Raw genomic sequence first — 114515 nt, forward strand, 5'->3', positions numbered from 1 at the left:
ACGCCCCGACAGCACGGCCAGGCACGGCGCCAGACGCCGCGGGCTCGGCCGACAAGATCCGAAAGAGACGGCCTAGCCGGTCGGGGAGTCGGCCGGGGGGTCGGTCGTGGGCCGCAGGGTGTCCAGGGCGGCCGACAGGTGTTCCAGGGCGCGGACCGTTTCGGCGAAGGCGTCCTCGCCGAGGGTTTCCGCGAGGCGGGTGGCCAGGGCCGCGTGGCCCGGGCCGATCCTTGCGACGGCGGCGCGGCCGGCCTCCGTGGGGCGCAGGAGCTTCGCCCGCCGGTGGGCCGGGTTCGGGACGTACTCGGCGAGGCCCTTGACGGCCAGCAGATCGGCGATGCGCTGCACGCTCTGGCGGGTGATGCCCATGGCCCGCGCGATGCCGGCGACGGGAAGCGGCTCGCGCAGGACGGCCCCGATCACCTGCCACGAGGCCGCGGTCAGCCCCGCCGGGCGGGCCAGCTCCTCCGATACGGAGAGGAACTGGCCGTTGAGCCGGAAGACACCGAGGGCGGTGCGGCTGAGGAGCTCCTGCGCGGCGGGCGGCCGGGCCGGCGGGGGGTCGTTACGCATCGCTCGGGTCCGTTCCCTCGGTCGCTGCCGCCGCCTCCGCCGCCATCAGGACCGGGTACGCGCTCGCGTCCGAGTCGTGGAAGAGGCGGTACCAGGCGTCGAGCACCTGCGGCTCGTACACCCCGAGGCGGGCGAAGACCTCGCGGGCGAAGGCCACCGGTTCCGTCGGGCCCGCCGTGATCAGGTCGCCGTCGGTGACCGCGTCGGCCTCGACGTAGCGCCCGGCGCCGCCGTAGCCCGGCTGGCCGCCGAGGTAGAAGGGGGCCGCGCTGGTGTGCGTACGTCCGTCCAGGACTCCGGCGCGGGCCAGTCCGGCCGTGGCTCCGCAGATCGCCGCCACCGGGACGCCCGCCGCGAGGAACTCCCCGGCCTTCGCCGCGAAGGGAGCCAGCTCGTCGCCCGCGTCCCACAGCCCGGCGCCGGTCAGGATCAGGAGCGCGGACTGGTCCGGGCGCAGGTCGTCCAGGGACAGGTCGGGCTGGATGCGGAGGCCGCCCATCGTGGTGACCGGCTTTCCGGCGGTGACGCCGACCGTGCGGACCTCGTAGCCGTGCTGGGTCAGGTGCGCGGTGGTGTGGCCCGTCTCCCAGTCGGCGTAGGTGTCGTACACCGCCACGTGGACCGTGCGGAGGGGCGCCGTCCCCGTGCCCGTCCCCGTGCCCGCCTGCGTCTTCGTCCGGGTCTCGCTCATCGTGTTCGCCTCCGGTGTCGCCGTCGTCGCGTTCTCTATGACAGCATGCTGACATTATGACAGCTTGCTGTCAATGGCTTCCGGGGCGGACGGCCGGACGGACAGTCGGACAGACAGACTGCCGAGACCCGCCCCCCCACCGCATACAGACCGCCGATATCCCTCCCCACCTGCGCACTTCTACGGTTGCGGGCATGACCCCTCACGTCACCTCGGGCGCCTCCGTCAAGGCTGCCGACCGCGCCCACGTCTTCCACTCCTGGTCCGCCCAGGCCCTGATCGATCCGCTGGCCGTGGCCAAAGCCGAGGGGTCGTACTTCTGGGACTACGACGGCAAGCGCTACCTCGACTTCGCCTCCCAGCTGGTCAACACCAACATCGGTCACCAGCACCCCAAGGTCGTCGCCGCCATCCAGGAGCAGGCGGCCACGCTCTGCACCCTGGCCCCCGGTTTCGCCGTCGACGCCCGCTCCGAGGCCGCACGCCTCATCGCGCAGCGGACCCCCGGCGACCTCGACAAGATCTTCTTCACCAACGGCGGCGCCGAGGCCGTGGAGAACGCCGTCCGCATGGCCCGTCTGCACACGGGCCGGCAGAAGGTGATGTCCACCTACCGCTCGTACCACGGCGCCACCGCGGCCGCGATCAACCTGACCGGCGACCCGCGCCGCTGGCCCTCCGACACGGCCGCCGCGGGCGTCGTGCACTTCTGGGGGCCGTACCTCTACCGTTCGGCGTTCCACGCCACCACCGAGGCCGAGGAGTGCGAGCGCGCCCTCACCCACCTCGCCGACACCATCGCCTTCGAGGGCCCGGCGACGATCGCCGCGATCATCCTGGAGTCGGTCCCCGGCACGGCCGGAATCATGACCCCGCCCCCCGGCTACCTGGCCGGCGTGCGCGAGCTCTGCGACCGCTACGGCATCGTCTTCATCCTGGACGAGGTCATGTCGGGCTTCGGCCGGACCGGCAAGTGGTTCGCCGCCGAGCACTACGGCGTCACCCCCGACCTGATCACCTTCGCCAAGGGCGTCAACAGCGGCTACGTCCCGCTCGGCGGCGTCGCGATCTCCGGCGCGATCGCCGAGACCTTCGCCACGCGCCCCTACCCGGGCGGGCTGACCTACTCCGGTCACCCCCTCGCCTGCGCCGCCGCGGTCGCGACGATGAACGCGATGGAGGAGGAGGGCATCGTCGAGCACTCCGCCCACCTCGGCGAGAACGTGATCGGCCCGGCCCTCGCCGAGCTGGCGGAGCGCCACCCCTCGGTCGGGGAGGTGCGGGGTCTGGGCACGTTCTGGGCCCTGGAGCTCGTACGGAACAAGGAGACGCGCGAGCCGCTCGTCCCGTACAACGCCGCCGGGGCCGACAACGCGCCGATGGCCGAGTTCGCCGCGACCTGCAAGGCGTCCGGGCTGTGGCCGTTCGTCAACATGAACCGCACCCACGTCGTCCCCCCGTGCAACATCACGGAGGCGGAGGCGAAGGAGGGCCTGGCCCTGCTGGACGACGCGCTGACCGTCGCCGACCGGCACGTTTCGGCCTGACGGAGGTTCCGCGGACGCCCGGCCGGACCTCACCGGGTCCGGCCGGCGCCTCGGGGGCCGTGGGCGGGATGAGGTCCGGCCGGGGCGCGGTCGGACCGCGAAACGGGCTCCGAGCAGCGAAGACGACCCCGCGCGGGTGCCCGCGGCGGGCGCCGCGCAGAGCCAAATGATCAAGAAGAGAGGGGTGGCCCGTCCGGATAACGGGCGGTAAATCCACATAGCGGCCACAAACCGATCGGTTTCGGCCGCGCTGCCTGGCCTAAGGTGTCCGAAGCCCACAGATGGAGACGGACCCCTATGCCAGGCAGCGGCGCTGTCACCCGCAACACACTTCGCCAGCAGATCGCGGACGCGCTGCGTGACGAGGTGCTCGCGGGGCGCCTGGCGGCAGGGCGGGAGTTCACCGTCAAGCAGATCGCCGAGCAGTACGGGGTCTCCGCGACCCCCGTCCGCGAGGCCCTCGTCGATCTCTCCGCGCAGGGCCTGCTCGACTCCGTCCAGCACCGCGGCTTCCGCGTCCGAGTCTTCTCCGTGGATGATTTCCGGGGCATGATCGAGGCTCGTACGTTGATCGTGGAAGGCATCTTCCGCAGGCTCGTGGAACGCGGCACCGCCCCCGGCTCCGGGGAACGGCTCGTCTCGGTGCGCCGCCGGGCGGAAGAGGCGCGGCGGGCGGCGCTGAACGGCTCGCTCGAAGTGCTGATCGGCTACGACCTGCGCTTCTGGAGGGAGCTGAGCGGGCTGGTCGGCAACATCTACATCTCCGAGTTCCTGCACCGGATCCGGGTGCAGTGCTGGGTGTTCGCCGTGCCCTACCTGAAGGCGGACCCGCACCTGCGCGCCGACCTGTGGTCCGGCCACAACGAACTGATCGACGCGGTGACCCGCGCGGACGCCGAGGAGGTACGACGCCTCGTGCACGCGTACAACCAGCACGGTCTCGACTGGGCCGCGGGCCTGAAGGCGGCGGGCGCGTGAGCGGGGAGAGCGCCGTGAGCGCCGGCCAGGAGACTCCGACCCCGACCCCGTCCGGTACGCGCTGGCTCGGCGCCGTCGGGCTCTCGGTCGTCATCCCCGCCCCCGTCCCCGAGCAGACCTTCGCCGCCCTGCGCGACCACCTCGACGCCCACTGCGGTACGGGCCCGGGCGCCTGGGAACTGATCGTCGTCGGTGACGCCACCGAAGCCACCGGCATCCCCGACGACCCCCGGATCCGCCGGACCGAGGCGGATGCCCCCGGCAAGGGCGCCGCCCTCCGCGCCGGGGTCCTCGCCTCCGCCGGCGACCGCGTGCTCCTCACCGACGCCGCCCTCAGCACCCCGCTCGAAGAGCTGGTCCGCCTCGAAGAGGTCCTGGCCGAGGAGTCCGGCGACGGCGACGGCGACGGCGACGGCGCCGTCGTCCTCGGCCGGTCCCGCGGCCGCCTGGTCCGTACCCTCGGCATCCCCGGCATACCGGGATTCCGCGCCGACACCTGCGCCTTCGCCCTCTTCGACGGCGACCGCGCCCGTGCCGCCTTCGGCGCCTCCACCCTCGACGGACCGGCCGTCGACGCCGAGGTCCTGCGCTGGATCCGCCGTCAGGGCTGGCACGTGGCGGAGGTCGAGCTCCCCGCACACCGCGGCCGCACCCGGAACGTCCCGGACGCCCCGCGCCCCGACCGCCGCCGGGCCCTCGGCGACCTGTTCCGCCTCAACGCCGGCGGCCTCGCCGTGGCCGGCGTCTTCCTCCTGCTCTCCCTCTACGTCTTCCAGGGCCTGTGGACGGACCTCAAGGGCGCCTACCTCGCGGACGCGCTCCAGGACCAGAACCAGTGGGAGTGGTTCGTCGGCGTCACCACCGACAACATCACGCACCTGCGCAACCCGCTCTTCACCCTCTCCCAGGGCATGCCCGACGGCGTGAACCTGATGGCCAACGCCACGATGCTCGGCCTGAACGTCCCGCTGATCCCGCTGACGCTGCTCTTCGGCGAGACCGTCACCTTCGCGCTGGTCCTCACGCTCGGCATGGCCGCCAGCGCCTGGACCTGGTACTGGCTGATCCGGCGCCGGTTCGTGCGCAGCCGCTGGGCGGCCGCCGCGGGCGGGGCGCTCGCCGCCTTCGCGCCGCCGATGGTCTCGCACGCCAACGGCCATCCGAACTTCGTCGTCCTCTTCATGCTCCCGCTGATCGTCGACCGGACCCTGCGCCTGTGCGAGGGGCGCAACGTCACGCGTGACGGGGTGCTCCTCGGGCTCTTCGCGACGTACCAGATCTTCATCGGCGAGGAGCCGCTGCTCATCGCCGCGCTCGGCATGCTGGTGTTCTGCCTCGCGTACCTCCTCGTCGGCCCCCGCCGCGCCCTCGCGGCCGCGAAGCCGCTGGGCTCCGGTCTGGCCATCGCGCTCGCGGTGTGCCTGCCGCTGGTGGCCGTACCGCTGTACTGGCAGTTCTTCGGCCCGCAGAGCTACCACTCGGTCCTGCACGGGGACAACGCCGGCAACAGCCCGCGCGCCCTGATCGAGTTCGCCTCCCGCTCCCTCTTCGGCGACCCCGAGACGGCCGGCAGACTCTCCCTGAACACCACCGAGCAGAACGCCTTCTACGGCTGGCCCCTGCTCGCCTTCGGCGTCGCCGTGTGCGTGTGGCTGTGGCGCAGCAGGGCGGTACGGGCCCTCGCGATCACCGGCTTCGCCACGCTCCTGCTGTCCCTCGGGCCGTGGGTGCCCGTACCCCGCACGGAGATCGTGCTGCCGGGCCCCTGGCGGCTGATGATCAAGCTGCCGCTCTTCGAGTCGGTGATCGAGGGGCGCCTGGCGATGGTGTGCGCGCCGATCCTGGGCATCCTGCTCGCCCTCGCGCTCGACCGGATCCTCCGGCTGCGCGCGCGGGAGCTGCGCACGCTGGGCCTGCTGGGGGTGGCGGCGGCGCTGATCCCGGTCCTGCCGCTGCCGCTGACCGTACGGGACCGCGCGCCGGTGCCCGCCTTCATCACCTCCGGGGACTGGAAGCGCTACGTCAAGGACGGGGAGGCACTCGTTCCGGTACCGCTGCCGGACCCGGGCCAGGCGGACGCACTGCACTGGCAGGTGGAGGCGGACTTCGGCTTCCGGCTGGCCGGCGGCTACTTCAACGGCCCGTGGGGACCCGACCGGATCGGCATCTACGGGGCCACCCCGCGGCACCTCTCGAACCTCCTGCGCGACGTCCGCTACGGCGGGCAGCCGCCTGAGATCACCGCCTCCTGGCGGCTGCAGGCCCGCCAGGACCTGGAGTACTGGAAGGCCGGCGCGGTCGTCCTGCCCTTCCAGGACCGGGACACGGAGCTGCGGGACCTGCTCACGGGGCTGCTGGGCCGCGAGCCGGAGCAGGTGCGCGACGTATGGGTCTGGAGGGTGGGCCCGGGGGAGCCGTAGTTCTGCCCAAGGTTCTGCTCACCCCTTCGCTGAGCGTGTCCGGCGCACTACGCTGGCCCGATCGGCGGCAACGACTGATCGGAGGCCGAGTGGCCTGTGACCTGTGGCTGGTCCCCCTTGTCGACGTGCTGTGCCACAGCCCCGACAACCCCTTCGCGGAAGAGATCGCCTCGTACGACAAGGCGCTGGGCGAGGCCGGACTGCCGTCCGTGCCGGTGTTCGCGTACATGCCGGGGCTGTCCGGGGACGTCGCCCCGGTGGCCGGTTTCGACTACGACGCCCTGCACTTCCTGCGGCGGGCGTACCTGCTCCAGATCTGCGGGCTGCCGGTGACTCCGGTGGACGAGCTGGGCGGGGACTACGAGCAACTGCTGGAGATGTTCGAGCCCACGGCCCAGCAGTCGCACCTGGTGTGGCACTACGACCACGCGGGGGCCTACGTCCCCGTGGACTTCGCGTACCCGCTGGCCAACGAGGAGCTGCTGGCCGGGGGCGGGCCGCTGGGGTCGGCGCAGGGGCTGCTGCGCGAGCTCGCGCTGGTGGCTCCCGCGATCGGGATAGACCCCCTCAACCCCCCGCTGGCGCCGGCCCCGCCGGGGCGGCCGACGTCGCTGGAGGAGCCCGCCGGGCCGATCCCGTACGACGACAGCCCCTTCGCGCGGGAGCGGCACGTATGGCTGGGCCTGCACGCGGCGGCGACCCGGAGCCTCGGCCAGGGCTCGATGATCATCTTCAGCTGACGCTTCCCGTACGAGGTACGGGGCGCGGGAGTACGGGACGGGGCCGGATCCGCCGCGCGGAGCCGGCCCCGCCCCGTCAGCGCGGCTGCTCCGGCGGTCTCTGGCGGGGCATGTTCGGGCGGGTGCCCGGGGGGAGCGGGAAGCGGGCCGGCGGCACGTACGCCTCCGAGCGCGATCCGCCCGCGCCCAGGGACTGCATGACCAGCGGGGCGGGGCCGGAGCTGAACTCGACCATCCACTCCGCGGTCTCGGAGCGCACGAGCTCGGTCACGTCCTCCGAGAAGCGGCGCAGTACGGTCAGACACCGCTCGGCGGCCTCGCTGGCGGTGCCCTCGGTCGGGCCCAGGATCTCGCGCACGTTCTCCGTGGCCCAGTCGAACTGCAGGGTCTGCAGCCGCCGCTGCACGGCCTGCGCCGTCGCCACGTCCCGCATCCAGCCCGAGGTCAGGCCGAAGAACCGGTCGCAGCCCAGGCAGGCGGCCCCCAGGAGCAGCGCGAGATACCCGTACGAGGCCGCCCCGGGCACCGAGCCGGTCAGTTCCAGCAGGGGCATCGCGGCGCCCGTGACCGCGCCGACGGCGGCCCCGATCCGCAGGATCCGGGCTCCGCGGCGCTTCCAGGCCCGGTCCGACAGGTACCACTCGGCGGTGCGCAGCGCATCGGCCTCGACCCGTCGGTAGAGCTCGTCGAGCCGCTCGGCGGGCTCGCCCCAGTCCCCGAGAGGGAACGGCCGGCCGGTAAGGTCGCCGTCCTCAGCGGGATCCCGGGGTGGCCCCTCGGGCTGCATCTCCGGCTGACTCACCCGGGCACTCCCTCTGCCTGCGCTGAACGTGTGGTGGTGCGCGTGTGCGCAATGGTGCGCATGCTCTTCCTACCTTCGAATGAGACGCGGTGGGCGACGATTCCCGGGATTTCCGCCCGCAAGGGGGGCGTCATCAGGTACGCGCACGCCTCGTCTCTCACTCGAAAGAGTTGGTCCTCACGGCGTAGGGCGCGGCGCCCGGGGAGCACGTAGGCTCGGATTGACCAACGCCGCCGGCGCTTGGCCCGACGCTACGGAGTGAGTGACCTGTGATTCCCGGTGGTGGCATGCCCGACATGCAGCAGCTGCTCCAGCAGGCCCAGAAGATGCAGCAGGACCTCGCCGTGGCCCAGGACGAGCTGGCACGCACCGAGGTCGAGGGCCAGGCGGGCGGCGGCCTGGTGAAGGCGACCGTCACCGGTTCCGGTGAGCTGCGCGCGCTGGTGATCGACCCGAAGGCCGTGGACCCCGAGGACACCGAGACGCTCGCGGACCTGGTGGTCGCGGCGGTCCAGGCGGCCAACGAGAATGCGCAGGCGCTCCAGCAGCAGAAGCTGGGCCCGCTCGCGCAGGGCCTGGGCGGCGGCAGCGGCATCCCCGGCCTTCCGTTCTAGCAGTTCCCTCCCGGGCCTCCCCGGCCCGGGCGTTCCCCCGTCCCGAAAGAAGGCAGTCCGTTGTACGAAGGCGTGGTCCAGGACCTGATCGACGAACTGGGCAGGCTGCCCGGCGTCGGGCCCAAGAGCGCGCAGCGGATCGCCTTCCACATCCTGCAGGCCGAGCCCACCGACGTCCGCCGCCTCGCGCACGCGCTGCTGGAGGTCAAGGACAAGGTCCGGTTCTGCTCGGTGTGCGGGAACGTGGCGCAGGAGGAGCGGTGCAACATCTGCCGCGATCCGCGCCGCGACCTGTCGGTCATCTGCGTGGTCGAGGAGTCGAAGGACGTCGTCGCGATCGAGCGGACGCGCGAGTTCCGGGGCCGGTACCACGTCCTCGGCGGCGCGATCAGCCCGATCGAGGGCGTCGGCCCGGACGATCTGCGGATCCGGGAGCTGCTGGCGCGGCTCGCGGACGGCTCGGTCACCGAGCTGATCATCGCGACCGACCCGAACCTGGAGGGCGAGGCGACCGCCACCTACCTCGCCCGCATGATGAAGCCCATGGGCCTCAAGGTCACCCGCCTGGCCAGCGGGCTCCCCGTCGGGGGAGATCTGGAGTACGCGGACGAGGTCACGCTCGGGCGGGCCTTTGAAGGAAGGCGACTTCTCGATGTCTGACGCAACGCTGCACGCCCTGGGACTGGATCCGGACGATTTCGCGGCTTCGATCGCGGACCAGATCGAGTCCTTCATCGTCGCGGTCACCGAGGTGGCCAAGGGCGAGGACCCGGACAGCGCCGTGCCCTTCCTCCTCCTGGAGGTGTCCCAGCTGCTGCTGGCGGGCGGCCGGCTGGGCGCGTACCAGGACGTGCTGCCCGAAGAGCGCTACGAGCCGGACCTCGGCCCGGAGCCGGACGTGGACGACCTGCGCGAGCGGTTCGCGGTGATGCTGGAGCCGGTCGACGTCTACTCGGAGGTCTTCGACCCCTACGAGCCGCGCAAGGCCCCGGTCCCGCACCGGATCTCCGACGACCTGGCCGACGTGGTCGCCGACCTGCGGCACGGGCTCATCCACCACCAGGCGGGCCGGATCACCGAGGCGCTGTGGTGGTGGCAGTTCTCCTACTTCACCAACTGGGGTCCGACGGCCTCGGCCACGCTGCGCGCCCTCCAGTCGCTGATCGCGCACGTCCGCCTCGACCAGCCGCTGGCCGCCCTGGACGGGCTGGACACGGACGAGGACCTCGCGGAGGACGAGCTGGCGGAGCAGGCGGGCCAGGTCATGGCCGAGGAGCTCGGCCAGCTCGGCCGGCGGTGAGGTTCCGGCGGTGAGTTTCCAGAAACGGAACCCATCGGCGGGGCAACCGGTCTGCTGATCTTTTCGTCTCATGATGTGGTACGAGGCGGTCGTATTGCGGCCGCTCGTTAGACTGCACCAGCAATGAGACGGACTGAGCGAGGAGCGCACGTGGGCCTTGTCGTGCAGAAGTACGGAGGCTCCTCCGTAGCCGATGCCGAAGGCATCAAGCGTGTTGCCAAGCGGATCGTGGATGCCAAGAAGAACGGCCACCAGGTGGTCGTCGTGGTTTCCGCGATGGGCGACACGACGGACGAGCTGATCGATCTCGCCGAGCAGGTGTCTCCGATGCCTGCCGGACGCGAATTCGACATGCTGCTGACCGCCGGAGAGCGGATCTCCATGGCCCTGCTGGCCATGGCGATCAAAAACCTGGGCCACGAGGCCCAGTCGTTCACCGGCAGCCAGGCAGGCGTCATCACCGACTCGGTCCACAACAAAGCGCGCATCATCGATGTCACGCCGGGCCGCATCCGCACCGCGCTGGACGAGGGCAACATCGCCATCGTCGCCGGCTTCCAGGGTGTGTCGGCCGACAGCAAGGACATCACCACCCTCGGGCGCGGTGGCTCGGACACGACCGCCGTCGCGCTCGCCGCGGCGCTGGACGCCGAGGTCTGCGAGATCTACACCGATGTCGACGGCGTCTTCACCGCGGACCCCCGCGTCGTGAAGAAGGCCAAGAAGATCGACTGGATCAACTCCGAGGACATGCTGGAGCTCGCGGCCTCCGGCTCCAAGGTGCTGCTGCACCGCTGCGTCGAGTACGCGCGCCGCTACAACATCCCGATCCACGTCCGCTCGTCCTTCTCGGGACTGCCGGGCACCTGGGTCAGCAACGAGAATCCGCAAGGGGACGAGCCGGTGGAGCACGCCATCATCTCCGGAGTCGCTCATGACGTCTCCGAAGCCAAGATCACGGTCGTCGGCGTACCGGACAAGCCGGGCGAGGCCGCGGCCATCTTCCGCGCCATCGCGGACGCCGAGATCAACATCGACATGATCGTGCAGAACGTGTCCGCGGCCTCCACGGGCCTCACGGACATCTCCTTCACCCTCCCCAAGGCCGAGGGCCACAAGGCCATCGACGCCCTGGAGAAGGCGAAGGCCACCATCGGCTTCGAGTCCCTGCGCTACGACGACCAGATCGGCAAGATCTCCCTGGTCGGCGCGGGCATGAAGACCAACCCGGGCGTCACCGCCTCGTTCTTCCAGGCGCTGTCCGACGCGGGCGTCAACATCGAGCTGATCTCCACCTCGGAGATCCGCATCTCGGTCGTGACCCGCCAGGACGACGTCAACGAGGCCGTCCGCGCCGTGCACTCGGCCTTCGGGCTCGACTCCGACAGCGACGAAGCCGTCGTCTACGGAGGCACGGGACGTTGAGCGAAGCCGCGGCCCGGTCCGCCCCGGCCCCGGCGCTCGCCGTGGTCGGGGCGACCGGAGCCGTCGGCTCCGTGCTGCTCCAGATGCTGTCCCAGCGGGCCGACGTCTGGGGCGACGTACGCCTGATCGCCTCCTCGCGCTCGGCCGGTCGCCGGCTGACCGTGCGCGGGACGGAGACCGAGGTGCTCGCCCTCACCGAAGACGCCTTCGACGGCCTCGGTGCGGGCGACATCGCGCTCTTCCTGACACCGGCCGAGGTCTCGGCCCGGTGGGCTCCCGTGGTCACCGCGCGCGGAGCCGTCGTGGTGGACCAGTCCGCGGCCTTCCGCGAGGACCCCGAGGTGCCGCTCGTGGTGCCCGAGGTGAACGGGCACGCGGTCCGTATCCGGCCGCGCGGGATCGTCGCCGGTCCCGACTGCGTGGCCGCGGCGATGATCGCGGCGCTGGGCGCGCTGCACGCCGAGTACGCACTGGCCGAGCTGGCCGTCTCCTCGTACCAGGCCGCGAGCGCCGCCGGCCGGGCCGGAGCGGAGGCGCTGCGCCGCCAGCTGTCCCTGGTCGCCGGCAGTTCCCTGGGGGAGCATCCCGGGGACGTGCGCCGGGCCGTGGGCGAGGACACCGGGCCCTTCGCCGGTCCGCTCGTGCTCAACGTGGTGCCGTGGTCCGGTGAGCTCCGCGAGGACGGCTGGTCCTCGCACGAGCTGGCCGTACGGGCGCAGGTGCGCCGGATCCTGGACCTGGCGGAGCTGCCGGTCTCCGTGACCTGCGTACAGGTACCCGTACTGACCGGGCACTCGCTGACCGTACGGGCCCGGTTCGAGGGCACCGTCGAGGCGGCGCACGCCCGGGAGATCCTGGAATCGGCGCCCGGGGTGGTCCTGGTGGACGACCCCGCGGCGGGGGAGTTCCCGACTCCGTCGGACGCCGCGGGGACGGATCCGGCCTGGGTGGGACGGCTGCGGCGCTCGCTCGACGACCCGCGCTCACTGGAGTTCTTCGTCTGCGCGGACAACCTCCGTCAGGGCGCTGCGCTCAATGCCACACAAACTGCGGAGCTGATCGCAGCTGATTTTGGCTCCTTCAGTTTGTAGGATCATCGTTAAGACCTTGATCGAGGTGATGGCCCGACGGCTGCCGTCGTAGTGACGACGCGCGCCCGGGTGAGCGGCTACGCAAGAAGACGATGAGAACCCCGCCGATGAATCTGCCGTGCGCGTACAACCTTGTCGGCGGGACGCGCGTCCAACTGGCGTGGCAGAAGCATTGCTCGAACTCCCCGTCGTCCGGGCGCGCACCGGGACCCTTCCGGTCCCGTCGCGCCCGCGGTCCCGTGCGCCCGGTGGGCTCCCGGTGATCGTTCCCGTTCCGCCCGCCGCGACGGCGTCGGGAGCTCCCCTGCTGCCCGGGGTGCCCGCCGCGCCCGGCACCGGTGCGTCCGGACCGGCCACGGAGGGCCTGGTGCCCGGGCCGCGCGACAGCGCGGAGGACACCGGGAGCACGAAGACGGCCGAGCCCGCCGAGCCCGCCGAGCCCGCCGACGCGGCGGCCGAGCCGGCCGAGGAGGCCAAGCCGGCCGAGGTGATCGCGGGAACCACCGTCGACCACCTCACGGAGACCTACCAGGCCCACTACCGCTCGCTCCTGGGCCTCGCCGCGCTGCTCCTCGACGACACCGCCTCCTGCGAGGACGTCGTCCAGGAGGCGTTCATCCGTGTCCACTCGGCCCGCAACAAGGTCCGGGACCGGGACAAGACCCTGGCCTACCTGCGCCAGACCGTCGTCAACCTTTCGCGCTCCACCCTGCGCCGCCGCATCCTCGGCCTGAAGCTCCTGTCGAAGCCGATGCCGGACATGGCGAGCGCCGAGGAGGGGGCGTACGACCTGCTGGAACGGGACGATCTCATCAAGGCGATGCGAGGGCTCCAGCGACGCCAGCGCGAGGTGCTGGTGCTGCGGTACTTCGCGGACATGACGGAAGTCCAGGTGGCCGACACCCTCGGCCTGTCGCTCGGTTCGGTCAAGGCGTACGGATCGCGGGGCATTGCCGCGCTGCGGGTGGCGATGGAGGCTGCGCAATCATGAGTGGGGACCGCAAGACGAACGACGCCGAGTTCCGGCGGCTGACCGGTCTGACCGGCCTGTCCGGCGGATCCGGCTCCGAGCCCGCGGGTGACGAGGACGCGCTGCGCGACCTGCTGCGCGGGGCCGTCGGCGGGATCGAACCCTCCGGCGACGCGCTGGAGCGGCTGCGGTACGCGGTCCCCGCGCGCCGGGTCCGCAACCGGCGGATCCTCGTCGCCGCGGCGGCGGCCGTGGTGGTGCTGGGCGGCTCGGTCCCGGTGGGCCTGTACCTGACCTCCGGGACGGGCGCGAACTCCGACCGTTCCACCATGGCGGGCCACGGACAGACGGCCGGAAACGAGAACGGCGGCTCCGGCCTGCACCAGAACGGCTCCTCACGTCCGAAGCCCAAGAGGTCCTCCGACAAGGACAAGGACAAAGACAAGGACAAGGACAAGGAGGACGCGGAGAACGGCGCCAGCGCCGCGCCGGTCCCCCCGGGCAGCGTCCTCCCGAGCGTCGGCGGGCCGAACATCACCCCGCCCCGCGCCCCCTCTCCCGTCCCCGGCACCACCGGCTCCGTCGGCGGCGGTCTGCTGCCCCCGCCCGCGTCCTCGATCGTGCCCAACTGCGCCCTGAACCAGCTCGGAGTGTCGGGCAGCACCCGCGCCCCGTCGGCCGACGGCAAGATCTACGGCAGCTTCAAGGTCACCAACGTGTCCTCGCGCGGCTGTACGGTCCGCGGCCCGGAGGCCCTGGCGGCCGGCCCGGCCTACCAGGGCGGCGCCCCGGTGACCGTCGTCAGCCACGTCACGGGCGATCCGGCGACCGGGCTGCTGCCCGACCCGTCGGTGGAGTCCCTGCGGTTCGTGGTCGCGCCGAACGGACAGTACGAGGTCCGCTTCGCGTGGGTGCCGCCGGAGGGCGGCTGTCCCGCCGCGAGCGGTACCGGGGGCGGAACGCCGGAGGAGGGCACCGCGGGCACCCCGGACGCCGGGACGGGCACGGGCCAGGTCCAGGCGGAGGTCCCGCCGCTCGGCGCGGTGGTCGCCCACACGCCGAACCCGGACGGCCCCGACGGCCCGACGACGCAGCTGACCATCCCGGAGGCGTGCGGCGGAACGGTCTACCGGACGGGCGTCATCCCGCTCAGGTAGGCGATCCCTACAACTGCGCGGACTGCGCGGACTGGGCGGAGCCGGCCCCGGCCGGCTCCGGCTCCGCCGGGGCGTCGGCGGCATCGGCGAGGAGGCCCGCCTCCGCGTCGCGCAGGGTCTCCACCTCGCGCCGGTACAGCCGGAACCACATGAAGAGCACGAACGCGGCGAAGACGAACCACTCGCCGGTGTAGCCGAGGTTCTGGAAGGCCTTCAGGTCGAGCCCGGTGTTGGCCGGAGCCTGCGCCGGTACGGGAACCATCCCGTCGGCGGGGGTCTGCACGGTCAGCCAGGCGTCGTACAGGCCGTACGGCACGATGTTGACGAGCGAGGCGGCGCCGATGACGCCGAGCTGCCCGGCCGGCAGCCCGCCCGCGGAGTGCACGCCCTTGCTGGTGGAGTTCTCGGAGGCCTGGAGCGCGCCCGTCACCTCGACCCGCCCGGTCGGCGGGGCCGGGGCCCGGCGCGCGTCGGCGGTGCCGGGCAGCCAGCCCCGGACCACGGGTACGGCCTTGCCGCTGTCGGTCCGGAGCAGGGTCAGGACGTAGAACCCGTCCTTCCCGTCGAGCCGCCGCTCGGGGACGAGGAGCTGGTCGGCGTACTCCCCGGAGGCCGAGGCGAGCCGTCCGGAGGTCTGCTTGTCCACCGGGAGCAGCGATTCCAGCGGCGTGGCCGCCTGTTCGGCGGGGCGTGCGCTGGTCGCCTCCTTGTGGGTGTCGACGCGGTCCTCGAACCGGCCGAGCTGCCAGGTCCCCATGAACAGGCAGAAGGGAACGCCGAGCGCGACGAAGACGTTGATCCCCCACCAGCGCGGGGTCAGGAGAAACCGGTGCACCCCACCACCGTACGGGGGGTGCACCGGTTCGCCGGTGGCGGGGCCCCGCGAGGGCCCGGGCGACGGCCTACCGCGGCAGGTGCTTCAGCGCGAAGTCGATCTCCATCCGGACCTGCTTGATCCGCTCCTCCACCACGAGCGAGCCGTGCCCGGCGTCGTAGCGGTACACCTCGTGCTCCGCGCCGCGCGCCGCCAGCCGGTCCACGTAGTTCTCGATCTGCTTGATGGGGCAGCGCGGGTCGTTGAGGCCCGCCGCGATGTGGACCGGCGCCTTCACCGCGTCCACGTACGTCAGCGGCGAGGAGGCCTCGAAGCGCTCCGGGACCTCCTCCGGGGTACCGCCGAAGAGGGTGCGGTCCAGGGACTTCAGCGCCTCCATCTCGTCGTGGTATGCCGTCACGTAGTCGGCGACCGGTACGGCGGCCAGTCCCACCGCCCAGGCGTCCGGGTTCATGCCGAGGCCCAGCAGGGTCAGGTAGCCGCCCCAGGAGCCGCCGGACAGCACCAGGCGCGCCGGGTCCGCGAGCCCGGAGGCCACCGCCCAGTCCCGTACGGCGTCGATGTCCTCCAGCTCGATCAGGCCGACCCGGTGCTTGAGGGCGTCGGTCCACTCGCGTCCGTAGCCGGTCGAACCGCGGTAGTTGACCCGGACCACCGCGAAACCGTGGTCGAGCCAGGCCGCCGGGGTCGCGGCGAAGGCGTCGCTGTCGTGCCAGGTGGGCCCGCCGTGGATCTCGAAGACGGTGGGGAAGGGGCCCTCGCCGTGGCCGGCGGGACGCTGCGCGAGGGCGTGGATCCGCCCGCCGGGGCCCTCGACCCACACGTCCTCCACCGGTACGGAGCCCGGCGGCCGGAAACCGGGCGGGTCGAGCACGACCCCGCCCGAGGTCGACCTGATGACGGAGGGCTCGGCCGCGGAGGACCACTGGTACTCCACCGACCCGTCGGGCCGGGCCGTCGCACCCGACACGGTCCCCGGCGGGGTGTCCAGCCGTACGAGCTCCCGTGCGGCCAGGTCGTAGCGGAAGAGCTCGCTGCGCGCCTCGTAGCCGTGCTCGATCAGCAGCGCGGACCCGTCGGGGTACCACTCGGCGCCGACGTCGCCCGGCAGGTCGACGGCCAGCCCCTCCTCGGTGCCCGAGGCCACGTCCCACACCATCGGCTCCCACCGGCCGCGCCGCTGGTGGCCGACGAGCAGCCGGGTGTCCCCCGCGACGGGCGCGAAGCCGAGCACCATGAGGCCCAGCTCCTCGGTGCCGCCCGCGGAGTCGTCCAGCTCGGCGACGGTGGCGCCGTCCAGGGTGATCACGCGCAGGGCCGAGTGCATCGCGTCGCCGTGCTCGGTGTGCTCGACGGCGAGCAGGGTCCCGTCCCGGGACAGGTCGCCGACGCCCGCCGACTCGCGGTGCCGGTAGACGACGACCGGCTCCGTCCCGTCGGGCCGGACCACGTGGATGGTGGTCCCGTCCTCGTCGGTGGAGCGCCCCACGACGGCCGTCCCGTCCCGCCCGATGGCCAGCCCGGCGGGGTACGAGGCCTCCAGCCCGGGGGTGGCCGGCTCGTCGGGGCCGCCCGCGAAGGGCTGGCGGACCCAGGTGCCGAACTCGTCGCCGTCGGTGTCGGAGAACCACCAGAGCCACTCGCCGTCGGGGGAGAGGGTGCCGTCGGTGGTCCCGTTGGGCCGGTCCGTGGCCTGCCGCTGGGCGCCGGTGGCCCGGTCCCAGGCGTACAGCTCGTAGGTCCCGGTGGCGTTGGAGACGAAGAGCGAGCGGTCGGGCGCGTCCTCGGCCCAGTCGGGCAGTCCCACGCGCGGGGCCCGGAAGCGCTTCTCCCAGTCGGGCACGGGGGCGTCGTCGATGCGGGTCGTGTCGGCGGTGGCGTCAGTCATGCACCCCATGTAACCGGATCGGCCGCGGCCCGTCCCCCGAGATGCCGACGGGGCCGAACGGGCGCAGGGTGGTGTGCGTACGCGGTCCCGCGTACGAGGACGTGCAGAAGGAGTGGCGGTCATGGCGAAGAAGGCGCGTACCGGCAAGCCGGAACACCACGATTCGGAGCGTGCGATGGCGAAGAACACCGCGGCCGAGGCGCGCGCCAAGGCCGCCGTCCGCGATGTGCAGTCGGTCGCGGCGAAGACCCGGGGCATGCAGCAGAAGGCCCAGGCCAAGCGGGGTTGAGCCGTAGGCTGGCGCCATGCGGATGATCGTCCGGGGCGCCCGGCTGCTGCACAGCGAAGGCCTGCACGACGTCGAGGTCGCGGAGGACGGGCGGATCGCGCGCGTGCTCCCGTACGACGACCAGAAGGAGCCCCCGGCGACGGGGGTGCTGATCGAGGCGCACGGCGGGCTGCTCAGCGCACCCTTCGTCGAGCCGCACATCCACCTCGACACGGCCCTGACGGCCGGAGACCCGCGACCCAACGTCTCCGGGACCCTCTGGGAGGGCATCGCCTGCTGGAGCGAGCGCAAGAAGACCCTGACCCGCGAGGACGTGATCGCGCGGGCCACCGAGGTGCTCCGCTGGCAGGCCGCGCAGGGCGTGCTGCACGTGCGCACCCACTGCGACGTCACCGACCCGGAGCTGACCGCTCTCGACGCGCTGCTGGAGGTGCGCGACCGGGTCAGGGAGGTCATGACCCTGCAGATCGTCGCCTTCCCGCAGGAGGGCATCGTCTCCTTCCCCGGCGGCGAGAAGCTGCTGCGCGAGGCGGTCCGGCGCGGGGCCGACGTGGTCGGGGCGATCCCGCACTTCGAGGACACCCGCGAGGACGGGGTGGCCTCGCTGGCCGTCGCCTTCCGGCTGGCCGAGGAGCAGGGGCTGCGCGTGGACGCGCACTGCGACGAGATCGACGACGAGCAGTCCCGTTTCGTGGAGGTGCTGGCCGCGCACGCCCTGCGCTCGGGGCTGCGCGGGCACGTCACGGCCTCGCACACGACGGCGATGGGCTCCTACGGCGGCGCCTACAGCTTCAAACTCCAGCGCCTGCTGTCGCGTTCCGGGATCAACCTCGTCTCGAACCCCTTCGCCAACCTCAACCTCCAGGGCCGCTTCGACGCCTACCCCAAGCGCCGCGGCCTCACCCAGGTCAAGGAGATGCTGGCGGCCGGGGTCAACGTGGCCTTCGGCCACGACGACGTGATGGACCCCTGGAACGCGCTCGGCACCGGCAACCCGCTGCAGACCGCCCTCGTCGGGATCTACGCCGCCCAGCTCACCGGAGCGGACGAGATCCCGGTGGCCTTCGAGATGGTGACCGAGCGCGCGGCGCGCGTCCTCGGGCTCTCGCCCTCGGAGTACGGGGTCCGCCAGGGCAATTGGGCCTCCTTCGTGCTGCTGCCGGCCGAATCGCCCACCGAGGCCGTCCGCCGCCAGGTCCGCCCCCGCTACGTGGTCTCGCGCGGCACCGTCCTCGCCGAGACCCCGGCGGCTCCGCCCCGCCTGCTGGCCTGGCCGGGGGAGGAGGGCCCCTCGGAGGTGGACTTCCGGCCCCGCCTACGCTGACCTGCCATGACCTTTGTGACATGGACTCTTGACACTCCGTCCGGCCGGGCCGCACTGGAGATCGCCACCGAGTACACGGACGCGGCGCTGCTGAACCACTCCGTCCGGTCGTACGCCTTCGGCGCCGAGTACGCGGACCGGCACGGGCTCTCGTACGACCGCGAGCTCTTCTACGTCAGCGCGCTCCTGCACGACCTCGGGCTGACCGTGCCCTTCGACAGCCACACGCTGCCCTTCGAGGAGGCCGGCGGCCACGTCGCGCGGGTGCTGACGGCGGGGCTGGGCTGGCCCCGGGCGCGGCGGGCGCGGGCCGCGGAGATCATCGTGCGGCACATGCGCGAGGACGTCACGGCCGCCGAGGACGTGGAGAGCCACCTGCTCCAGATCGGTACCACCGCGGACGTCTCCGGGGTCGGCGTCGGCGACGCCGACCCCGTCTTCACTGCCGCGCTGCTCACGGAGTACCCGCGCCTCGGCTTCGGCGACGCCTTCTTCGCGCTGGTCGGCGACCAAGCCGCGCGCAAGCCGCAGTGCGCGGCGGCGGCCTACGTGGCGAGCGGCGCGAAGGAGCGCATCGCGGCGAACCCGCTCGACCGGCGGGGCTAGGCCGTCGATCCGGTCGATCTAGAAGAGCCCCAGCATGTTGTCCAGGGACCAGACCTGCCAGCCCATTGCGAAGAAGGCGACCCCGGAGATCAGGGCCATCATCAGGTTCTGCCCCTGCTCGCCCCAGTCGTGGATCATCAGGATCAGGTAGACCAGGTTGAGCAGCAGTCCGGCGAGCAGGGCTATCGGGGTCAGGAACCCGACGATGAGGCCGAGGCCCAGGGCCAGTTCGGCGTAGGCGACGAGGTAGGCCATGAAGCGCGGGTAGGGCTTCACGACGATGTCGAAGCCGCGCGTGACGAACCCCCAGCGGTGCTTCTCGGCCACGCCGGCCGCCCAGCGGATGCCGCCTCCGCCGAACCAGTCCTTCTTGTCCTTGTGCCGCCAGCTCTCCAGCCACCACAGCCCGAGCCCGATCCGCAGAACGGCGACCCATTCGGGTCCGCCGAGCCAGATGGTCTGCATCCTCGGTTCCTTCCCTCGTTCCCTCGCGATGATCTGACGATGTGTCAGTTTCGAGGGAAGGGGAGGGCTGTGGCAAGGGGTTGGCCGAGGAGAGGGCTCAGCGGGGGATGACGGAGACGGCCTGGGCCTGGACCTGGTTGTTGCCGAAGCCCCCGCGGTTCCACGGCTGCCGGAGCGGCTGCGTGCGCCCCGAGGCGTCGGTGGCGCGGACCAGCAGGGTGTGGCTGCCCGGGGCCGCCGTCCAGTCGAGGTGCCAGCCCTGCCAGGCGTACGGGTGCCCGCCCGGCGGCCGCACCTCGGCGTCGGCCCAGCTCCCGCCCCCGTCGGTGCTCAACTCCACGCGCACGACCGGCCCGTGGCCCGACCAGGCGCGCCCGGCGAGCCGTACGGGGCCGGGGCGCAGGACCCGGGTGCGGGACATGAAGTCCGGGAATCCCGGAGGGATCAGCAGGGCGCGCGGGGCGATCAGGGTGACGGGCTCGCCGGGATCCTCGGGCTCGGCGGGGTCTGCGGTGTGCCGCCTGTACCGGTAGGCCGTGGCCTGCTGGTAGCCGGCGAAGGGTGCGTCGACGAGTTCGATGTCGCACAGCCACTTCACGTGGGCCATGCCGTACCAGCCCGGGACGACCAGCCGCAGCGGATGCCCGTGCTGCGGCGGCAGGGGTCCGCCGTTCATCGTGTGGGCGAGCAGTACGTCCTCGCCGACGGGCAGCGGCAGGCTGCGCCGGTAGTGCTGCTCGACGCCCCGCTCCACCCCGTGGTCGGCGCCCGTGAACACCGCCTCCACGGCCTCCGGGGCCACCCCGGCCTCCGCGAGGACCGCGCGCAGCGGCACCCCCGTCCAGTCGGCCGTCCCCACCGCTTCCACCAGCCAGGGCTGGCTGACCGGCCGCGGGGACAGCCGGGCCCGCCCGTTGCCGGCGCACTCCATCGTGACCCGGCGGGTGACGGAGGGCAGGGCCCGGAGTTCGTGCAGCCCGAGCTCCAGGGGGGTGCGGAGGCGGCCGCGGACGGTGAGCCGCCAGGTGCTGCTGTCCGTGTCCGGGATGTCGTAGTGCACGAGGACGTAGTGCAGCCCGGCCGGCGTGACCTCGTACCGCATGGCCTCCAGCGGGAGTCCGTGGTTGCGGGCGGCGAGGGCCAGCTCGTCGAGGCCGATGCCCTCCCCGGGGGCGGCGATCCGGCCCGGGGGGCTGATCCCGGTGAGGGGGCGCTCCTCCATGGGGTCATGGTCCCGCTGTGGAGGTGGACCGGCTACTCCGCGTGCGGATCGCTCAATCGGACGGTATGAATTGATCTGTCCCTTATGTGATCGGAGTGACGCGTGGACGACTATCCACTGCTCAACCTGTTCTGGACCATGCTGTGGCTCTTCCTGTGGGTCATGTGGTTCTTCCTGCTGTTCAAGGTGATCACTGACATCTTCAGGGACCACGAGCTGCACGGCTGGGGCAAGGCGGGCTGGCTGATCCTGGTCCTCCTGCTGCCGTACCTCGGCGTCCTCATCTACCTGATCGTCCGCGGCAAGGGCATGAGCCTGCGCGACGTGAAGCAGGCGAAGGAGAACGAGAAGGCCTTCCAGGACTACGTCCAGAAGGCCGCGGGCCCCCGCAGCAGTCCGGCGGAGGAACTCGCGAAGCTGTCCTCCCTCAAGGAGCAGGGCCACCTGACCCAGGAGGAGTTCGACAAGGCCAAGGAGAAGCTCCTGGCCTGAGGGACGTACCCCCTTGCCCGTGGAACGGGGGCCCGACCGCGAGAGCGCGGCCGGGCCCCCGTCCGGGCGTTCCGGGCCGGGTGGCCGGGTGGCCGGGTGGTGGCGGTCAGGCCGCCGCGGGGTCCGTGGCCTCCAGGAGGTCGATCAGGGACGAGCGGGCCCGGGCCACGCGGGAGCGGACGGTGCCTATCGGGCAGCCGAGCATGAGCGCCGCCTCCGCGTACGGGAGGCCCATGAGCTGGGTGAGGACGAAGACCTCGCGGCGCTCGGCGGGGATCGCCGCCAGGAGCTCCGCGAGCGCGACGCCGTCCTCGAAGCCGGGTACGCCGCGCGGCTGGCTCTGCTCGGCCGCGGTCTGCCAGTCGTCTCTGTCGGCGATCCGGGGGCGGGCCGCCTTGTGGCGCAGGCTGTCCACCACGGTGCGCCGCGCGATGGAGAGCAGCCAGGTGCGGGCGGAGGAGCGGCCCTCGAAGCGGTGGAGGCTGCCGAGGGCGCGCAGGAAGGTCTCCTGGGTCAGGTCCTCGGCGGACTGCGGGTCCGCGCTGAGGTAGGCGACGTAGCGGCGCACGTCGTGGTGCAGGGCGCGCACGAACTGGTCCACCGCGACGGGGTCGCCGTCACGGGCGGCCAGGGCGAGGAGGGTGACGGCCTCGTCGGGGCCGGCGGTGCGGCGGGTGGGGGAGCCGGCGGAAACGGGGGCGGGAGCGGTGGTCGGGCGGGTGAGCAGTGCAGTGGTCATCGCCAGGTGTCCTTCTGGGAAACCGGCCGGATGCGATGCGGCGGCAGCAGCGGGGCAGGGCTGTGCCCCGGGCGACCGAAGTGACCGAAGTGACCGAAGTGACCGGGGTGCGCCCGGAGGGTCCGGAGAGCCGGGAGGGCCCGGAGTGCGCGCATCGAGGGGCCGGTGAACGGGTGGTACGGCCTGCCGGACGGCATGGCCGATGCCCGAGGCGCCGTGGGCGGCGCGTCGGGGAGCCGGCTGTCAGACGACAGCGATCCCGTGAGGTGGACCCCGTGAGGTGAGGGCGTCGGCGAGCAGCAGTCCGCGGGGCGTACGGACCCGGTGGTTCCGGGGGAGCCGGACGCGGGGGCGGTGCGCGGGCGCGGGGAGGCGGAGGAACAGGCCCAGCGGTACGAGGAGCCGGGCGGCGACGGCGCGCAGGACGCGGAAGGCGCCGCGTTCGCCGTGCGCGAGCCAGAGCCCGCAGAGCAGGGCGGCCAGGAGGTGGCCCGCGAGCATGCCCGCGGGGGACATGGAGCCCATGGCGTGCGCGGCGCCCGGCATCGGCATGGGCAGGGGCAGGGTCGATACGAGGGAGGCGGCGTTGTCGGCCGTGCCGTGCAGCCCGTGTGCGCTGTGCGCGCCGGCCAGTCCGTGGATGTCCTGGACGACGTCCTGGGCGGTGCCCCCGGTTCCGGAGGGGGCGCAGAGCAGGTACTGGACCCAGCGGCGGCCCAGCGAGGCTAAGGAGGCGCCCGGTTCCTGCGACCGCGCCACCGCGGCCTGGGCGAGCGAGAACCCGCCGTGCAGGGCGGCCTGGACGCCGACGGTGGCGGAGACGACGGCCGTGAGCCCGCGCTCCCGCCCGGCGAGTAACCAGCCGGTCGCCGAGGTTGCGGCGAACGCCGCGGCCATCCCCCACCAGGGCACGGAGGTGCCCGACATGAGGATGTGCCCGAGCGACGAGAGCAGCACGCAGGTGGCCGCGAACATCGCGGCCCGTACGGCTCGGCAACATCGACCGGGTGTCATGGCGGTGCCATCGTTGCACCGGCCGGGCGGAGGGCGACAGAGGGCATCAGGTTTTCCCCTCGCCGGAAACCGCCCCCCCCGTGTGATGTGGTGCACGCCACAACAGGCCCTGGGAACCCGGGCGTTCGCCGGTCCGACTCCTGTCCCGAGCGAAGGCCGACGGTGAGCGCCGAGCGGCGTGCGGTGAGCGGCAGGGACGGGGTGGGGGAGCTGTGGCGGACCGGAGCGGGCCCGTGGAGGCGTCCGGAGCGCCGGGGCTGACGGCTCTGCTCACCGGAGCCATGGCCTTCTCGATGCTCCAGCTGTTCCTCCTCGGCGCGCTCGGTCCGCGCCTGGTGGGGGAGTTGGGGGTGTCGCCCGCCGTGCTCGGCTGGACCACCACCGTCGGGTTCGGTACCGCGGCCGTGCTGTCGCCGCTCGGCGGGAGGCTGGTGGACCGGATCGGGCCGCGCCGTTCCCTCGTACTCCTGCTGTCGGTGTCCGCGGCGGCGCTCGCGCTGATCGGGGCCGCGCCCGGGACCGGGCTGCTGCTCGCCGCCGTCGCGCTCGGGGGACTGCCCCAGGCCCTGGCCAACCCGGCCACCAACAAGGCGATCCTCGCCGCCGTGCCCCCCGGCCGTCGCGGGCCGGTGACCGGCATGAAGCAGTCGGGCGTCCAGCTGGGCGCCTTCGCCGCCGGGCTCCCGCTCACGGCACTGGCCGGCGGGATCGGCTGGCGCGGGGCGGTGTGGACGGCCGCAGCCACCGCCGCGCTGGCGGCGCTGTGGGCGCGGCGCGCCCTGCCGGCGGACCCGCGGACGGGCCCCGTCGGGCCCCGGGCCCCGCTCGTGCCGCGGGGCGCCATCGCCTGGCTGGCGGTGTTCTCCCTGTTCCTGGGCTGCGGGATCGCCTCGGTCAACACGTACGTGGCCCTCTTCGGGGCGCAGCGGCTCGGCATGGGTCCCACCGCGGCGGGCTCGCTGGTCGCGGTGCTCGGAGTCGCGGGCATCGCCGGGCGGGTCGGCTGGTCGAAGGCGGCCCGGCCGGGGCGGGCCGAGTGGCTGCCGGGAGCCCTCGCGGCCGGCGCGGTGGGGGCGGCCGTCCTGCTGGTCGCGGCGCCGGGCGCGGGTCCGCTGGTGTGGGTGGCCGCGGTGGCCGTGGGGGTGTTCGCGGTGGCCGCCAATGCCGTCTCGATGGTCCTGGTGATGCAGCGCTCCGCCCCGGGGCGGGCCGGGCAGGACTCCGCGCTCGTGGCCGCCGGCTTCTTCACCGGCTTCGCCGTCGGCCCCCTCCTCTTCGGCCCCCTCGCGAACGCCGGCCGCTACGGGACGGGGTGGCTGCTGGTGGCGGCCGAGTTCGGTGCGGCCTGCGTGGTGGGTCTGACCTGGGTGCTGCGGGAGCGACGGCGTTGACGTGTCGGTGAGTTGACGGGGGTGCGCGTGGTGGACGGGTGGGCGGGAAAGGCGCTGGTCGAGGTCCTCGACCAGGTGGCCCGGACGGCGGCCGAGGTCGGTGAGGGGCGGTTCCCGCTGTACGCGGATCCGGAGACGGGGGAGTGGACGACCACCGGCCGGGGTTCCTGGGCCGGTGGGTTCTGGGCGGGGCTGCTGTGGCTGCGGGCGCGGCACACGGGGGCGGAGGCCGACCGGGCCGCCGCCTCGGCGTGCACGGCCCGGCTGGGCGGCTGGGTGGAGGCCGACACCGCGACGCGCGGGCTGATCCTCTGGTACGGGACCGCCCTGGCCGGCGGGGACGCGGAAGCGCGGGAGCTGCGGGCGCGGGCGGCGCGGGCCTGCGGGGCGGCGGTGGACGGGGAACTCGGGCTGCTGCCCTGGGGGTCGGCGTTCGGCGGGCCCCGGTCGCTGGCCCGGGTGGACGGGCTGCCGGGCACGGTGCAACTGCTCGCCGAGGTGGACCCGGCGGCCGCGGCTTCGCATCTTCGCAGCCACCTGACCCTGTGCCTTCCCGCAGCCGGAGCTGGAGTCGGGACCGGGGCCGGAGTCGGAGCCGCAGTCGGAGTCGGAGCCGGAGCCGGAGCCGGAGCTGGGGCCGCAGCCGGAGTCGGAGTCGGAGCCGGAGCCGCAGCCGGGGCCGGGGCCGGAGCCGGGGCCGGAGTCGGAGTCGGAACCGGAGCCGCAGCCGGGCCCGGCTCCGGGCCGGAAGTCTGCCGCGCCCGTGACCTCGTACCGGCCTGGGCCCATGAAGCGGGGACGGGCTGGCGGGCGTGCGCCGAGCCGGCGCCGGGCTGGAGCCGGGGACCGGCCTGGCTGCTGCTCGCGCTGGCCGACGTACTGCACCGGCCCGCGGTCGCGGCGTGCCTGCCGGGGGATCCGCGGGCGCTGGCGGAGCGGCTCGCCGACGCGTGGACGGGGCCGGACGCACCCCTCGTACCGGCTGCGGACGCGGCCCGGCCGGACGGGCCCGTGGACACCTCGGCCGCCGCCATCACGGCCGTCGCGCTCCTGAAACTGTCACTGCTCCCCGGGCCCCGGGCCGAGGCGTACGCGCGCCGTGCGGGGCAGATCCTGGAGCACCTCGTGGACCGTCACCTGTCCCGGGGCCGCCTGGTGGACGGGTGCTACGACGCGGGCGCGGGGCTTGCCGTGCGCCATCAACTGGTCTGGGGAGACTTCTTCTTGGCGCTGGGGCTGGCCGGTCCGGCCGGCCTGGCCGACCTGCGCGGAGTCTGACGGCAACGGAGATCCTTTTGTGATCATTCCGTGTGCAACCCGAGGACCGGCGCCGGGGTCGAATGGGGCATGTCCTCTTCCCAAGTCCTCAGCAAGGGGAACTCCTCCGCGACCCTCGGTCCCGACCGCCTGATCGTCAAGCAGGGCCGGCAGCGCAAGGAGATCCCCCTCGAAGCCGTATCGGAAGTCCGCGCCGACGGCGGTACGGCCCTCCGGGTGGTGCTGACCGATGGAGCCGTGCACCGGCTCGACGGCGGCAACGCCACGGCCACCGAAGCGTTCCGCGTCGCCCTCGACGAGGCCCTGCCCGCGGAGCGGAACCCGGCGGGCAGTTCCCTGGTCGTCACGGAGAGGGAGCCCTCCTCGATCAAGGCCTGGCAGGTGTGGGTGGGGATCCTGCTCTTCGCCTGCGGGTACATGGGCTACGTCGTCTGGGTGGGGCACTCCGCTCCGGACCCGGAGACCTGGCCCCTCGTGCTCTTCGCGGTGTTCCCGCTCGGCGTGGGCCTGCCCCTCACCCTCTTCATCCTGCTCAAGACCGTGGACCGGGTGGCCCTCGCCCGGCGCGGCATCACCGTCCTCGGCGCCATGACCTACCACCCGAACGGCAGGCAGCGCGGCTCCTACGTGTTCACCGACACCGACGGCGGCGAGCACACCCACCAACCCACCTTCGGCCGCTCGTCGGAGAGCCTCCAGATCGTCTACGACCCCCGCAGCCCCGGTACCAGCGCCCCCCGGCGCCCGCTGCCCGAGCTGCTGCTGATGTATTTCTTCGGCTGGATCATCTCGCTCGGGATCCTCGCCCTGGGCGTGCTCATGGTGGTGGCCCCCTTCATGTGAGCACCGGAGGGTCGCAGGGTCGGCTCTTGTATCCGTCCAGCACCCTCCGGGCCACCCCCGTGATGTGCAGTTCGTCCGGGCCGTCCAGGATCCGGGCCGTGCGGCCCGACCGGTAGAGGGCGGGCAGGGGGGTGTCGGGCCCCAGGCCGGCCGCGCCGTGGATCTGGATGGCCGCGTCGGTCACCTGCTGGAGGGTGCGGGCGGCTGCCACCTTGGCGAGGCCCACCTCCACGTGGGCGTCCCGTCCGGCGCCGAGCGCGGCCACGGCCTCGTGGACGAGCGGCCGGGTCGTGCGCAGCGCCAGGAGCGATTCGAAGACGTGGCCCTGCACCAGCTGGTGGCCGCCGAGCGGGCCGCGGGAGCCGGTACGGGAGTTCACGCGGGCGCACATGAGGTCGAAGGCGCGCTGCGCCTGGCCGAGCCAGCGCAGGCAGCGCAGGGTGCGGCCCAGCTGGAGCCGTTCCGCGGCGATGGAGAGGGCCCGGCCGCGTGCGCCGAGGAGGTGGTCGGCGTCCACGTGCACCCGGTCGAACTCGATCTCCCACTGGCCGGCCGCGCCCAGCACCGGTAGCTCGCGCACCACCCGGAAGCCCGGCGCCGAGGTGGGGACGACGAGCAGGGAGAGCCCCGTACGGTCGCCCGGACGGCCGTCGGTACGGGCCAGGACGGTCACCAGATCGGCTTCGGCGGCGTGCGAGGTGAACCACTTGCGGCCGCTCAGGATCCAGCTCCCGTCGGCCTGTTCGGTCGCGCACGTCGAGGTAAGGTACGGGTCGCTGCCCGGGGTTTCCGGTTCGGTCATGGCGTAGCAGGCGCGCAGTTCGCCGGCCGTCAGCCGGCGCGGGTACAGCGCGCGGATCCGGTCGCCGCCGTGCCGCCACAGCATCGTCACGTCGAGCAGCGGCGCCGATCCCAGGGCCGCCGGTCCGTGGTCGCTCGCCCCCTCGGCCTCGGCGATCCGGGCGTAGCCCGCCAGGTCCAGGCCCTGGCCGCCCATTTCCCGGGGGAGGGGCAGGGCCCACAGTCCGGCCTGCTTCGCCCCGTCCTGGAGCTCGCGCAGGGCCTCGGCGGCGGCGGGGCCGCCCGCGTCGAGGACGGGCTCGCGGGGCATCACCCGCCGGCGGACGAATTCCGTCACCTGAGTCAACAACTCCGCTTCGGAGTACGGCTGTTCGGGGGCGTGCGTCGCGCTCCGGCCGTCGTTCTCCATCTGGTTCTCCACCACTTTCCTCCAGCCCGCCGGGAACCCGGGGGAACGGCCGTGCGACTGCCTGCCCGTGGAACTGGTCGGGCGGGTACGCCCCTTGGTTCCCGCTCGGTTCCCGCGTACGGGATCACCTGCGGCGCCGGCCGATCGCCGGGCCGGGAGAAGAGGAGAGGCATGGCGTCACCCGCCGTCACCCAGACCGCTCGGCCGCTCGACGGGCTGCGTTTCACCACCTCGGGACCGCCCGCGCTCACCGGACCGGTGGCCGGGCACCTGAGGCTGCTCGGAGCCGTGGCCGGGGGGGCCGGGGACGCCGGGCCGTCCGCGGGGGGCGGCGCCGACACGGCGTACGTCACCCTGGCGGACGCCGGCTTCGGGAACGCCTCCGGGCCCGCGCCGGGCCTCCCCGCCCGGGCGACCGCAACCATCGCCTGGGCTTCGCCCGGTGCGGCCCCCGGGGCCGTCACCGACGAGGCGACCGCGCAGGCCGCGACCGGGATCATGGCCGTGCACGGCCGCCGCGACGGTCTGCCGCGGGGGCTCGCCGTCGACTACGCCACCGCCGCGACGGCCGTCCTCACCACGCAGGGGCTGCTCGCCGCCCTGCTGGCCCGGGCCAGGGGGTGCGGGAACGCCGCCGCGCAGCCGCACACCTATGTGGACCGGGCCGGGCTGCTCGTCGTGTCCCAGTACCTCGCCGCGAGCGGCGCCGACGAGGGCGAAGCCGCCGAACTCGCGCCCGGGGGGCCGCCCTTCACCGCGGCCGACGGCACGCTCTTCGAGCTGGAGACGCTGGATCCGGGTGCCTGGGCGGCGTTCTGGCGGGCCCTGGAGGCCCCCGCCGACGCGGTACGGGCCGGCTGGCGGCCCTTCCAGTTCCGGTACGCGACTGCGTGCGCGCCCTTCCCCGAAGCACTGCACGCCACCGCCCGGGCCCACGGCTGGCACCGGATCCGCCGGGCGGCATCCGCCTCGGGGGCCGAGGTCTGCCGGCTGCGGAGCCTGGCCGAGCGGGCCGCCGAGGACGACGGAGCCGCCCCCTGGACCCTGACCCCGTACGGCCCCGGCGGCCGTGTCCCGAAGGCGCACCCCGGCCCCGGCCCCGGCCCCGGCCCCGGCCCGCTCGCCGGCATGACCGTCCTCGAGGCGGGCCGTCGCGTGCAGGCGCCGCTCGCCGCCCATCTGCTGGGGCTGCTCGGCGCCGAGGTGGTGCGGATCGAGCCGCCGGGCGGTGATCCGCTGCGCGGCATGCCGCCCGCCTGCTCGGGGATCTCCGCCCGCTGGCTGGCCCTGAACCGGGGCAAGCGTGCCGTGGAGATCGACATCAAGTCGCCGGGCGACCGGCTGCGGCTGGCCGAACTGGCGGCCGGAGCCGATGTGTTCCTGCACAACTGGGCCCCGGGGAAGGCCGCCGAGCTGGGCCTGGACTCCGTCGACCTCGCGCTCGCGAACCCGGCGCTCGTGTACGCGTACACCGGTGGCTGGGGCACGGGCCGGATCGCCGACCCGCCGATGGGCACGGACTTCATGGTCCAGGCCCGCACCGGCGTCGGCGAGGCCGCCCGACCCCAGGGCGAGCCGCCCGCGCCCTCCCTGATGACCCTGCTCGACGTGCTGGGCGGGCTGCTCGGCGCCGAGGCCGTCCTCGCGGGGCTGCTGCTGCGGGAGCGCACCGGGCGCGGGGTCCGCGTGGACTCCTCTCTGCTCGGCGCCGCCGACCTGCTCACCGCCCCGGCCCTGCTCCGCGCCCGGCGCGGGGAGCCCGGCCGCCGACCCGCGGGCTTCCGTACGCCGCTGCGCACGGCCGACGGCTGGATCGCCCCGGCGGACGCGGACGCCCGCGCGGCGGCGGCCTTCGCCGACGCGCTCGCGGGGCTGCCCACCGAGGACGCCCTCCGCACGCTGCGGGAGCGCGGCCTCGCCGCGACCGCCGTCACCACCGACCTCGCCGATCTGCGCCACGACCCGCGCTTCGCCGGTTCGATCAGCCGCGACGCGCACGGTGCCCCCGCCGTTCCCGACCCCTGGAGCTTCGTATGACCGTCGCACTGCACGATCTGCTGCCCGTGGGCCTGCGCCGCTCGTGGGCGGTCGACGGAACCTGTCCCGACCTCGACCTCTACAGCCTCTTCCGGGCCCGCCAGATCGCCGACCTGCACCACACCGCGGTCATCGACGCCAAGGGCTCGCTCTGCTACACCGCGCTCGACCGCAAGGTGCGATGTCTGGCCACCGGTCTCGCCGAGCTCGGCGTACGGCCCGGCGACGTGGTCGGCGTCCAGCTCCCCAACGGCCGCGACGCGGTCATCGCGGACCTGGCCCTGGCCGCCCTCGGAGCGGTGGCCCTGCCCTTCCCGGTGGGCCGGGGCGGCCAGGAGGCCCGCTGCCTGCTGCGCCGTGCCGAGGCCGTGGCGGTGATCGCGTCCGTGGAGCACCGGGGCCACCACCACGCGGCCGACCTGCTGGCCCTGGCCCCCGAACTGCCCGCGCTGCGCCATGTCGTCGCCGCGGGGGGACGGGCGGGCACGGAGCCTGAAGGAACGATTCGGCTCGCTACGTTGCTGCGCTCCGACCCGGCCGCCTTCGTCCCCGCCCGGCCCCACCCCGACAGCGCCGCGCGCATCCTGGTCTCCTCGGGCTCGGAAGCGGAGCCGAAGATGATCGCCTACTCCCACAACGCCCTCGCCGGGGGCCGCGGCAACTTCCTCGCCTCCCTGATGCCCGACGGGACCCCGCCCCGCTGCCTCTTCCTCGTCCCGCTCGCGTCCGCCTTCGGCTCCAGCGGGACCGCGGTCACCCTCGCCCGGCACGGCGGAACCCTGATCGTCCTCGACCACTTCACCCCCGGGGCGGCCCTCGCGGCGGTGCGCGAGCACCGGCCCACGCACGTCCTCGGTGTGCCCACGATGATCCGCATGATGCTCGACCGACTGGAGACGGAGGCAGCCGCGGGGCAAGCGCAGCCGCTCCCCGCCCCCACCGCCCTGATCCTCGGCGGCGCCCCCCTCGACGAAACCACCGCCGAGAACGCGAGCCGCGCCTTCGGCTGCCCGGTCGTCAACCTCTACGGCTCCGCCGACGGGGTCAACTGCCACACCGGACTGGGCGCGGCCGCCCCCGATCCCGAGGCCACGGGCATCGCCGCCGGCCGCCCCGACCCCCGGGTCGCCGAGATCCGGATCGCCGACACCGAGACCCACGAGCGGCTCCCCGACGGCGCCATCGGGGAGATCATCGCCTGCGGCCCCATGACCCCCATGTGCTACGTCGCCTCCCCGGACCTGGACGCCCGGTACCGCACGCCCGAGGGCTGGGTCCGTACCGGCGACCTCGGCTACATCGACGAGGACGGGGTGCTCCACGTCGTCGGCCGCCTCAAGGACATCGTCATCCGGGGCGGATCCAACATCAGCCCCGCCGAGGTGGAACGGGAGCTCTCCTCCCACCCGCTCGTCCGCGACGTCGTCTGCGTCGGAGTCCCGGACGCGGTGATGGGCGAACGCCTCGCCGCCTGCGTCGTCCCCCGCGGCGACCGGACCCCCACCCTCGACTCCCTGGCCGGACACCTCGCGCTCCGCGGCCTCGACCGCCGCAAGCACCCCGAGCGCCTGCTGCTGCTGGCGGAGCTCCCGCTCACCCCGGCCGGCAAACCCGACCGAGCGATGCTGCGCGCACGCCTCGCGGAGGGAACGTCCGGCTCGGAGGCTGCCCCGACCTCGCCCGAGCCCGCCGGCAGTGCCCGTACCGAGTCGGCCACCCGGGCCCGGGCCGGGACCGGCGCCGGCGCCCCGGCCGCTGCGGCACCCGCCGGGGTGGGCGCGTAGACGACGGGGGCGGGGCGGCCCCGGTGGACCGCCCCGCCCCGCCCCACCCGTCCCGCGCTATCCGGCGGAGCCGCCCGCCTTGCCCATGGCCTTCTTCAGCTCGGCCCCCGCGTTGCGGTAGACCGGCAGCAGGTCCAGGTCGTTCCCGGGGTAGTTGACGATCTGCACCTGTCGCGCGCCGGAGTCGGGCAGGACCGTCCCGGTCGACATGTGCGCGTTGTCCAGTACCAGCGCCGGCTTCTTCGCCGACAGCTCCGCCAGCTGTCCCGGGGTCACCGCCTCCGGGCCGTAGGTGCCCACCGTGGTGGCGCCCGCCAGCTTCGCCGACCAGGCGGTGAACACCTGGCTCACCACCGAGGGGCTCTTCCCGTCCGGCCAGGCGGCCTGGACGTCCTTGGAGACCCGCCCGTACTCGGTGTCGAACTCCGCCGTCCACTTCGCGGCGGCGGCCTGGGTGCCGAACAGCGCGCCCAGCCGCGTGACTTCGGCCTTCACCTTGTCGGCGTCGTTGTCGAGGCCGACCTCCACCAGCTTCGCCTTCGACCCGGCGGCCTCCTTGATCTTCGCCGCGTACGGCTCGAACGGCGCGTAGAGCACGAAGTCGGCCCCGGCGACGGCGGCCAGGTCGGAGGGCTTGGGGTCGTAGTCCGGAGCGTGGTGCACGGACTGCGGCACGATCACCTTGACCTCCTGCGCGCCCGCGGCCTTGGCGAAGGCGCCCTCCCAGGTGGTCGTCACGACGACGACCGGGGCCTTGCCCTCGGGGGCGGCACCACCGGGCTTGGTGCCGTCGGTGCTGCTGCCGTCGCCGCAGCCGGTCACCAGGGCCAGTGCCAGGCCCACTGCCGTGCTCAGTGCGAGGAGGGAAGCGGGGGAAGTGCTGCGGACGCGGGTACGCGGCGCCATGAGCGGATTCTCCGTTCGGGTACGAGGTGCACCGCGAGGACGAGCGCCCCCGCGGTCAGGACGAGGACGGGCCCGGGGGGCCAGTCCAGCCGGAGGGCGACGAGGAAGCCGGTCAGGTTCACGAAGACGCCGATCCCCACCGCCCACCCGGTGATCGATTTCAGCGAGGTGCCCAGCCGGCGCGCGGCCAGGGCGGGCAGCAGGGTCAGCGCGTCCACCAGAAGGGCGCCGGTGAGCTTGATGGCCCCGGCGACCGCGACCGCGACGAGCACGAGCAGGACGGTGGTCAGCGCCCGCACCGGCACGCCCGAACACTGCGCGAGCTCGCGGTCGTACAGGAGCAGCGCGAGCTCGCGCCGCCGCCACCAGAACAGGCCGGGCACGAGGACGGCCAGGATGCCGAGCACCACGAGGTCGGCGCCGCCGACGGACAGGATCGAGCCCCAGAGCAGCGCGAACGCGCCCGAGGCGTTCACCCCCGACACGGCCAGGAGCAGGAGCGCGGCGGCGATCGCCAGGCTCATCAGCAGCCCCATCGCCCCGGACAGCCCGTCCGGGGTCCGGGCCAGCGGCGCGACCCCGGCCCCGGCCAGCGCGCAGGCCACCAGCGCGCACAGCATGGGGTCCAGCCCGGTGAGCAGTCCGACGGCGATGCCCAGCAGGGCGACGTGCATCATCGCGAAGCGCACCGGCATGATGTCCAGCCCGACGATGACCACACCGATCACGGGCAGCCCGACGGCGGCCAGCAGCAGGGCGAAGCCCGCCCGCTGCACGGGGGCCAGTTGCAGCAGGGTCCCGAGGTCGGCGGCCGCGAGGGTGGCAGTGGTGCTCACGAGACCTCCCGCAACCGTCCGGCGGCCATCTCCAGCACCCGGTCGCAGCGTTCCGCGAGCGCCCGGTCGTGCGTGACCACGACCAGCGTCACGGGCAGGGCCGTCAGTACGTCGGCGGCCTCGTCCTGCCCGGCGAAGTCCAGGGCGGCGGTCGGCTCGTCGGCGAGCAGTACGCCGGCCCCCGCGGCCACGCAGCCGATCGCCCGGGCCAGGTACATCCGCTGCAACTGCCCGCCCGACAGGGTGTGCAGGGGCCGCCGGACCAGCGGCCCCACCCCCAGCCGGTCGGCGGCATCGGCGGCGGCGCGGGGGTCCCCGCTGCTGGCGAGGAGCTCGCCCCCGAGCAGCGGGAAGCGCCCCGCGGCGGGCTTCTGCGGGATCCACGCACACGCCCGCCGCCGCCAGGCGGGATCGCCCGAGCGGCCGCCGACCAGGATCTTCCCGCTGACCCGCGGGTGCAGCCCGAGCACGGCGCGCAGCAGGGTGGTCTTCCCGGACCCGTTGGTCCCGGTCAGCGCAACCCGCTCCCCGGCACCAACCTCCAGATCGACCCCCACCACAGCCTCAACCCGCCCATGCCGACACCCCACCCCCTCCATCCGCACATCCAGCCCGCCCATCCCCAACCCCTCCACCGTCACCAACCCAACCTCCGCGCCCAGTTGGTCGTCCACAACCCCCCCAAAGTTCCAGCAACCCAAGACCTGCCACAGCCACCCCACCCCCACCACCCTCCGCCCCCAGCCGCGACAACCACGGGGCCCCACCCCCGACCGCCCTCCGGTCTCGGTTGGGGCAGCCGCGGGGCCCCGGTCCGGCTGGCCTCCGGCCTCGGTTGGGGCAGCCGCGGGCCCCGACCCGACGGGCACAGCCATCCCGCCCTGGTGACGTAAGCCTTTCGTCATCGGCCCGGGCATGGCCCCCGCCCCCGCCCGCGCGTTGAATGCCCATACGGCCGCCCCTACGGCCGCACGCGAGGAAGGGCACCACGAGTGACGCAGCACCCGACGCCGAACCAGCCGCAGCCGCCGGCCAGGAGGCGGGGCGTACGCCGCCCCCTGGCCCTCCTCGCCCTCCCGGCGGCCCTGCTCCTGGGCCTCGGCCTGTACTGGTTCCAGCCGTGGAAGCTCTGGCAGGACGCCACGGTCCACGAGTCCCTCCCGTCGGCGCCGACGGAGACGGCGACCGCGCCCACCGCCCCGGCCGCCCCGCGGACCCTCGCCCAGGGCGCGCTGATCAGCCACGAGCACACCACCACCGGCACAGCGAAGCTCATCCGCCTCCCGGACGGCTCCCACACCCTGCGCCTGGAGAACCTCGACACCAGCAACGGCCCGGACCTGCGGGTCTGGCTGACGGACGCGCCGGTCAAGGAGGGCACGGCGGGCTGGCGCGTCTTCGACGACGGCAAGTACGTCAGCCTGGGCAAACTCAAGGGCAACAAGGGGGACCAGAACTACGAGGTCCCCGCCGGGGTCAACCTCTCCGACTACGGCAGCGTCACCATCTGGTGCGACCGCTTCGACGTCTCCTTCGGCGCGGCCACCCTCACGACCGTGTGACCCTTGTTCCTGGACAAACCCGCGATACGGGCGCGGCAGGAGCGGGGGGACTGGAACGTGGCGGAACCGCAAGCACCGCAAGCACCACAACCACCGGAGAACCACCTCTCCGGGTACGCCGACCTGCTCACCGCCGCCTGCGCCACGGGCCGCCGCATGACCCGCCCCGAGCTGGAGTCGCGCCGCGCGGAGGGGGAGCGGGCGGCGGAAGCCGGACTGCCGCTCCGGGCCCTGATACGCGATCACTTGGCCGCGGCGCAGCTCGTACGGCCCCTCCCCGCCCCCGGCCCGCTCCTGAAGGCCGTAGAGCAGGCGGTGGACGCCTTCGTCGAGGGCTACGAACGCGCACAGCTGCAGGCGGTCCGCCAGGAGGAGGCGGCCCGCCGGGAGTTCATCGACGACCTGCTCTACGGCGGCAGCGACCTCGGCCGGCTGGCGGAGCGCGCCGAGCGCTTCGGGCTGCGCCTCTCGCAGTCGCACGGCGTGGCCGTCGCCGCCGGGCCCGAACCGTACGGTGACGGCTACCCCGTGGCGCGCGGGATCGAAGCGGCCGTCCTCGCCCGGTTCCCGGGCCGCCAGGTCCTGCTGACGACCAAGGACGGCCTGCTGATCTGCGTGGCCCCGGGGGACCAGCCCGAGGTCCTGGCGTACTTCGCGCAGCGGGCGCACGAGGCCACCGACGGCGGCCGGATCGGGATCGGCCGCTCGCACCCGGGCCTGGGCGGGGTGGTCCACTCCTACGAGGAGGCCCTGGGCGTCCTCGACCTCGCCCGCCGGATGGACCTGGACGGACCGGTGCTGCACGCGGCCGACCTGCTCGTCTTCCCGGTGCTGACCCGCGACCGGCAGGCCATGGCCGATCTGGTCGAGAGCACCCTGGGCCCCCTCCGTGCATCCCGCGGCGGCGCCCGCCCGCTCCTCGACACGCTCACCGCGTACTTCGACAGCGGCTGCGTCTCCACCGAGGCCGCCCGGCGCCTCTCGCTCAGCGTGCGCGCGCTCACGTACCGGCTGGGCCGCGTCCGCACCCTCACCCGCGCCGACCCGGCCGACCCGCTGAACCGCTACACGCTCCAGACCGCGGTGATCGGAGCCCGCCTGCTCGGCTGGCCGGACGGCGAAGCATGACGCGGGACCCTGCGCCGAGTACGCGTCAAGATTGCCGACCCCGGGCAATGTGCGCGGCACGCCTCCGGTGACACGCTGCCCGTGTCCGGCGGGAACGTCGCGCGGGCGGGAGGTGTGGTCATGGTTCTGTTTCTCGGTCTCGGCACGGCGGGGCTCGTGCTGCTGGCCCTCTCGCTGCTCCTGGACGGAGTCCTGGAGGGCCTCTTCGCCGGTACGCCCGAGGGGCTCCTCGGCGGACTGTTCGACGGCTGGCTGTCCCTCCCCGTCCTCGCGGGCTTCGTGTCGATGCTCGGGTTCACCGGGGCGATCGTCCTCGGGACCACGGGCCTCGGACCGGGCCCGGCGACCGCCGCGGGCGCTCTCGCGGGGGCCGGCACGGGCTGGGCCACGTACCGCCTGAGCCGCGCCCTGATGCGCGACGGCGGCGGGGCCGCCCCGCGCCACGACTCCCTCGTCGGCTCGACCGGCACCGTGGTCACCGCGATCCCCGCCTCCGGCTACGGCGAAGTCCTGCTGAGCCTGGCCGGCCAGCCCGTGAAGTACGCGGCGACCGCCGAAGCCCCGCTGCCCCGCGGCGCGCAGGTGTGGGTGGCGGAGACCCCGTCACCCACTTCGGTGGGCGTCCGCCCGATAGACCACTGACACACCCACAAGACCACCAAAACCCGTACCGATCTGCTCCCACGGGACGCAGGAGGGATCCGCCATGAGCCCAGTCGTCGTCACCGCGGTCGTGGGAGTCTTCGTACTCCTCGTCCTTCTCGCCCTGGTCGTCGTCACGCGCTACAAGGTCGCCGGGCCCAGCGAGGCGTTCATCATCACCGGCCGGCGGGGCAAGAGGTCCACCGACCCGGAGACCGGCCGGATATCCACCGACACCACCGGCCAGAAGGTCGTGGTCGGCGGCGGGGTCTTCGTCGTCCCCTTCGTGCAGCAGCGCTACTCCCTCGACCTGTCCAGCCGGCACATCCCCATCGCCGTCCGCGGCGCGGTCACCCTGCGCGGCATCAAGGCCAATCTCGAAGGGGTCGCGATCGTCAAGGTCGGCGGCAACGAGGACGCCATCCGGGCCGCCGCCCAGCGTTTCCTCCAGCAGCAGGAGGGCATCGTCGGCTTCACGCAGGAGGTCCTCTCCGGCGCCCTGCGCGCCATCGTGGGCCGCATGTCGGTGGAGGACATCATCCGCGACCGGGCCGCCTTCGCCGGGCAGGTCGCCGAGGAGGCGGAGGCCAGCCTGTCCGGGCAGGGCCTGGTCCTGGACGCCTTCCAGATCCAGGACATCACCACCGAGGGCTCCTACCTCGAGGACCTCGGCCGTCCCGAAGCCGCCCGGGCCAAGCAGGAGGCCGACATCGCCGAGGCCAACTCCCGCAGGGCGGCCGAGCAGGCCCGCCTGAAGGCGGAGGAGGAGATCGCGGTCGCCGAGCGCACCCTCTACCTCCGCCAGGCGGAGATCAAGGCCGAGACGGACGCGGCCGCCGCCCAGGCCAACGCCGCCGGCCCGCTGGCCGAGGCCGACCGCCAGCAGCAGATCCTCGGCGAGCAGGAGAAGGTGGCGGAGCGTCAGGCGGCGCTGACCGACCGCCAGCTCGACACCCAGGTCCGCAAGCCCGCCGACGCCCGCCGCTACGAGGCGGAGCAGGAGGCGGAGGCCAAGCGGGTGGCCCGCGTCAAGCAGGCCGAGGCCGAGCGCCTCGCGGCGATCGCCGCCGCCCAGGGCGAGGCGGAACGCGCCCGCCTCACGGGCGAGGGCGAGAAGCAGCGCCGCTCGGCCCTGGCCGAGGCCGAGGCCATCGAGGGCGCCAAGCGCGGTGAGGCGGAACGCGCCCGCCGCGCGGCGATCGCGGAAGCGGTCCGCCTGGAGGGAGACGCGGAGGCCGCGGCCATCCTGGCCAGGGGTTCGGCCGAGGCGGAGGCGATGCAGAAGAAGGCGGAGGCCTTCGAGACGTACGGCGACGCGGCGATGATCCAGATGATGGTCGAGGCCCTGCCCCAGGTCGTGGCCAAGGCCGCCGAACCCCTCTCCGCCATCGACAAGATGACCGTCATCTCCACCGACGGCGCGAGCAAGCTCTCCCGCACGGTCACGGAAAACGTGGCCCAGGGCATGGAACTCCTCTCCTCCACCACAGGCGTGGACATGGCCCACCTCCTGAAGGGCCTCACCACCCACCAGCAGCCCACTTCCCCCACGGAAAAGATCGAAATCACAGCCTGACCCCCACCCACCCCACCCCGAGGCCCGCTGCCCCCAGCGGGCCTCACCCGCACCCCAGCCCCACCAAGCAAAAATGCCCCCATGACACCCCCCACCCCACCCACCTCACCCACTCCCCCCACCCCCATGGACACGGTCACACTGGAGCGCCGCATCGCGGGGGCCCGCCCCGAAACGGTCTTCACCTTCCTCACGGACCGCGACAAATGGCTGTCCTGGATGGGCACGGACGGCACGTTCTCCTTCGAACCCGGCGGCGAGTACCGCACCCGGATCACCGGCCAGAACGTGGCATCAGGCCGCTTCCTGAAGATCGCCCCACCCAGCAGCCTCACCTTCACCTGGGGCTGGGAAGGCCCGGCCACACCCATCCCGTCGGGCTCCACAACGGTCCAGATCACCCTCGACCCCACCCCCGGGGGCGGCACGGTCCTCCACCTGATCCACACCGGCCTGCCCACCTCAGAAGCCTGCGAGGCCCACGCAGAACTCTGGCAGCACTACATCGACCGCCTCACCCAGGACGCCGAAGGCACCACCCCCACCCCGGACCCCTGGACCCAACACCCTCCGACCTGACCCCAGGGATCCACCAGGTACCCGAAAATACAGAAGGGGCCTGACCCGCAATGCGGATCAAGCCCTTGACCTGGTCTTACGAAGCCAGGCTGGTGGTACCAGAACCCACGACCTCTCCGTCCGGTCGCCCTCGTCCTCTGAGCTATCGCCGGGCCCGTTCGGCGGCGGCGATATCGGACGCCGTCGTCGTGGCCCGTCGGCCGGCCTGGACTTGCTGGAGCCGAGTGATCGTTGCGGCCAGCACGTCATGGGCGTCTGTGGGATCCTCGCCCGCGTCCTGGACGCGAACTCGAACGATGACCGTGCCGGACCGGCTGTAGCCGTAGACCGTGCCGCTCGATCCGGCGTACGTGATGAAGAGCGATTCCTCTCCGACGGGCCGGGGCACCGTGACGGGCGTCGTCTCTTCCTTCTCCTGCCACTGGTCGTACGCCGTCCTCGCATGCTCGGCGTTGTCGAACTGGCAGACGTGCAGATCGATCTCTCGGGAGACGGTCGATCCTTGGTAGTCGTATTTACCCCTGCCCGACCGCTGCCAACCGGCCGGTGCCGGGCCGTTCCGGGGAGAGCAATCGTCGGGATCCCCCGGACTTCTCTTGTGCAGGCTGCCGGGATAGTAGTCGGGGACCACGTCCTCGGCGTCGGGAATCGCCTGCGTGATCTGGCTCTGGCTGAGCTGCTTGGTCAGTGGCACGTCGGTGTCGTCCTTGAACGGCTCCACCTCGCCGGTGCCGCGCACAGAGGGCCCCCCGGCGGGCGCTGCCGGTGCCCCCGTCGGCGCCTCGTTCGCCGAGCAGGCGGAAAGTGTGAGGCAGGCCAGCAGGACTGGGGTTAAGGCGATGTGACTGCGCGTCATGTGATCAACATAGCCCGGCCTGCGGGCGCCCGGACCCCAGTAGCCGTTTTCGGATCTTGCACTCTGAGCCGACAGAAGAACTGTCCGGCACTCGGGCAGGCTCACTGCTGCGCGGACTCACGCGATGCGGGTGCTCGCCGGGGGCCACGTCTTCCCAAAGGGGGAGCGTCGGCCATTCCGGGACGGCCGTCACCGAGGCGGTGCATCGGAAACAGATCCGTCCGGTGATCCAGACGGGAGCCATCGCCATGGGCGACATCTTCGGGGCCGCTCGGAACCCGTAGCCGCTCAGTTAGTCCCCCAGACGCAGGAAGAGCCGGTGCAGATTGCTCTGCACCGGCTCTCACCTGGTCTTACGAAGTCGGGGTGGCGGGATTTGAACCCACGACCTCTTCGTCCCGAACGAAGCGCGCTGCCAAGCTGCGCTACACCCCGATGTCCACCCTTGCAGCGCTTGCTGCCCTGGCGACATCGATTACTTTAGCGGACCCTCGGCCGGAGACGAAATCCGGTTTTCGCGGGGCGGGCGGTAGCGGTCCGCCGTGACCAGGGCGAGGCCGAGGGCGTAGAAGGCGAGGCCCAGGACCACGGCGTTCAGGGCGACCCGGGCGTAGCCGTACTGGGCGGCGTCGATGAAGGGGTATGTGTACCGGCTCGGGGTGCCGGGGGAGAGCAGGGCGCCTCGGGTGAGGGCAAAGGCCACGTAGAGGAGGGGGTACGCCAGCCACTGGGCGGCGTAGCGCGGGCGCAGGGTGCGGGGGGCGGTCAGGAAGAGGAAGTCCAGGGCGGCGCCGATGGGGGTGACCGTGTGGAGGAGCTGGTTGGAGACGGCCTTCGGCCCGGAGAGCTTGTCGAGGGCCTCGAGGACGTTGAAGGGGCTCGACGGGTTGGCCAGGACCAGGTGGAAGACCAGGCCGGTGATCAGGATGAAGAGGAGGACCCCGCCCCGCCAGAAGGGGTCCACGTCCGGCTCGCGCCGGTGGAGGCGGTAGGCCGAGAGCCCGAAGGTCACCGCGACCAGGATGTTCGTCCAGATCGTGAAGAAGCTCAGGACGACGGGCACGCTGCCGTATACGCACTCGATGACCAGGCCGGTGACGGCCGCAGCCGCGATCAGCGCACGGAAGGCGACGGTCGTGGGGCGGAGGGCGGCTGGTGTGATCATCCCGTCAACGTACTCGGCCGAACGGCTCGCGTTAGGCCTTCGGGGTCAGTGTCAGCAGTGTCGCCTCGGGCGGGCACGCGAAGCGCACCGGGGTGAAGCGGTTCGTCCCGCAGCCGGCCGATACGTGGAGGTACGCGCGCTGCCCCTCGGTCTCGTGCGTCGAGAGGCCCTTTACCCGCTTGGTGTCCAGGTCGCAGTTGGTGACGAGCGCCCCGTAGAAGGGGATGCACAGCTGCCCGCCGTGCGTGTGGCCGGCCAGGATCAGCGGGTAGCGGTCGGCGGTGAAGGCTTCGAGGACGCGCAGGTACGGGGCGTGGACGACGGCCATCGAGAAGTCCGCGTCCGCCTCCGGCCCGCCCGCGACCTTCGCGTACCGGTCGCGCTTGATGTGCGGGTCGTCGAGGCCGGTGAAGGCCAGCTCCATCCCGTCGAGCTTGAGCCGGCCCCGGGTGTTGGTGAGGTTCAGCCAGCCGGCGGCGTCGAAGGCGTCCCGCATCCCCTCCCACGGGTTGTGGACGGCACCGACGACCGGTGCGTTGCCGTTCAGGCCGTGCCGGCCCTGCGTCTTCTCCAGCAGGTAGCGGCCGGGATTGCGCAGCCGGGGCCCGTAGTAGTCGTTCGACCCGAAGACGTACACGCCGGGGAAGTCCATCAGGGGGCCGAGCGCGTCGAGCACCTCCGGCACGCCCTCCGTGTCGGAGAGGTTGTCTCCCGTGTTCACCACGAGGTCGGGGCGCAGCCCGGCGAGCGACTGGAGCCAGGCGCGCTTCTTGCGCTGTCCGCCGACCATGTGGATGTCCGAGACCTGCAGGACGCGCAACGGGCGCATCCCCTGCGGGAGCACGGGAACCGTGACCCGGCGCAGGCGGAAGGAACGGGCTTCGAAACCGGCGGCATAGGCCAGACCGGCGGCCCCCGCCGCGGCGATCCCGGCGGTGACCTTCAGAGGTACTCCGTAACGCGCACGCATGTCCTCATGTTCGCAGACCCGGCAAGCGCGCCGGGAAACCGGCGGGCGCGGAAGCCCCCCTACCTGGCAGACTCGGGACATGACCACGCTCAAGGCCAAGCTCCAGGAAGACCTCACCACTGCGATCCGCGCGCGCAACGAGCTCGCCTCGTCCACGCTGCGCCTGACCCTCTCCGCCATCACCAACCAGGAAGTCGCGGGCAAGGAAGCCCGGGTGCTCTCCGACGAGGAAGTCCTCAAGGTGATCGCCAAGGAGGCGAAGAAGCGCCGGGAGGCCGCGGAGGCGTTCGCGCAGGGTGGCCGTCCCGAGCAGGCCGCGCGGGAGACCGCCGAGGGCGAGTTCCTCGACACCTACCTCCCGAAGCAGCTCGGCGAGGCCGAGCTCGACGCGATCGTGGCCCAGGCCGTCGAGGAGGCCAGGGCGGCGGGCGCCGAGGGGCCGCGGGCCATGGGCGCCGTGATGAAGATCGTGAACCCGAAGGTCGCGGGTCTGGCGGAGGGCGGGCGCGTCGCGGCCGCCGTCAAGAAGCACCTGTCCTAGCAAGCGCCGAACGAGGAGGGCCCCCACCGGATCCGGATGCGGATCTGGTGGGGGCCCTCCTTCGCTTTGAGCTACGGAGCCTGCGGGGCCTGCGGGCCCTGGGCGCCCTAGTCCCGGCCGCCGATGACGCCCGGCGGGAGGGTGATCCCGCCCAGCGGGTCGGTCCCGCCGGTCCCGCCCGTGTTGCCGCCGGGCCGCCCGTCGCCTGGCTTGCCGTCCCCGCGGCCCGGCTTGCCGGGCTTTCCGGGCTTGTTGGGCTTGCCGCCGGGGGAGGGGCTCGGGGTGTCGGGGATGTTCACCGTGGTGAAGCCGGGGGCCTCGCGGCCGGAGAGGGCGCCGGAGACGGCCTGCTTCCAGATCGGGCCGGGCAGGCCGCCGCCGAAGACCTTGTCGTAGTGCTGGCCGCCGATGGTGATGTTCTCCATCGACACCTGCTTGGCGCCGCCGGAGCCGACCCAGGTCGCGCCGGACATGTTCGGGGTGTAGCCGACGAACCAGGCGTTGTAACGGCTGTCGGTGGTACCCGTCTTGCCCGCGCTCTGCCGGTCGGTCAGACCCGCCTTCTGGCCCGTACCGGAGTCGACCACGCCGAGCAGCAGGGTGTTGATGGTGTCGGCGGTGCTCTCGCTCATCGCACGGCCGCACTTGGACTTCGGGACGGTCAGCGCCTTGCCGTGCGCGTCGGTGATCGACTCGATGGTGACCGGGGTGCAGTACACGCCGCGGTTGGCGAAGGTGGCGTACGCGTTGGCCATGGTCAGCGGGGACATGCCCTCACTGCCGAGGGCGATGGCGGGGACCTCGGGGAGCTTGGAGCCGTTGGCCGGGACCACGCCGAGCTTGGTGGTCATCTCGGTGACGGGGCACAGGCCGATCTCGGAGATCATCTCCACGAAGTAGGTGTTGACCGACTTGGCCATCGCCTCCTTCATCCCGTACGGGCCGACCTCGGACTCGGTCTCGTTCTCCACCCGCGCGGCCGGGCGGTCGTTGTTGACCCAGGGCTTGTCGCCGCAGGTCTTCACCGGGCTCGGGTAGTCCATGTCGTACGGGGACTGGTACATCTTCGTCGGCGAGAGCCCGCCCTCCAGGGCGGCGGCGGCGACGAAGGCCTTGAAGGTGGAGCCGGTCGGGAAGCCGAAGTTCGAGCCGCCCATCTTCTTGTCCACCGAGAAGTTGATCTGGGTCTCGTTCTTGCCGAAGCCGTACGGCTTCGACTGGCCCATGGCGAGGACCCGCCCGGTGCCGGGCTGGACGAGGGTGACGGCCGTGGCGACCTTGTCGTCCTGGTCCACGTGGTCCTTGATGGACTCGTTGACGGAGTCCTGCGACTGCGGGTCCAGGGTCGTACGGACCGTCAGGCCGCCCTGGTTCCAGACCTTCGCCCGCTCCTCGCGGGTCTTCCCGAAGGCGGTGTCGTCGAGGAAGGTGTTGCGGACGAAGTCGCAGAAGAAGCCGGCGCCCTTGACCGCGGTGATGCAGCCGTTCTTCGGCTTGGTCACCTTCAGCTGGACCGGCTTGGCCTTCGCCGCGTCGGCCTCGGCCTGCGAGATGTCCTTTGTGTCGGCCATTCGCTGGAGGACGATGTTGCGGCGCTTCATCGCCTCCTGCGTGTCGTTCATCGGGTCGTACCGGCTCGGCGACTGGACCACGCCCGCCAGCAGAGCTGCTTCTTCCAGGGTCAGGTCCTTGGCGGGCTTGCTGAAGTAGCGCTGGGCGGCGGATTCGATTCCGTACGCCTGCTGCCCGAAGTACGTGATGTTGAGGTAGTTCTCGAGGATCTTGTGCTTCCCGAGCTCCTCCTCGACCTGGATCGAGTACTTCAGCTCGCGGATCTTGCGCCCGAGGCTCTTCTCCTGGGCCTCGCGCACCTTCGTCTCGTCGTCGCCGGCTTCCTCGACGAAGACGTTCTTCACGTACTGCTGCGTCAGCGTCGACGCGCCCTGCGCCGCGCCGCCCTCCTGGGCATTGCGGTTGACCGCGCGCAGGATGCCCTTGAGGTCGATCGCCCCGTGCTCGTAGAAGCGGGAGTCCTCGATCGCGACGATGGCCTTCTGCATGTACGGGGAGATGGCCGTGATGGGGACCACCTGCCGGTCACGCGAATAGACCGTGGCGATCAAGCCACCCTCTGAGTCGAGAATCGTGGTGCGCTGGCTCAGCGGAGGTGTCTTCAGATTGGCCGGGATCTCATCGAACCCCTCGACCGTGCCCTTGGCCGCGAGCCCCAGGGCGCCTGCGCCCGGGATCGCGATGCCGGCGAGCACAACTCCGGAGAGAACGGACACACCGAGGAACTTGGCGGCCTGCTGTGGCCCCGTGAGCCCGCCGCCCGAGCGCTTCTTTCCCATAGAGGGCAGCCTACGTTCTCATTCGCCGGACACACGCGAATGCCTTGGCCTAAGCTGTCCCCAACTGTCACAGCAGTGCGTCGGGACATCAACCCCTCGGCTTGTTTTTCACCCTTCCCGAATGGGGTGGACGCATGTCCGAATCTTGCCTCCTGTGATCAGCATGCCCCGTCGATTTCACCCGAATCGCCGGAATGGTCGGGCATGTCGCACGATCACTCCGTCGGGTGATCTGCCGCTTACCCATAGTCCGTTCGGACCATTCAAGATTGGGCCCGTCGGGGGTGTTGCACTGTGCCCGCCTTCCGTAACGTCCTCAACTGGCAGCGGTGAATATGCCGCTGCCGCCGTGGGGGAGCCTCGATTCGGGAGAGGACGGCGCCGGGATGGGCTGGGTTACCGACTGGAGTGCGCAGGCAGCCTGCCGCACTACCGATCCGGATGAACTGTTCGTTCAAGGAGCGGCACAGAACAGGGCCAAGGCGGTGTGCACCGGATGTCCGGTGCGGACCGAGTGCCTGGCCGACGCGCTCGACAATCGTGTCGAGTTCGGCGTGTGGGGCGGAATGACCGAGCGGGAACGACGTGCGCTGCTGCGCCGGCGTCCCACCGTCACCTCGTGGCGGCGCCTGCTCGAAACCGCACGCACGGAGTACGAGCGCAGTACGGGCATCCTCACCATGGATGCCGATGACGAGATCGGCGTTCCGTACGAAACGTACGCGGCAGCCGGGTAGACCATCCGGGCACCACGTCGTAGGAACGCCTACGCTCCGGCCGGAACCCCGGCCGCGAGTCGCTCTCCGATGGCCCGCAGCCCGGCGAGGTCGTGCACGTCGCCGGGCAGGGCGGCCACTTCGGCCACCGCCACCTCGGGGTGCAGCGAGGTGAAGCGGTCACGCGTGCGCTGTTCGCGCGCGATGACCTGCATGCGCTCCGCGTGCAGGCGCAGCAGTCCTGCCGTGATCACGTCGGCGTCCGTGCGGGGGTCGGGATCGGTATCCGTGGAGTCACGAAGTCCAGCTTTCCCGGACTCCTGATCCACAATGCCGCCGTCTTCAAGATTCTCCGCTTCGAGATTCTCAGCGGCGGCCAACGCCCGCTCCGCGGAGAGCTGTCCGGCGTCGCTGCCGTGCACCCGGTTCAGTACGAGCCCGGCCAGCGGCATCCGCTCCGCGGCCAGCCGCTCCACGAAGTACGCCGCCTCGCGCAGCGCGTCCGCTTCGGGCGCGGAGACCACGAGGAAGGCCGTACCGGGAGCCTGGAGGAGCTGGAAGGTCGCGTCCGCCCGCGTGCGGAAGCCGCCGAACATGGTGTCCATGGCGGCCACGAAGGTCTGTACGTCCTTCAGCAGCGAGGCGCCCATCAGCTTGCTCAGCGTGCCCGTCATCATCGACATGCCGACATTGAGGAACTTCATCCCCGCCCGGCCGCCCACCTTCGCCGGAGCCATCAGCACGCGGATGAACTTCCCGTCCAGGAAGGACCCCAGGCGCCCCGGCGCGTCCAGGAAGTCCAACGCGGAGCGGCTCGGCGGGGTGTCCACCACGATCAGGTCCCAGTCGTCCCGGGCCCGCAGCTGCCCCAGCTTCTCCATCGCCATGTACTCCTGCGTGCCCGCGAAGCCGGCCGACAGGGACTGGTAGAAGGGGTTGGCGAGGATGGCCTGCGCCCGCTCGGGGTCCGAGTGGCCCTCGACGATCTCGTCGAAGGTCCGCTTCATGTCGAGCATCATGGCGTGCAGTTCGCCGGAGCCGTCGCCACCGTCCGCGGCCCGTATCCCCGGCACCCTGCGCGGGGTGTTGTCGAGCGAGTCGATCCCCATCGACTGGGCCAGCCTGCGCGCCGGGTCGATCGTCAGGACGACCACCTTGCGCCCGCGCTCGGCCGCCCGTACCCCGAGCGCCGCGGCGGTGGTGGTCTTGCCGACCCCGCCCGCCCCGCAGCACACGATGATCCGGGTCTGCGGATCGTCCAGCAGCCGGTCGACGTCCAGCCGCGGGGGAGCGTCCATCGTCGCCTCCATGCTCGCCTCCACCGTCCCGGCCTCGCTCATTCCTCGCCCACCTGCTTCCGCAGCTCCGCGGCGAGCCCGTAGAGCCCGGCCAGGTCCACCCCCGCGCCGAGCACGGGAAGTTCGTACGTGGGCACGTCCAGCCCCGCCAGTACGGTGCGCTGGGCGCGCTCCAGCTCCACCCGGGTCGTGTGCTCGGCGGCCTGCGCGAGCAGCGGCTCCACCAGCCGTTCGGCCGGCCCGCCGCGCCCGGCGCCGCCGAGACCGGCCCGGGCCAGCGCGCCGGTGATCTCGGCGCGCCGTTCGCCGGCGGCGGCGCGCAGGGTGTCCTCGTCGAGGTGGTGCGGCCGGACCATGTTGACGATGACCCGCCCTACCGGCAGGCCCGCCCGCCGCAGTTCCGCGATCCCGTCCGCGGTCTCCTGCACGGGCATCTCCTCCAGCAGGGTGACCAGGTGCACGGCCGTCTCGGGGGACTTGAGCACCTTCATGACGGCCTGCGCCTGGTTGTGGATCGGCCCGAACCGGGCCAGGCCCGCCACCTCGTCGTTGACGTTCAGGAAGCGGGTGATCCGCCCGGTCGGCGGAGCGTCCATGATCACGTGGTCGTAGACGAACCGGCCGGCCTTGTCCTTGCGCCGGACGGCCTCGCAGGCCTTGCCCGTCAGGAGCACGTCCCGCACGCCCGGGGCGATGGTCGTCGCGAAGTCGATGGCGCCGAGCTTCTTGAGGGCCCGGCCGGCCGAGCCGAGCTTGTAGAACATCTGGAGGTAGTCGAGGAGCGCGCGCTCCGCGTCGATGGCGAGCGCGTAGACCTCCCCGCCGCCCGAGGCGACGGCGATCTTCCGGTCCTCGTAGGGGAGCGCCTCCGCCCCGAAGACCTGGGCGAGGCCCTGCCTGCCCTCGACCTCCACCAGAAGTGTCCGCCTGCCCTCGCGTGCGAGGGCGAGCGCGAGTGCCGCGGCGACCGTGGTCTTGCCGGTGCCGCCCTTGCCGCTGACCACCTGGAGCCTGCTCACAGCGCCCGAGCCTAATTCCTCCCGGGCGGCGGCGGGGGTGCCGGGGCCCGGTACGGCAGGCACTACCCTCGCTCCCATGACCAAGAAGTTCGAATACGCGACCGTCCCGCTGCTGGTCCACGCCACCAAGCAGATCCTGGACACCTGGGGCGAGGACGGCTGGGAGCTCGTCCAGGTCGTCCCCGGCCCGAACAACCCCGAGCAGCTCGTGGCCTACCTGAAGCGGGAGAAGGCGGCATGAGCGGAGTCGTCGAGGCGCGGCTGGCCGAGCTCGGCCTGACCCTCCCCGAGGTCGTCCCGCCGCTGGCCACGTACCAGCCGGCCGTCCGATCGGGTGCCTACGTGTACACCGCGGGCCAGCTCCCGATGGTCAAGGGCAACCTGCCGGTCACCGGCAAGGTCGGCGCCGAGGTCTCGGCGGAGCAGGCCAAGGAACTGGCCGCGACCTGCGCGCTGAACGCGCTCGCCGCGGTGAAGTCCGTCGTCGGCGACCTCGACAAGATCGCGCGCGTCGTGAAGGTGGTGGGCTTCATCGCCTCCGCCCCCGACTTCACCGCCCAGCCGGGCGTGTTGAACGGCGCGAGCGAGCTGCTGGGCTCGGTCCTCGGCGACAAGGGCGTCCACGCCCGCAGCGCGGTCGGCGTGGCGGTCCTCCCGCTGGACGCCCCGGTCGAGGTCGAGATCCAGGTCGAGCTGGTCCCGGGAGCCTGACCTCACCGTCCCCGGAGAGTCCCCGGAGGGGCTGGATTGCCCGCAGGGCAATGTCAGCCCCTCCGGCGTTTGAGGAGCGGGGTCCGGGGCGGAGCCCCGAAGGGGTCCGGGCGCAGCCCGGGGAACGGGCGAAGGGCGGGTAGGGGACTCCGCCCCGCGCAGCGGGTCCGCGGGGCCGCCCCTCGAACATCGGCCCGGATGCCCGTAGCATCCCGCCATGCCGAATGGTCAGTACGGTCAGCAGGAGACCTCCTCCGGAGGCCAGTGGTACCCGCCGGAGTGGCCCGACCGGATCCGCGCGCTCGCGGCCGGCGCCCTCACCCCCACGGAACCCAGGCGCGCCGCCACCGTGATGCTGCTGCGCGACACCCCCGACGGCCCTGCCGTGCACATGCTGCGCCGCCGCGCCGAGATGGCCTTCGCCGGAGGCGCCTACGCGTATCCCGGCGGCGGTGTGGACCCCCGGGACGAGGACCACCTCATCGGCTGGGCCGGCCCGGACCGCGCCGAGTGGGCGGAGCGGATGGGCACCGACCCCGCCACCGCCCAGGCGATCGTCTGCGGAGCCGTCCGCGAGACCTTCGAGGAGGCCGGCGTCCTGCTCGCGGGCGAGTCCGCGGACACCGTCGTGGGCGACACCACCGGCGAGGACTGGGAGGCCGCCCGTGCGGCCCTGGTCGCCCGTGAGCTGTCCTTCGCCGAGTTCCTGGACCGCCGGGGCCTCGTCCTGCGCTCCGACCTGCTCGGCGCGTGGGCCCGCTGGATCACCCCGGAGTTCGAGCCGCGCCGGTACGACACCTGGTTCTTCGTCGCGGCCCTCCCCGAAGGCCAGCGCACCCGCAACGCCTCCACCGAGGCCGACCGCACGGTCTGGGTCCGGCCCGCCGACGCCGCCGCCGGGTACGACAAGGGCGAGCTGCTGATGATGCCGCCCACCATCACCACCCTGCGCTCCCTGGAGCCGTACGGGAGCCCCGCCGAGGCCCTCGCCGCGGCCGGGAGCCAGGACCTGACCCCGGTCCTCGCGCAGGCCACCCTCACGGACGGGGAGCTCGTGCTCAGCTGGCCCGGGCACGACGAGTTCACCAAGCGCGTCCGCCTGGCGGACCGGGGCCCCGCGGCCCCCGGCCCCGCGAACCCGGGAGGAGCCCCCGCATGACCGATGCCGCCGCCCTGCCCGGCCAGCCCCGCGGCATGGTCGTCTCCGGTCCCGCCACCGCCCGCGCGGTGAACGTCCTGGCCCCGAACGCCTCCGCGATGACCCTGGACGGCACCAACACCTGGCTCGTCTCCGAGCCCGGCTCCGAGCTGGCCGTGGTGATCGACCCCGGCCCGCTGGACGACGGACACCTGCGCGCGGTCATCGCCGCCGCCGAGAAGGAGGGCAAGCGGGTCGCGCTCACCCTCCTCACCCACGGGCATCCCGACCACGCGGAGGGCGCGGCCCGGTTCGCCGAGCTGACCCGGACCAAGGTCCGCGCCCTGGACCCGGACCTGCGCCTGGGCGACGAGGGCCTGGGGGCCGGGGATGTCATCCGCACGGGCGGTCTGGAACTGCGCGTGGTGCCGACGCCCGGCCACACCGCGGACTCGCTCTGCTTCCACCTGCCGGCCGACCGGGCGGTCCTGACCGGCGACACGATCCTGGGGCGCGGCACCACCGTCGTCGCGCATCCCGACGGGCGGCTCGGCGACTACCTGGACTCCCTGCGCCGGCTGCGCTCGCTGACCGTCGACGACGGGGTCCACACGGTCCTCCCCGGGCACGGGCCGGTCCTGGACGACGCGCAGGGCGCGGTGGAGTTCTACCTCGCCCACCGGGCCCACCGCCTCGCGCAGATCGAGACGGCGGTCGAGAACGGCCTGACCACCCCCGAGGCGGTCGTCGCCCACGTCTACGCGGACGTGGACCGGTCGCTGTGGCCGGCCGCGGAGTGGTCCGTACGCGCGCAGCTGGAGTACCTGATGGAGCACGGGCTGATCCCCGGAAACCCTGAGTGAGCGGGCCGCCGGCGCGCTAGCCCGGCGGGCGGGGCGTCTTCGTCCCGTGCCGGGCCGTGTACTCGTCCGCGAGCCACGGCCCGAGGTCCTCGACGTAGGCGCGCAGCACGGCCGGGTCCGCGACCGGGTCCAGCGCGGCGGCCGCCGCGGCGCGCATCTGGTCGGCGCGCTCGGGGTAGTACTGCCCGAAGACCTCCGCCGACTCGGTGAGGTCGCTGGTCCAGCCGCCCCACCGCGGCATGACGAGGGTGAACCCGGTCCGTACGAGGTGCCGCGAGACGCCCCGGCACAGCGTGCGGTACTCCTCGGGCGTGGCCGCCTCCCGGATCCGCTCGCGGACCTCGGGCAGCAGCGCGGCCAGGTCGCCGTTGGTCTCGCGGGCGAGCAGGCCGTCGGGGCGGTAGCGGGGCAGGTGCTCGGCCAGGTCCGCGCCGAGCAGCGGGGTGCACAGGCAGGCGAGGAACCAGCCCAGGTCGTAACGTTCCTGCTCGCTCAGCAGCCGGTCCTTGCCGTACAGCAGGATGCCGACCCCGTCGATCTCCGCGAACTCCTCGTCGAGGCCGCGCGCCAGTGCCTCGGTGGTGTCGCGGTCCTCCTCGCCGGGCGCGTGGTGCAGGGCGATCAGCAGGTCGAGGTCGGACCGCCCGGGCCGGGCCGTCCCGCGCGGCACGGACCCGTAGAGGTAGGCGCTGTGCAGCCGTCGCCCGTACGCCTGCCCGATCCGCTCCCGCGCGGCGGCGACGAGCCCCCGGAACCCGGCCTGCACCTGCCCGAGCGAGCCTTCGCGCTCGAAGTACCCGTACGCGTCGAGGCCTCTGTGCTCCATGGGTCCACTGTGCCGCTTTCACGGCCGCGCCCGGTCTCGTAAACGCCCGCAGCAGGGGCAAATTCAGCCCCGCCGGCGTTTGAGGCGCGGGGGTGCGGGGGCAGAGCCCCCGGAACGGCGCCGCGGGAACACGAAAAGGGGCCCCGCCCGACCGGGCAGGACCCCTCAACGGAGCTACGAGCGTCAGCGCGACCGCTTCGCCAGCCGCTCCACGTCCAGAAGAATCACCGCACGCGCCTCCAGGCGGAGCCACCCGCGTCCCGCGAAGTCGGCCAGCGCCTTGTTCACGGTCTCGCGCGACGCGCCGACGAGCTGGGCCAGCTCCTCCTGCGTGAGGTCGTGCACGACGTGGATGCCCTCCTCCGACTGCACGCCGAAGCGGCGCGACAGGTCGAGGAGCGCACGGGCCACGCGGCCCGGAACGTCGGAGAAGACCAGGTCGGACATCTGGTCGTTGGTCTTGCGCAGGCGCCGCGCGACGGCGCGCAGCAGCGCGGTCGCCACCTCGGGCCGGGCGTTCAGCCAGGGCTGGAGGTCTCCGTGACCCAGGCCCAGCAGCTTGACCTCGGTCAGCGCGGTGGCGGTGGCGGTGCGCGGGCCCGGGTCGAACAGCGACAGCTCGCCGATCAGCTCGCCGGGGCCGAGGACGGCCAGCATGTTCTCGCGGCCGTCGGGGGAGGTGCGGTGCAGCTTCACCTTGCCCTCGGTGACGACGTAGAGCCGGTCACCGGGGTCGCCCTCGTGGAACAGGGCGTCGCCACGTGCGAGGGTCACCTCGCCCATGGAGGCGCGGAGCTCCGCGGCCTGCTCGTCATCGAGCGCCGCGAAGAGCGGGGCACGCCGCAGTACGTCGTCCACGAGTCTCTCTCCTATGTCGACCAGCCAGGGGATCGCTCCCCCATTTTGCCGGACGGCTCAAACAGTGCGATCAATCACGTTCATCACAAGGATGCCGGACGTACGGGTGTGCTGTGCGGCGAGAGGCCGATCGGGGTGGTGTTACCTGAGGTCCGGGGCGGCTGTCACCGCCGTGTCCCGGACCGGCCGGGTGTCCAACAGGCCGGTGAGAGCACAGGCCAAGGGGTCCGGGGGAGTGACGGCCACAGTAAATTCAGCCGTGGGCGAACACGACCGGGCGGGGGTCCTCCCGGAGCAGTCACCCCCACTTCAGGGCAAAACTTCGGCCAAGAAACCCCCTCCGGGCGGTGGTCACGTCCGGCCACGGGCGGAGGGCTGTGCGGCGTAGCCTTCGGGGATGGCAGAGAGCAAGGTCAAGAAGGCCGGGACGAAGCCGGAGAGCCATCTGGCGATGGTGCGGCGGGCGCGCAGGATCAACCGCGAGCTGGCGGAGGTCTATCCGTACGCGCACCCCGAGCTCGACTTCCGCAACCCCTTCGAGCTGCTGGTCGCCACCGTCCTGTCCGCGCAGACCACCGATCTGCGCGTGAACCAGACGACCCCGGCCCTCTTCGCCGCGTACCCGACCCCCGAGGACATGGCCGGGGCCGATCCGGAGGCGCTGGAGGAGATCATCCGGCCGACCGGGTTCTTCCGGGCCAAGGCCAAGTCCCTGCTCGGGCTCTCGCAGGCGCTGCGCGACAACTTCGGCGGCGAGGTGCCGGGCCGGATCGAGGATCTGGTGACCCTGCCCGGGGTGGGCCGCAAGACGGCGAACGTGGTCCTCGGCAATGCCTTCGGCGTCCCCGGGATCACCGTCGACACCCACTTCGGCCGGCTGGTGCGGCGCTGGAAGTGGACGGAGCAGGAGGATCCGGAGAAGGTCGAGGCGGAGATCTGCGCGATCTTCCCGAAGAGCGAGTGGACGATGCTCTCGCACCGCGTCGTCTTCCACGGCCGCCGGATCTGCCACTCCCGCAAGCCCGCCTGCGGGGCCTGCCCGATCGCACCGCTCTGCCCGGCCTACGGGGAGGGCGAGACCGACCCGGAGAAGGCCGCGAAGCTCCTGAAGTACGAGAAGGGCGGCCAGCCCGGCCAGCGCCTGAGCCCGCCCCCGGACTACCCGGGCCTGCCGGCGCCCGCCCGCGCCTGAGCCCGCCGGCGGCGGCGCACCCGCAAGGAACGAATCGCTACCCGCACCGCGTTTGGCCGTGTGGGGAACACGGACAGGGGTGCCTATGAGTGAGGCCACGCAGAACCGCCGGGCGGACGCAGCCACCGGGCGCGGGACCTCGTACGACGGCGGGCGCGGCAGCACCGTGCTGGACGGTCACGGCCTGCCCGGCTGGCTGGACCCCGTCGTCGAGGCGGCCCGGACGGTCCGGCCGACCCAGCTCAGCCGGTTCCTGCCGCCCGAGGACGGCCGGGGCCGCCAGTCAGCCGTACTGATCCTCTTCGGCGAGGGCCCCCGCGGCCCCGAGCTGCTGCTGATGGAGCGCGCCGGCACCCTGCGCTCGCACCCCGGCCAGCCCTCCTTCCCCGGCGGCGCCCTCGACCCCGAGGACGGCGACCCGCGCACCACCGGCCCGCTGCGCGCCGCCCTGCGCGAGGCCGAGGAGGAGACGGGCCTGGATCCGGCCGGGGTCCAGCTCTTCGGGGTGCTGCCCCGGCTCTACATCCCGGTCAGCGAGTTCGTCGTGACCCCGGTGCTCGGCTGGTGGCGGGACCCGAGCCCGGTCGGCGTGGTCGACCCGGCCGAGACCGCCCGGGTCTTCACGGTGCCCGTGGCCGATCTCACGGACCCCGAGCACCGTGTCACCGTCGTCCACCCCAGCGGCCACCACGGCCCGGCCTTCACCGTGGAATCGGCTCTGGTCTGGGGTTTTACCGCCGGAGTGATCGACCGGATCCTGCATTTCGCCGGGTGGGAGCGGCCCTGGGACCGGTCCCGGGAAGTCCCGCTCGACTGGCGCGCATGAGACGGTGGCCCCTGTGAACGTGCTGGACATCCTGTTGCTGCTCGCCGCCGTGTGGTTCGCGGTCGTCGGCTACCGCCAGGGGTTCGTCGTCGGCATCCTGTCGGTGATCGGCTTCCTCGGCGGTGGCCTCGTCGCCGTGTCCCTGCTGCCCCTGATCTGGGACCGGGTCACCGACAACGGCACCCAGGTGTCCACCACGGTCGTCGTCATCGCCGTGGTCGTGATCATCATCTGTGCCTCGATCGGCCAGGCGCTGACCACCCACCTGGGCAACAAGCTCCGGCGCCACATCACATGGTCCCCGGCGCGCGCCCTCGACGCCACGGGCGGCGCCCTGGTGAACGTGGTCGCGATGCTGCTGGTGGCCTGGCTGATCGGGTCCGCGCTCGCCGGTACATCACTTCCCACGCTGGGCAAGGAAGTCCGCAACTCCAAGGTGCTCCTCGGAGTCTCCCGGGTGCTCCCGGCGCAGGCGAACACCTGGTTCTCGGACTTCAGCTCCACCCTGGCCCGCAACGGCTTCCCGCAGGTGTTCAGCCCGTTCTCCAACGAGCCGATCACCGAGGTGAAGCCGCCGGACCCGATGCTCGCGCGCAGCCCCGTGGCCGAGTACGCCAAGCAGTCGATCGTGAAGGTGGTCGGCACCGCGCCCGCGTGCAGCAAGGTGCTGGAGGGCACCGGCTTCGTCTTCGCACCGGGCAAGGTGATGACCAACGCGCACGTCGTCGGCGGGGTCGGCGAACCGACCGTGCAGGTCGGCGGCGAGGGCAAGCTCTACGACGGCACGGTCGTGCTCTACGACTGGGAGCGCGACATCGCCGTCCTGGACGTGCCCAAGCTGAATGCGCCGGCGCTGGAGTTCACCGACAAGGGGGCACCGAGCGGCAGCGACGCCATCGTCGCGGGCTTCCCCGAGAACGGCGCGTACGACGTCCGCGCGGCGCGCGTCCGCGGCCGGATCAACGCCAAGGGCCCGGACATCTACCACCGCGGAACCGTGCGACGGGACGTCTACTCCCTGTACGCGACGGTCCGCCAGGGCAACTCCGGCGGCCCGCTGCTCACGCCCGAGGGCAAGGTGTACGGGGTCGTCTTCGCGAAGTCCCTCGACGACCCCAACACCGGATACGCCCTGACCACGGACGAGATCCGCGACGACATCCGGGCCGGGGCGACGGCGAACCGCCGGGTCGGCAGCCAGGGCTGCGCCCTCTGAGCCCTGCGGGAGCCCTACGGGGCCCTGCCGGGCGCCCGCTCTACGTGCGCTGGTGCCTGAGCCGGGCGGAGACCCAGCGGGCCCGCCGGCGCAGGATGCGCGGAATTCCGAGTCGGGGGTCGTCGTGGCCTTCGCGGCCCTGCCCCCTGTGCGTGCCCGGCGTGACCGTCGAGCGGCGTTCGTGTGCGGTGTCACCGTGGTCGTGCGTCCAACCCATACTCCGAGCTGTGCCCGGGGCCCAAGGTCGGTAATCGCGTTCCGGGCGGCCAATTGGCCTATGCGCCAGGCAATTGAATGCTTGTCATATGAGTAGCCGCCAGCTGAGCCGCCAGCTGGCCTGCCGGCTCAGGGGTCCGGCTCAGCGGTCCGGCTCGGGATCCTTCAGCCAGTTGACCAGCTCGGCCGAGAACGCCACCGGGTCCTCCTCGTGCGGGAAGTGCCCGAGCCCGTCGAAGAGCCGCCAGCGGTACGGGGCTTCGACGTACTGCCCGGACCCCGCCGCACTCCGCGTCCGCATCACCGGATCGAGCGAGCCGTGCAGGTGCAGGGTCGGCACCCGCACCGGCCGCTTCATGCGCCGGTTGAACTGCAGGCCGTCGGGCCGGGCCATGGACCGCATCATCCAGCGGTACGGCTCGACCGAGCAGTGCGCCGTGGAGGGGATGCACATCGCGCGCTGGTACACCGCGAGGTCCTCCTCCTCGGGGAGGCGCGGGCCCGACCAGTCCCGGATCAGTTCGCCGACGAGCGCCCCGCCGTCGGCGACGAGCTGCCGCTCGGGCAGGAACGGCCGCTGGAAGCCCCAGATGTGCGAGCTGGCGCGGGTCTGCCCGAAGTCGGACAGCATCGCGGAGCGCCAGCGGCGCGGGTGCGGCATCGAGGACACCACCAGCCGGCGCACCAGCTTCGGCCGCATCACCGCCGCTGTCCAGGCGAGGTAGCCGCCCAGGTCGTGCCCGACGAGGGCGGCGTCGGGCTCGCCGAGGGACCGTACGACCCCGGTGATGTCGAGCGCCAGGTTGGCCGGGTCGTAGCCGCGGGGGGTGCGGTCGCTGCCGCCCACCCCGCGCAGGTCCATCGCGACCGCCCGGTAGCCCGCGTCGGCCAGGGCGGTCATCTGGTCCCGCCACGTCCACCAGAACTGCGGGAACCCGTGCAGGAGCAGCACCAGCGGCCCGTCACCCAGCTCGGCGACGTGGAACCGCGCCCCGTTCGCCGCGACGTCCCGGTGGGTCACTTCCCGCCCGCCGGGGATGTCGATCCGGACCGCCGTGGCGGCGGTGGGGGGCGTGCCGGGGTTCCCGGAATCGGACGAGGGGGCTGTCATGAGGACGAGCGTGCCACACCCACGGCGTTGTCACTGACCGACCGGGCGTGGGGCTTGACGGTGCCGACCAGGGCCGCCGTCTCCTTCACCGAGGCGATGGTCTTCACCGGCGGCTTGATCTTCTTGAACTTCGCCATGGCGATCAGCCCGATCACGGCCGCGAGCAGCCAGAACGCCACACCGACGATCAGGAAGGACCAGGCCAGCCCGAGCCCGAGGTTGTGGATCCCGTACGCCGCCGCGAAGCTCAGCACCGGCAGCGAGAAGAGGAGGAGCACGCCCGCGGCGATGGCGGCGCCGCTGCCGATGCCCGCACGCTTGACGTCCTGCTTGATCTCCACCTTGGCGAGGGCGATCTCGTCGTGCACCAGGGCGGACATCTCGGCGGTGGCCGAGGCGACCAGCTGGCCGAGTGTGCGCTCGGCTCCTGGGGCCCCTTGGTCCACTGCGCTCATCGCTCTCTCCCTCTGTCGTCCGACTGCGACGGCTGTCCTGTCGTCAGGTCAGATCATGCCGGACGGCCGCCGTCGGCGCTGGACCCGGCCGCCGCTTCGTCCGCCGCTCAGTCCACCGCTTCGGCCGTCGCCTCCCGCAGGGCGGCCCCGGCCTCCTCGGCCCGGCGCCGGTGCTCGGCGGCCTTGGCCTCGTAGATCTTCGCCATCCGCAGGTGGTAGTCCGGCTTGTCCTGCTCGTAGATGTCGGGGATGCCGTCGAGGTCCTCGTCGCGCTCCTCGTCCTCGGTGAGCGCCCGGTACTTGCGGTTGCGCATCTTGAGCAGGACGCACGCCACGATCGCGGCGATGAGCGAGCCGATCAGGACGGCGGCCTTGATCTCGTCGGTGAGGACGGGATCGTCGGTGAAGGCGAGCTCGCCGATCAGGAGCGAGACGGTGAAGCCGATGCCGGCGAGCGAGGCGACGGCGAAGACGTCCGGCCAGGCGAGGTCCTCGTTCAGCTCGGCCTTGGTGAAGCGGGCCGCGAGCCAGGTGCCGCCGAAGATGCCGAGCGTCTTGCCGACGACGAGGCCGAGCACCACGCCGAGGGTCTCGGGCCGGGTGAAGACCTGGCCGATCGACTCGTCGGAGAGCGAGACGCCGGCCGAGAACAGGGCGAAGAGCGGGACGGCCAGACCGGCCGAGACGGGCCGGACCAGGTGCTCGATGTGCTCGCCGGGGGAGTGCTCCTCGCCCTCCTTGCGGTGGCAGCGCAGCATCAGGCCCATGGCGACGCCGGCGATGGTGGCGTGGACGCCGCTGTTGTACATCAGGCCCCAGATGACCAGGGCGAGCGGGACGTAGATGTACCAGCCGCGCACGTTCACGCGGAGCAGGAACCAGAAGAGGACCAGGCCCGCGACGGCTCCGCCGAGCGCCAGGAAGTTGAGCTCGCTGGTGAAGAACACCGCGATGATCATGATGGCGAACAGGTCGTCGACGACGGCCAGGGTCAGCAGGAACGCGCGCAGGGCGGACGGCAGCGAGGTGCCGATGACGGCGAGGACGGCCAGCGCGAAGGCGATGTCGGTGGCGGTCGGGACCGCCCAGCCGTCCGTCGAGCCGTTGCCGAGCACGTTGGTCAGTACGTAGACCAGCGCGGGTACGGCCATGCCGCAGATCGCGGCGATGACCGGGAGCGCGGCCGCCTTGGCGTCGCGCAGGTCGCCCGCGACGAGCTCGCGCTTGAGCTCGATGCCGGCGACGAAGAAGAAGATGGCGAGCAGGCCGTCGGCCGCCCAGTGCTGGAGCGAGAGGTCCAGGCCGAGGGAGGCGGGGCCGATGTGGAAGGACCGGACGCTGTCGTAGCCCGCCGAGATGGCGGGCACGTTCGCCCAGACGAGGGCGGCGATCGCGGCCACGAGGAGGAGGATGCCGCCGACCGTCTCGGCGCGCAGGGCGTCGGCCACGAAGCGGCGCTCGGGCAGCGAGAGGCGGCCGAGGAGCTTGCGGCTCTGGTGGTCGGTGGGGCTGGGCGCGGCCACGGGGGGCACCTCCGGGGTGGGTTGGACGGCATGGCGAAGCACGTTGCCGACCAGACTTCCCGGCGCACCCTGTGGAGTAATTCTTTACGCTCTTAACACTTTACAGGGTGTACGCATGGGCGTATCCGGTGATCGTCACTTTAAGTGTGAAAGGGGCATCCGGCGCGCGTTGCGCCGGATGCCCCTTCTCGTGTTCCGGGACCTCAGTCCTCGCTGCCGGCGGCCGGCAGCCTCGTCTGGATCAGGTCCATGACCGAGGAGTCCGCGAGGGTGGTGACGTCACCGACCGCGCGGTTCTCCGCCACGTCGCGCAGCAGGCGGCGCATGATCTTGCCCGAGCGGGTCTTCGGCAGCTCCTGAACCGGCAGGATCCGCTTCGGCTTGGCGATCGGGCCGAGCGTGGCACCCACGTGGTTGCGCAGCTCGCCGACCAGCGTGTCCGTCTCGGAGGCGCTGCCGCGCAGGATGACGAAGGCCACGATGGCCTGGCCGGTGGTCTCGTCGGCCGCACCGACCACCGCCGCCTCGGCGACCGAGGGGTGCGAGACGAGCGCCGACTCCACCTCGGTGGTCGAGATGTTGTGGCCGGAGACCAGCATCACGTCGTCCACCCGGCCGAGCAGCCAGATGTCGCCGTCCTCGTCCTTCTTCGCACCGTCGCCCGCGAAGTACTTGCCCTCGAAGCGGGACCAGTACGTGTCGACGTACCGCTGGTCGTCGCCCCAGATGGTGCGCAGCATCGAGGGCCACGGCTCGGTGAGGACCAGGTAGCCGCCTCCGCCGTTCGGGACCTCGTTCGCCTCGTCGTCCACCACGGTGGCGGCGATGCCGGGCAGCGCGCGCTGCGCCGAACCGGGCTTGGTCTCGGTGACCCCGGGCAGCGGGGAGATCATCATCGCGCCGGTCTCGGTCTGCCACCACGTGTCCACGATCGGGCAGCGGTCGCCGCCGATGTGCTTGCGGTACCAGACCCAGGCCTCGGGGTTGATCGGCTCGCCGACCGAGCCCAGCACGCGCAGGCTCGACAGGTCGAACTTCGCGGGGATGTCGTCGCCCCACTTCATGAACGTACGGATCGCCGTCGGCGCGGTGTAGAGGATGGTGACGCCGTACTTCTGCACGACCTCCCAGAACCGGCCCTGGTGCGGGGTGTCCGGGGTGCCCTCGTACATCACCTGGGTGGCGCCGTTGGCGAGCGGCCCGTAGACGATGTAGGAGTGCCCGGTCACCCAGCCGATGTCGGCGGTGCACCAGTAGACGTCGCTCTCCGGCTTCAGGTCGAACACCGCGTGGTGGGTGTACGAGGCCTGCGTGAGGTAGCCGCCGGAGGTGTGCAGGATGCCCTTGGGCTTACCCGTGGTCCCCGAGGTGTACAGGATGAAGAGCGGGTGCTCGGCGTCGAAGGCCTGCGGCGCGTGCTCGGCGCTCTGCCGCTCGACGATCTCGTGCCACCAGACGTCGCGGCCCTCGGTGAAGGCGGTGTCCTGGCCGGTGCGGCGCACCACGAGGACGTGCTCGACCTGCGGGCACTTGGCGACGGCCTCGTCGATGGCGGGCTTCAGGGCGGAGGGCTTGCCCCGGCGGTAGCCGCCGTCGGAGGTGATGACCAGCTTCGCGTCGGCGTCCTGGATGCGGGAGGCCACGGCGTCGGCGGAGAAGCCGCCGAAGACCACGGAGTGCGCGGCGCCGACCCGGGCGCACGCGAGCATCGCGACGACCGCCTCGGGGATCATCGGCAGGTAGACGGCGACCCGGTCGCCGGCCTGGACGCCGAGCTCGGTCAGGGCGTTGGCGGCCTTGGAGACCTCGTCCTTGAGCTCGGCGTAGGTGATCGAGCGGCTGTCGCCGGGCTCGCCCTCGAAGTGGATGGCCACGCGGTCGCCGTTGCCGGCCTCGACGTGGCGGTCCACGCAGTTGTACGCGACGTTCAGCTTGCCGTCCGCGAACCACTTGGCGAAGGGCGGGTTGGTCCAGTCGAGCGTCTCGGTCGGCTCGGTGTCCCAGCTCAGCCGCCGCGCCTGCTCGGCCCAGAAGCCCAGCCGGTCCGCGTCGGCCTGTGCGTACGCAGCCTTGGTCACATTGGCGGCGGCGGCCAGATCGGCAGGCGGTGCGAACCGCCGCTCCTCCTTGAGCAGATTGGCCAGGCTTTCATTGCTCACGACGCATCTCCCTTTCCCAGGGTGTCCGTTGTGTCCCCGGTTGTGTCCCCGGGCATAGCTCATCAGTCAATGGGCCGGGTGACAAGAGGTTGCCGGGAATTGGTGTAGACCTATTACTCGACCCGGCCCACGCGCGAGTGGCCCCCTCCCGCCGCGGAGCACGGGAAGGGGCCACTCAGTGGCACGGATATCGGAGGGTATCGGTTCGAAGGGCCCCGGGCCCGGGAGCGCGACCGTTTAGGTCACCTACCCGCCGGGACCGGCCCGGTCAGCCGCGCAGCGAGCCCGCGCCGACGGTGTCGAAGACCCGGCAGTCGAAGAAGTCCTTCCCCTCCGACAGCAGATAGGCCTGCGCCTCGCCGACGTGGAAGTACATCCCGTGCAGTTCCAGCGTGCCGTCGGCGAGCCGGCGGGCCACCGATTCGTGGGCCTTCAGGTGCTCCAGCTGCTGCACCACATTGGTCAGGCACAGCTGCTCCACGGCGTCCGCCGGCAGCCTTCCGGAGATCCGGGCCCAGGCGTGGTGGCGGCTCGCCATCCGCTCCAGGCTCGGCAGCCCGTGCCGCAGCCACCGCCGCAGCGGGGTCATGGGCAGCCCGGGCGCGGAGTTGAGCAGTGCCTGCATGGCCCCGCACCCCGAATGCCCGCACACCGTGATGCTGTCCACCTGCAGGACGTCGACGGCGTACTCGATGGCCGCCGCGACGGAATCGTCCGTGGACTCCGCCCCCGGGAGCGGCACGAGGTTGCCCACGTTGCGGACCGTGAACAGGTCCCCGGGGCCGCTGGCCGTGATCATGCTGGTCACCAGGCGGGAGTCCGCACAGGTGAGGAAGAGCTGCGAGGGCCGCTGTCCCTCCCGGGCCAGCCGGGCCAGCTCCTCGCGCACGTGCGGGGCGGTGTCCCGCTGGAAGGCGCTGATCCCGTTGGCCAGTTGACCGGCGCCGCGCCCGCGGGGGCCGGCCGCCGGGGCGGGGGCCGGTGCGGGTGAGGCGTCCGGGCTCCCGGCCGCCTCGGGGTCCGTACGGGCCACCGTGCCGCGGTGGTCGCAATGGTTCTGCCACGGCGTCCAGGGCCGGCAGCACTGGTGGTCCCCGCGCTGCGCACCCCGCTCGGCGCGCTCGGTCCGCTGCGCCTGCTCGGCTTCGGCGATCCTGGCCCCCGACCGGCCGGTGACCTCCAGCGAGCCCCCGTGGGCCAGGTGGGAGTCCTGCCAGTCCTGGAGGGTCTCGTAGGCGGCGTGGTCCATGAAGGAGCCGTCCAGCTCGATGACGGCGTGCCCGTGGTGCGGGATCTGGTTCAGCACCCGGCTCAGCCGCGGTACCGCGAGGAAGGTCAACTGCCCGCGCGCCCACACCCGGTGGACCCCGCTGTCGAGCCGCTCCAGCGTGATCCGGGTCCGGGCGAGGCGGTGCAGCGCCAGCGCAACGGCCATCGCGATGCCGACGGCCACGCCCTCCAGGACCCCGCCGACCACCACGGCCACGATGGTCGTGGCGTAGACGAGGATCTCCCGGTGCCGGGTGACGGTGCGCAGGTGCGTGGCGCTCACCATCTGCACGCCCACGGCCATCACCAGCGCGGCCAGCGCGGCCAGCGGGATCAGTTCGAGTGCGGGGACGAGCAGGGCCGCGGCGAGCACGATCCACAGCCCGTGCAGCATGACCGAACGACGGCTGACGGCACCGGCCTTGACGTTCGCCGTGCTGCGGATGGCGCCGCCCGCGATGGGCAGTCCGCCCAGGGCGCCGGAGATGACGTTCGCCGCGCCCTGGCCGCGCAGCTCGCGGTTGAGGTCGGCCCGCGCCGGGCGACTGCCGCTGCCGCGCCGGGCGGCGATCAGCTTGTCGGTGGCCACGGAGGACAGCAGCGACTCCACGCTGCCGACCAGGGTGACGGTCAGTACGGCGGCGATGATGCCGAGGACCGGCCCCTCGGGCAGTTCGGGCAGCGCGTGGCTGCGCCAGGAGGGCAGGTCCACGCGGGGCAGGGCGAGCCCGGCGAGGGAGGCGAAGGCCGTGGCTGCGGCGACGGCGGCCAGGGCAGCCGGTACCTTGCGCAGGGCCACCCCGGCCCGCCCCGGCAGCCGGGGCCAGCAGAGCAGGACGCCCAGGGTGAGCGCGCTGACGGCGAGGGCGGCGGGGTGCAGATCCGCCAACTGGCTCGGCAGCTCGCGGACGTTGGCCAGGGCCGAGCTCTGCGGGGTGCCGCCGAGCACGATGTGCAGCTGCGCCAGCGCGATGGTTACGCCGATGCCGGCGAGCATTCCGTGCACGATGGCCGGGCTGACCACCAGCGCGGACCGGGCGGTCCGCAGTGCTGCCAGGGCCAGCTGGCACAGACCGGCGAGCACGGTGATGGCACAGGTGGTGCGCCATCCGTAGTGCTGGATCAACCCGGCCGTGACGACGGTGAGTCCGGTCGCCGGGCCGCTCACCAGGAGCGGTGCGCCGCCGAGCCGCGCAGCCACGATCCCGCCGACCGCCGCGGCGACGAGCCCTGCCTGGAGCGGGGCTCCAGTGGCCAGGGCGATGCCGAGGGAGAGCGGTAGCGAGATCAGGAACACGGCGACGGAGGCGGAGAGGTCGGCGGGGAGCCCGGCCGGGGAAGCGGATGCGGGGGTTGCTGTCATAGGTCCCGTCTCCTCTCGGGGGAGGGGTGAAGCGGCGGGATTCTCAACACTCGGTAAATGAACGGTAATGGAGAGTAAAGCCCAGTGGTGGGTAATACGGGCAAACGGCCTAGGAATTAGCGCTCACGAGTGATTAGGCATTTAGTCCGGCTTGTCACACCTTCCTAAAAACGGACCGCATGGGACGTTGCGGCGCGGAAGTCCTGCGACGGAACTGCGAGGGAAGAGGTGCGGCGGATGACTGCCACCACGAAGAAGGGCGCCACCAAGAGGATCGCCGGCGGCCTGGTCGCCACGGCGCTGGTCCTGGGTGTGGCCGGGTGCAGCACCTCGGAGCCCGCCGGCCGTCCGGCCCCCGGAGGCCAGGCGGTGAAGAAGGGCGCGGCCGCGCCGGAGGGCCCGGCGCCGGGCAGCGTCAAGCGGCTCATCGGGGACGGCTCGACCTCGTACACGGGCCTGCAGCCGAACGTACAGAAGGCGGAGAAGCTGAAGCCCGGCGAAAAGCCGCCGCAGTTCGTCGTCTATTCGTGGGACGGGGCGGGAGAGGACAGCCAGAAGCTCTTCTCGCATTTCCGCGAGGTGGGCAAGAAGTACAACGCCCGTATGACGTACTTCCTCAGCGGCGTGTACATGCTCCCTGAGGAGAAGCGTTCCCTCTACACCGCGCCCCAGCATTCCCCGGGCCGCTCCGACATCGGCTTCGGTGATCCGCAGGGCATCAAGGACACCGCCACCCAGGTGCGCGCCGCCTGGCTCGAGGGCAACGAGATCGGCACCCACTTCAACGGCCACTTCTGCGGACCCGAGGGCGGCGTCGGCACCTGGTCCGTGGAGGAGTGGAAGAGCGAGATCAACCAGGCGAAGTCGTTCGTCAAGAACTGGAAGACGAACTCACCGGCCCTCAAGGGGATGGAGGCGTTCCCGTTCGACTACGACAAGGAGATGATCGGGGCCCGCACCCCCTGCCTCGAAGGCCAGAAGAACTTCATGCTCGCGGCCAAGGAGATGGGCGGCTTCCGCTACGACTCCAGCGGCATCAGCAAGCAGATCTGGCCGAAGAAGACCGACGGCCTCTGGGACATCCCGCTGCAGCTGGTCCCCATGCCGGGCCGCGCCTTCGAAACGCTCAGCATGGACTACAACTACCTGGTCAACCAGTCCGGTACGACCACGCAGGGCGACCCCTCCCAGCACGCCTACTGGGGTGAGCAGATGCGCGACGGCCTGGTCGAGGCCTTCGAGCGGACCTACCGGGGCAACCGCGCGCCGCTGATCATCGGCAACCACTTCGAATCCTGGAACGGCGGCACCTACATGCGTGCCGTCGAGGACTCCATCAAGACCATGTGCACGCAGAAGGAGGTCCGCTGCGTGCCCTTCCGCGAGCTGGTGGACTGGCTGGACGCCCAGGACCCGAAGGTCGTGGAGTGGATGCGCACCCTCGACGTCGGCGAGGCGCCGAAGGCGGGCTGGAACACCTTCCTGACGGCGGGGCCGCCGGCCAAGCCGGCCGCCCCCGCCGGGGTCAAGCCGGCTGCGGAGCCGGACGGAGCGAGTCAGAACGAGGAGTGAGCAGTTCCCGTAGGACGAAACCGGGGTCGATCTGCTCCGCCAGGTCGATCCCGGTCTTCGCGTTGCCCCAGCTCTCGGCGTTGCGCAGGTGGAAGTGGACCATCTGCTCGGTGTACCGCTCCCAGTCGCGGTGCGCGTAGGAGTCGTCCGCGGCGTCCTGCAGCGCCTGCAGGGCGAGCCGGTTGGTGGCCTCCAGCAGCTCGAAGGCGGCCGGGCGGCCCTTCTCCATCGCCCGTACCCAGTCCGACTGCCCGACGGTGACCAGTAGGTCCTCCCCGGCCTCGTCCTGGAGGAACTCGATGTCCTCCGGTCCCTGCACCTTGTTGCCGACGACCTTGAGCGTGATCCCGAAGTCCCGCGCGTACTCCTTGTACTGGCGGTAGACGGAGACGCCCTTGCGGGTCGGTTCGGCGACCAGGAAGGTCACGTCGAAGCGGGTGAACATGCCGGAGGCGAAGGAGTCCGAACCGGCCGTCATGTCGACCACGACGTACTCGTCCGGGCCGTCGGCGAGGTGGTTGAGGCAGAGCTCGACCGCGCCGACCTTGGAGTGGTAGCAGGCCACGCCCAGGTCGGACTCGGTGAAGGGGCCCGTCGCCATCAGCCGTACGGGCTCTCCGTCGAGCGTCAGGGTGCGCGCGCAGGCGTCGTAGACGGGGTTGTCCTCGTCGACCCGCAGCAGCCGGGAGCCGGTGCCGGGCGGAGTGGTCTTGATCATCGTGTCGGCGGAGGCGATGCGCGGGTTGGAGCCCCGCAGGTACTCCTTGATGAGGGGCAGGTGCGCGCCCAGCGCGGGCAGTGCGGCCGCGTCGGCCTCGCTGAGTCCGAGCGCGGTGCCCAGGTGCTGATTGATGTCGGCGTCCACCGCGACGACACGGGCTTCATTGGAGGCGAGGTGGCGGATGAAAAGGGAGGACAGCGTGGTCTTGCCGCTGCCGCCCTTCCCCACGAAAGCGATCTTCATGTTCACGAAGGGTAGTGGGTCGGTGGCTTTGTGTTGTGTGCCTGAGTGAAGAAGACCACTCCAAGGAGGGGTCGGTGCTATGGGGGAGCAGTGCGTAGGCTCCTTACTTATGAGTAGCGCCTCTGCTTCCGCCGCCGCCCCCACGCCCGCCGACCCGCTCGCCCCGCTGGCCGGCCTGCCGGGCGTCGCCGAGTCCGTGGAATCCGTACGCAAGGCCGTGGACCGGGTCTACGGCCACCGCGTCATGCGCCGCCGCGCCGTGGCGGTCGCCTCGGAGGCCGCGCTGCGCGGAGCGCGCGGGAGCGCGGCGCTGTCGGGTGCCGACTGGGCACTGGAAGAGGTCCGCCGACGGAGCGACTTCGGCTCGGAGTCGGAGGCGCGCACGGTGGGCGCAGCCCTGCGCCTGACGGCGGAGGCGGGCCAGCTGCTGAGCATCTGGCGCCAGTCGCCGCTACGGGTCCTGGCGCGGCTCCACCTGGTGGCCTCGGGTTCCACGGCCGACGGCGACGTGGTCGGCCGGCCCCGGCTGGCCGGCGAACCGGTGGACGAGCCGCTGATCGACCTGCCCCTGCCCGACGCGCAGGAGGTGGCGGGACGGCTGGAGGGGCTCTCCGGCCTGATCATCGCGGGCGGCTCCGCTCCGGCGCTGATCACGGCGGCGGTGGTGCACGGCGAGCTGCTCGCGCTGCGTCCGTTCGGCTCGTACAACGGCCTGGTGGCGCGGACGGCGGAGCGGATCGTGCTGATCAACAGCGGTCTGGACCCGAAGGCGATCTGCCCGGCGGAGGTGGGTCACGCGGAACAGGGCCGGGAGGCCTACGTGGAGGCCTTCGAGGGCTACGTCTCCGGTACCGCGGAGGGGATGTCGGCCTGGATCGCGCACTGCGGACGGGCGATCGAGCTCGGGGTGCGGGAGTCGACGGCGGTCTGCGAGGCGCTCCAGCGCGGCGCGGCCTGACGGGAGGGGTTTCGAGCGGGGGGTCTGGCCCGAAAGGCCCCGGACATGGGTTGCGGCGACACCGTACTGCTCTGGTGTCGCCGCTGGCATTTACGCCCAGTTACCAAGCGTCCTCGATGTTTGCCCATCAGGTCGGGATCTTTGCCCGTTACCTGGTGCGGCTGGCCCGTAATCGACGGGTCGACGTCGCGTGGGTGCTCGGCGTTCATGCGATCTTGCTTCGGTCCGTGGGCCATACTGCGTTTTAAAGATGATCCTCTCGGATGTTCTTTGGTCTCGCGGGCCTTGACTCCTTTGTACTCCGCTTCGGAGGGGAGCGAAACCCCTGGCCGCATTTCTTTGCTTTCCGGTGCGATCCGGGAGGTATCGGACACTCGGTGTTCGCGCAGGTCAGCGGGGTACGGCAGCCGCCAGCGCGCGCCGTCGGCTCGCGTACCAGACCAGTCCGGCGGTGGCCGCCGCCGCGCCCACCGCGGCGGCGGCGACCAGGGCCGGCCGTGCGGGCATCGACAGTCCCGGCAGCCGCTGCTTCAGCCGGACCGGCCGGTTGAAGACCAGTACCGGCCACTCGCGCGCCACCGCCTCCCGGCGCAGCGCCCGGTCGGGGTTGACCGCGTGCGGGTGCCCGACCGCCTCGAGCATCGGGATGTCGGTCACCGAGTCGCTGTACGCATAGCAGCGCGCGAGGTCGTACCCCTCGGACTCCGCGAGTTCCCGTACGGCCTCCGCCTTGGTGGGGCCGTAGGCGTAGTACTCGATCTCGCCGGTGAAGCAGCCGTCCTCGCCCACGACCATCCGCGTGGCGACGACGCGGTCGGCGCCCAGCATCTCGCCGATCGGCTCGACGACCTCGGCTCCGGAGGTGGACACGATCACCACGTCGCGTCCCGCGGTGTGGTGGGCCTCGATGAGGGAGGCGGCCTCGTCGTAGATCAGGGGGTCGATGAGGTCGTGCAGGGTCTCGGCGACGATCTCCCGGACCTGCTGCACGTTCCACCCCTTGCAGAGGGCGGACAGGTACTCCCGCATCCGTTCCATCTGGTCGTGGTCGGCGCCGCCGGCCAGATAGATGAACTGGGTGTAGGCGGTGCGCAGCACGGCCCTTCGGTTGATCAGGCCGCCCTGGTAGAAGGACTTGCTGAACGTCAGAGTGCTCGACTTCGCAATGACCGTCTTGTCCAGGTCGAAGAAGGCTGCGGTGCGAGGCAAGGAGTGCGGCAAGGGCTGATTTTCCACGCCCCGAGCATATGCGCCCACCATTCGGCGTAAAGTGCGGCGCGTGGGTTTGCCTGAGAAGCCTCTCGGGTACACCATGGAAGTCACGGATCGTTCGCGACCGTGCTAACCCGGTCTGGCTCCTCCCCCCCCGAGTCGGACCGTGGGGACGACCCCCGCTCTCCCCCCCGGCGGGGGTCGTCGCATGTCCGGACGCGGTTCGCGTCCCTGCTTTCGACCCCAAGTGATCATTCCTAGGCCCTCCTCGTCTTCGGGGGGCCTGCGCGTCGAAGGCCCTCACCCTCCCGAACTCGTCACTGTGCGTAGTCGTTCCGGCGCGCTCCGGAACTCACCTGTTGGGGTGAGCGAGTTATTCACAATGGGGTGCCCGTCCACGGTTTTAGAGCAAGATCCACTTCTTTTTCCCGATCCCGTCACGGTGATTCCGGCCGCGAAGTCCGCGGCGCTGGATTTGCGGTGAGAAGGAGGCGGAGATCGTGGCTGGATCGAAGTCGTGTGAAGTCCGGGATCTCGCGGTGACGGGCGGGGCCGGGCCGAATCCCGGGGCCGGGGGCCATGTGCCCGCCGGCGGACGGCCGCTGATCATCACCGAGGACCCCCTGCTGCTCGACGACCTGCTGCGGCTGTGCGCCGCCGCGGGGGCCGAGCCGCATGTGCACCACGCGGTGCCCGAGCAAAGCGGAGCCGGGCGGGGGCGTGGCGACGGGAGTGGCGGCGGGAGTGGCGGCGGGAGTGGCGGCGGGAGCGGAGACGGTCCCCCGGAGGGCTCGGAGGCCGTGGGCGCCCCAGGGGTCGCGGGTGTCGGCTGGGAGTCGGCGCCGCTCGTCCTGGTCGGCGACGATGCCGCCCGGCGGGTGCGCGGCGCGCCCCGGAGGGACGGGGTCTTCCTCGTCGGCCGGGATCTGGACGACCCCCACGTATGGCAGCGGGCGGTGGAGATCGGCGCCGAGGAGGTGCTGACCCTCCCCGACGCGGAGAGCCGGCTCGTGGACCGGATCGCCGATGTGGTGGAGGGGGCCGGGCGGCCCGCCCTCACGGTCGGGGTGATCGGGGGCAGCGGCGGAGCCGGAGCGTCCACCCTCGCCTGCGCCCTGGCCCTGCGGGCCGCCCGGGCCGGGGAGCGGACCATCCTCATCGACGGCGACCCCCTCGGCGGCGGCATGGACGTCCTGCTCGGAGGCGAAGCCGCCGAAGGACTGCGCTGGCCCGACTTCGCCGCCTCGCGCGGCCGCGTCGGGGCCGGAGCCCTGGCGGAATCCCTGCCCGAACTGCACGCCCTGCGGGTGCTCAGCTGGGACCGCGGGGACCGCGTGGTGGTGCCGCCCGCGGCGATGCGCTCGGTGGTGTCCGCCGCGCGGCGCCGGGGCGGGGTCGTCGTGGTCGACCTGCCGCGCCGGGTCGACGAAGCCGTCGCCGAGGTGCTCGCGCAGCTGGACCTGGTGCTGATGGTGGTACGGGGTGAGCTGCGGGCGGTGGCCGCGGCCGGCCGGGTGGCCGCCGGAGTCCGGATGGTGGCCCGCGACGTCCGCGTGGTCGTACGGGGCCCCGCGCCCGGCGGACTCGACGCCGAGGCCGTCGCCGGACTGCTGGGGGTGCCGCTGGCCGGCGAGGTGCCGGTCGAAGTGGGGCTCCCGGGCCGGGTGGCCGAGGGCGAACCCCCGGGAGCGCACGGCCGGGGCGCCCTGGCCCGCTTCTGCGACGGCTTCTGGCAGCGCGCGCTCGGCTCCGCCCAGGGGGTGTCGGCATGAGCGCCGTACTCCTGGACGCGGTGCGCCAGCGGCTCGCCGAGAGCGGGGCGGAGCCCACCCCGGCGCGGGTGGCGGCGGCCCTGCGGGCCCAGGGCCGGCTGCTGGGCGACGCGGAGGTGCTGGGCGTCGCCGCCGAGCTCAGGTCCGAACTGGTCGGCGCGGGCCCGCTGGAGGCACTGCTCGCCGACCCCGAGGTCACCGACGTCCTGGTGGCCGCTCCCGACCGGGTGTGGGTGGACCGCGGCGGCGGGCTGGAGCTGACCGGGGTGACCTTCGCCGACGCCGCCGCCGTGCGCAGGCTCGCGCAGCGGCTCGCCGCCGTCGCCGGGCGCCGCCTCGACGACGCCCGGCCCTGGGTGGACGCCCGGATGCCCGACGGCACCCGGCTGCACGCCGTCCTGCCTCCGGTCGCCGTCGGATCGGCGTGCCTGTCCCTGCGGGTGGTGCGGCCGCGCGCCTTCACCCTGGAGGAGCTGGTCGCGGCCGGGACGCTGCCGCCCGGCGGGCAGCGGCTGCTGCGGGACATGGTGCGGGCCCGGCTGTCCTTCCTGGTCTCGGGGGGAACCGGCACCGGCAAGACCACCCTGCTCAGCGCACTGCTCGGGCTGGTCGGTCCGGGGGAGCGGATCGTGCTCGCCGAGGACTCGGCCGAGCTGCGGCCCGACCATCCGCACGTGGTGCGGCTGGAGACCCGGCCGGCCAACCAGGAGGGCGCCGGTCAGGTCACCCTCGCCGACCTGGTCCGCCAGGCGCTGCGGATGAGGCCGGACCGCCTTGTCGTCGGCGAAGTCCGGGGCGCCGAGGTGGCGGACCTGCTGGCCGCCCTCAACACGGGGCACGAAGGCGGGTGCGGCACGGTCCACGCCAATGCCGCCGCCCATGTTCCGGCCCGGCTGGAGGCCCTCGGGACGGCCGCCGGGCTCGACCGGGCCGCCCTGCACAGCCAGTTGGCGGCGGCCCTGACCCTGGTGGTGCACCTCGTACGGGACCGGGCGGGCCGGCGCCGGGTCGCCGAGGTGCACGTCCTGGAGCGGGACCCCGCCGGGCTCGTGGTCACCGTGCCGGCGCTGCGCTGGGGCGCCCGGGGGTTCGTACGGGACCGGGGCTGGGAGCGGCTGCGCCCGCTGCTCGCGGGTGCCCGGTGAACGCCGGGGCGGTGGCGGCGCTGCCGGTGTCCGCCGGGGTGCTGTGCGCAGCGGCGGCCGCCTGGGCGCTGGCAGGGGCCGACGGGGTCTCCCGCCGGGCCAGGGCGGTGCTGGCCGGGACGGGCCCGCCCGCACCGGTGGGGCCCGCGCCCTGGGAGCGGCTGTGGGCCGGAGTCCGGGTCCGGGCGGCGCACGGACGGGAGTGGGCCTGCCTCGGGGCCGGGCTGGCGCTCGCGCTGCTGGGCGGGTCGGTGCTCCCGCTGCTCGCGGGGGCGGCCGCCGTGCCGCTGGTGCGCCGGTGGCTGCGGGCCGGGCACCGGGCGCGGGCCCGGACGGCGCGGGCCGCCGAAGTGGTGGCCCTGTGCGGCGCGGTGGTCGGCGAACTGCGCGCCGGGGCGCAGCCGGGCCGGGCCCTGACCGAGGCGATGCGCCGCACGGTGTCGGGCCCCGGCGGGCCGGGAGCTGCGGAGGCCGGGGTGCTGGCTGCCGCCGCCTTCGGCGGGGACGTCGCCGCGGCACTGCGGCAGGCGGCGCGGGAGCCCGGCGCGGAGGGGCTCGCGGCGATGGCGGCCTGCTGGCGGGTCTCGGTGGACGGCGGCGCCGGGCTGGCCGCCGGACTGGACCGGCTGGAAGGGGCCCTGCGGGCCGAGCGGGACCGGGCGGAATCACTGCGCGCCCAGCTGGCGGGAGCGAGATCGACGACGGCGGTCCTGGCCCTGCTCCCGGGGGTCGGCCTGCTGATCGGCACCGGGCTGGGGGCCGATCCGCTGCGGGTGCTCCTGCACACGCCGGTGGGGTGGGCCTGCCTGCTGGCCGGTGCGGTGCTGGAGGCGCTGGGGCTGCTGTGGTGCCGGCGGATCGTCCGGGCGGGGGAGCGGTGATGGGCGGCTTCGCGATCCACAGGCTGGGGATGGCCCTGTGTCTCGCGACGGCGGCGCTGTGCGCGGCGTCGGTGGTGGCGGGGCGCGTCCGGGAGCGGGCGGCCCGGCGCCGGCTCACCCGCCTGCTCGGGGCGGGGGCGGCGCGCAGGCGGCCGCTGCCCGGTCCACGGCTCCGGGCGGCGCCGGCGGCCTGGGCCGGGCCCGCCGGAGCGCTGGTGGTGACCTGGGTCCTGATCGGCGGGCTCGCGGGCGCGGCGGCCGGCTGCGCGGCGGGCTTCGCGGTCCGCGCGTGGCTCGCCCGGCAACGGCCGGCCGCGGGGGTGGACACCGGGGAGGCCGAACGCCAGCTCCCCTTCGCAGCCGACCTGCTGGCCGCCTGCCTGGCGGCGGGGGCCGGGCCGGTGGACGCCGCCGAGGCGGTGGGGGAGTCGCTGGGCGGCCCTGTGGGCGAGCGGCTGGCGATGGCCGGGGCGGAGCTGCGGCTCGGCGGTGAACCGGGCGCCGCGTGGGGGAGGTTGGCGGAGATACCGGGAGCCCGCGCCCTGGCCGACTGCCTGGAGCGCGCCGCCCGTACGGGGGCGCCCGCGGCGGAACCGGTCTCCCGGCTCGCTTCGACGCTCCGCGCGGAGCGCGCGCACCGGGCGGGGGCCCGGGCGCAGCGGGCGGCGGTCCTCGTCACCGCGCCGGTGGGCCTGTGCTTCCTCCCCGCCTTCCTTGCGCTGGGAGTGGCGCCGGTGGTGATCGGCATGGCCTCCGGCCTCCTGTCCGGCAGTTGAGAGGGGTCCGAAGTCGATCAGGAAGTCGATCTGGGAGTCGATCTGGAGGCCATCCGGAGACACGTCCGCGAGGCCCGCCGAAGGGGCGCACGAATGACCAGCTGAATGACCGGCCGAATTGGCCAACTGAAATGACCATCTGAGATCACGTCAAAAAGCTGAATCAGCGGGAGGTTGTCATGTCGATCATCTGGTTTCGCGTGCGGACGGGACTGAAGGGACTGGCGGGGTGGAGGCGCCGTGCGGGCGATGCGGGAATGTCCACTTCGGAATACGCCATGGGCACGATCGCGGCGTGTGCGTTCGCGGCCGTTCTGTACAAGGTGGTGACAAGTGAACTGGTCTCGACGGCACTTCAGTCGACCATCGGGAAGGCGCTCGATGCGCCGTTCTGACCGGGGTTTCGTGACGGCGGAGGCGGCATTGGTCATTCCGGCGCTGGTGCTCTTCGCGGCGCTGCTGGTGTGGGCGCTGATGGCGGCCGCCGCGCAGATCCGGTGTGTCGACGCCGCTCGGGCCGGCGCCCGGGCGGCGGCCCGGTCGGAACCGGCGGGCGCGGCGGTGGCGGCCGCGGTGGCCGCGGCCCCGCCCGGGGCGCGGGTGGAGCTCTCGCGGACGGGTGACCTGTGGCGGGTCCGCGTCTCGGCTCCCGCCCCGGGACCGGCCGCGCTGCCGGTCCGCCTCACCGCCGTGGCCGCCGCCCTGGCCGAGGACACCGTGGGGCCGCCGCCGTGACCGGGGCGCGTGCGGAGGCGCGGGACCGGGGGTCGGCGACGGTGTGGGGTGTCGTGGTGGCGACCGTGCTGGTGGCGGTGTTCGGCGGGGTGCTCCTGCTCGGGCAGGCGGTGGTCTCCCGGCACCGTGCCGGGGCCGCCGCCGACCTGGCCGCCCTCGCCGCGGCGGTGAGCTGGGCCCACGGCCCGGCGGCGGCCTGTGCCACGGCGGCACGGGTGGCGGGGGCGCAGGGCGCGCAGGTCACCGGGTGCGTGGTGACGGGTGAGGTCGCGGAGGTCACCGCCCGCGCCCCGACGGGCCCCTTCGGCCCGGAGCTGCGCTCCCGCGCGGGCCCGCCGCCGCCCGCACTGCTCGATGAGGGTGCCTCCACGAGTTCGGGCCGGCCGGGCGAGGGCTCTCCGCGGGGCCGCGCCGCCCCGGTGAGGCCATCTCCTTGGTGAGGGCGCTTTCACGGGGCCGGGCCACCCCGATGGGGGCACTTCTGCGGGCCCGGGCCGGGCGGCGGTGTGGTGCGGGCGGAGGGGAGGGGCGATATCCAGCCAATCGGCCGCCGGCCCGCGAGGCCCGCGCGGACCGCCCGGGCGGTGCGGTGCGGCCCGGACCCCCCGGGACCGGGATCGGGGCTGGGGACGACCTGCCCCTGGACCCGCCCGGGACCTGCCCTGGGACCTGCCCTGGGACCTGCCCCGGGACCTGCCCCGGGACCCGCCCGGGACCCGCCCTGGGACCCGCCCAGGACCCGCCCAGGACCCGCCCAGGACCCGCCCAGGACCCGCCCCGGGACCTGCCCCGGGACCCGCCCGGGACCCGCCCGGGACCGGCCCAGGACCCGCCCCGGGACCCGCCCAGGACCCGCCCGGGACCCGCCCAGGGCCCGCGCCGGGACCTGCCCTGGGAACTGCCCCGGGACCTGCCCCGGGACCCGCTCAGGACCCGCCCAGGGGTGCGGAAGCGCTCAGGGGGCTGGTGGTGGGGGTTCCGAGAGGAGGTGGGTGAGGAGGCGGACGGCGCCGCGCTTGTGCAGGGGGTCGTTGCCGTTGCCGCACTTCGGGGACTGGATGCAGGAGGGGCAGCCGGCCTCGCACTCGCAGGCGGCGATCGCGTCGCGGGTGGCCGTCAGCCAGGCGCGGGCCGTGTGGAAGGCGCGCTCGGCGAAGCCGGCTCCGCCCGGGTGGCCGTCGTAGACGAAGACCGTCGGAAGGAGGGTGTCGGGATGCAGCGGGACGGAGACCCCGCCGATGTCCCAGCGGTCGCAGGTGGCGAAGAGCGGCAGCAGGCCGATGGAGGCGTGCTCGGCGGCGTGCAGAGCGCCGCCGAGGATCTCCGGGTTGATCCGGGCCTCGTCGAGCTGGTCCTCGGTGACCGTCCACCACACGGCCCGGGTGCGCAGGGTGCGGGGCGGCAGGTCCAGCTTGGCCTCGCCGAGCACCTCGCCGGTGATCAGCTTGCGGCGCAGGTAGGAGACGACCTGGTGGGTGACCTCCACGGAGCCGAAGCAGAGCCGGCCCCGGCCCCAGGCGATCTCCGTCTCGGTCTCCAGGACCGAGATGGCGGTCGTGTCCCGGGCCGTGGTGGAGAAGGGCGGGTTCGCCTCCTCGACCAGCGCGACCGAGTCCTCCAGGTCCAGGTGCTTCACGAGGTACGTGCGGCCCTGGTGGAGGTGGACCGCCCCGTCGTGGACGGCGGTGTGGGAGGCCTCCTCGTCGACCGTGCCCAGCAGCCGGCCCGTGGCGGCCTCCACGATCTGGACCGGGCGCCCGCCGCCGCCCCGGATGTCGGTGAGGTCCGAGGCCCGTTCCCGGCGGGTCCAGTGCCAGGCCGTGGCCCGCCGCCGCAGCAGTTTCGCCGCTTCGAGCTGGGGGAGGAGCTCGCGCGCCGCCGGGCCGAAGAGGTCGAGGTCGGGCTCGGTCAGCGGCAGCTCCTCCGCCGCCGCGCACAGGTGGGGGGCCAGGACGTACGGGTTGTCGGGGTCCAGGACCGTGGCCTCCACCGGCTGCTGGAAGAGGGCCTCGGGGTGGTGGACCAGGTAGGTGTCCAGCGGGTCGTCGCGGGCGATCAGGACGGCCAGCGCGCCGTGGCCCGAGCGTCCGGCCCGGCCGGCCTGCTGCCACAGGGAGGCGCGGGTGCCGGGGTAGCCGGTGATCAGGACGGCGTCGAGGCCGGAGACGTCCACGCCCAGCTCCAGGGCGGTCGTCGCGGCCAGGCCGAGCAGGTCGCCCGAGTGCAGGGCCCGCTCCAGGGCCCGGCGCTCCTCGGGCAGGTAGCCGCCGCGGTAGGCCGCGACCCGCCGGGGCAGCGAGCGGTCCACGGCGGCGAGCTTCTCCTGGGCGATCACCGCGATCAGCTCGGCGCCGCGCCGTGAGCGGACGAAGGCGACCGTACGGACGCCCTGGACGACCAGGTCGGTGAGGAGATCGGCGGTCTCGGCGGTGGCCGTACGGCGTACGGGTGCGCCCCGCTCGCCCTTGAGCTCGGTCAGGGGCGGCTCCCACAGGGCGAAGAGGACCTCACCGCGCGGGGAGGCGTCGTCGGAGACCTCCACCACCGGCAGGCCGGTCAGCCGGGACGCGGCGGTCGCCGGGTCGCTCGCGGTGGCGGAGGCCAGCAGGAACACGGGATCGGAGCCGTAGCGGGCACACAGCCGGCGCAGCCGCCGCAGGACCTGGGCGACGTGGGAGCCGAAGACGCCCCGGTAGGTGTGGCACTCGTCGATGACCACGTAGCGCAGGGCCCGCAGGAAGGAGGACCAGCGCGGGTGGGCCGGGAGGATCCCGCGGTGCAGCATGTCGGGATTGGTGAGGACGTAATTGGCGTACTGGCGCACCCACTCGCGCTCCTCGAAGGGGGTGTCCCCGTCGTAGACCGCGGGCCGGACGGCGTTGCCGAGGGGGCCGGCCAGTTCCCGCACGGCGCGGCGCTGGTCGGCGGCCAGGGCCTTGGTCGGGGCCAGGTACAGGGCGGTGGCGCCGCGCCCGTTGGGTGCCTCGGCCCCGTCGGCGAGGGCGGAGAGCACGGGCGCGAGGTAGGCCAGCGACTTGCCCGAGGCGGTGCCGGTGGCGACGATCACGGACTCCCCGTCGAGGGCGTGCTCGGCCGCCGCGGCCTGGTGTTCCCACGGATGGTCGATTCCGGCGGCCGCAATCGCGGCTACGACATCAGTTCGGATGCGATCGGGCCAGACCGCATGACGGCCCTCCCGAGGGGGCAAGTGCTCCGTATGGGTGATGCGCGCAGCCCGGGAAGGCCCCCGTGACAGCCGGTCCAGGACCGTGCCGGGGGTGGGTCTGATGTCCTCGTGTGCCGTGGGCGGACCGGGACGGTGAGTGTTGGCCATTGGAACCGAGTGTGTCACCGGCGTGCGGGACAATGGTCAGAAGGCGTCGTGCGCGCCTGCCGGTAAGTGATTGAATGCCATCGCGGCAGCCAATCCCTCTCCCACCCCCGGGTGGGGAGGCCCCTGGGGGGCGCCGCTCGATAGCAAGGTGCTGGAGGATCCGTGGACCTGTCCCTGTCGACTCGCACTGTCGGCGACCGTACGGTCGTGGAGGTCGGTGGCGAGATTGATGTGTATACCGCGCCCAAGCTGCGCGAGCAGTTGGTCGAGTTGGTGAACGACGGCAGCTACCACCTGGTTGTCGACATGGAGCGAGTGGACTTCCTCGACTCCACCGGACTTGGTGTGCTCGTGGGAGGCCTCAAGCGCGTCCGCGCGCACGAGGGCTCGCTGCGTCTGGTGTGCAACCAGGAGCGCATCCTGAAGATCTTCCGAATCACCGGTCTGACCAAGGTGTTTCCGATCCACAACTCGGTGGAAGACGCCGTCAACGCCACCGACTGAGGGCGCTCGGCGGCGAAACGGCCGATGATGGAGCGGGGGGTACCGGGCCACGAGCGGTCCGGGCCCCTGTAAGGCACGCCCGTAGTCCGAGGGGGACGCGCATGGCCACCGTTGAACTGCGCTTCAGCGCCCAGCCCGAACACGTCCGGACGGCCCGCCTGGTCGCGGCCGCCGTGGCGCGCCGGGCCGGTGTGGAGGAAGCCGTCCTCGACGAGGTCCGCCTCGCCGTGGGCGAGGCCTGTTCGCGTGCCGTCGGACTGCACCGCACCAACGGGCTGACCGCGCCCGTCCGGGTGGTGCTGACCGAGGAGGAGAAGGTGTTCTCCATCGCGGTCAGCGACGAAGTGCCCGGACCGGCCGGCGGCCCGGATGCCGCCGTGCCCGGGATCGACGCCGTGCTGGACCCCGACGCCGAGGGCGAGGACGAGATGGGCCTCGCCGTGATCAGCGGCCTGGTCGACGACGTCGACGTCATCAGCGGCGAGGCCGGCGGGACCATCCGGATGAGCTGGCCCGTCTCGGGTACCTCCGAACTGGCTTAGTAGACCCCGCTCAGCAGACCCCGCTCAGCAGACCCCGGCCGGGCCTCGGCTCGGCTGCGCCATCGCTTCGTGCCCGCCGGGCGGCCCCTCGTGCCGCCCGGCGGGCCTTTGTGCTGCCCGGGAAGCCCGTGCGCTGCCCGGGGGGCCTTCGTGGCGGGTGGTGGAGGGGGCTGGCGGGTTCTCGTCCTGCCCGGCGGGTTTGGTGGGTTCCCGTCGGTTTCCTGTCCCGTTCCTGTCCCGGTGGGGGTGGCCGCGGGGCGTTGCCGGAGGCCGGTCGTCTGGCGGCGGGGGACCGGGCGGGTGCCGGTAAGGCGTGGGAAGCGCCGATCACGGGGGCGCCGATGATGTTCCGCCGCGCGTGCCGACGTATCTTCCGATCTTATTCAATGGTGTGCCGAGCAGGGCCTTTCGGGTGCCCGTAGATCAATTCCGTGATCGTTCTCCGGCCGTTCTCCGATCGCTCTCCGCCGGATTTCCTGATCGCTGATCAAGCGTCAATGCTTTTGCCCCGTTACCGCTTTCGAGGGTAATGGAGTGACCAGATCTATTGGTGAGGAGCAAGTGCGGGCCAATTCCGTTTCCCGCGTACTGTTTTGATCGGGTCGCGCTCCCTACAATCCGTCCACATCTTGAGCTCATCACGTCAAGGAGGACGAATGACGGGGCTCTTCACCCCTATCGCGCCGGGTCGCACCACGGACCTGGCATCCGCAGTACTCACGGATGACAATCGGCTCATCGTGATCATCATTGCGGCCGTGGCCATCGCCGCGCTCGTCGTCGCGCAGATCCTGGTCCGCCAGGTGCTCGCCGCCGACGAGGGAACCGACAAGATGAAGGAGATCGCCGCCGCCGTCCAGGAAGGCGCCAACGCCTACCTCGGCCGGCAGCTGCGCACCCTCGGCATCTTCGCTGTCGTCGTGTTCTTCCTGCTGTTCCTGCTCCCCGCCGACGACTGGACGCAGCGGGCGGGACGTTCCGCCTTCTTCCTCGTCGGCGCCATCTTCTCGGCGGCCACCGGCTACATCGGCATGCGCCTCGCGGTGCGTGCCAACGTCCGCGTCGCCGCCGCCGCGCGCGAGGCCACCCCCGCCGAGGGCGAGCCCGCCAAGGACCTGACCGAGGTCTCCCACAAGGCCATGCGGATCGCCTTCCGCACCGGCGGCGTGGTGGGCATGTTCACCGTCGGCCTCGGCCTGCTCGGCGCGTCCTGCGTCGTGCTCGTCTACGCCGCCGACGCGCCCAAGGTCCTGGAGGGCTTCGGCCTCGGCGCCGCGCTCATCGCGATGTTCATGCGTGTCGGAGGCGGCATCTTCACCAAGGCCGCCGACGTCGGCGCCGACCTGGTCGGCAAGGTCGAGCAGGGCATTCCGGAGGACGACCCGCGCAATGCCGCGACCATCGCCGACAATGTGGGCGACAACGTCGGAGACTGCGCGGGAATGGCCGCCGACCTCTTCGAGTCGTACGCCGTCACTCTCGTGGCGGCCCTCATCCTCGGCAAGGCCGCCTTCGGCGACCTGGGCCTGGCCTTCCCGCTGATCGTCCCCGCCATCGGGGTCGTCACCGCCATGATCGGCATCTTCGCGGTCTCCCCGCGGCGCACCGACCGCAGTGGAATGACCGCCATCAACCGCGGCTTCTTCATCTCCGCCGCGATCTCGCTGGTCCTCGTCGCCATCGCCGTCTACGCCTACCTGCCGGGCACCTACAAGGAGCTCGTCGGCGTCGACGACGCCGCGATCTCCGGGCACTCCGGCGACCCGCGGATCCTGGCGCTGGTCGCCGTCGCCATCGGCATCGTGCTCGCGGCCCTGATCCAGCAGCTCACCGGCTACTTCACCGAGACCAACCGCCGTCCCGTCCGGGACATCGGCAAGTCCTCCCTGACGGGCGCCGCCACGGTCGTGCTCGCCGGCATCTCGGTCGGCCTGGAGTCCGCCGTCTACACGGCGCTGCTCATCGGCCTCGGCGTGTACGGGGCGTTCCTGCTCGGCGGCACCTCGATCATGCTGGCGCTCTTCGCCGTGGCGCTGGCCGGCACCGGCCTGCTCACCACGGTCGGCGTCATCGTCGCCATGGACACCTTCGGCCCGGTCTCCGACAACGCCCAGGGCATCGCGGAGATGTCCGGGGACGTCGAGGGCGCCGGAGCGCAGGTCCTGACCGACCTGGACGCGGTGGGCAACACCACCAAGGCCATCACCAAGGGCATTGCCATCGCCACGGCCGTGCTCGCCGCGGCCGCGCTCTTCGGCTCGTACAACGACGCCATCGCGAACGCGGTGAAGGAGGTCGGTGCCAAGACGGCCGGGGAGATGAACCTCAGCCTGGACATCGCCCAGCCCAACAACCTGGTCGGGCTGATCCTGGGTGCGGCCGTCGTGTTCCTGTTCTCGGGCCTCGCCATCAACGCGGTGTCCCGTTCGGCCGGCGCGGTCGTCTACGAGGTGCGCCGCCAGTTCCGGGAGCACCCCGGGATCATGGACTACACCGAGAAGCCCGAGTACGGGCGCGTCGTGGACATCTGCACCAAGGACGCGCTGCGCGAACTCGCCACGCCCGGGCTGCTCGCCGTCCTCACCCCGATCGCGGTCGGGTTCACGCTCGGCGTCGGAGCGCTCGGTTCCTTCCTCGCCGGCGCGATCGGCACCGGCACCCTGATGGCGGTCTTCCTCGCCAACTCCGGTGGCGCGTGGGACAACGCGAAGAAGCTCGTCGAGGACGGGCACCACGGCGGCAAGGGCAGCGCGGCCCACGAGGCGGTCGTCATCGGCGACACCGTCGGCGACCCGTTCAAGGACACCGCCGGCCCCGCCATCAACCCGCTGCTCAAGGTGATGAACCTGGTGGCACTGCTGATCGCCCCCGCGATCGTGCAGTTCAGCTACGGCGCGGACACCAGCCCGACCGTGCGGGCGATCGTCGCGATCCTCTCGATCGGCATCATCGTCGGCGCGGTGTACGTCTCCAAGCGCCGCGGCATCGCCGTCGGCGACGACGCCGAGGGCGAGGGCTCGACGGCGGAGCGGGTGGGCCAGCAGGCCGACCCGGCGGCGGCGGTCTCCTCCTGAGACGGCAGCGGTCGCGGGCCTGAACCGGCCCGCTGCGGCTTCACTCGATCCGGCTCGGCCCGGCTCTCTTCGGCCCGACTCGGCCGTGCGCCCGAATGGCGGACGGGGGGCGCGTACTGACGCGCCGTCCGTCCGCCTTTGCGTTTCCCGGATGGTGGACGTGTATCTTCCGGGCCGAGAGCCTTCGAAGGGACCAATCCGGTGAACAAGAAGCTTGCGGCCGCGGTATCGGGCGCTGCGGTGCTGATGCTCGTCCTGTCCGGCTGCGGCGGGGACGACGGCGACAAGAAGACCGACGCCTGGGCCAAGAAGGTCTGCGACAGCTGGCAGCCCGAGCTCGAGAAGATCGAGAAGGCGAACGCCGACATCAAGCGGGTGGCGACCGAGAGCAGCAAGCCCGAGGAGGTCCAGTCGACCGACTCGGCGGCCTTCGGGACCATGTCCGAGTCGTACAAGGCGATGGGAACGGCCCTCGGCAACGCGGGAGTTCCGCCCGTCAAGGACGGGGAGAAGACCCAGGCCGCGGCGGTGATGGGCTTCGAGTCGACGTCGGCGGGCTACACCGCCCTGAAGACGAAGATGGACGCCCTCGACCCCAAGGACCAGGGCAAGTTCGCGGAGGGCCTCAAGGAGGTCGCCGGCGGTCTGGAGGAGGCGACCAAGGGCGGCAAGGAAGCCCTCGACCAGCTCAAGGCGGGCGGGCTCGACAAGGCGATGAACGGTCAGAAGGGCTGCCAGGTGACGACTCCGTCGCCGGCGAAGTCCTAGCTCGCACCGCCGCCTTGAGGGGCGGCGCCGCACACACCGGGGCGGCCGGGATCCTTCAGGACCCGGCCGCCCCGGCGCGTCTCCGCCCGTTCGGGCCGCCCGCGAGCGCGCTGTGAGTCGTACGGGACTGCGCCCGGCCGGGGCCCGTCCCGGGGTGCCGCGCCCGGGCGGCGGCTCGCGGCGGCGACGGGCGCCCGCGCCGCAGGCCGTGTGGCGCGGGCAATGGCGGCGGCAGCGGCCACAATGGGCGGGTGAGTACCACCAGCCTTCCTTCCGGTCTGCCCACCCGCCTCCCCTCGCCGGCCCGCGCGGCCGAGCTGCGCGCCGCGTTCCTCGCCGCGGGCTTCACCGCCGACGGGCTCCTCGACCTGCTCGGCGCCCCGGCGTACGCCGCCCTGGCCCGCAGCGAGACGGTCCCCGCCCTGCGCGCCACGCGGAGCCGCGGCGACGGGCCGCTCGCGAGCCTGACCCGGCTGTTCCTGCTGCGCCAGCCGGTGCCGCACGTGCACGCCGCGGCCGCCCTGCCCGTCGAGGCGGCGCTGGCCGACGGCTGGCTGCGGCGCGAGGGCGACGAGGTGCACGCCACCGTGGACGTGCGCCCGTACGGCGGTCCGGACGGCGAGGACTGGTTCATCGTCTCCGACCTCGGCTGCGCCGTCGGCGGGGCCGGCGGCATCGGCAGCCGCGAGGAGGGGGTGGTCCTCGGGGTCGGCGGCGCCTCCACGACCCTGGCCGGGATCACCGTCCGCACGCCGGTCGGCTCGGCCCTCGACGTCGGCACCGGATCCGGGATCCAGGCCCTGCACGCCGCCCAGCACGCGACCCGGGTGACGGCGACCGATGTCAACCCGCGGGCCCTGGAATTCACCCGGTTGACGCTGGCGCTGTCGGGGGCCCCCGAAGCGGAACTGCTCGCCGGGTCGCTGTTCGAGCCGGTCGGCGCGGCCACGTACGACCTGATCGTGTCGAATCCGCCCTTCGTGATCTCCCCCGGAGCCCGGCTGACGTACCGGGACGGCGGGATGGGCGGCGACGACCTGTGCCGGACCCTGGTCCAGGAGGCCGGGGCCCGGCTCAACCCGGGCGGATTCGCGCAGTTCCTGGGCAACTGGCAGCACGTGGACGGCGAGGACTGGCACGACCGGGTGCGGGCCTGGGTGCCGCGCGGCTGCGACGCCTGGATCGTGCAGCGCGACGTGCAGGACGTGACGCAGTACGCGGAGCTGTGGCTGCGCGACGCGGGCGACCACCGCACCGACCCCGCCGAGTACGAACAGCGGTACGAGGACTGGCTGGACGAGTTCGAGGCGCGCAAGACCAAGGCCGTCGGCTTCGGCTGGATCACGCTGCGGCGCAGCGACGCGGCAGAGCCGTCGATCGTGGTCGAGGAGTGGCCGCACTCGGTGGAGCAGCCGCTCGGGGAGGCCGTCGTCGAGCACTTCGCGCGCCAGGACTACCTGCGCGACCACGATGACGCGGCCCTGCTCGCGGGCTACTTCCGGCTGACCGGGGAGGTCGTGCAGGAGCAGGTCGGCGCGCCCGGGGCGGAGGATCCGGAACACGTGGTGCTCCGGCAGAACCGGGGCATGCGGCGCGCCACCAAGGTGGACACGGTCGGGGCCGGTTTCGCCGGGGTGTGTGACGGATCACTGAGCGCGGGGCGGATTCTGGACGCGATCGCCCAGTTGGTGGAGGAGGACCCGGTGGTCCTGCGGGACCGGACGCCCGAGGCGATCCGGATGCTGGTGGAGCAGGGGTTCCTGGAGCCGGTGACCGGGGCGGAAGCGGGAGCCGCGGAGGAGTAGGGCGGTCCGGCCGTCGGGCCGGCCGGCAGTCGGAGCCGGGATGTAACCCCAGGTTCGCCCGCTGTCTCCCCCCGGCTGAAATCCTCCCGGCAGCGGGATCCGGGGGGATCCCGGGAGCGGCCCGGGGGATGAGGGGAATGGCATGGAGCACGGTCCGGCGATCTTCGCAGCGGCCGTGTTCCTGCTGTTCGGGGCCGCTCTGCTGGTCTGGACGGGGGCGCGCGCCGCACGCGGCGCGCCGGTGGCCGAGGGCGTGCGCCCCCTCATGGCCGTACCGCTGGCACTGCTCGCCGGCGCGGTCTCGCTGGCCCTCGGGGCCTGGTGCCTCGGACGGCTGTGAGGGCGGCGGCCGCCTGAGGCGAAGCTCACGGGGCCGGGGTGGTGTCGCCCCGGTGGCCGGGGTGGTGGTCGCTTGTGGGGGTGGGTGCTTCGGGCCGGCGGGGCGGGGCCGGGGATCGGGGGCGCGGAATCGGCCGGATGTCGCTCACGTCCGGCGCGGGGCGCCGGGTTTCCTCCGCTCGTCCGGAATGCGCGCAGGATCGTAAAGCACGATGTGGGGCGGGGTCCTGGGGCGGGGCCAGACGGCCCCTCGGCCACTCTGCCCGGTGAGCGCGCAGGGCCCGGCGCGGCATCCGGGCGGCAGAAATGGCACTTGTCGGGTTACCGTTCGAGTGGCCGTTGCGGGCTTCTGCCGTTTGACACGGGGGCGGGTTGTACCGTCACACTCCGCAGCGTCGCCGTACTGCGACCGAGTGCCGACCGGAGAGAAGAGCCAAGTTGTCCCCGACTAGCGAGACCGCAAAGGGCGGCCGCCGACTCGTCATCGTCGAGTCCCCTGCCAAGGCGAAGACGATCAAGGGCTATCTCGGCCCGGGATACGTCGTCGAGGCGAGCGTCGGGCACATCCGCGACCTCCCCAGCGGCGCGGCCGAGGTTCCCGACAAGTACACCGGTGAGGTCCGCCGGCTCGGCGTGGACGTCGAGCACGACTTCGCGCCGATCTACGTGGTCAACGCCGATAAGAAGGCCCAGGTCAGGAAGCTCAAGGAGCTGCTGGCCGAGTCCGACGAACTCTTCCTCGCCACCGATGAGGACCGCGAGGGCGAAGCCATCGCGTGGCACCTGCAGGAAGTCCTCAAGCCCAAGGTCCCCGTCCACCGGATGGTCTTCCACGAGATCACCAAGGACGCGATCCGCGACGCCGTCGCCAACCCGCGCGAGCTGAACCAGCGCATGGTCGACGCCCAGGAGACCCGCCGCATCCTCGACCGCCTCTACGGCTACGAGGTCTCGCCGGTCCTGTGGAAGAAGGTCATGCCGAAGCTGTCGGCGGGCCGCGTCCAGTCGGTGGCCACCCGCATGGTGGTCGAGAAGGAGCGCGAGCGCATCGCCTTCCGCTCGGCCGAGTACTGGGACCTGACCGGCACCTTCGCCACCGGCCGCGCCGGTGACGCCTCCGACCCCTCCACGCTGGTCGCCCGCCTGAACACGGTGGACGGCAAGCGGATCGCCCAGGGCCGCGACTTCGGTTCGACCGGGCAGCTCAAGAGCGAGGTGCTGCACCTCGACGAGGCGAACGCGCGGGCGCTGGCCGCCGCGCTGGCGGAGACCTCCTTCGCCGTCCGCTCGGTCGAGTCCAAGCCGTACCGCCGCTCCCCGTACGCCCCGTTCCGTACGACGACGCTCCAGCAGGAGGCCTCGCGCAAGCTCGGCTTCGGTGCGAAGGCGACGATGCAGGTGGCGCAGAAGCTGTACGAGAACGGCTTCATCACCTACATGCGTACCGACTCCACGACCCTCTCCGACACCGCGGTGTCGGCGGCGCGGGCGCAGGTCACGCAGCTCTACGGGGCCGAGTACCTGCCGGAGAAGCCGCGCACCTACGCGGGCAAGGTCAAGAACGCGCAGGAGGCGCACGAGGCGATCCGGCCTTCGGGTGATCGTTTCCGCACTCCGGCCGAGACCGGTCTGACCGGCGACCAGTTCCGCCTGTACGAGCTCATCTGGAAGCGGACCGTCGCCTCGCAGATGAAGGACGCGGTCGGCAACTCGGTGACCGTGAAGATCGGCGGACGGTCGAGCGACGGACGTGACGCCGAGTTCTCGGCCTCCGGCAAGACGATCACCTTCCACGGCTTCATGAAGGCCTACGTCGAGGGCGCGGACGACCCGAACGCCGAGCTCGACGACCGCGAGAAGCGCCTCCCGCAGGTCGCCGAGGGCGACGCGCTGTCGGCCGAGGAGATCACGGTCGACGGCCACTCGACCAAGCCGCCGGCCCGCTACACCGAGGCCTCGCTGGTCAAGGAGCTGGAAGAGCGGGAGATCGGCCGCCCGTCGACGTACGCGTCGATCATCGGCACGATCCTGGACCGCGGGTACGTCTTCAAGAAGGGCACGGCGCTCGTGCCGTCCTTCCTGTCGTTCGCCGTGGTCAACCTGCTGGAGACGCACTTCGGCCGGCTCGTCGACTACGACTTCACCGCCAAGATGGAGGACGACCTCGACCGCATCGCGCGGGGCGAGGCCCAGTCCGTGCCGTGGCTGAAGCGCTTCTACTTCGGCGCGGAGGACGCGACCGAGGTCGTGCCGGCCGACGGCGACGCGCTCGGCGGCCTGAAGGAGCTGGTGACCGACCTGGGCGCGATCGACGCCCGGGAGATCTCCTCCTTCCCCGTCGGCGACAACATCGTGCTGCGCGTGGGCCGCTACGGGCCGTACGTGGAGCGCGGCGAGAAGGACGCCGAGGGCCACCAGCGGGCGGACGTCCCGGAGGAGCTGGCCCCCGACGAGCTCACGGTCGAGTACGCGGAGGAGCTCTTCGCGAAGCCGAGCGGCGAGTTCGCGCTCGGCAAGGACCCGATCAGCGGGAACGAGATCGTCGCGAAGGACGGCCGCTACGGGCCGTACGTGACGGAGATCCTGCCCGAGGGCACGCCGAAGACGGGCAAGAACGCGGTGAAGCCGCGGACGGCCTCGCTGTTCCAGTCGATGAGCCTGGACACGGTCACGCTCGAGGACGCGCTGCGCCTGATGTCCCTCCCGCGGGTCGTGGGCGTGGACGCGGAGGGCGCGGAGATCACCGCGCAGAACGGCCGCTACGGCCCGTACCTGAAGAAGGGCACGGACTCGCGGTCGCTGGAGACCGAGGACCAGCTCTTCGCCATCACCCTGGAGCAGGCGCTCGCGATCTACGCGCAGCCGAAGCAGCGGGGGCGCGCGGCGGCGAAGCCGCCGCTGAAGGAGCTCGGGACGGACCCGGTCAGCGAGAAGCCGGTGGTCGTCAAGGACGGCCGGTTCGGGCCGTACGTGACGGACGGCGAGACGAACGCGACGCTGCGGCGGGACGACGACGTCGAGACGATCACGCCGGAGCGGGGCTACGAGCTGCTCGCGGAGAAGCGCGCCAAGGGCCCGGCGAAGAAGACGGCCAAGAAGGCGGCGAAGAAGGCTCCCGCGAAGAAGGCGACGGCGACGAAGACCGCCGCCGCCAAGAAGACGACGACGGCCAAGAAGGCGACGGCGGCGAAGAAGACCACCGCCACCGCGAAGAAGACCGCTGCGAAGAAGACGGCGGCCGCCGCGGCGGACGAGTAGTCACCGGCAGGGCCCGTGCAATGCGCACGGGCCCTTGCTGTTTCAGCCGTCCGGCGCTTGAGGACCGGGGTCTGGGGCGGAGCCCCAGGATCTTCCCGGGTCCGGGCGGAGCCCGGGGAACGGTGGAAGGGGGGTAGGGGACCAGCCCCGCGCAGCGGCGGCACGGACCCCGCGGGCGGAGCCCCGGGGAGGTGGGTCGGGGGTCACACCGGACCTTGTCCACAGCCCTCCGCACCCGCCCAGCGCAGCGGATAGGCTGGGCGGATGACGCGAGCCGAGCAGCCAACGGTCGTGACCGCCACCACCGACACCGCCCCCACCTACGACGAAGCCCTCGCCGCGGACTCCCGCGAGCGCGCGGTGCGCGCCCTGCTGCGCACCCCCGGGCTGCGCCGTCTGTGGAGCGCGCAGCTGGTGAGCGGCATCGGCGATGCCCTCGCCCTGCTGGTCCTGGTGCTGCTGGTCTTCCAGGCCGCGGTGGACCAGGGGTCCTTCGGTGGCGGATACACCGGCTGGGCCCTCGCCGTGGCCGCCGTCTTCGGCGTCCGCGTGGTGTCCACCGTCCTGTTCGGCGCGGTCCTCCTCGGCCCCCTGGCCAAGCTCACCGCCCCCGGCAGCAAGCTGGACCGCCGCTGGACGATGATCGGCGCCGACGGGATCCGGCTCGCGCTCTTCGTCGTGGCCCCGCTGTGGCTCGACTGGATCGGCCCGAACGCGCTGACCGCCCTGCTCGCCACCGTCTTCGTCTCCGGCGCCGCCGAGCGGCTGTGGGGGCTGGCCAAGGACAGCGCCGCGCCCGCCCTGCTGCCGGCGCCGCCGCCGGAGGGGGCGACCGTACGGCCGCTGCCCGACCATCTCGACGCCCTGCGCCGGCTGAACCTGCGCACCGCCTTCGCGGCCATGCCGATCGCCGCGGCCGCACTGCTCGCCGCGACGCTGATCGGCAAGGCGCTCGGCCTCGGCATCGGCTGGTTCGCCGAGAACCAGGCGGCGCTGGGCTCGTACGTGGCCTCCGGCCTGTTCGCGGCCTCCGTGTCGCTGCTGCTCCCGCTGGTGCTGCCCGCGACGAAGACCCCGCGCCCCCGCTCCCCGCTGGAGGGGCTGCGCGCCCCCAAGGCGGGGGACCGGCCGGAGAAGGGCCGCACCGGGGCCATCCCGCTGCTCGTCCTCGTCTGCGCCGCCGTCGCGGGGGCCGTGGCCTCCGCCGCCGCGGTGGCCGTCCTGCACGCCACCGACCTGGGCGGCGGAGCGGCCGCGTTCTCGCTGTTCGTACTGGCCCTGCTCGGCGGAACCGCCCTCGGCATCCGCGCCACCCAGGCCGGCAAGGTCCTCCCCGCCCTGTCCCGGCGCCGCCTGCTGGCGCTGGCCGTGGGGGTGGCCGGGCTGGCGCTGCTGCTGACCGGGCTGGTTCCGGACACCTCGACGGTGGTGTTCCTCTCGCTGCTCGCCGGCAGCGCCGCGGGCGTCGCCGCGAACACCGGGCACACGCTGCTCGACCAGGAGACCGAGGAGTTCCGCAGGGCCCGGGTCACCGAGCACCTGCAGGCCGTCGTCCGGGTCGCCGTGGCCGTCGGGGCCGTGGCGGCGCCGCTGCTGGCCGCCCTGATCGGACCGCACCGGCTGACCGCCAGCGAGGTCGAGCTCGCCCACGGCGGCGCGGGCTTCACGCTGATGCTGGTGGGCGCCCTGCTGCTGCCGGTCGCCGTCATCGTCCTGGCCAAGGCCGACGACCGCAGCGGCGTACCGCTGCGCCGCGACCTGCGCGAGGCGCTGCGCGGCGGGGAGCCGGTCCAGGCCGCGTCCGACGCCGGATTCTTCATCGCCCTGGAGGGCGGCGACGGCGCCGGCAAGTCCACCCAGGTGGAGGCGATGGCCGACTGGATACGGGCCAAGGGCCACGAGGTCGTCGTGACGCGCGAGCCCGGGGCCACCCCGGTCGGCAAGCGGCTGCGCTCGATCCTGCTCGACGTGTCCTCCGCCGGACTCTCGAACCGCGCCGAGGCCCTGCTCTACGCGGCCGACCGCGCCGAGCACGTGGACACCGTCGTACGGCCCGCCCTGGAGCGCGGCGCGGTGGTCATCACCGACCGCTACATCGACTCCTCGGTGGCCTACCAGGGCGCCGGCCGGGACCTGTCCCCGACCGAGATCGCCCGCATCTCGCGCTGGGCCACGGGCGGCCTCGTACCGAACCTGACCGTGCTGCTCGACGTGTCGCCGGAGACGGCCCGCGAGCGGTTCACGGAGGCGCCGGACCGGCTGGAATCGGAGCCGGCGGAGTTCCACCAGCGGGTGCGCGCCGGATTCCTGACCCTGGCCGCGGCCGACCCCGGACGCTACCTGGTGGTCGACGCGGGCCAGGACCCGGAGTCGGTCAGCACCGTCGTGCGGCACCGCCTGGACCGGATGCTCCCGCTGTCGGAGGCCGAGGTGGCCGCGCAGGCGGAGGCACACCGGCTCGCCATCGAGGAGGCCGAGCGCAAGGCGGAGGAAGAGGCCGCGCGCAAGGCCGAGGAAGCCCGGCTGCGCGCCGAGGAAGAGGCCCGCAAGGCCCGCGAGGCGGAGGAGGCCCGGATCGCGGCCGAGGCCGAGGCCGCCCGCAAGGAGCGCGAGGAGCGGCTGCGCGCCGAGGAGGAGGCCCGCGCCCGGGCCGAGGCCGAGCGGCTGCGGCTGGAGGCCGAGGAGAAGGCCCGCGCGGTGGAGCAGGAGCGGCTGCGCAAGCAGGCGGAGGAGGAGGCCCGGCTGCACGCCGAGGCCGAGGAGCGCCGGCTGGAGAAGCAGCGGCGGGCCGAGGAGGCCCTGCTGAAGGCAGAGGAGGCGCGGCGGCTGGCCGAGGCCTCGGCGGCGGAGGCGGCGGCGAAGTCCGCGGCGGCTGCGGCTGCCGCGGCGGCTTCGGTCGCGGCTGCTTCGGCGGCTCCCGTGGCTCCGGCGCCTTCCGTGGCTCCGGCGCCTTCCGCTGCTCCGGCGGCTTCTGCGCCCAAGGCCGACCTGCGCAAGGAGCCGCGCGAGGACGAGGACGTGACGATCGAGACCCCGGTCGTCAAGCGGGTCGTGCGGCCCGACGACGTCACCCAGACGGTCCCGGTCCCGAAGGCCGGTCCGGCGACGGGTCCGGCGGACGAGACGGCGGTTCTGCCGCCCGTCCGCGCGACGGGGCCGGCGGACGAGACCGCGGTCCTGCCGCCCGTACGGCCCACGGCCGCGGGTGAGGCTGCGGCCGCGCGGCCGGCCGCGCCCAGGGCCCCGTACTCCGCTACGCGGCCGACGGCGCAGCGCCCCGAGGAGAACCCGGCCGACCGGGTCCCGCCGGGCATCTTCCGCGACTCGGGCAACGACGCGACCCGCGAACTGCCGCAGCTCGCCGAGGACGGCCGGCCGCGCCGGCCCCGCTCGGACTGGGCGGAGGAGACCCCGCTGGACGATCTGCCGACGCTGGCGGACGAGCTGCTCGGACCGCGCGGGGACGACGAGGACGACCGGGGCCGGGGGCCGCGCCGCCGCTGACGGGGATTGTCGGTGGGAGCCGCCACACTGGGTGAGCAGACGGCACGGTCGGTACGGACGGTTCGGACTTCGGACGGTTCGGGCGGTTCGCGAGGGGAAAGGTGGTGGGCGGGATGCCCGTATGGGACGACCTGGTGGGACAGGAGCGGGTCCAGGCGCAGCTGGCCGCCGCCGCCGTCGACGCCGACGCCCTGGTCACCGCCATCGAGGCGGGGACCCCGCCGCCGGCCGCCTCCAAGATGACGCACGCCTGGCTGTTCACCGGACCGCCCGGTTCGGGGCGGGCCACCGCCGCCCGCGCCTTCGCGGCCGCGCTCCAGTGCACGAGTCCGGACCGCGCCCTCGGCGGGGAACCGGGCTGCGGGTTCTGCGACGGCTGCCACACCACCGTGATCGGTACGCACGCCGATGTGGAGATCGTCCGTACCGACCTGCTCTCCATCGGTGTGAAGGAGACCCGGGCGCTGGTGCGCCGGGCGCAGCTCTCCCCGGCCGTCGGACGCTGGCAGGTCATCGTCCTGGAGGACGCCGACCGGCTGACGGAGGGCGCCGGAAACGTGCTGCTCAAGGCCGTGGAGGAGCCCGCCCCGCGGACCGTGTGGCTGCTGTGCGCGCCCTCGCTGGAGGACGTGCTGCCGACCATCCGTTCCCGCTGCCGGCACCTTTCGCTGCGCACCCCGCCGGTGGCAGCCGTCGCCGAGGTGCTCGTGCGGCGCGACGGCATCGAGCCGGTCGTGGCGCAGGCCGCGGCCCGTGCGACCCAGGGGCACATCGGCCGGGCCCGCCGGCTCGCCACCGACGAGGCGGCCCGCTCGCGGCGGGCCACCGTACTGCGGCTGCCGATGCGGGTGGCCGACGTGGGCGACTGCCTGAAGGCGGCGCAGGAGCTGGTGGACGCCGCGGCGGAGGACGCCAAGCAGGTCGCGGAAGAGGTCGACACGAAGGAGACCGAGGAGCTGCGGGCCGCGCTCGGCGCGGGAGCGGGCACGGGCGGGCGGATGCCGCGCGGTACGGCGGGCGTGATGAAGGAGCTGGAGGACCGGCAGAAGCGCCGGCGCACGCGTACGCAGCGCGACAGCCTCGACCTGGCCCTGACCGACCTCACCGGCTTCTACCGGGACGTGCTGGCGCTCCAGCTCGGCTCCTCGCTGGCCCTTGCGAACGAGGAGATAAGGCAGGACCTGGACCGGATCGCCCGGGAGTCGGGCCCGGAGCGCACGCTGCGACGCATCGAGGCGATCATCGCGTGCCGGCAGGCGCTGGACCGCAACGTCGCCCCGCTGCTGGCCGTCGAGGCGATGACGATGTCGCTGCGCGCGGGCTGACGCGGGCGGCTCCGCGGATCGTTCCGCGCAGGCGACTCCGGTTGACGGCCTCACCCGTTCGAGGGGTCCGCGCGGCGGGCTGCGGACGCCGCCGGTCCCTGCGGGGCGGCGCCCCGTGCCCGTGCGGGTGCCCGCCGCCCGGCGCGGGTGCCACCGCCCCGGGCACGGCCGCAGGCCGTAGGCTCCGGGAATGGACACCAGTCGCCTGCTGCGCACCACCGGAACCGTGATCGCCGCTGCGGGGCTGCTGCTCTCCGGGTGCACCTCGGGCGGTTCGGGAACGCCCCGCGCCTCCGCTTCGTCCGGCGGGGCCTCCGAGGCGCAGTCCGCCGAGCCGGGCGCCGTTCCGGCCGCGCTGCGCCCGTACTACGACCAGAAGCTGAGCTGGCGCGAGTGCGGTGTGCCCGGCTTCGACTGCACCACCCTGAAGGTCCCGCTGGACTACGGGAACCCCGGGGCCGGGGACATCGACATCGCGGTGGCCCGCCGCAAGGCCACCGACCCCGCCAAGCGGCTCGGCTCGCTGGTGGTGAACCCGGGCGGCCCGGGCGGCTCCGGCATCGGCTACCTCCAGGCGTACGCGGGCATCGGATACCCGGCCCCGGTGCGTGCCGCGTACGACATGGTCTCCTTCGACCCGCGCGGGGTGGACCGCAGCAGCCCCGTGGAATGCCTGAACGGCCCGGCCATGGACAAGTACACGCAGGTGGACCAGACGCCGGACACGCCGGCGGAGCAGGCCCTGCTGGTGGCCGCCTTCAAGGAGTTCGCGGGCGCCTGCCGGACGCACTCGCAGCGGATCCTGCCGCACGTGTCCACGGTCGACGCCGCCCGCGACATGGACGTCCTGCGTGCGGCGCTGGGCGACGAGAAACTGAACTACGTCGGAGCCTCGTACGGCACCTTCCTCGGGGCGACGTACGCCGACCTCTTCCCGGGGCGGACCGGCCGGCTGGTCCTGGACGGGGCGATGGACCCCTCCCGGCCGGCGATCGACCTGAACCGGGACCAGACCGAGGGCTTCGAGACCGCCTTCCGGGCCTTCGCGGCGGACTGCGCGAAGCAGACCGACTGCCCGCTCGGCCAGGGCAGCCCGGAGCAGATCGCGGAACGCCTGAAGGAGTTCTTCCGCAAGGTCGACGCCCAGCCGGTCCCGACCACCGACACGGCGCGGCCGGCGCTCGGCGAATCGCTGGCGACGACCGGGGTGATCGCCGCCCTGTACGACGAGAACGCCTGGCCGCAGCTGCGCGAGGCGCTCGGGGCCGCGATCAACGATGACGACGGCAACGGGCTGCTGACGCTCGCCGACAGCTACTACGAGCGCGGGCAGGACGGCAAGTACGCCAACCTCATGTCGGCGAACGCGGCCGTCAACTGCCTCGACCAGCCCCCGGCCTTCGCCGGTCCCGAGGCGGTCGAGAAGGCCCTGCCCTCCTTCGAGAAGGCATCTCCGGTCTTCGGCGCGGGCCTGGCCTGGGCCTCGCTGAACTGCGCGTACTGGCCGGCCAAGGCCACCGGCACGGCGGAGGCCCTGCACGCGAAGGGGGCCCCGCCGATCGTGGTGGTCGGCACCACCCGCGACCCGGCGACCCCCTACAAGTGGGCCGAGGCCCTGGCGGGCCAGCTCGACTCGGGCGTCCTGCTGACCTACGACGGGGACGGCCACACGGCGTACGGCCGCGGCAGCACCTGCATCGACTCGGCGATCAACCGCTACCTCCTCGAAGGCAAGGCTCCGGAGGACCGAAAGAAGTGCTGACCCGGCGGCGACGGGGCCGTTCCGGGCCCCTGTTCGGGGCACCCCGTTTAACCCTGTAGACTTGGCGCCGCTGCTGATGAGAGCCTCCCACCAGGGAAATTCTTGTCTTCCCAGCGGTGCCGCCTTAGCTCAGCTGGCCAGAGCAACGCACTCGTAATGCGTAGGTCTCGGGTTCGAATCCCGAAGGCGGCTCTGTAGAACCCCCAGGACTCACTCGCCGTGACCTGGGGGTTTTGCTATTTCCGGGGTCAGACGGCGCGTGCGTCGCCTGGGGCCCGAAACCCCGTGCGTGAGCGATGCGTGAGCGGAGGGGGCGTCAGCCCTTCTTCGCGGCCTTCTTGGCCTTGCCCTGCTTCTTCCCCTTGGCCTTCGCCTTCTCGGCTTGCTTGGCCTTCTTGGCGGCCTTGCGGGCCTGCTCCTCCTGCTCCGCCTTGCGTTGGAGGGGGACCAGCTTGGCGGTGGCCTCGGCGGCGCTCTTGCCGACGTGGGGGAGCACGCTCTGATAGATGTCGCGCGTGATCCGGGTGTCGCTGTGCCCGAGGGTGTCAGACACGATCTTGATGTCGATGTCGGCGGCCAGCATGAGTGTGGCCGCTCCGTGCCGGAGGTCGTGCAGCCGGATCGGCGGCAGCCCGGAGGCCGTCACGAGCCGCTCGAAGAGATCGGTCACCTTGCCCGGGTGGAGCCAGGAGCCGTCCTCCTGCGTGAAGACGAGCCCCGTGTTCACCCAAGCAGACCCCCACTCCGCGCGGTCGGCCCCCTGTTGCTTGCGGTGCCGCTCCAGGACGCCGACGGTGTCGTCATCGAGCGCGACCACGCGGCACCCGCTGTCCGTCTTCGGCTCGGACGCCTCGACCTCCCAGCCGTCCTGGACGAGCTGCCCCGTCACTGTGAGGGAGTGCCGGTCGAGATTGGTCTCCGACCACGGCTGTCCGCACGCCTCACCTCGCCGCAGGCCGCGGAACGCGATCAGGTGCCACATCGCGTACAGCCGGTCGTCGGCGACGAAGTCGAGGAAGGCGCCTGTCTGTTCCGGCGTCCAGACCATCACCGGGGAGGGCTTCTCGCCGGTCTGCTCCCACTTGGCGACCCGCTCGTCCGTCCACACCAGCGCCTTCGGCTTGCGCACCGGATCGATCTCGACGTGGGCCGCCGGGTTGAACGTGATGATCTGCTGCCCGATCGCATCGTTCAGGGACGCGCGGAGCGTCGCCTTCACGTGCTGGCGCGTCGCCGGACCTGTCACCCGGCGGAAGGCCGGCATCGCGTCGAGCGCAGCCTTCAGCGCCTTCCGGCGAGCACGGTTCTCGCCGCCCTTCCACGGGATCGTCGCCAACTCCTCCACGGCAGCACGCCGCTGGGCGTTCTGTTCCAGGACCTCGGCGTTGCCGTCGGCGATGGCCGTGAACATCTCGCTCAGGTGGCTGACCCTCAGCCGGTCGAGGCGCCGGTGCCCGATGCGCGGCTTGAGGTGCACGCGGATGTCGGTCTCGTACCGGCTGATGCCCGACTTCCGGATCCGCTTGCCCGCCAGCCAGCGGTCCAGCCACTCGGCGACGGTCAGGCTGCCGACGAGGTCTTGGCCGGCCTTGAGCCGCCGCCGGGTCTCCTCCACCTCGGGCAGGGGCAGTTTCTCGCCGCTGACTTCGGCGAGCATCTCGGCGACCAGCTGTATGCCTTCGGGGTCGTCGGCGTCTACGAGTCCCAGGAGGGCTCGTACGTGGTCGAGGTCGGCCTGGGCCGCCTTGAGGCTGCTGTACCCGCCACGGGCGAAGGATCGCCGACTGCCGTCCTCGTGGGGCGGCAGCTCCTGGCGTATGGAGTAGGTGCAGTGGTTCCTGCTGTTGCGCTTGGGGCAGGAAGTGCCGAGTTCCTTGCCGGTCTTGGGGTCGCGGCAGGAGCAGCGGCGGTAGGTGGAGCCCTTCAAATGTCGTCCTCGTCGTCGTCGGTGTCGGGTAGGTCGATGCCGGTGAGTGCTGGTGGCAGCTCTGGCGGGGTGGCGCCCTCTTCGCGGATGTCCTCGCGGAGACCAAGGAGGCTCCACTTGGCCTGGTCAGCACGCTTGGCGTAGTCGTCCTTCCTGCGTTCGGCTTCCTCGCGCTGGGTGGGTGTGGTCGCCGTCTTCACCGCGAACTCAGCCCGCTCCACCTCGTTTAGGGCAGCCTCGACGGTGCGGACCAGGCTGGCGTGCCGGTTGAAGTCGGGGATCAGTCCGGAGTCGAGGGCGTCGTGGCTGGGCTCCTCGGCGGTGAACTTCCGCATGGCCTCCCAGGTCGGGATGAGCTCGTGGAAGGGAAGTTCCTGGGTCTCCTCGACGTAGCCGACGGGGAAGATCAGGCAGATCGGGGATGTGTACAGGGCGGCGGCCAGGATCATGACGTCGATCAGGGGCAGGTTGGCCCTGCGGCCTGATTCCAGGTTGGCGATCACGTTGCGCGGGATGGGGTGGCCGAGCTCTTCGCAGCGATCGGCCAGGCGCTGTGCGCTCCAGCGCATCTCCTTCCTCCGTCGCCGGACCTCGCCGGCGACGTTTTGCTTGATCCGGTCGACCCATTCCGGGAAGTCGTCCTCGTCTTCATCATCGAAACGGCGTTGTGTCATGCAGACACAATAGCTTTTTCATCATGGAACTCATACGCCTGGAGCCGGATGCGATGACGTGTTCGCCGTGGGCTGTGACGAGAGGGGCGCCGAGTGCGCGATAACCCGACTGGAACCGGGCCGAATGGGATGAGCCGGGATCAGCTGCTGGCCCTTCCGGTATCCGTTGACCTGGAGACAGGCAACCGTGCTCTGGGGATCGGGCGGAGCAAGGGCTATGAGCTAGCGAAGCGCAACCAGTACCCGTGCAAGGTGCTCCGGGTGGGCAACGGGTACCGCGTGGTTACGGCGGACCTGCTGAATCTGCTGGGTCTGGCCGCTTGAGGGGGAGGGAAGGTATCAGAGGGTTCTGCGCTGAGCTGACACAGAAGCGCTGGACTGTGCCGGGGGTCGTACGTACTGTTCGTGTTCCCCCGGCGCGGCCAAGTGCCCCCTGGGAAATGGGTGAGCCCCCGACGCGCCAACGTCGGAGGCCCTGGCAATACCCACACACGCGATCACACGGTCGACCCGAGTGGCCTGCACACACGCGGCCACAAGAGAAGGAGCTGCCTCTTGAAACCTACGACATCCACGCCCCCTGCCGCACCCGCCAAGACGGACTGGCCGGTGACCGCGATCCCCGGCCAGCCAGGAGCCCATCTCGCCTCGGTGGAGCAGTCGGACGCCGTCCCCGATGCCTCACTGGCCGAGCAAGGTGCCCTCCCCTTCGGGCCCCGTCCTGAAGGGGAACAGGCCCTGGATGACCTGGCCGCGCAGATCAGGCGCTACGTCATCCTGCCCAGTGATGAGGCGCTGACAGCGGTGGTCTTGTGGGTAGCGGCTACGCATCTACAGACCGCCTGGCAGCACGCCCCGCGGTTGGCGGTGGTCGGTCCGGCGAAACGCTGCGGCAAGTCCCGCCTCCTGGACGTGATCACCGAGACCGTGCACGACCCGCTGGTCACGGTGAACGCCTCGGCCGCCGCGATCTTCCGGTCGATCACGGAGACGCCGCCGACCCTGCTGGTCGACGAGGCGGACACCCTGTTCGGCTCGGCGAAGGTGGCGGAGAAGAACGAGGAGATGCGCGGCCTGCTGAACGCGGGCCACCAGCGCAACCGGCCCACCCTGCGGGTCTCCGGCCCCAACCACGAGGTGTCGAAGTTCCCCACCTTCGCCATGCCGCCCTCGCCGGCATCGGCGACCTGCCCGACACGATCATGGACCGGTCGGTCGTGATCCGGATGCGCCGCCGCAGGCCCGGCGAGAAGGTGGCGGAATTCCGCAGCGCCCGCGACATCCCCGCACTCAACGCCCTCCGCGACCGCCTCGTGCGCTGGCTGGGCCCCCTCCACGCCGAGGCGGTGGAGCTGACCCCCGCCATGCCGGTGGAGGACCGAGCCGCTGATACGTGGGAGCCGCTGGTCGCTGTCGCCGACCTCGCCGGAGGCGGCTGGTCCGAGCGCGCCCGCGCCGCCTGCCAGGCGATGACGAAGCACGAGGCGGAACAGGACCAGGACAGCAGCGGCATGGGCATCCGGCTGCTGGCCGACATTCGCCGCGCCTTCGCCGCTGAGGGAAATCCGCCGGTGATCCGCACCAGCCGCCTCCTGGACATCCTGAACAAGGACGAGGAGACGCCCTGGCCGGACTACACGGCCAACGGCCTGACCCCACGCGGTCTGCAGATCCTGCTGAAGGACTACGGCATCAGCTCCGCCAACCGCCGCTTCCACGGCGACGTCCAGGCCAAGGGCTTCACCCGCCTGCAGTTCACCGACGCCTGGGCACGCTACTGCCCCGTGCCCCAGCCGGAACCTGCCACCGGCGCCTGACCTGGCACCACCCGTCGCGACCCGTCGCGCCGCAGGTCAGACCGGTTACGAGTCATCGGCCCGCAACGAGTCGACTCGACATCAACACCCGACCCGTACCTGCCCTGACCAGGCCCGCGACGAGTCGCAACGACTCCCCACCCCCATAGGCGGCCACGCCGAGCTCCGGCATGCCCGGCGTGGCCGCCCCATCCCTTGCGCCTTTGGAGTACCTCCGCTTGTCCGCACCCGCCATCACCACCCCCAGCAGCGGGGGCCTCATCGCGATCCGCGTGGGCATCGCCGTCATCGGCGTCACCGGCTTCGCCCTCTCCTACGCAGCCCTGCGCCAGATGGCCGTCGCCACTAACACCCCCGGCCCGCTCACCTACGCCTTCCCCATCCTGATCGACGGGTTCATCGCCATCGGCACCGGCGCCCTCCTCCTCATGCGCACCGCACCCTGGCGAGCCCGCCTGTACGTGTGGTCGCTGGTCGGCGTCGCAACCCTCACCAGCGTGTGGGCCAACGCCCTGCACGCGATCCGCCTCAACCAGCAGATCCGCCATGAAGGGATCCACCTGGACGACGTGACCGTCGGCGCACTTTCCGCCATCGCGCCCCTCGCGCTGGCCGGAGCCGTCCACTTCTACCTCCTCACCCGCCACCACCAAGCCCAGCACGAACCCTCCGCCCGCCAGGCGGAAGAGCCACTGGCGGAACTACCCATGCCCCAGGCCGGCGGTACCGATGTGGCGGAAAGCCCTCCCGCTGTCGCGGACATCCCGACCCCGACCCCGGCGGCCAAGCCGAAGGGCCGGCGCCCCAGCGCCAGCGTGGACCAGCTCGTCGCGATCGGACGCACGGTCCCACGAGGGCCAGACGGACTGATCCAGCGCACCAAGTTCGAGGCCACGGTCCGAGGCGCAGGCCATCCCGTCGCCAAGGACCGCGTGGTCAAGGCGATGAAGATCATCCACGCCGAAACGGGCATCACGGCCGACGACCCGGCCTGACCGCTCCGTCCTTCCCTCGACGGCCGCCCCCGCACAGACCCGACACGGGGGCGGCCCCTCGTTCACGGTCTCCATCGCCGTGACCCCACCACCTCACCCCAGACCCGCCCAGGAGCCTCCCCATGCACGACAACCCGAACCAACTCCCCACACGCTCCGGACACATACCCTCCACCCCAGCCCCAGACCAGGCAGCAAGGTATGGCGTTGGACCGTCCAAGGGCCGGTCCAACGCAGCCTCCGCCCCGGGGGTGGCGGAGGAGCTCCGGCGCGAGGGCGCACCGGAGCAGGGAGGGGCGAGCGAACCCTTCGGCGTTCCCGACGTCGTGCGTGCCGCTGATGAAGCAGCGCTGTACCGCGTCGCCCGCCGCCGCGCCCGCGAAGAAGTCCAGCGCACCCAGCGCGTCGACGTCCGCTACAGCGTCACCGAGAAGCAGTCGATCCTCGCCGAAGCCCAACGCCTGGCCCTGGCCGCCGCGCATCTCGTCGGCGCGATCGTCATGGCTTACCTCCACGGCCACTTCGAGATCCCCGGCCAGCGCACCTCCTTCGACGACCTGATCGACGAGCTCGCCGCCCTTCGCGCGGAGATCTCCCCGATCGGCAAGAACGTCAACCAGATCGCCTTCAAACTCAACTCCGGCGGCCATCCCCATCCTGTGGACAGTGCCGTCCTGGCCCAGGCCGAACGTCTCCTCGCCCTCGCCCGTACCGCAGCCGAGGCGATCGACACCGCCGCGTTCCAGACGGCCGTAGCGAAGCAGGCGGCCTGATTGATCGCGAAGATCGGCAGGCCCGGCGCCAACACCCGAGGTGTCCTGCATTACCTCTACGGACCCGGACGCGCTAACGAGCACACCGACCCCCACCTCGTCGCCTCCTTCGACGGCTTCGCCCCTGACCCCGGACGAGATGAGACCGCCACCCTCGCCCAGCTCACGGCAGTCCTGGACCTGCGCGTCGTACAGGCAGGCAACCGCGCGCCCGACAAGCACGTGTGGCACTGCTCGGTCCGGGCCGCACCCGAAGACCGAACCCTGTCCGACGACGAGTGGGCCACGATCGCCCGCCGCGTCCTGAACGCCACCGGCATCGCCCCCGCCGGCGACCCCGACGCCTGCCGGTGGGCCGCCGTGCGCCATGCGGAGGACCACATCCACATCGTCGCCACCAAAGTCCGCGGCGACCTCACCCCGCCCCGGAACTGGAACGACTACCTACGCGCCGACCAGGAACTCGCCGTCATCGAGAAGGAATACGGCCTGCGGCAAGTCCTGCGCGGCGACCGCACCGCAGCCAAGCGCCCGACCCGAGCAGAGAAGGAGAAAGCCCAGCGCTCCGGCTATTCCGCCACGCCGCGTGAACGCCTGCGAACCATCGCCCGGACTGCCGTGACCGTCGCCACCAGCACCGAGGAGTTCTTCACCCTCCTCGAAGGCGCCGGCGCCCTCGTGGAGATCCAGTACTTCCCTTCCGGTGACATCCGCGGCTACAAGATCGCGCTCGATGGCGACAGGAACGCCCAAGGGGAGCCGGTGTGGTTTTCCGGCTCCACTCTCGCCCCAGACCTCTCCTACCCGAAGATCGCCGAACGTCTCACCGCCACCAGCCCGGTGCCGGCAGGCAGGCAGTCCACGGGCAGGCGCAATGCGTGGAAGCGGGTCACCGAGGCCACCGGCCGCATCCCGGAGATTCTCGACAACAGTGACGAGGCGACCGGCCAGGCCCACATCACCGTCCTCGCCGAAACCCTCGACGCACTCCCCCTGATCGCACCCGCCCACCTGCGGCCCCAACTCCGCCAGGCAGCAGCCGCCTTTGAACGCGCCAGCCGCTCCCACATCCGGGCCAGGCACCAGCAAGCCCAAGCCACCCGATCCGCCGTCAAGGCGATCCTGCGTGAACCCGCACCTAAGGACGGAGCCCTCCTCGCCATCCTCCTCGACGCAGTGCTCCTCGCCGTCATCGCCAGTCGGCACTGGCACCACACTCGCCACCACGATCAGCAAGCCGAAGCCGCCCACCGGAGCGCCGCGCACCTGCGTGCCGCCTACCAGGCCGCCGCCACCGAACCCATCACCGTGATCTACCAGCGGGGACTCGCCCTGACCCTCCCCCTGCAACAGAAGCAGGCCACGCTCGTCCGTCAGGTCCTGCCCAAGCTGGCCGACCAGATCATGGCCGAGCCTGGCTGGCCGGCCCTCGCCGTCACCCTCAACAACGCGAAAACCGCCGGACACGACCCGGCCGCCCTGCTCGTCCAGGCCATGGGCCACCGGGAACTGGACACCGCAGGTTCCCTCAGCGACGTCCTCGTATGGCGACTGCACCGGCTCGCCGACCTGGACCCGCACCCGGCCACAGGCCATCCCGCTCCCACACCAGCTTCGGCCGTGCTGCCCGCTCAACCGCGCCGTACGCGCTGACCCTCACATCCCACCCGACAAGGAGACCACCCTGAAAATCCACCCCATCGCCGCCATCTTCCCCATGCTCCCCGAGGACGAACTGCACGACCTCGCGGAGTCCATCAAGACCGAAGGCCAGATCAAGGAGATCGTCCTCGACCGCGACGGCGTCCTTCTCGACGGCCGCAACCGCCTCGCCGCCTGCGAACTCGCTGGCGTCGAACCCCGCTTCACCCGCTATGAAGGCGACAGCCCCCAAGCCCTGATCCTCAGCGCCAACCTGTACCGCCGGCACATCAGCAAGGGTCAGCAGGCCATGATCACTGTGATGGCGCGTTCACTCTCGGGACACTCCCTGCGCACCCAGGCCAAGCTCCACACGATCAGTCTCAGCGTGCTCTCCCGCGCCAACGTCGTACTCGAACACGGCCCCGGCCTCGCCGAACAGGTCCGCATCGGTGCACTACGGCTCGACGCCGCCTACGACGAAGTCTGCCGCCGCAAAGCCCAAGCCGCTGCGATGACCGACCAGTACGACAACCTGCTGATGCACGCACCCGACCTCGCCGCACAGGTCGCCGAAGAGCTCCTCACCCTCGACGAGGCAACCACCAAGCTCGGCTGGCGACTCGATGAAGAACGCCTCCGCCAGCGTGTGAAGGAAATCGACGCCGTCCGGCATGCCGACGGCGACACCACACCTGCCCACACCCACCTCGCCGAGCAGGGACAGATCACCTGGCAGCAAGCACACCAGCTCGCCGAACAGCACCACACCCAGCGGCAGGAGAATATCCAGCGCACACAGCAGGCCATCGAGCAGATCAGCGCGAACTGGACCGCCATCCAGAACGTCACAGCCCGCCCGGACACCCCCTACACGCGAGAAATTCTTGAAGGCCTCAGCCCAGAAGCCCACACCCTCATCCAGGGGCTGACCACCCAGGCCTGACCCGTGAACACCTCTGGGGCCAACGCCAAGGAACGGCGTTGGCCCCAGAGGCACATGCAACAGGCAGGCGATCTGTGACCGCCGCGCTAGCGCGTTCCTTTTCGGGACACTCCTGCGGAGCTTGCGCGACCACTCCCGTCGTTGTTGCACGGCCCCTGACGGCGAACCGCCACGGGCACGGCGGCTGGGGCGTCATCCCAGCCGCCGGTCGTGTTTGCGCTTCTGGCACGGGTATCGGCGCCGGGGTCTACCGGCGCAGCTCTTCCTCGATGAGGCACGCGATTGTCGGCCACGGGACAGGCAGGACGCCGAAGAGAGACCAGTAGCCGAACGCCTCGCGGACGATGGCGCTGACGCCGAGGTGTGCAACATCAGGGTCAATCGTGCCTATGACCCGCCGCGTGACGCCCCCAGCCCCGCGGGGCGCGGGATTGATCCCGTGACCAAGGAGGAGCGTGGCGGTGCGAAGGGCATCTAGCGTCGTTGGAGGTGCCACGTCAGCGAAGCACCCGTGGATCAGGTACTGCCAGTGTTGCTGGGTGCGCGCCCAGGCGAGCCGTTCCAGGCCGGTTCCCAGGTCTACGGCCATGCAGGTCGGGTCCTCGACGTTCCACAGGAGGACGATGTCGCCAATACCGAGGCCGAGGTGGCGGCAGTGCAGGGTGATGCCTGCGACCTCGCGCCGGCGCCAGGGGGTGAGGCTCCCGTGGACGCTCACATGGCGTGCGTGGAAACCAAGTTGGGAGAGGACGGAGAGCCAGCCGTCGAGGATGGCGCCGTACTCGTCGAGTCGTTCTATGGGCTGTACCCGGGAGACGTTGACGAAGGAGGTCAGGAAGCCGTCGTGTAGGGCGCCCGAGACGTCGCGTTCACCGGTGAAGCGGACGACGGGCTGGGGGAGGAAGCCGCGTCGGTACGTCTGGCGCTTGCCGTCCTTGAGGAGCGGGTCGAGTGCCTGGACTGCTGAGATGGTGAGCTCTGTGTCGCGCCCCCAGCGGAGCGGGAGGCAGTCGTCGCGTGGAGCGCCGATGTCGGCGAAGGCGGTCTGCAGGCTGTGGAGGAGTTCCCTCCACGAAGGCGACCGGCGTGGCGGGCGGTAGGGGGTGCCCCGGTGCGGGTGCTGGATCTCGACGCGGGGGCCATCGACGGTGAACTCCCAGTGGGGGCCTAATGCCGTGCGGAGCACGGTGGGTATTCGCAAGGCCAGGACGTCGCCGGCCGCACTGCTGGCCGCAGTCAGCACGATCGGGCTGCCATTGCCGAGAAGTGCCGCGCGGGGTCGAAGCGGCGCAGGCCGATCTCTTGGACCTGATTGTGGCCGAGGTCCTCGGCCTGCTCGATGGCGTGTGCCAGCCGACGGGCCGCCGCCTCGTCGTCCTCGTTGGGGTTGGCCACGGTGATGGCGCCGGTCTGGTCGCAGAGGGCGGCTTCGGCGCAGGTTCCGGTGCGCCAGGTGAGGGCGGCCATGGGTGTGCCTGCACGGAGGGACTCGCCGAAGATCGCGGCGCCGGCCTCCACGTAGGTACGGGCGTACGTGTACACGAAGACCGAGGCATCACGGATGGCGGCCGTCTTGGCGGGGCCACCGAGTTCGCCGACCCACTCGACGTGGTCCGCGCTGAAGAGGCGGACGTGGCTCTGCACGTAGTCGTGATTGAAGACTGGGCCGACGATGCGGATCTTCCGACCCAGGATCTGGGCGGCGCGTACGGCCAGGTGCGGCGCCTTCTCGGCGTCGATGCGGCCCAGCCAGACGAGATCCCGTCCCGCGACAGCCGGAGGCTCCTCCTCGTTGAGGCCGAGGTGCACGGCCAGCTCGGGGATCGGCTGGTGGTCGGCGTACCGCTCGATCATCTCGGGCGAGTAGCAGTAGAGGCGGGACCGCTTGCCGTCGAAGGCGGTGGTGGTGTGCTGGAAGACCGGTGAGTGCTGGAACGTGGCGACGTCGCAGTCCAGAGCGTTCCAGGTGCGGGTCCAGGCCGGCAGCGAGGGGTACTCGTGCCCCACGACCAGGAGGTCGTACCCGGTGTCGCGGAGCTCGCGTTCGGCGAGCGAACCGGCGGTGATGTCCTCTAGGCGGACCGGCTTGCGGACCCAGTCGTGTTCCAGGTCCGTGAGCCAGCCCTGCCCGAGGAGGTGTACGTCGGCGCCTGCGGCCCGGGCGCCTACGGCGACCGCCCACAGCCATCGTTCGATCCCGCCGTATCCGGCGGGTGGAAAGGCGTAGCTACCAGGGAAGTCGCAGACGCCGACGAGCACTTATGCCTCCGGTGTTCCGTCCGCCGAGATACGGCGGAAGCCGAGGTACGGGAAGAGAGATTCGGGAAGGACGAGGGAGCCGTCCTGCTGCTGGCACTGTTCGAGGAGCGCGGCCAGGGTGCGGCCGATGGGCAGGCCGGATCCGTTGAGGGTGGCGACGAGCTTGGGCTTGCCGTCCTCGCCTCGGGTGCGGATGTTCGCGCGACGGGCCTGGAAGGTGCCGAAGTTCGAGATCGAGGAGATCTCCCGGTACGTGTTCTGGCTGGGGATCCAGACCTCGATGTCGTACGTGAGCTGGGCGGAGAAGCCCGTGTCACCGGCGGCCAGCTTGACGACGCGGTAGGCGAGGCCGAGCTCCTTCAGGCACGCCTCGGCGTGGCCGACCATCGTCTCCAGCGTCGCGTCCGCGTCCGCCGGGTCGACCATCTGGACGATCTCGACCTTGGCGAACTGGTGCTGGCGGATCAGGCCCCGAGTGTCACGACCGTACGAGCCTGCCTCGGACCGGAAGCACGGCGTGTGCGCGGTCAGGGCCAGCGGCAGGTCGGCCGGCGGGATGATCTCGTCGGCGTAGAGGTTGGTCAGCGGTACCTCGGCCGTCGGGATGAGGAACAGCTCACGGTCGGCTACGCCGGTCTTGAACAGGTCCTCCTCGAACTTCGGCAGCTGCCCGGTGCCGGTCATCGTCTTGCGGGTGACCAGGTAGGGGACCGCGTGCTCGACGTACCCGTGGCGACGGGTGTGAATGTCGAGGAAGAGCGTCGCCAGGGCGCGCTCCAGCGCGGCGCCGGCGCCGCGGGAGACCGCGAAGCGGGGGCCCGACAGCTTCGTGGCACGGGCGAAGTCGAGGATGCCGGTGCCCTCGCCCAGGTCGACGTGGTCCTTCGGCTCGAAGGAGAAGGCCGGAGGGGTGCCCACACGCCGGACCTCGACCGCGAACTCCTCCGAGTCGCCGTCCGGGGCCGCGTCGTCGGGCAGGTTCGGGATGGTCAGGAGGAGCGCGCTCAGCTCCTCCTGTACCTGCTCCTGCTCGGTCTCGATTTCCCGGATCTGGTCCTTCAGCTCGCGGGCCCGCTCCTTCAGCTTGGCGATGTCGCCGCCCTGCCTCGCCGTCTGCTGGACCTCGCTCGCCACCCGCTTGGCCTCCGCCCGCAGCTCGTCGGCTGAGCGGATGCTCTGGTTGCGCCGGGACTGGAGGTCTTCCAGCCGGGACAGGTCCAAGGAGTAACCGCGACGAGCGAGCCGACGAACTGCTTCGGCACCCATTTCAATCAGGGCGCGGGCGTCATGCATGAGGAAGATCCTTTTTATCCAGCGAGTGGGATGGGGATACCCCATCGACGTTAGCAACCGTCGACCCCTCACTGATCCGCAATATCGCCGCGTCACTGGCGCCGGTGATCTCCTTGCCCGCACTCGAATCAAGATCGTCCAGGAGTGTGGTGATCAGAATGGGAAGCTCGTCATCGGGGATGGCGACCGGCTCGACGTACGGGGCCTCGGGGAAGAACAGCGGCATGGCTTCTCCCGCGGAGCGGTCGCGGTACCAGAGGAGGACCGAGACCAGCAGGCCGTGGCCGACGAGGACCCGGGGCCCAGGGCGTTCCAGAGCCCCAAGCGCTCCGGCGAGCATCCGGCGGATGCCCTCGCGCTGGGACTCGGAAGCGCCGGGTGGGCGCTCGCCGGAGCCGTGCGTGTCGAGCCAGACGGCGTATTCGAGGAAGGGGCTGCTCTCGAATTCCCCGTAGTCCAGTTCGTTCAGCCGGGCGTCGACCACGAGTCCGGCGGACGGGACACCCATCAGCAGCGAGGTCGTCTGGCGAGCCCGCGGGAATTCGCTGGTCAGCCAGGTGGCCACCGAGTGCAGGGGGAGCGTGGTCCAGGCGCGGCGCAGGGAGTGCCGGCCTTCCTCGTTGAGGTGGATGTGCTTGGTCGGGTCGCCGTTGACCAGGTACCGCTTGCTGTAGTTCGTCTGGCCGTGACGGAGGACGTACGTCGTCATCGGTCGCTCCCTGCTCCGGTAGCCAGCAGATCGGACAGCACCGCGGCGATCTTCGGTTCCGCGGAGTCGTGGATCTCCCTGTAGTAGAGGAGGCCATCGACAGCGAGGGCCCTGCACCACGGCAGGATCTCCGGTACGGGGATGCGGGAGATCCGAGCGGCGGTGGCCAACCGATCGGCCATCCCCCGTTCGAGGTCGTAATAGACGCTCCAGAAAGCCCAGTCGAAGACTGCGTCACCCTCCACTGGGTGGGGATCGATCAGGCGCGGGTGCCGCCGCGCGTCGAAGATGACGTTCTCCGCGTACAGGTCAGCGTGCAGGACCGTCGTCCGGGTGGGGGCCTGGCTCAGGCCGGCGAGCCCGTGGCACGCCTCCTGTACGAGTCCTTCATGGGTGCCGAGGTCGAGCGCCTGCGCTCGTTGGTGGATGCGAGGCAGAACGACCTCGTGCAGGAAGTCGGTCAGCTTGGGCACGCCCGGCCCGGGCCTTCGGCGGCCAAGGGTATGGAGCCTGTGGATCGCGGCGGCCACCGATTGCGTCTCCCGTGCGGGGCGATCGGCGCCCCCGGGCCGTCCGCCGACCAGCTCCAGGGCCGCCACCGAGAGGTCATCCGCCGCTTCGGCTACGTTCGCAGTCGGGCCGCCAGCCCATACCCGTAACGCGGTGATCTCGTGGCGGTAGCGGACGGGGTCGACCCATGCCTTCAGAACCAGCCGGCTCCCGTCGGGTGCCACGGCGAGCGCGACCGCCGAGGCGTGTCCGGCATCGTGGTAGCCCCTCAGTGAGAGGTCCCACCGCTGCGCCGCCTCGGCGAGGAGGCCCGGGGCGGCCTCCAGCCACTCCTGGGCCGACGGGCCGTAGTGCGCGAGCAGCCGCTCCCGACACCCCGAGGGCACATCTCCGAGCGTCTGCGTTGACATCAGCTCAGCACGATCCCGTCGGAGACCAGCTCGTCCGTGAGGGCAGGGAAGCCCTCCAGCGCCTCGGCCACGAGTGCCTGCACCTTGTCGGTCTCGACGTCCGGGGAGGACAGCCGGACCAGGATCCGCCACGGCTGGTCGAGACGCTGGCCGGTGGTGCTGACCAGGTGTACCTCCGCGTGTCCGTCGGTGGCCTCGTGCAGCCGCTCGGCCAGGCGCTGGGCGGCGATGTTGTAGAGCTTGCCGACGTGGTAGACGGGGTTCTTGCCGTTGGCGCCCTCCAGGTTCATCGGCCGCAGTGGCGTGATCAGCCCGTTGACCCGGTTGCCGCGGCCGACGACACCCTCGTCGCCGGACTCGATCGAGCTGCCGGTGTACGTCAGGTACAGCTCGTCCTTCTCCGGGACGTCGCGGGCGTTGAGCCGGAAGCGGGCCTGTGCACCGGGGAGTCGAAGGCCGGCCATGCGGTGGCACTCGGCGAGGACGCTCTCGGCGTTGCGGACGTACTCGGCGCGGCTGCCGACATGGCGCGACTTCTGCGGGACGCACAGGACGACGTCGGCCTGGTCCCCGTCCCAGTAGCCCATGAGCTTGACGTCGGAACCGCACCAGGCGTGGGAGAGGGTGAAGTCGCTCTCGCCGGAGAAGTGATTCACCAGCTCGCGGACAAACGACTCGAAGGCGTTCTCCGGGGCCCAGCCGGTGCCGAGGGAGGTGTCGTTCGAGAGCCGCACCCGCCGCTCGCGGAGGTCGTCGATGGACCGCGGGTTGAACCAGCGGGTACGGTCCGGCACCGCGTCGCCCGTGAGGACCGCGCCGGGGCTGGAGTTGCTGGTGATGTTGAACGTGATGTCGAGGTGGTCCGACACCTCGGGGAGCCGCTCGGCGAAGAACGCCCTGACCTCGGCCTCGACGATCTCCTCAACGGGGATCGTCTCGCCTCCGCACATGGGCGCGGCCCGCCCGTTGACCAAGACACGGACCGGGGCCGTCATCCCACCAGCGCCGTAGCGGACCTCGCTGGCCCCGCCGAGGAGGGCGAGCTTGTCGAAGTTGTGGTGCAGCACGGCGCCGAAGCGCTGGACCGTGTAGTGGCTGTAAGCGCGGGACAGCCGCTCGGCGAGGTGGTCGGCCAGGGTGTCGGGGTGGCCGAGTCCCTTCCGCTCCACGATGGTCGTCGCGTCGGGCTTGGTGCTGCCCGTCTCGATGGACAGGAAACCGCCCTCAGTCGTGATGGTTTTGCGCATGACAAACTCCGATCTCTCTGTCTGAAGAAGACGGGTGGGACGGTGAGCGTCATTAGCCAAAGCCGGTTGATGCAGGTTGAGTTGCCCGCATTTCCCAGCGGCGTTCTCGGTCTGTTGCGACAGTAGCCAGGACGCCCCGCGACACCCCGGAAAATCCTTCCGGGGTCCACTTCGGCCACGAGGTGATGATCAGGACATGCGAGGGATGACAGAGAACCTGACCATCGGGGAGCGCGTTGCCTGGTACCGGCGGCGGCGCGGCCTCTCCCAAGAGGTCCTGGCCGGCCTTGTCGGCCGTACCACGGACTGGCTGAGCAAGGCGGAGAACAACCGGATCGAGCTTGATCGCCTCTCGGTGATCACCTCGCTCGCCGACGCCCTCGACGTCTCCCTCGGAGACCTACTCGCGGAGCCGACGCTCATGGAGTGGTCGGCCGACAGCGGACACCGCACAGTCCCCGCGCTACGCGAAGCGCTGATGGACTACAAGCAGCTCACGCCCCTGCTGGGCCCTGCACCCGATGACGAACCACCTGCCCTACAGGACCTTCGAGCCAACGTGGGCGACGTCCTCGACGCCTACCAGGCATCCCGCTACGGCTTCGCCACCCGACGTCTTCCCCTCGTCCTGGCCGACGCGCTCGCCGCATCCCGCGCCTACTCGGGGTACGAGGGGGAGGAGGCCCATGCTCTGCTCGCCCTCGCCTACCACGGAGCAGCCATGGTGCTGGGGAAGGTCGGAGAGCCCGAACTGGCATGGATCGCCGCCGACCGCGGTCTGGCAGCCGCGCAGCACAGCGGCCGAAGCGCGGTCACAGGTTCGCTTTTCCGCGCGGTCACGCACTGTCTCCTGGCCACCGGACGCTTCACGGCAGCGGTTCAGCTCGTGAACGACGCGGCAGCCGTCATGCAGCCGGAACTGGGCACCGCAGACGACGAGTACCTCTCGGTGTACGGCACGCTGTTCCTCACCGGCGCGATGGCCGCCGCACGAGCAGAGGACCGTGCAGCTACGCAGACCTTCCTCCGAGAGGCCGACGAGACCGCGCAGCGACTCGGCACCGATGCCAACCACATGTGGACAGCCTTCGGTCCGACGAACGTCGCGATCCACTGCGTGGCCACCGCTGGCGAACTCGGCGACATCCAGATCGCCGCGGACCTCGGCGCACGCATCGACACCAGCGGAATGCCAGTGGAACGGCGTGTGCGGCACAGCCTCGAAGTTGCCAGGGCGCTGAGTGCCTGGAACCGCACCGACGAAGCCTTGGCCGTCCTCCTGGAAGCCGAACAGGCCGCCCCCGAACAGGTCCGGCACCACTACATGAGCCGAGAGCTGGTCATCGGCTGGATACGCGGTACCCGAGGCCGGCCCTCCCATCCCGTGGCCGACCTGGCGCGCAGGCTCCGCATCGTCGCTGGCGGCTAGAGTCGAATCCGTGAGCGAGAACGAGCATGAAGCGAAGATGGCCCACCCCCGCATGGCGGCCGGCGCTCTCTTCTTCGACGAAGCTGATCGAGTCCTCCTCGTCGAGCCGTCGTACAAGGACTACCGAGACCTGCCCGGGGGATACGTCGAACAGGGCGAGTCGCCCCGACAGGCCTGCGTGCGCGAAGTCCACGAGGAACTGGGCATCAAGCCCCCCATCGGCCGCCTGCTCGTCGTCGACTGGGCGCCGAACCCAGGAGAGGGCGACAAGGTCCTCTACCTCTTCGACGGCGGCCTCCTCGACGCAGATCACCGCCAACAGATCGCGCTGCAAGCGGACGAGCTCCGCGGCTACGACTTCCACCGCGCCGAACAGGTGCCAGACCTCACCATCCCCCGCCTCGCGCGCCGAATCGCCGCAGGCATCCAGGCCCGAACGAACGGCCTGACCGCCTACCTGGAACACGGGCAGTCGCCGGAAACAGGGACCTGACCACACCTTGCTTCAACGACCCCGCCGACCAACAGTTGCCCTCCGCGGCCGAGGGGAGCGCGTTGGCGACACCCTCGCCGCCTAGATCCGGGCTTCGCCCCGTGCGAAATAGCTGCCGATGAGTGGGATCCGAGGCGAAGGTGTTCTGGCGGGTGTTGCCCCATCTCCACAGGGATGGGGTTATGGCGTCCGAAGCCTCCCGTCAGCGCTGTCCCTTATCATTGGCCATCTCAGAGTGCACCTGACCGCTTCGCACGCGGTCAGGAGGCTCGGAGCACCTCCACAGTTCGTACGAGTGTCGGCAGTGTCTTCTGGACCAGCCGGAACATCGAGTTGAACCACCTCGGTGCCTTGCTCTGGCCAGCTGTTCTGTGATCTCCTGGTGCTCGTTCATCTCGTTGCTATGGAGGTCTGACAGTGGGTGGCCACTACGGTGTGCCTCTCGAGCGGAGCGACTACCTGAAGCTTGATCCGCACGAGAACAGCTGCACCCCGGAGGGTTTCGGGAAGTGGCTGAAGACCCTCGGCAAGGGCACCAGGCTTGCTGTTGATCTGTTCTCGGGTGCGGGCGGCTTGAGCTTCGGCATCGAGAAGGCGGGATGGACGGTTGCTGCTGCAGTCGACTTCGACGAACGTGCAAGGCAAACCCACGAGGCGAACTTCCCTGGGCTGAGCCTATGCATGGATCTTGGTGACCCGGCCGAGCGTAAGAAGCTCCTGAAGCTGCTCGGACCAGCGAAGATCGACATGGTTGCTGGAGGGCCGCCCTGTCAGCCTTTCAGTCGGGCCGGCCGGAGCAAGATCCGGGATCTCGTGGCCAATCATAATCGGGATCCACGAGACCTTCGTAAAGAGCTGTGGCGGGCCTATCTGGATGTGGTCAAAGAGATCAGGCCCAGAGTCGTGCTCATGGAGAACGTCCCGGACATGGGTCTCGGGGACGATTTCTTCGTGATCCGCACGATTGAGGATGAACTAGAGGAAATGGGTTATGCCACCCAGGTTCGCCTTGTAGACGCTTGGAACTACGGGGTCCCTCAGCACCGCAAGCGGCTGATACTGCTTGCCAGGAACGACGTGGAACGGTTCGAGTGGCGTGCACCTCAGAGCGATCGAACGACGCTCAGGGATGCCATTGGTGATCTCCCTGAGATCGACGTCGTGCCTCTGGAGCGGATCGGGGAGCGTGAGGTCGAGTACAGCGAGCCCGGCAGGTTGTCGACCTTCGCCAAGGAAATGCGGGATGGCGCGCCGGACCGCCTGGTATGGGATCACATGACGCGGAGAGTCCGAGAGGACGATCACCGAATCTTCTCCGTTATGGACTCAACGACGCTCTACTCGGACCTGCACAAGAAGCTAGGTCCGGAAGAGAAACAGTTCCAGCGATACAAGGCAGACCACTTCACAGACAAGTACAAGAAGCTGGCCTGGGGTGATCTCAGCCGGACGATCACCGCCCATATCGCCAAGGACGGCTACTGGTACATCCATCCTGAGCAGGCCCGGACGCTCACTGTGCGTGAGGCGGCACGTGTACAGACATTCCCGGACCGCTTCCGGTTCGCGGGCACACGTAGCGACGCTTTCCGGCAAATCGGGAACGCAGTGCCGCCCATGCTGGGCCAAGCAGCGGCAGAGGTGCTGAAGCCCGTCCCGGCTGCTGAGTCTCCGGCGGGGGGCCTCAATCCCCGCTGGCAACAGGTTCGTGAGGCGTTGACGGCATGGGCACTTGAGCGGCAGGAGGTAGACGAGTGGTACGACCTGCCCGGTGCAGAGCCCGTGCCGCTGCACGCTGCTGTGGCTGCTGTGCTTTCTGGAGCGAGGAAGAAGCCCGCAGAGCTAGCCAGCATGATGGCCACGGTTCGAAGGTCGAAGCGACTGACTTCTGCTGGCTTTAGGAAGCTGTTGGCGGCAGCTCCCACCGCCTCTGTTCGCGCTCGAGTCGACCGACTGGCACCGTTGGTGGATGACCCGGCTGCCTGGAATTGGAGCAACAGGTTCGATGTGCCAGCCAAGCTGGCTCTGAAGCCGTCCGAGGAGTCGCTGTATCGGCTACTCATTGGCGAGGACCTAATGCTGGTTGGACAGGGAACTATCCGTGTTGCCGCTCGGATGAATGGTGTCGAGACGGATCACGTGAACCGTCTCACTGACGGCCGGGTCAACCTCGTGAAGCTCGTCGGCGCGGGCGAGCAGGCTCCTCTGCGTATGGCGGCACTTCGCCTGATCGGCAACGATCTGTGCCGGGAGAAGCAGACAGTCTGTTCTGACTGCCCGCTGGCCAACTTCTGCCCTCGTCGGGACGAGACACCTACGCTCTTCTGAAGCTGAGTGCTGCAGTGGAACGCGGGTTGGCATGTGTGTTCGGGCTACGGAGCTTTGTTGCTCCGTAGCCCGTCTACCGACAGGGTGTGCACGTACGTGACGCGTGGTAACCAGAAATAGAGGCACGAGGCGGTCCAGCGCACTACGTGCTGTCACGTCTGACGTAGTCGTTCAGATAATCGCGGCCGGATCATTCCCGCATGGTGAATCCAAGACGCATTGCCTCGCTGCGCACATGCAGTACCCGCATCGCCTGCGTCTCAGAGATCGGTTCGCCTGCGCGCAGCCGCCATCCCACGACCTGGACCAGTTGACGTTGTGACGGGAGCAGGCTGCGCGTCACCTTCGACCACTCCTCTATGGCGGCCCACTCCGCCTCCGATACCCCCTCTACATCTTCCATGGCTGTCGTGCCGTCGACGTCGGCACCTTCGTCCTCGTTGAGGAGAGTGTCCTCAACGGGAGCGTCCAACAGCTCGGCCTCGAGTTCCGCGTCCAATGACCACTGCACGCGCGAGACGGCCTCCCAGCATGCTGACTGCTTAGCCCACTCTCCGATGTGGCTGCCCCTGAGCGGGTGGGTTACAGACGCCATGACCCTTGGACACAGATCGTCAAGAGCTGCCGCGAGAGCGTCGGACACCTGTTGCCGACGCCAGATCTCGCCTAGGTCGAGCCGCTTGCCCACGGCAAGGGAAAGGCGCGCCACCATGTACGTCGTAACCGCACTTTTGTAGCTGCCGGCTCCGTGGGCGCGAGCGACCTGGTCTGCGGTCTTGAAGAGGATTGCTTTCGCGATGACCCGCTGACAGTAAAGGGTATCCACCCGCACGGGGTGCTCCCGCAGACGGATCATGAATTCGGCAAAGTTCTTTTGGGCGCCACGGCTGACGAGGTGGGGTAGCTGGTCCCAGGAGAGGGCGTACTTGGCCAGATCCGCCTTCGTGAACTTCTGCCTCGTGAGCCAGAGGGTACGGAAGCGCTTCTGTCCCGCAGCGGTCAGCTGAGCCAGCTCGTCGGCGTATTGGCCGCGCGCTCGCTCATAGAACCAGTGTGTTTCCTGACCGCTTCCGTCCGCGGCCGGCGCCCAGAGGGAACGAGTGATCCGTTGGACGTCAACGTGGAACTCGTGGTTGGAGCTGAAGTCGACCAGCGTCACCTTGTTTTGTGTGTTCGAGTACTCAGAGATCTTCGGGACGATCTCCATGAGACGCTCTGGGGGTACGACAGTGAGCTTC

Annotated in this window: 99 protein-coding genes, 2 tRNA genes and 2 pseudogenes (1 of these 103 running past the window's edge); 64 read left to right on the forward strand and 39 right to left on the reverse strand. The window is 71.9% G+C overall.

Features of this window, described 5'->3' with window-relative positions; genetic code table 11:
* Nucleotides 1-72: 72 nt before the first annotated feature.
* Nucleotides 73-573, reverse strand: coding sequence for a MarR family winged helix-turn-helix transcriptional regulator (locus NLX94_RS25820; RefSeq protein WP_254385493.1), 501 nt, complete (start codon nucleotides 571-573; stop codon nucleotides 73-75).
* On the reverse strand, nucleotides 566-1264 hold the full coding sequence (locus tag NLX94_RS25825; RefSeq protein WP_254385494.1) for a DJ-1/PfpI family protein: 699 nt from the start codon (nucleotides 1262-1264) through the stop codon (nucleotides 566-568). Before NLX94_RS25825 ends, NLX94_RS25820 begins: the two co-directional genes overlap by 8 nt.
* A 194-nt stretch (nucleotides 1265-1458) precedes the next feature.
* Between NLX94_RS25825 and NLX94_RS25830 the strand changes: the two genes are divergently transcribed.
* From NLX94_RS25830 to NLX94_RS25845, 4 genes are all read left to right on the forward strand, one after another.
* The gene (locus tag NLX94_RS25830) at nucleotides 1459-2811 is read left to right on the forward strand and encodes an aspartate aminotransferase family protein (RefSeq protein ID WP_254385495.1); all 1353 of its coding nucleotides are present in this window, start codon (nucleotides 1459-1461) and stop codon (nucleotides 2809-2811) included.
* A gap of 297 nt (nucleotides 2812-3108) precedes the next feature.
* Nucleotides 3109-3789 carry a GntR family transcriptional regulator gene (locus tag NLX94_RS25835; protein ID WP_254385496.1) on the forward strand — a complete coding sequence of 227 codons (681 nt, stop codon included), beginning with the start codon at nucleotides 3109-3111 and terminating at the stop codon, nucleotides 3787-3789.
* The gene (locus tag NLX94_RS25840) at nucleotides 3786-6209 is read left to right on the forward strand and encodes a glycosyltransferase family 2 protein (RefSeq protein ID WP_254385497.1); all 2424 of its coding nucleotides are present in this window, start codon (nucleotides 3786-3788) and stop codon (nucleotides 6207-6209) included. The genes NLX94_RS25835 and NLX94_RS25840 overlap by 4 nt, the downstream gene beginning before the upstream one ends.
* 89 nt (nucleotides 6210-6298) lie before the next feature.
* Complete coding sequence (locus NLX94_RS25845) at nucleotides 6299-6949, forward strand: hypothetical protein (protein ID WP_243330640.1); 651 nt, start codon at nucleotides 6299-6301, stop codon at nucleotides 6947-6949.
* 76 nt (nucleotides 6950-7025) lie between these two features.
* Here the strand turns inward: NLX94_RS25845 and NLX94_RS25850 are convergent, their stop codons facing one another.
* On the reverse strand, nucleotides 7026-7751 hold the full coding sequence (locus NLX94_RS25850) for an SLATT domain-containing protein (protein WP_254385498.1): 726 nt from the start codon (nucleotides 7749-7751) through the stop codon (nucleotides 7026-7028).
* A 269-nt stretch (nucleotides 7752-8020) separates the two neighbouring features.
* On the opposite strand from NLX94_RS25850, the gene NLX94_RS25855 reads away from it, so the two are divergent.
* The 7 genes from NLX94_RS25855 to NLX94_RS25885 all read left to right on the forward strand — a co-directional run bounded on the left by NLX94_RS25855 (nucleotide 8021) and on the right by NLX94_RS25885 (nucleotide 14308).
* Nucleotides 8021-8365, forward strand: a complete 345-nt coding sequence (locus tag NLX94_RS25855) for a YbaB/EbfC family nucleoid-associated protein (protein WP_250744897.1) — start codon at nucleotides 8021-8023, stop codon at nucleotides 8363-8365.
* 60 nt (nucleotides 8366-8425) lie between these two features.
* Nucleotides 8426-9025 (forward strand): recombination mediator RecR, encoded by a 600-nt coding sequence (recR, locus tag NLX94_RS25860; protein ID WP_254385499.1) that lies wholly within the window; start codon nucleotides 8426-8428, stop codon nucleotides 9023-9025.
* Nucleotides 9018-9665, forward strand: a complete 648-nt coding sequence (locus tag NLX94_RS25865; RefSeq protein WP_254385500.1) for a DUF5063 domain-containing protein — start codon at nucleotides 9018-9020, stop codon at nucleotides 9663-9665. Before recR ends, NLX94_RS25865 begins: the two co-directional genes overlap by 8 nt.
* 150 nt (nucleotides 9666-9815) lie before the next feature.
* Nucleotides 9816-11090: an aspartate kinase gene (locus NLX94_RS25870; RefSeq protein ID WP_254385501.1), complete on the forward strand. Its 1275-nt coding sequence runs from the start codon at nucleotides 9816-9818 to the stop codon at nucleotides 11088-11090.
* Nucleotides 11087-12181 (forward strand): aspartate-semialdehyde dehydrogenase, encoded by a 1095-nt coding sequence (locus NLX94_RS25875; protein WP_302170485.1) that lies wholly within the window; start codon nucleotides 11087-11089, stop codon nucleotides 12179-12181. The genes NLX94_RS25870 and NLX94_RS25875 overlap by 4 nt, the downstream gene beginning before the upstream one ends.
* Before the next feature lie 259 nt (nucleotides 12182-12440).
* On the forward strand, nucleotides 12441-13172 hold the full coding sequence (locus NLX94_RS25880) for a SigE family RNA polymerase sigma factor (RefSeq protein WP_254385502.1): 732 nt from the start codon (nucleotides 12441-12443) through the stop codon (nucleotides 13170-13172).
* Complete coding sequence (locus NLX94_RS25885) at nucleotides 13169-14308, forward strand: hypothetical protein (protein ID WP_254385503.1); 1140 nt, start codon at nucleotides 13169-13171, stop codon at nucleotides 14306-14308. Before NLX94_RS25880 ends, NLX94_RS25885 begins: the two co-directional genes overlap by 4 nt.
* Nucleotides 14309-14315: 7 nt before the next feature.
* Here NLX94_RS25885 and NLX94_RS25890 read toward each other — a convergent pair whose 3' ends face one another.
* Together NLX94_RS25890 and NLX94_RS25895 are read right to left on the reverse strand one after the other, a co-directional pair.
* Entirely contained in the window at nucleotides 14316-15143 is an 828-nt protein-coding gene (locus NLX94_RS25890) for an SURF1 family protein (protein WP_254385504.1), read from the reverse strand.
* A 67-nt stretch (nucleotides 15144-15210) separates the two neighbouring features.
* Nucleotides 15211-17031, reverse strand: coding sequence for a prolyl oligopeptidase family serine peptidase (locus NLX94_RS25895; RefSeq protein WP_254385505.1), 1821 nt, complete (start codon nucleotides 17029-17031; stop codon nucleotides 15211-15213).
* Between the two features lie 121 nt (nucleotides 17032-17152).
* Here NLX94_RS25895 and NLX94_RS25900 point away from each other — a divergent pair, with 121 nt between their 5' ends.
* From NLX94_RS25900 to NLX94_RS25910, 3 genes are read left to right on the forward strand one after another with little or no spacing between them, the layout of a single operon-like run.
* The gene (locus NLX94_RS25900; RefSeq protein WP_254385506.1) at nucleotides 17153-17320 is read left to right on the forward strand and encodes a hypothetical protein; all 168 of its coding nucleotides are present in this window, start codon (nucleotides 17153-17155) and stop codon (nucleotides 17318-17320) included.
* A gap of 16 nt (nucleotides 17321-17336) precedes the next feature.
* A complete protein-coding gene (gene codA / locus NLX94_RS25905; protein WP_254385507.1) occupies nucleotides 17337-18644 on the forward strand; it encodes a cytosine deaminase in 1308 nt (435 codons plus the stop codon).
* 6 nt (nucleotides 18645-18650) lie between these two features.
* Nucleotides 18651-19250, forward strand: coding sequence for an HD domain-containing protein (locus NLX94_RS25910; protein ID WP_254385508.1), 600 nt, complete (start codon nucleotides 18651-18653; stop codon nucleotides 19248-19250).
* Between the two features lie 18 nt (nucleotides 19251-19268).
* On the opposite strand, the gene NLX94_RS25915 is transcribed toward NLX94_RS25910, so the two are convergent.
* Nucleotides 19269-19715: a DoxX family membrane protein gene (locus NLX94_RS25915; RefSeq protein WP_254385509.1), complete on the reverse strand. Its 447-nt coding sequence runs from the start codon at nucleotides 19713-19715 to the stop codon at nucleotides 19269-19271.
* Between the two features lie 97 nt (nucleotides 19716-19812).
* The gene (locus NLX94_RS25920; RefSeq protein ID WP_254385510.1) at nucleotides 19813-20937 is read right to left on the reverse strand and encodes a sulfite oxidase; all 1125 of its coding nucleotides are present in this window, start codon (nucleotides 20935-20937) and stop codon (nucleotides 19813-19815) included.
* Nucleotides 20938-21039: 102 nt separating this feature from the next.
* Here NLX94_RS25920 and NLX94_RS25925 point away from each other — a divergent pair, with 102 nt between their 5' ends.
* Entirely contained in the window at nucleotides 21040-21429 is a 390-nt protein-coding gene (locus NLX94_RS25925; protein WP_254385511.1) for an SHOCT domain-containing protein, read from the forward strand.
* A gap of 106 nt (nucleotides 21430-21535) precedes the next feature.
* On the opposite strand, the gene NLX94_RS25930 is transcribed toward NLX94_RS25925, so the two are convergent.
* Entirely contained in the window at nucleotides 21536-22168 is a 633-nt protein-coding gene (locus NLX94_RS25930; RefSeq protein WP_254385512.1) for a sigma-70 family RNA polymerase sigma factor, read from the reverse strand.
* A 243-nt stretch (nucleotides 22169-22411) separates the two neighbouring features.
* Nucleotides 22412-23182, reverse strand: a complete 771-nt coding sequence (locus tag NLX94_RS25935; RefSeq protein WP_254385513.1) for a hypothetical protein — start codon at nucleotides 23180-23182, stop codon at nucleotides 22412-22414.
* A gap of 281 nt (nucleotides 23183-23463) precedes the next feature.
* Here NLX94_RS25935 and NLX94_RS25940 point away from each other — a divergent pair, with 281 nt between their 5' ends.
* The 3 genes from NLX94_RS25940 to NLX94_RS25950 all read left to right on the forward strand — a co-directional run bounded on the left by NLX94_RS25940 (nucleotide 23464) and on the right by NLX94_RS25950 (nucleotide 26694).
* Nucleotides 23464-24573 (forward strand): nitrate/nitrite transporter, encoded by a 1110-nt coding sequence (locus NLX94_RS25940; RefSeq protein WP_254385678.1) that lies wholly within the window; start codon nucleotides 23464-23466, stop codon nucleotides 24571-24573.
* A 27-nt stretch (nucleotides 24574-24600) separates the two neighbouring features.
* Nucleotides 24601-25851, forward strand: coding sequence for a sugar ABC transporter permease (locus NLX94_RS25945; RefSeq protein ID WP_254385514.1), 1251 nt, complete (start codon nucleotides 24601-24603; stop codon nucleotides 25849-25851).
* A gap of 69 nt (nucleotides 25852-25920) precedes the next feature.
* The gene (locus NLX94_RS25950; RefSeq protein ID WP_254385515.1) at nucleotides 25921-26694 is read left to right on the forward strand and encodes a hypothetical protein; all 774 of its coding nucleotides are present in this window, start codon (nucleotides 25921-25923) and stop codon (nucleotides 26692-26694) included.
* Here the strand turns inward: NLX94_RS25950 and NLX94_RS25955 are convergent.
* Nucleotides 26687-27904 carry an acyl-CoA dehydrogenase family protein gene (locus tag NLX94_RS25955; RefSeq protein ID WP_254385679.1) on the reverse strand — a complete coding sequence of 406 codons (1218 nt, stop codon included), beginning with the start codon at nucleotides 27902-27904 and terminating at the stop codon, nucleotides 26687-26689. The two genes, NLX94_RS25950 and NLX94_RS25955, sit on opposite strands and share 8 nt — an antisense overlap.
* A gap of 171 nt (nucleotides 27905-28075) precedes the next feature.
* Here NLX94_RS25955 and NLX94_RS25960 point away from each other — a divergent pair, with 171 nt between their 5' ends.
* The gene (locus tag NLX94_RS25960; RefSeq protein WP_254385516.1) at nucleotides 28076-29941 is read left to right on the forward strand and encodes a CoA transferase; all 1866 of its coding nucleotides are present in this window, start codon (nucleotides 28076-28078) and stop codon (nucleotides 29939-29941) included.
* Complete coding sequence (locus NLX94_RS25965; RefSeq protein ID WP_254385517.1) at nucleotides 29938-31725, forward strand: class I adenylate-forming enzyme family protein; 1788 nt, start codon at nucleotides 29938-29940, stop codon at nucleotides 31723-31725. The genes NLX94_RS25960 and NLX94_RS25965 overlap by 4 nt, the downstream gene beginning before the upstream one ends.
* 57 nt (nucleotides 31726-31782) lie before the next feature.
* Here the strand turns inward: NLX94_RS25965 and NLX94_RS25970 are convergent, their stop codons facing one another.
* Genes NLX94_RS25970 through NLX94_RS25980 form a run of 3 tightly spaced genes read right to left on the reverse strand, consistent with a single transcriptional unit; the run spans nucleotide 31783 to nucleotide 34087 of the window.
* Nucleotides 31783-32631, reverse strand: coding sequence for a metal ABC transporter substrate-binding protein (locus tag NLX94_RS25970; RefSeq protein ID WP_254385518.1), 849 nt, complete (start codon nucleotides 32629-32631; stop codon nucleotides 31783-31785).
* A complete protein-coding gene (locus NLX94_RS25975) occupies nucleotides 32577-33467 on the reverse strand; it encodes a metal ABC transporter permease (protein ID WP_254385519.1) in 891 nt (296 codons plus the stop codon). Before NLX94_RS25975 ends, NLX94_RS25970 begins: the two co-directional genes overlap by 55 nt.
* Nucleotides 33464-34087 carry an ABC transporter ATP-binding protein gene (locus NLX94_RS25980; RefSeq protein ID WP_254385520.1) on the reverse strand — a complete coding sequence of 208 codons (624 nt, stop codon included), beginning with the start codon at nucleotides 34085-34087 and terminating at the stop codon, nucleotides 33464-33466. The genes NLX94_RS25975 and NLX94_RS25980 overlap by 4 nt, the downstream gene beginning before the upstream one ends.
* A 438-nt stretch (nucleotides 34088-34525) precedes the next feature.
* Between NLX94_RS25980 and NLX94_RS25985 the strand changes: the two genes are divergently transcribed.
* From NLX94_RS25985 to NLX94_RS26005, 5 genes are all read left to right on the forward strand, one after another.
* The gene (locus NLX94_RS25985; RefSeq protein WP_254385680.1) at nucleotides 34526-35029 is read left to right on the forward strand and encodes a DM13 domain-containing protein; all 504 of its coding nucleotides are present in this window, start codon (nucleotides 34526-34528) and stop codon (nucleotides 35027-35029) included.
* Nucleotides 35030-35086: 57 nt separating this feature from the next.
* Nucleotides 35087-36157 carry a helix-turn-helix domain-containing protein gene (locus NLX94_RS25990; RefSeq protein ID WP_254385681.1) on the forward strand — a complete coding sequence of 357 codons (1071 nt, stop codon included), beginning with the start codon at nucleotides 35087-35089 and terminating at the stop codon, nucleotides 36155-36157.
* A 120-nt stretch (nucleotides 36158-36277) separates the two neighbouring features.
* Nucleotides 36278-36799 carry a hypothetical protein gene (locus NLX94_RS25995; RefSeq protein WP_254385521.1) on the forward strand — a complete coding sequence of 174 codons (522 nt, stop codon included), beginning with the start codon at nucleotides 36278-36280 and terminating at the stop codon, nucleotides 36797-36799.
* Between the two features lie 64 nt (nucleotides 36800-36863).
* Entirely contained in the window at nucleotides 36864-38375 is a 1512-nt protein-coding gene (locus NLX94_RS26000; RefSeq protein WP_254385522.1) for a flotillin family protein, read from the forward strand.
* Nucleotides 38376-38501: 126 nt separating this feature from the next.
* Nucleotides 38502-38954 (forward strand): SRPBCC domain-containing protein, encoded by a 453-nt coding sequence (locus tag NLX94_RS26005; RefSeq protein ID WP_254385523.1) that lies wholly within the window; start codon nucleotides 38502-38504, stop codon nucleotides 38952-38954.
* 142 nt (nucleotides 38955-39096) lie between these two features.
* On the opposite strand, the gene NLX94_RS26010 is transcribed toward NLX94_RS26005, so the two are convergent.
* Complete coding sequence (locus NLX94_RS26010; protein ID WP_254385524.1) at nucleotides 39097-39810, reverse strand: hypothetical protein; 714 nt, start codon at nucleotides 39808-39810, stop codon at nucleotides 39097-39099.
* A 167-nt stretch (nucleotides 39811-39977) separates the two neighbouring features.
* On the opposite strand from NLX94_RS26010, the pseudogene NLX94_RS26015 reads away from it, so the two are divergent.
* Nucleotides 39978-40094 (forward strand): annotated as a pseudogene (locus NLX94_RS26015) (site-specific integrase); the annotation flags it as partial.
* A 77-nt stretch (nucleotides 40095-40171) separates the two neighbouring features.
* Here the strand turns inward: NLX94_RS26015 and NLX94_RS26020 are convergent.
* The 3 genes from NLX94_RS26020 to NLX94_RS26030 form a co-directional block, all read right to left on the reverse strand.
* Nucleotides 40172-40245, reverse strand: a tRNA-Pro gene (locus NLX94_RS26020).
* Between the two features lie 40 nt (nucleotides 40246-40285).
* Nucleotides 40286-40975, reverse strand: a complete 690-nt coding sequence (locus NLX94_RS26025) for a Pr6Pr family membrane protein (protein WP_254385525.1) — start codon at nucleotides 40973-40975, stop codon at nucleotides 40286-40288.
* A 31-nt stretch (nucleotides 40976-41006) separates the two neighbouring features.
* A complete protein-coding gene (locus tag NLX94_RS26030) occupies nucleotides 41007-41945 on the reverse strand; it encodes a metallophosphoesterase (protein ID WP_254385526.1) in 939 nt (312 codons plus the stop codon).
* 79 nt (nucleotides 41946-42024) lie between these two features.
* On the opposite strand from NLX94_RS26030, the gene NLX94_RS26035 reads away from it, so the two are divergent.
* The gene (locus tag NLX94_RS26035) at nucleotides 42025-42486 is read left to right on the forward strand and encodes a GatB/YqeY domain-containing protein (RefSeq protein WP_254385527.1); all 462 of its coding nucleotides are present in this window, start codon (nucleotides 42025-42027) and stop codon (nucleotides 42484-42486) included.
* A 107-nt stretch (nucleotides 42487-42593) separates the two neighbouring features.
* Here NLX94_RS26035 and NLX94_RS26040 read toward each other — a convergent pair whose 3' ends face one another.
* On the reverse strand, nucleotides 42594-44837 hold the full coding sequence (locus tag NLX94_RS26040) for a transglycosylase domain-containing protein (protein ID WP_254385528.1): 2244 nt from the start codon (nucleotides 44835-44837) through the stop codon (nucleotides 42594-42596).
* A gap of 386 nt (nucleotides 44838-45223) precedes the next feature.
* On the opposite strand from NLX94_RS26040, the gene NLX94_RS26045 reads away from it, so the two are divergent.
* Nucleotides 45224-45574 (forward strand): WhiB family transcriptional regulator, encoded by a 351-nt coding sequence (locus NLX94_RS26045; protein WP_243330532.1) that lies wholly within the window; start codon nucleotides 45224-45226, stop codon nucleotides 45572-45574.
* Nucleotides 45575-45603: 29 nt separating this feature from the next.
* Here the strand turns inward: NLX94_RS26045 and NLX94_RS26050 are convergent, their stop codons facing one another.
* Together NLX94_RS26050 and NLX94_RS26055 are read right to left on the reverse strand one after the other, a co-directional pair.
* Complete coding sequence (locus tag NLX94_RS26050; protein WP_254385529.1) at nucleotides 45604-46893, reverse strand: ArsA family ATPase; 1290 nt, start codon at nucleotides 46891-46893, stop codon at nucleotides 45604-45606.
* Entirely contained in the window at nucleotides 46890-47870 is a 981-nt protein-coding gene (locus NLX94_RS26055) for an ArsA-related P-loop ATPase (protein ID WP_254385530.1), read from the reverse strand. Before NLX94_RS26055 ends, NLX94_RS26050 begins: the two co-directional genes overlap by 4 nt.
* A 76-nt stretch (nucleotides 47871-47946) precedes the next feature.
* Between NLX94_RS26055 and NLX94_RS26060 the strand changes: the two genes are divergently transcribed.
* The 4 genes from NLX94_RS26060 (at nucleotide 47947) to NLX94_RS26075 (ending at nucleotide 50582) form a co-directional block, all read left to right on the forward strand.
* Nucleotides 47947-48111, forward strand: a complete 165-nt coding sequence (locus NLX94_RS26060) for a DUF4177 domain-containing protein (protein ID WP_112447450.1) — start codon at nucleotides 47947-47949, stop codon at nucleotides 48109-48111.
* Nucleotides 48108-48581 (forward strand): RidA family protein, encoded by a 474-nt coding sequence (locus NLX94_RS26065; protein WP_254385531.1) that lies wholly within the window; start codon nucleotides 48108-48110, stop codon nucleotides 48579-48581. The genes NLX94_RS26060 and NLX94_RS26065 overlap by 4 nt, the downstream gene beginning before the upstream one ends.
* A 217-nt stretch (nucleotides 48582-48798) precedes the next feature.
* Nucleotides 48799-49740: an NUDIX hydrolase gene (locus NLX94_RS26070; RefSeq protein WP_254385532.1), complete on the forward strand. Its 942-nt coding sequence runs from the start codon at nucleotides 48799-48801 to the stop codon at nucleotides 49738-49740.
* A complete protein-coding gene (locus NLX94_RS26075; protein ID WP_254385533.1) occupies nucleotides 49737-50582 on the forward strand; it encodes an MBL fold metallo-hydrolase in 846 nt (281 codons plus the stop codon). Before NLX94_RS26070 ends, NLX94_RS26075 begins: the two co-directional genes overlap by 4 nt.
* 16 nt (nucleotides 50583-50598) lie before the next feature.
* Here NLX94_RS26075 and NLX94_RS26080 read toward each other — a convergent pair whose 3' ends face one another.
* On the reverse strand, nucleotides 50599-51408 hold the full coding sequence (locus NLX94_RS26080; protein ID WP_254385534.1) for a nucleotidyltransferase domain-containing protein: 810 nt from the start codon (nucleotides 51406-51408) through the stop codon (nucleotides 50599-50601).
* 183 nt (nucleotides 51409-51591) lie between these two features.
* Nucleotides 51592-52266: a Crp/Fnr family transcriptional regulator gene (locus NLX94_RS26085; protein WP_003981529.1), complete on the reverse strand. Its 675-nt coding sequence runs from the start codon at nucleotides 52264-52266 to the stop codon at nucleotides 51592-51594.
* A 397-nt stretch (nucleotides 52267-52663) separates the two neighbouring features.
* Between NLX94_RS26085 and nth the strand changes: the two genes are divergently transcribed.
* The 3 genes from nth (at nucleotide 52664) to NLX94_RS26100 (ending at nucleotide 55500) form a co-directional block, all read left to right on the forward strand.
* The gene (gene nth / locus NLX94_RS26090) at nucleotides 52664-53458 is read left to right on the forward strand and encodes an endonuclease III (protein ID WP_254385535.1); all 795 of its coding nucleotides are present in this window, start codon (nucleotides 52664-52666) and stop codon (nucleotides 53456-53458) included.
* 85 nt (nucleotides 53459-53543) lie between these two features.
* Nucleotides 53544-54284: a CoA pyrophosphatase gene (locus tag NLX94_RS26095; RefSeq protein WP_254385536.1), complete on the forward strand. Its 741-nt coding sequence runs from the start codon at nucleotides 53544-53546 to the stop codon at nucleotides 54282-54284.
* Between the two features lie 13 nt (nucleotides 54285-54297).
* Nucleotides 54298-55500, forward strand: a complete 1203-nt coding sequence (locus NLX94_RS26100) for a MarP family serine protease (RefSeq protein WP_254385537.1) — start codon at nucleotides 54298-54300, stop codon at nucleotides 55498-55500.
* Nucleotides 55501-55858: 358 nt separating this feature from the next.
* Here NLX94_RS26100 and NLX94_RS26105 read toward each other — a convergent pair whose 3' ends face one another.
* From NLX94_RS26105 to NLX94_RS26125, 5 genes are all read right to left on the reverse strand, one after another.
* Entirely contained in the window at nucleotides 55859-56827 is a 969-nt protein-coding gene (locus NLX94_RS26105) for an alpha/beta fold hydrolase (RefSeq protein ID WP_254385538.1), read from the reverse strand.
* Complete coding sequence (locus tag NLX94_RS26110) at nucleotides 56824-57282, reverse strand: phage holin family protein (RefSeq protein ID WP_254385539.1); 459 nt, start codon at nucleotides 57280-57282, stop codon at nucleotides 56824-56826. The genes NLX94_RS26105 and NLX94_RS26110 overlap by 4 nt, the downstream gene beginning before the upstream one ends.
* 107 nt (nucleotides 57283-57389) lie before the next feature.
* Nucleotides 57390-58805: a Na+/H+ antiporter NhaA gene (nhaA, locus tag NLX94_RS26115; RefSeq protein ID WP_254385540.1), complete on the reverse strand. Its 1416-nt coding sequence runs from the start codon at nucleotides 58803-58805 to the stop codon at nucleotides 57390-57392.
* Between the two features lie 203 nt (nucleotides 58806-59008).
* Nucleotides 59009-60964, reverse strand: coding sequence for an acetate--CoA ligase (gene acs / locus NLX94_RS26120; RefSeq protein WP_254385541.1), 1956 nt, complete (start codon nucleotides 60962-60964; stop codon nucleotides 59009-59011).
* A gap of 268 nt (nucleotides 60965-61232) precedes the next feature.
* On the reverse strand, nucleotides 61233-63596 hold the full coding sequence (locus NLX94_RS26125) for a SulP family inorganic anion transporter (protein WP_254385542.1): 2364 nt from the start codon (nucleotides 63594-63596) through the stop codon (nucleotides 61233-61235).
* Nucleotides 63597-63833: 237 nt separating this feature from the next.
* On the opposite strand from NLX94_RS26125, the gene NLX94_RS26130 reads away from it, so the two are divergent.
* Nucleotides 63834-65168, forward strand: a complete 1335-nt coding sequence (locus NLX94_RS26130) for a hypothetical protein (protein WP_254385543.1) — start codon at nucleotides 63834-63836, stop codon at nucleotides 65166-65168.
* Here NLX94_RS26130 and NLX94_RS26135 read toward each other — a convergent pair.
* Nucleotides 65122-66132: an ATP-binding protein gene (locus NLX94_RS26135; RefSeq protein WP_254385544.1), complete on the reverse strand. Its 1011-nt coding sequence runs from the start codon at nucleotides 66130-66132 to the stop codon at nucleotides 65122-65124. The two genes, NLX94_RS26130 and NLX94_RS26135, sit on opposite strands and share 47 nt — an antisense overlap.
* Nucleotides 66133-66241: 109 nt before the next feature.
* Between NLX94_RS26135 and NLX94_RS26140 the strand changes: the two genes are divergently transcribed.
* Nucleotides 66242-67090, forward strand: a complete 849-nt coding sequence (locus tag NLX94_RS26140) for an oxidoreductase (protein ID WP_254385545.1) — start codon at nucleotides 66242-66244, stop codon at nucleotides 67088-67090.
* Nucleotides 67091-67480: 390 nt separating this feature from the next.
* Here NLX94_RS26140 and NLX94_RS26145 read toward each other — a convergent pair whose 3' ends face one another.
* On the reverse strand, nucleotides 67481-68350 hold the full coding sequence (locus tag NLX94_RS26145; RefSeq protein WP_254385546.1) for an HAD family phosphatase: 870 nt from the start codon (nucleotides 68348-68350) through the stop codon (nucleotides 67481-67483).
* Nucleotides 68351-68841: 491 nt separating this feature from the next.
* Between NLX94_RS26145 and ssd the strand changes: the two genes are divergently transcribed.
* The 7 genes from ssd (at nucleotide 68842) to NLX94_RS26180 (ending at nucleotide 74051) form a co-directional block, all read left to right on the forward strand.
* The gene (gene ssd / locus NLX94_RS26150; RefSeq protein ID WP_254385682.1) at nucleotides 68842-70074 is read left to right on the forward strand and encodes a septum site-determining protein Ssd; all 1233 of its coding nucleotides are present in this window, start codon (nucleotides 68842-68844) and stop codon (nucleotides 70072-70074) included.
* Nucleotides 70071-71219: a TadA family conjugal transfer-associated ATPase gene (locus NLX94_RS26155; protein WP_254385547.1), complete on the forward strand. Its 1149-nt coding sequence runs from the start codon at nucleotides 70071-70073 to the stop codon at nucleotides 71217-71219. Before ssd ends, NLX94_RS26155 begins: the two co-directional genes overlap by 4 nt.
* Nucleotides 71216-72100 (forward strand): type II secretion system F family protein, encoded by an 885-nt coding sequence (locus NLX94_RS26160; RefSeq protein WP_254385548.1) that lies wholly within the window; start codon nucleotides 71216-71218, stop codon nucleotides 72098-72100. The genes NLX94_RS26155 and NLX94_RS26160 overlap by 4 nt, the downstream gene beginning before the upstream one ends.
* Nucleotides 72100-72876, forward strand: a complete 777-nt coding sequence (locus tag NLX94_RS26165) for a type II secretion system F family protein (protein ID WP_254385549.1) — start codon at nucleotides 72100-72102, stop codon at nucleotides 72874-72876. Before NLX94_RS26160 ends, NLX94_RS26165 begins: the two co-directional genes overlap by 1 nt.
* Before the next feature lie 179 nt (nucleotides 72877-73055).
* Nucleotides 73056-73271, forward strand: coding sequence for a DUF4244 domain-containing protein (locus tag NLX94_RS26170; protein ID WP_254385550.1), 216 nt, complete (start codon nucleotides 73056-73058; stop codon nucleotides 73269-73271).
* On the forward strand, nucleotides 73258-73611 hold the full coding sequence (locus NLX94_RS26175; protein WP_254385551.1) for a TadE family type IV pilus minor pilin: 354 nt from the start codon (nucleotides 73258-73260) through the stop codon (nucleotides 73609-73611). The genes NLX94_RS26170 and NLX94_RS26175 overlap by 14 nt, the downstream gene beginning before the upstream one ends.
* Complete coding sequence (locus NLX94_RS26180) at nucleotides 73608-74051, forward strand: Rv3654c family TadE-like protein (protein WP_254385552.1); 444 nt, start codon at nucleotides 73608-73610, stop codon at nucleotides 74049-74051. Before NLX94_RS26175 ends, NLX94_RS26180 begins: the two co-directional genes overlap by 4 nt.
* Before the next feature lie 515 nt (nucleotides 74052-74566).
* Here NLX94_RS26180 and NLX94_RS26185 read toward each other — a convergent pair.
* The gene (locus tag NLX94_RS26185) at nucleotides 74567-76945 is read right to left on the reverse strand and encodes a DEAD/DEAH box helicase (protein WP_254385553.1); all 2379 of its coding nucleotides are present in this window, start codon (nucleotides 76943-76945) and stop codon (nucleotides 74567-74569) included.
* A gap of 162 nt (nucleotides 76946-77107) precedes the next feature.
* Between NLX94_RS26185 and bldG the strand changes: the two genes are divergently transcribed.
* From bldG to NLX94_RS26240, 11 genes are all read left to right on the forward strand, one after another.
* Nucleotides 77108-77449, forward strand: a complete 342-nt coding sequence (gene bldG, locus NLX94_RS26190) for an anti-sigma factor antagonist BldG (protein WP_243339893.1) — start codon at nucleotides 77108-77110, stop codon at nucleotides 77447-77449.
* Between the two features lie 101 nt (nucleotides 77450-77550).
* On the forward strand, nucleotides 77551-77991 hold the full coding sequence (locus tag NLX94_RS26195) for an ATP-binding protein (RefSeq protein ID WP_254385554.1): 441 nt from the start codon (nucleotides 77551-77553) through the stop codon (nucleotides 77989-77991).
* Between the two features lie 656 nt (nucleotides 77992-78647).
* Nucleotides 78648-81065 carry a sodium-translocating pyrophosphatase gene (locus tag NLX94_RS26200; RefSeq protein WP_254385555.1) on the forward strand — a complete coding sequence of 806 codons (2418 nt, stop codon included), beginning with the start codon at nucleotides 78648-78650 and terminating at the stop codon, nucleotides 81063-81065.
* Between the two features lie 201 nt (nucleotides 81066-81266).
* Nucleotides 81267-81833, forward strand: coding sequence for a small secreted protein (locus tag NLX94_RS26205; RefSeq protein WP_254385556.1), 567 nt, complete (start codon nucleotides 81267-81269; stop codon nucleotides 81831-81833).
* Between the two features lie 251 nt (nucleotides 81834-82084).
* Entirely contained in the window at nucleotides 82085-83638 is a 1554-nt protein-coding gene (locus NLX94_RS26210; protein ID WP_254385557.1) for a methyltransferase, read from the forward strand.
* Nucleotides 83639-83780: 142 nt separating this feature from the next.
* Nucleotides 83781-83978, forward strand: coding sequence for a hypothetical protein (locus tag NLX94_RS26215; RefSeq protein ID WP_254385558.1), 198 nt, complete (start codon nucleotides 83781-83783; stop codon nucleotides 83976-83978).
* Between the two features lie 437 nt (nucleotides 83979-84415).
* A complete protein-coding gene (gene topA, locus NLX94_RS26220; RefSeq protein ID WP_254385559.1) occupies nucleotides 84416-87235 on the forward strand; it encodes a type I DNA topoisomerase in 2820 nt (939 codons plus the stop codon).
* A 264-nt stretch (nucleotides 87236-87499) separates the two neighbouring features.
* A complete protein-coding gene (gene tmk / locus NLX94_RS26225; RefSeq protein ID WP_254385560.1) occupies nucleotides 87500-90739 on the forward strand; it encodes a dTMP kinase in 3240 nt (1079 codons plus the stop codon).
* Between the two features lie 113 nt (nucleotides 90740-90852).
* On the forward strand, nucleotides 90853-92064 hold the full coding sequence (locus tag NLX94_RS26230; RefSeq protein WP_254385561.1) for a DNA polymerase III subunit delta': 1212 nt from the start codon (nucleotides 90853-90855) through the stop codon (nucleotides 92062-92064).
* Between the two features lie 190 nt (nucleotides 92065-92254).
* Entirely contained in the window at nucleotides 92255-93826 is a 1572-nt protein-coding gene (locus tag NLX94_RS26235) for an alpha/beta hydrolase (RefSeq protein ID WP_254385562.1), read from the forward strand.
* Nucleotides 93827-93944: 118 nt separating this feature from the next.
* Nucleotides 93945-94018: transfer RNA gene (locus tag NLX94_RS26240), tRNA-Thr, on the forward strand.
* A 124-nt stretch (nucleotides 94019-94142) separates the two neighbouring features.
* On the opposite strand, the gene NLX94_RS26245 is transcribed toward NLX94_RS26240, so the two are convergent.
* Both NLX94_RS26245 and NLX94_RS26250 read right to left on the reverse strand, forming a co-directional pair.
* Nucleotides 94143-95753, reverse strand: a complete 1611-nt coding sequence (locus NLX94_RS26245; protein WP_254385563.1) for a site-specific integrase — start codon at nucleotides 95751-95753, stop codon at nucleotides 94143-94145.
* On the reverse strand, nucleotides 95750-96427 hold the full coding sequence (locus tag NLX94_RS26250) for a helix-turn-helix transcriptional regulator (protein WP_254385564.1): 678 nt from the start codon (nucleotides 96425-96427) through the stop codon (nucleotides 95750-95752). The genes NLX94_RS26245 and NLX94_RS26250 overlap by 4 nt, the downstream gene beginning before the upstream one ends.
* 129 nt (nucleotides 96428-96556) lie before the next feature.
* Between NLX94_RS26250 and NLX94_RS26255 the strand changes: the two genes are divergently transcribed.
* From NLX94_RS26255 to NLX94_RS26280, 6 genes and pseudogenes are all read left to right on the forward strand, one after another.
* On the forward strand, nucleotides 96557-96751 hold the full coding sequence (locus tag NLX94_RS26255; RefSeq protein ID WP_302170506.1) for a hypothetical protein: 195 nt from the start codon (nucleotides 96557-96559) through the stop codon (nucleotides 96749-96751).
* 414 nt (nucleotides 96752-97165) lie between these two features.
* Nucleotides 97166-98244, forward strand: a pseudogene (locus tag NLX94_RS26260) (DUF3631 domain-containing protein).
* Between the two features lie 218 nt (nucleotides 98245-98462).
* Complete coding sequence (locus tag NLX94_RS26265; RefSeq protein ID WP_254385566.1) at nucleotides 98463-99239, forward strand: DUF2637 domain-containing protein; 777 nt, start codon at nucleotides 98463-98465, stop codon at nucleotides 99237-99239.
* 251 nt (nucleotides 99240-99490) lie between these two features.
* Nucleotides 99491-100012 carry a plasmid mobilization relaxosome protein MobC gene (locus tag NLX94_RS26270; protein ID WP_308402535.1) on the forward strand — a complete coding sequence of 174 codons (522 nt, stop codon included), beginning with the start codon at nucleotides 99491-99493 and terminating at the stop codon, nucleotides 100010-100012.
* Nucleotides 100013-101665, forward strand: a complete 1653-nt coding sequence (locus NLX94_RS26275; RefSeq protein WP_254385568.1) for a relaxase/mobilization nuclease domain-containing protein — start codon at nucleotides 100013-100015, stop codon at nucleotides 101663-101665.
* Between the two features lie 64 nt (nucleotides 101666-101729).
* Nucleotides 101730-102599: a ParB N-terminal domain-containing protein gene (locus NLX94_RS26280; RefSeq protein WP_254385569.1), complete on the forward strand. Its 870-nt coding sequence runs from the start codon at nucleotides 101730-101732 to the stop codon at nucleotides 102597-102599.
* Nucleotides 102600-102846: 247 nt separating this feature from the next.
* On the opposite strand, the gene NLX94_RS26285 is transcribed toward NLX94_RS26280, so the two are convergent.
* From NLX94_RS26285 to NLX94_RS26310, 6 genes are read right to left on the reverse strand one after another with little or no spacing between them, the layout of a single operon-like run.
* Entirely contained in the window at nucleotides 102847-103785 is a 939-nt protein-coding gene (locus tag NLX94_RS26285) for a hypothetical protein (protein ID WP_254385570.1), read from the reverse strand.
* A gap of 50 nt (nucleotides 103786-103835) precedes the next feature.
* Complete coding sequence (locus tag NLX94_RS39445; RefSeq protein WP_254385571.1) at nucleotides 103836-104858, reverse strand: glycosyltransferase; 1023 nt, start codon at nucleotides 104856-104858, stop codon at nucleotides 103836-103838.
* Nucleotides 104859-106151, reverse strand: a complete 1293-nt coding sequence (gene serS, locus NLX94_RS26295) for a serine--tRNA ligase (protein WP_254385572.1) — start codon at nucleotides 106149-106151, stop codon at nucleotides 104859-104861. It lies immediately after the preceding gene.
* Entirely contained in the window at nucleotides 106144-106860 is a 717-nt protein-coding gene (locus tag NLX94_RS26300; RefSeq protein WP_254385573.1) for a histidine phosphatase family protein, read from the reverse strand. Before NLX94_RS26300 ends, serS begins: the two co-directional genes overlap by 8 nt.
* Nucleotides 106857-107780: an aminoglycoside phosphotransferase family protein gene (locus tag NLX94_RS26305; RefSeq protein ID WP_254385574.1), complete on the reverse strand. Its 924-nt coding sequence runs from the start codon at nucleotides 107778-107780 to the stop codon at nucleotides 106857-106859. The genes NLX94_RS26300 and NLX94_RS26305 overlap by 4 nt, the downstream gene beginning before the upstream one ends.
* On the reverse strand, nucleotides 107780-109027 hold the full coding sequence (locus tag NLX94_RS26310) for a methionine adenosyltransferase (protein ID WP_254385575.1): 1248 nt from the start codon (nucleotides 109025-109027) through the stop codon (nucleotides 107780-107782). The genes NLX94_RS26305 and NLX94_RS26310 overlap by 1 nt, the downstream gene beginning before the upstream one ends.
* A gap of 205 nt (nucleotides 109028-109232) precedes the next feature.
* On the opposite strand from NLX94_RS26310, the gene NLX94_RS26315 reads away from it, so the two are divergent.
* From NLX94_RS26315 to NLX94_RS26325, 3 genes are all read left to right on the forward strand, one after another.
* A complete protein-coding gene (locus NLX94_RS26315) occupies nucleotides 109233-110456 on the forward strand; it encodes a helix-turn-helix domain-containing protein (protein ID WP_254385576.1) in 1224 nt (407 codons plus the stop codon).
* Nucleotides 110457-110466: 10 nt separating this feature from the next.
* Nucleotides 110467-110949, forward strand: a complete 483-nt coding sequence (locus tag NLX94_RS26320) for an NUDIX hydrolase (RefSeq protein WP_254385577.1) — start codon at nucleotides 110467-110469, stop codon at nucleotides 110947-110949.
* A 417-nt stretch (nucleotides 110950-111366) separates the two neighbouring features.
* Nucleotides 111367-113277: a DNA cytosine methyltransferase gene (locus tag NLX94_RS26325; RefSeq protein ID WP_254385578.1), complete on the forward strand. Its 1911-nt coding sequence runs from the start codon at nucleotides 111367-111369 to the stop codon at nucleotides 113275-113277.
* Between the two features lie 190 nt (nucleotides 113278-113467).
* Here the strand turns inward: NLX94_RS26325 and NLX94_RS26330 are convergent, their stop codons facing one another.
* A protein-coding gene (locus NLX94_RS26330) for an AIPR family protein (protein ID WP_254385579.1) crosses the window boundary here: on the reverse strand, nucleotides 113468-114515 show its 3' portion. 968 nt of this gene lie beyond the right edge of the window; only the last 1048 of its 2016 coding nucleotides appear in the window; its start codon lies beyond the right edge, outside the window; it ends in the stop codon at nucleotides 113468-113470.

It is taken from the genome of Streptomyces sp. TBY4 (genome assembly GCF_024213195.1).
GTDB lineage: Bacteria > Actinomycetota > Actinomycetes > Streptomycetales > Streptomycetaceae > Streptomyces.

Bases quoted from the DNA above. Each gene is read 5' to 3' on its own strand.
- NLX94_RS25820 (WP_254385493.1), bottom strand. From the start codon at position 573: ATGCGTAACGACCCCCCGCCGGCCCGGCCGCCCGCCGCGCAGGAGCTC.
- NLX94_RS25825 (WP_254385494.1), bottom strand. From the start codon at position 1,264: ATGAGCGAGACCCGGACGAAGACGCAGGCGGGCACGGGGACGGGCACG.
- NLX94_RS25830 (WP_254385495.1), top strand. From the start codon at position 1,459: ATGACCCCTCACGTCACCTCGGGCGCCTCCGTCAAGGCTGCCGACCGC.
- NLX94_RS25835 (WP_254385496.1), top strand. From the start codon at position 3,109: ATGCCAGGCAGCGGCGCTGTCACCCGCAACACACTTCGCCAGCAGATC.
- NLX94_RS25865 (WP_254385500.1), top strand. From the start codon at position 9,018: ATGTCTGACGCAACGCTGCACGCCCTGGGACTGGATCCGGACGATTTC.
- NLX94_RS25885 (WP_254385503.1), top strand. From the start codon at position 13,169: ATGAGTGGGGACCGCAAGACGAACGACGCCGAGTTCCGGCGGCTGACC.
- NLX94_RS25895 (WP_254385505.1), bottom strand. From the start codon at position 17,031: ATGACTGACGCCACCGCCGACACGACCCGCATCGACGACGCCCCCGTG.
- NLX94_RS25900 (WP_254385506.1), top strand. From the start codon at position 17,153: ATGGCGAAGAAGGCGCGTACCGGCAAGCCGGAACACCACGATTCGGAG.
- codA (WP_254385507.1), top strand. From the start codon at position 17,337: ATGCGGATGATCGTCCGGGGCGCCCGGCTGCTGCACAGCGAAGGCCTG.
- NLX94_RS25910 (WP_254385508.1), top strand. From the start codon at position 18,651: ATGACCTTTGTGACATGGACTCTTGACACTCCGTCCGGCCGGGCCGCA.
- NLX94_RS25915 (WP_254385509.1), bottom strand. From the start codon at position 19,715: ATGCAGACCATCTGGCTCGGCGGACCCGAATGGGTCGCCGTTCTGCGG.
- NLX94_RS25920 (WP_254385510.1), bottom strand. From the start codon at position 20,937: ATGGAGGAGCGCCCCCTCACCGGGATCAGCCCCCCGGGCCGGATCGCC.
- NLX94_RS25930 (WP_254385512.1), bottom strand. From the start codon at position 22,168: ATGACCACTGCACTGCTCACCCGCCCGACCACCGCTCCCGCCCCCGTT.
- NLX94_RS25935 (WP_254385513.1), bottom strand. From the start codon at position 23,182: ATGACACCCGGTCGATGTTGCCGAGCCGTACGGGCCGCGATGTTCGCG.
- NLX94_RS25940 (WP_254385678.1), top strand. From the start codon at position 23,464: ATGGCCTTCTCGATGCTCCAGCTGTTCCTCCTCGGCGCGCTCGGTCCG.
- NLX94_RS25950 (WP_254385515.1), top strand. From the start codon at position 25,921: ATGTCCTCTTCCCAAGTCCTCAGCAAGGGGAACTCCTCCGCGACCCTC.
- NLX94_RS25955 (WP_254385679.1), bottom strand. From the start codon at position 27,904: ATGGAGAACGACGGCCGGAGCGCGACGCACGCCCCCGAACAGCCGTAC.
- NLX94_RS25960 (WP_254385516.1), top strand. From the start codon at position 28,076: ATGGCGTCACCCGCCGTCACCCAGACCGCTCGGCCGCTCGACGGGCTG.
- NLX94_RS25965 (WP_254385517.1), top strand. From the start codon at position 29,938: ATGACCGTCGCACTGCACGATCTGCTGCCCGTGGGCCTGCGCCGCTCG.
- NLX94_RS25970 (WP_254385518.1), bottom strand. From the start codon at position 32,631: ATGGCGCCGCGTACCCGCGTCCGCAGCACTTCCCCCGCTTCCCTCCTC.
- NLX94_RS25980 (WP_254385520.1), bottom strand. From the start codon at position 34,087: ATGGGCGGGCTGGATGTGCGGATGGAGGGGGTGGGGTGTCGGCATGGG.
- NLX94_RS25995 (WP_254385521.1), top strand. From the start codon at position 36,278: ATGGTTCTGTTTCTCGGTCTCGGCACGGCGGGGCTCGTGCTGCTGGCC.
- NLX94_RS26000 (WP_254385522.1), top strand. From the start codon at position 36,864: ATGAGCCCAGTCGTCGTCACCGCGGTCGTGGGAGTCTTCGTACTCCTC.
- NLX94_RS26005 (WP_254385523.1), top strand. From the start codon at position 38,502: ATGGACACGGTCACACTGGAGCGCCGCATCGCGGGGGCCCGCCCCGAA.
- NLX94_RS26010 (WP_254385524.1), bottom strand. From the start codon at position 39,810: ATGACGCGCAGTCACATCGCCTTAACCCCAGTCCTGCTGGCCTGCCTC.
- NLX94_RS26025 (WP_254385525.1), bottom strand. From the start codon at position 40,975: ATGATCACACCAGCCGCCCTCCGCCCCACGACCGTCGCCTTCCGTGCG.
- NLX94_RS26030 (WP_254385526.1), bottom strand. From the start codon at position 41,945: ATGCGTGCGCGTTACGGAGTACCTCTGAAGGTCACCGCCGGGATCGCC.
- NLX94_RS26035 (WP_254385527.1), top strand. From the start codon at position 42,025: ATGACCACGCTCAAGGCCAAGCTCCAGGAAGACCTCACCACTGCGATC.
- NLX94_RS26040 (WP_254385528.1), bottom strand. From the start codon at position 44,837: ATGGGAAAGAAGCGCTCGGGCGGCGGGCTCACGGGGCCACAGCAGGCC.
- NLX94_RS26045 (WP_243330532.1), top strand. From the start codon at position 45,224: ATGGGCTGGGTTACCGACTGGAGTGCGCAGGCAGCCTGCCGCACTACC.
- NLX94_RS26050 (WP_254385529.1), bottom strand. From the start codon at position 46,893: ATGAGCGAGGCCGGGACGGTGGAGGCGAGCATGGAGGCGACGATGGAC.
- NLX94_RS26060 (WP_112447450.1), top strand. From the start codon at position 47,947: ATGACCAAGAAGTTCGAATACGCGACCGTCCCGCTGCTGGTCCACGCC.
- NLX94_RS26065 (WP_254385531.1), top strand. From the start codon at position 48,108: ATGAGCGGAGTCGTCGAGGCGCGGCTGGCCGAGCTCGGCCTGACCCTC.
- NLX94_RS26070 (WP_254385532.1), top strand. From the start codon at position 48,799: ATGCCGAATGGTCAGTACGGTCAGCAGGAGACCTCCTCCGGAGGCCAG.
- NLX94_RS26075 (WP_254385533.1), top strand. From the start codon at position 49,737: ATGACCGATGCCGCCGCCCTGCCCGGCCAGCCCCGCGGCATGGTCGTC.
- NLX94_RS26080 (WP_254385534.1), bottom strand. From the start codon at position 51,408: ATGGAGCACAGAGGCCTCGACGCGTACGGGTACTTCGAGCGCGAAGGC.
- nth (WP_254385535.1), top strand. From the start codon at position 52,664: ATGGCAGAGAGCAAGGTCAAGAAGGCCGGGACGAAGCCGGAGAGCCAT.
- NLX94_RS26095 (WP_254385536.1), top strand. From the start codon at position 53,544: ATGAGTGAGGCCACGCAGAACCGCCGGGCGGACGCAGCCACCGGGCGC.
- NLX94_RS26105 (WP_254385538.1), bottom strand. From the start codon at position 56,827: ATGACAGCCCCCTCGTCCGATTCCGGGAACCCCGGCACGCCCCCCACC.
- NLX94_RS26110 (WP_254385539.1), bottom strand. From the start codon at position 57,282: ATGAGCGCAGTGGACCAAGGGGCCCCAGGAGCCGAGCGCACACTCGGC.
- NLX94_RS26125 (WP_254385542.1), bottom strand. From the start codon at position 63,596: ATGACAGCAACCCCCGCATCCGCTTCCCCGGCCGGGCTCCCCGCCGAC.
- NLX94_RS26130 (WP_254385543.1), top strand. From the start codon at position 63,834: ATGACTGCCACCACGAAGAAGGGCGCCACCAAGAGGATCGCCGGCGGC.
- NLX94_RS26135 (WP_254385544.1), bottom strand. From the start codon at position 66,132: ATGAAGATCGCTTTCGTGGGGAAGGGCGGCAGCGGCAAGACCACGCTG.
- NLX94_RS26140 (WP_254385545.1), top strand. From the start codon at position 66,242: ATGAGTAGCGCCTCTGCTTCCGCCGCCGCCCCCACGCCCGCCGACCCG.
- NLX94_RS26145 (WP_254385546.1), bottom strand. From the start codon at position 68,350: ATGGTGGGCGCATATGCTCGGGGCGTGGAAAATCAGCCCTTGCCGCAC.
- NLX94_RS26155 (WP_254385547.1), top strand. From the start codon at position 70,071: ATGAGCGCCGTACTCCTGGACGCGGTGCGCCAGCGGCTCGCCGAGAGC.
- NLX94_RS26165 (WP_254385549.1), top strand. From the start codon at position 72,100: ATGGGCGGCTTCGCGATCCACAGGCTGGGGATGGCCCTGTGTCTCGCG.
- NLX94_RS26170 (WP_254385550.1), top strand. From the start codon at position 73,056: ATGTCGATCATCTGGTTTCGCGTGCGGACGGGACTGAAGGGACTGGCG.
- NLX94_RS26175 (WP_254385551.1), top strand. From the start codon at position 73,258: ATGCGCCGTTCTGACCGGGGTTTCGTGACGGCGGAGGCGGCATTGGTC.
- NLX94_RS26185 (WP_254385553.1), bottom strand. From the start codon at position 76,945: ATGGCCAACACTCACCGTCCCGGTCCGCCCACGGCACACGAGGACATC.
- NLX94_RS26195 (WP_254385554.1), top strand. From the start codon at position 77,551: ATGGCCACCGTTGAACTGCGCTTCAGCGCCCAGCCCGAACACGTCCGG.
- NLX94_RS26200 (WP_254385555.1), top strand. From the start codon at position 78,648: ATGACGGGGCTCTTCACCCCTATCGCGCCGGGTCGCACCACGGACCTG.
- NLX94_RS26215 (WP_254385558.1), top strand. From the start codon at position 83,781: ATGGAGCACGGTCCGGCGATCTTCGCAGCGGCCGTGTTCCTGCTGTTC.
- tmk (WP_254385560.1), top strand. From the start codon at position 87,500: ATGACGCGAGCCGAGCAGCCAACGGTCGTGACCGCCACCACCGACACC.
- NLX94_RS26230 (WP_254385561.1), top strand. From the start codon at position 90,853: ATGCCCGTATGGGACGACCTGGTGGGACAGGAGCGGGTCCAGGCGCAG.
- NLX94_RS26235 (WP_254385562.1), top strand. From the start codon at position 92,255: ATGGACACCAGTCGCCTGCTGCGCACCACCGGAACCGTGATCGCCGCT.
- NLX94_RS26250 (WP_254385564.1), bottom strand. From the start codon at position 96,427: ATGACACAACGCCGTTTCGATGATGAAGACGAGGACGACTTCCCGGAA.
- NLX94_RS26255 (WP_302170506.1), top strand. From the start codon at position 96,557: ATGAGCCGGGATCAGCTGCTGGCCCTTCCGGTATCCGTTGACCTGGAG.
- NLX94_RS26280 (WP_254385569.1), top strand. From the start codon at position 101,730: ATGCTCCCCGAGGACGAACTGCACGACCTCGCGGAGTCCATCAAGACC.
- serS (WP_254385572.1), bottom strand. From the start codon at position 106,151: ATGCATGACGCCCGCGCCCTGATTGAAATGGGTGCCGAAGCAGTTCGT.
- NLX94_RS26300 (WP_254385573.1), bottom strand. From the start codon at position 106,860: ATGACGACGTACGTCCTCCGTCACGGCCAGACGAACTACAGCAAGCGG.
- NLX94_RS26305 (WP_254385574.1), bottom strand. From the start codon at position 107,780: ATGTCAACGCAGACGCTCGGAGATGTGCCCTCGGGGTGTCGGGAGCGG.
- NLX94_RS26310 (WP_254385575.1), bottom strand. From the start codon at position 109,027: ATGCGCAAAACCATCACGACTGAGGGCGGTTTCCTGTCCATCGAGACG.
- NLX94_RS26315 (WP_254385576.1), top strand. From the start codon at position 109,233: ATGACAGAGAACCTGACCATCGGGGAGCGCGTTGCCTGGTACCGGCGG.